The organism is Nocardia sp. NPDC005825, from assembly GCF_040630175.1.
Lineage (GTDB): Bacteria > Actinomycetota > Actinomycetes > Mycobacteriales > Mycobacteriaceae > Nocardia.
Genome location: NZ_JBEXXC010000001.1, coordinates 684,357 through 797,438 on the forward strand (window position 1 = coordinate 684,357; position 113,082 = coordinate 797,438).

Here is a 113,082-nt window from a genome sequence, read left to right on the forward strand (position 1 = left end):
GAGGTCGGCGGCGCGGTCGGCGGCAAGGCCACCGTCGAGATCAAGTCCACCGACGTCGGCTTCTTCACCAGCGGCTGCGGCACCTGGAGCATGGACACCACCACGACCGTGTCCGGCTCCTCGAACTTCAGCACCGGCAGCATCGGCGGCTTCATCCCGACCGGCTCCGCCTCGGGCTCGACGCACTGATACGCGGGAGGTGAGCCGCCCACCCGGTGGGGGCGGCTCACCGCACCGGCGTCGACCTCAGCAGTCGCAGCAGGTTTCCTCGCAGCAGCAACAGCCCTCGCCACAACAGCAGCAACCCTCGCCGCAGCACACACAGCCCTCGCAGCACGGCAGGCAGCAACCGCTCCGGCGACGCGGCGCGCGCCCGTAATAGCCGGGCCCCGGGCCGTATCCGCCGTAGCCCGGCGGCGGACCCCACGGGTCCGGGCCGCGCCGACGCCAGCGCGACTGCGGCGCCACCACGGCATGATTCGCGCACGCGGGCGCGGAGCCGCCGAAAGTCCGGGTCACCGAGCGACCCAATTCGTGTTTCAGCAGTTTGTGAATCAGCCGCGAATCGGTGAACTCCACTTCCGCCAGCGCCAATTCGATGCCCAGTAAGGCATCCGCGCACAGCCGGTGCGCTTCGGCGACATCGGCGCCCGTGGCCACCAGAGGATTCCATTTGCCGCGGGCCACGTCATCGGTCTTCGAGCTGCGCCATCCAAGTGTGCTCACCGCCGCGCTGGCGACGCCGTTGCGCCCCGTCGCCGAAACCGACTACATCGCACAGGCTTTCGCCTCTCTGATCGGCCAGCCCCGCGCCGCCGTTCTCACGCTCGACGGCGGCGTGGTGCCGGCCTGACGCTCGGGCGGCTACTTGCCCGCGGCGTGCAGGGCGGCGAGGTAGCCGTAGACGATGGCGGGGCCGATGGTCGCGCCGGGGCCGGCGTAGGTGTGGCCCATGACGGGGGCGCTGGCATTGCCCGCCGCGTACAGGCCCTCGATCACCGAACCGTCCGCGCGCAGGACCCGGCCGGCGGTGTCGGCGCTCAGGCCGCCCTTGGTGCCGAGGTCGCCGGGAACCAGCTTGGCGGCGTAGTACGGGCCGGTCTCCAGTGCGCCGAGGTTCGGGTTCGGGCGGTTGCGCGGGTCGCCGTAGTAGTTGTCGTAGGCGCTGTTGCCGCGGCCGAAGTCGGGATCGGTTCCGGTGGCGGCGAATTCGTTGAACCGGGTCACCGTCGCGCGGAGGTTCTCGACCGGGATGCCGATCTTCTCGGCGAGTTCGGGGAGCGAGTCGGCACGGGTCAGCGCGCCCGACTTGAACCAGCGGCCCGGCAGCGACTGCCGGGGCGGGACGCCCGCGAACTGGTAGCGGTTGCGGTAGCGCTGGTCGAAGATCAGCCAGGCGGGCAGGTTCTCACCCGGGCCCGCGCCCTGGCCGTACTCGCCGCCGTACATCTCGTGCGTGGCCTCCACATAGGGCAGGCACTCGTTCATGAACCGCTCGCCGCGGTCGTTGACCACGATGCTGCCGGGCAGATTGCGTTCGGCCAGGCAGAACCAGGGCAGGCGGGGCAGCGGGATGGACGGGCCCCACCAGGCGTCGGACATGAATTCGACGGCGCCACCGGCATTCTCGCCCGCGCGGATACCGTCGCCGGTATTGGCCTTCGCGCCGACGGTCCAGTCGGTGCCGATGGGTTCGCGCTGGTACTGCTTGCGCATGGCCTCGTTGTGCTCGAAACCGCCCGCCGCGATGATGACGCCGCGGCGGGCGGGCAGCACCAGTTCGCGGCCGTCACGGCGCACCACCGCGCCGGTGACCCGGCCGTCCTCGGTGCGCAGGTCGAGCAGCGGCGTCTCCAGCCACAGCGGGACATTCGCCGCCAGCAGACCCGCGCGCAGCATGGCGCTCAGGGCCTGGCCGCGGGCGAGGACTCGGCGGCGCAGCACGGTCGCCGCCAGCCAGCGGCCGGCGACGCGAGCGCCGGTCAGCGGGCTGCGCGGGTTGCGCAGGCCCAGGTGCAGCTGGCGGAACTCGGCCTGGGTGATCACGACGTTCTTCGGGGCCCGCACGTAATCCGGTTCCAGGGTGGACAATTCGGTGCCCAGACCGGTGGCGTTGTAGGGCGCGGGCTCGACCGAGCGGCCGTGCGAGCGGCCCCCGGGAGCCTCCGGGTAGTAGTCGGAATAGCCGGGCACCCACCGCATGCGCAGCGGCGAGTGCGCGGCGAGGAAGTCGAACGCCTCCGCGCCGCGGTCCAGGAAGGTGTCGATGCGTTCGGGCGGCACGCCCGGACCGATGATGTCCTTCAGATAGACGCGCGCGGCCTCGAGGTCATCGGCCGGAGCGGATCGCCGCAATGCCGTGTTGCCCGGAATCCACACGCCGCCACCGGATCTCGCCGTCGATCCACCCCAGTGGGCGGCCTTCTCGACGATCACCGTCGACAGCCCGTGCCGCGCGGCGGTCAGCGCCGCCGCCATACCCGCCGCACCGGATCCCACCACGATCACATCGAAGTTCTGGCCGGTCGTCTTGTCGTCCTGCATTGTTCCTCACCCTGATTGTTCTGTTCGAAGCTGTTCACTGACACGCCAAGGCTTTTCAGCCGCGCCAGCGCTCCCCCGTCACGGCGTCGAGCGCGCCCTCGACGCACACCGCCAGCGACATCTCCGGATGCGCCGAATTCCGCAGCCACTGCAGATATCCGAACTCCGCCGCCGCCAGCATGAGATGCACCAGCAGACCCGGCGTGCTGTCCTGACCCGCGTCCCGCCCCATCCGCTCCGCGACCAGCTCGACCAACCGAGTCCGATGTTCCGGAGTGATCAGCGCGACCCGTTCCAGCAGATGCGGCGCGGTCTGGAACGCCGCCCGCCACTGCTCCAGGTCCTGCGCGGCCAGGGTCGTGGAGCGCGTCAGAATCGACTGCGCCAGCGCCACATCCGCGGACTCCCCCGCGACCCGCTCCTCCAGCAGCGCCACGATCCCGGCACCGCCCTCGCGCACGGGATCGAGCAGCAGGTCCTCCTTGCTGCGCACATGCCGGAAATAGGTACTGGCCGACACCCCCGCGGCGGCCGCGATCTGCTCGGTGGTCACCTCGCCGAATCCCTGCGCCGCGAACAGCTCGAACGCCGCCCGCTGAATCTCGGCCCGGATCTGCCGCCGTTGCCGCTCCCGTAGTGACATCCGCAGACCTCCTTCCGTTATCGACAGCATCTCCCTTTGTGATAGTTACTGTCAAGAGTGGATTCACAGTCACCTTCGCTGGCTATCCAGACAAACCCGGCAAGTAGTGGCGACACGGCCGGTGACATGCCGCGATTCGGCCGGACTCGCGTTCCTGATGCGGCGCGACCCCGCATCATGGACGGCTGAAAGGAGGTTCGAATGGTCACCGTCATCGGCGCGGGCATCGCGGGCTCGGCCCTGGCAGGCGCACTCGGGCGGCACGGCGCAGATGTGACGCTCTACGAGCAGTCCGCGCGCACCGACGCCGGGGCGTTCCTCTTCATCGACGGACGCGGTCATGAGGCTCTCATCGGCCTCGGCGTCGACACCGACGCGCTGATGGCAGGGTCGTACCCGCTGACCGGCGGCCTCTCCTACGCCAACAGCGCGGGCCGCCACGGCGCCTCTCCCAGTCGCGGCCACCGATTCTGGTTGCGCCACAAGCTGATGCGCGTCCTGCACGGATTCGTCGAGTCGTCCGGCGCGCGGACACACTACGGGCGGGAGATGACCGCCAGCGCACTCACCGGCAACATCGGAGATGACCTACTGATCGGAGCGGACGGCATCGATTCGGTGGTCCGGTCCCGAGTCGAACCCACCCGCGTTCCCGTCTACACCGGCGACAACGTCGTGTACGGCATGACCACCGAGCCGGTCGAACTCCCGACCGCGCCCGCCACGCTGCACTTCTTCGCCGAAACAGACTCCGCCGGTATGGTTTTCAGCACCCTCGGCCACCTCTGGCGGCCCGGCGATCCGGCGGCGCTGTGGTTCGTTCGCATTGTGGCCCCTCCCCTGCCCGACAACGGTGAGGCGTCCGGGACCAGGCCGGTGCCCGAATGGGCCGACCGCATTCGCGCCGCCTGCCCCTCCAACCGCGCCCTCGCGGATACGTTCCTGGCGGCCACGGATTCCGTCCACGTCAGCAACGCCCGCAGCGTCCCCCTCGAAGACGCCGCATCACCCGGCGAACGGATTCTCCTGATCGGCGACGCCGACCACGCCATCACCCCTGCCGCCGGAGTCGGTGCCCGCGACGCGCTCGAAGACGCCCACGCCGTCCACCGGGCCCTCACCTCGGGCGCATCCCCCGCCGACGCGATGACCGCCCGCCGTCACCGCATCCTCGCCGACCGCGCCGCCGCGCTACGCGCCCGGTCGTCCGCGAGCCGAGCCCCGGCCTCACCCGAGGCCGGGGCCGACCGGTCCACCGACCTCAGACGCGACGCAGCGCGATCACCGGAATAGTCCGGATCCCAGCCGTTTTCTCCGCGTACTCCGCGAATCCCGGGTATCGCCGGGCCTGCTCGGCGTAGATCCGGTCACGGTCCGCGCCGGTCACCTCGGTGACGGCGACCGGGAAGGTCTCGGTGCCGATCTCGGCCTCCGCCTTCCCAGCGGTGACCAGGTTGTAGTACCAGTCCGGATTCGTCGGCGCGCCAGCCTTGGACGCGAACACGTAGACCACGGCGGGGTCCTGCTCATCGGCCATGTACATGGTCGGAGTGACCAGCTCACGACCGCTCTTGCGCCCGCGGTGGTGCATCAGGATCATCGGCGCGCCCTCGAACGGCCCGCCCACCCGGCCCTCATTGGCCCGGAACTCATTGATGATGTTCGTATTCCAGTCGCTCATACCGGCCATTCTGCCGACAAGGGCCGGGCATCCGTGGGATGCCCGGCCTTGTGCGACGGAAACCGTTACGGCAGCGGACCGCCGGCGGCGATGGCCGACAGGGTGGCGAACTCGTCACCCTTCAGCGACGCGCCGCCCACCAGGGCCCCGTCGATGTCGGCCTGGCCGACCAGTTCGCCGACGTTCTTGGCGTTGACCGAACCGCCGTAGAGGACGCGGACGCCCGCGGCCACTTCGGGATTCGCCAGTTCGGCGAGCTCCTTGCGGATGGCGCCGCAGACTTCCTGCGCGTCGGCCGGAGTGGCGACCTTGCCGGTGCCGATGGCCCAGACCGGCTCGTAGGCGATGACGACCTTCGAGATCTCCTCCGCCGTCAGGCCCTTGAGCGAACCGCGCAGCTGCTCGAGGTTGTACTCCACGTGGGTCTTGGACTCGCGGACGCCCAGGCCCTCACCGATGCAGACGATCGGGGTGATGCCGTACTCGAGCGCCTGCTTGGCCTTGGCCAGCACGGTGGCGTCGTCCTCGTTGTGGTACTGACGCCGCTCGGAGTGACCCACCACGACGAAGGTGCAGCCCAGCTTGGCGAGCATGGACCCGCTGATCTCGCCGGTGTAGGCGCCCTCTTTGTGAGTGGACACGTCCTGAGCGCCGTAGGTGATCAGGAGACGGTCACCCTCGACCAGGGTCTGCACGCTGCGCAGGTCCACGAACGGCGGGATCACCGTGACGTCGACCTTGTCGAAATACTTCTCCGGCAACGCGAATGCGATCTTCTGCACCAGAGCGATGGCCTCGAGGTGGTTGAGGTTCATCTTCCAGTTGCCGGCGATCAAAGGCTTACGTGCCATGACTCAGTCCTCCAGAACCGCGAGACCGGGGAGTTCCTTGCCCTCCAGGTATTCCAGCGACGCGCCGCCACCGGTGGAGATGTGCGAGAAACCGTCGTCGGGCAGACCCAGGGTGCGCACCGCCGCGGCCGAGTCGCCACCGCCGACGACCGTGAACGCGCCCTTCGCGGTGGCCGTGGCGATCGCCTCGGCGACACCGCGGGTACCGGCCGAGAACTTCTCGAACTCGAACACGCCCATCGGGCCGTTCCAGAACACCGTCTTGGCCTCGGTCAGCAGCGCGCCGAAGCGGGCGGCCGAGTCGGGGCCGATGTCCAGACCCATCCAGCCGTCCGGAATCTCGTTGGCGGGCACCGTCTTCGACTCCGCGTCCGCGGCGAACTTGTCGGCCACCACGATGTCCACCGGCAGGTGGATGACGTCGGCGTACTTGTCGAGCAGGTCCTTGCAGGTGTCGATCATCTCTTCCTGCAGCAGCGAGGTGCCCACCGAAAGGCCCTGTGCGGCAAGGAAGGTGAAGCACATGCCGCCGCCGATGACCAGCGTGTCGACCTTCGGCGCGAGGGCCTCGATGACCGCCAGCTTGTCGGAGACCTTGGAGCCGCCGAGCACCACCGCGTACGGGCGGGCCGTATCCTCGGTGAGCTTCTTCAGCACCTCGGTCTCGGCCGCGACCAGCGTGCCCGCGTAGTGCGGGAGCAGCTTGGCCACGTCGTAGACCGACGCCTGCTTGCGGTGCACCACACCGAAACCGTCGGACACGAAAGCGCCGTCGTCGCCGACCAGTTCGACCAGGGCGTTGGCGAGCTTGGTGCGCTCGGCATCGTCCTTGCTGGTCTCACGCGCGTCGAAACGGATGTTCTCGAGCAGCATGACATCACCGTCGGTGAGGCCCTCGGAACGGGCGAGCGCGTCCTGGCCCACCACGTCACCGGCCAGCTGGACATTGCGGCCCAGCTCCTCGGCCAGTCGCGCGGCGACCGGGGCGAGGGAGAACTTCGGGTCCGGCTCACCCTTGGGGCGGCCCAGATGCGCGGTCACCACGACCTTGGCGCCGGCCTCGGCCAGCGCCTTGATGGTCGGCGCGGACGCGATGATGCGGCCCGGGTCGGTGATGACGCCGTTGTCGAGCGGCACGTTCAGGTCCGAGCGCACCAGCACGCCCCGGCCCTCGACGCCCTCGTTCAGCAGATCCTGGAGAGTCTTGATGGTCATCGGCGCTTACAGGGACTTGCCGACGAGGCCGACGAGGTCGGCGAGACGGTTGGAGTAGCCCCACTCGTTGTCGTACCACGAGGCGACCTTGACCTGGTTGTCGATGACCTGGGTCAGCGGCGCGTCGTAGATGGAGGAGTGCGGGTCGGTCACGATGTCGGAGGAGACGATCGGGTCGACGTTGTACTTCAGGATGCCCTTCATCGGGCCGTCCGCGGCGGCCTTCATGGCGGCGTTGATCTCCTCGACCGAGGCGGCGCGCGCCAGGTCGACGGTCAGATCGGTGAGCGAACCGGTCGGAACCGGCACGCGCAGCGCGTAACCGTTCAGCTTGCCGAGCAGCTCGGGCAGCACCAGGCCGATGGCCTTGGCGGCGCCGGTGCCGGTGGGCACGATGTTCAGCGCGGCGGCGCGGGCGCGACGCAGATCCGAGTGCGGGCCGTCCTGCAGGTTCTGGTCCTGGGTGTAGGCGTGCACGGTGGTCATCAGACCACGCTCGATGCCGAAGGAGTCGTTGAGCACCTTGGCGATCGGGCCCAGGCAGTTGGTGGTGCAGGACGCGTTCGAGATGATGTTCTGCGAACCGTCGTACTTGTCGTCGTTGACGCCCATCACGATGGTGATGTCCTCGCCCTTGGCGGGCGCGGAGATGATGACCTTCTTGGCGCCGGCGGCCAGGTGGCCCTTGGCCTTGGTGGCGTCGGTGAAGATACCGGTGGACTCGACGACCACGTCGACACCCAGGTCGCCCCACGGCAGGGCGGCGGGGCCCTCCTTGATGGCCAGCGCGGTGATGCGCTGGTCGCCGACGACGATGGTCTCGTCGCCGTCCAGGGAAACGTCCTGCGGCAGGCGACCGAGGATCGAGTCGTACTTCAGCAGCGTCGCCAGCGACTTGTTGTCGGTCAGGTCATTGACCGCCACGATCTCGATGTCGGTGGTGCCGAGGGCCTTCTGCGCCTCGACGGCTCGGAAGAAGTTTCGCCCGATGCGGCCGAAGCCGTTGATACCTACCCGGACAGTCACGTTTCGCTCCTCAGCTTTGCGGATCGTTTCCGTTGCAGGGCTAACCCTAGCCTTGTAACGGAAACATCACGGACACACCCCCGCCACGGTGAACTACCGAAACGTTCACATACGTCACAGACGACCGGAAGCGCCGCAACCGTTGGGGTTGCGACGCTTCCGGACGGAATCACCGTGCGGTTGGCCTCAGTTTAGGCGGCACCGCAGCGGAATCATGCCTCTTCGAGCAGCTCTGCGGTGACGGCACTTTCGGTGTCTGGCACGCCGAGTTCCTTGGCGCGCCGGTCCGCCATCGACAGCAGTCGCCGGATCCGGCCCGCGACAGCGTCTTTCGTCATGGGCGGATCCGCCAGCTGACCCAGCTCCTCGAGCGAGGCCTGCCGGTGCAGCACCCGCAGCTTGCCCGCGGCGGCCAAGTGGTCGGGAACATCGTCGCTCAGTATTTCGAGCGCCCGCTCCACCCGGGCCGCGGCGGCCACGGCCGCGCGCGCCGACCGACGCAGATTCGCGTCGTCGAAATTGGCCAGCCGGTTCGCGGTCGCCCGGACCTCGCGGCGCATGCGCCGCTCCTCCCAGGTGAGCCGCGTGTCCTGCGCACCCATGCGGGTGAGCAGGGCGCCGATGGCCTCACCGTCGCGCACCACGACGCGATCGGTGCCGCGCACCTCGCGCGCCTTGGCCGAGATGCCCATGCGCCGAGCCGCGCCGACGAGCGCGAGCGCCGCCTCCGGCCCGGGGCAACTCACCTCGAGCGCCGAGGACCGGCCCGGCTCGGTGAGCGAGCCGTGCGCGAGAAACGCCCCGCGCCAAGCCGCTTCGGCGTCACCGATGCTGCCGCCCACGACCTGCGCGGGCAGGCCCCGGACCGGCCGGCCGCGCACGTCGAGCAAACCGGTCTGGCGCGCCAGCGCCTCGCCTTCCTTGGAAACTCGCACTACATACCGGGAGGTTTTCCGGAGCCCTCCGGCGCCGAGGACATGCACGTCCGAGCCGTACCCGTACAGCTCGAAGATCTCTCGACGCAGCCGACGCGCTATGGAACCCATATCCACTTCGGCTTCGACGATCACCCGACCGCCGACGATGTGCAATCCACCGGCGAACCGCAGTAGCGCGGACAATTCCGCTTTGCGCGAGCTCACCTGTGATACAGAGAGCCGGCTCAGCTCGTCCTTCACTTCCGCTGTCATCGCCACGAGACGCGCTCCTTTCCACCCAACCCGGACCGCACACGTTGGCCCATATGCCGTCCTTCGACTCGAAGCCCTGCTGATTCCGGCCGAGGTTGCCGGATCACCTGATCCAGTGCGGCGGCAAGCTTTCCGGGGTGGTGCCGGTCCGTCCCCGCCTCGGCGACATCAGCGAAGGTTACTCGCGCACGCAGCTGTTCGGCAGCTCTTGCCAGATGTTCGCGTTCCCTACCCTCGGGTACGGAACCGGAGTCCACCAGAACATGGTCGACTGTGAAATCCGGTGCGTGCTGGGACAATACATGCAGGTGCCGTTCCGCGGAGAATCCGGCCGTTTCGCCCGGTTCGGCAGCGAGGTTGAGCACCAGCACTTTCCGCGCCCGCGTATGCAGCAGCGCTTCGTGCAAATCCGGCACCAGCACGTGCGGAATGACGCTCGTGAACCAGCTCCCGGGGCCCAGCACGACCACGTCCGCGTGCTCGATCGCCGAGGTCGCCTCGGGGCTGGCGGGCGGATCCGAGGGGATCAGCCGCACCCGGCGCACCTTGCCCGGCGTGGTCGCCACCGCCACCTGACCGCGGATGCAGCGACTCACCCGCGGATCGCCTTCCAGCCCAGAGACATCCGCCTCGATGGTCAGCGCGATCGGTGACATGGGTAGCACTCTTCCGGTGACCCGCAGAATCTTTCCGGCCTCGTCGAGGGCCGCGACGGGGTCGCCCAGCTCCTCGGTCAAGCCCGCCAGAATGAGATTGCCGACCGAGTGCCCGGCCAGCGCGCCGGTGCCGCCGAAGCGGTGTTGCAAAGTTCGCGCCCAGTGCCCGTCGGCCTCTTCGGCCAAGGCCACCAACGCCATTCGGAGGTCGCCCGGCGGCAGCATGCCCAGCTCCGACCGCAAGCGGCCCGAGGAGCCGCCGTCGTCGGCGACAGTGACCACCGCGGTGATCTTGCGCGTGAGCCGCCGCACGGCGGTCAGCGTCGCGTACAGCCCGTGCCCACCGCCGAGCGCCACGAAGGCGGGATTGGCGGTGCGGCCGGAAGTGCTCTCACTCATTCCCGCCCCAGATCCCGGTGGACCACGCGCACGACGTCACCCGAATCGCTGTCCGCCGCATGGCCCGCCAACGCGTCACCCAGCGCCTCCGCTATCGCCACACTGCGGTGTTTACCGCCGGTGCAGCCCACTGCCACGGTCATGTATCGCTTCCCCTCTTGGCGGTAGCCCTCGGTCGTCAGGTCGACGAGATGGTGCGCGGTGCCCAGGTAGTCCTGTGCGCCCGGGCGCGACAACACATACTCGCTGACCGGGGCGTCCTGCCCGGTTTTTTCGCGGAGTTCGGGAATCCAATGTGGATTCGGCAGGAAACGCAAATCGAACACCATGTCGGCGTCGAGCGGAACTCCGTACTTGAACCCGAACGATTGCACGGTCAACTGCAATACTGCGGCGGCGTCACCGCCGTAGACCTCCTCGAGCTTGCGGTGCAACTGGTGGATCGACAGCGCGGTGGTGTCGATGACGACGTCCGCGGCGGTCTTCACCGGATCCAGACGGCGGCGTTCGGCGGTGATGCCGGCGGTCAGGGTGCCGTCGGCGCTCTCGCTCTGGAGCGGGTGGCGGCGGCGCGCGAAGCCGAAGCGGCGGATCAGCACGTCGTCGGAGGCCTCGAGGAACAGGATGCGGGTGCGCACACCGGCGGACCGCAGCTGTTCGACCACCGCGGACAGATTCCCCGTGAAGAAGCGGTTGCGCACGTCCATGACCAGCGCGAGTTTGCGGATCGGCGGATCGGCGGATCGGCCCAGATCGACCATCCGGCCGATCAGTTCGGGCGGCAGATTGTCGGCGACGTAGTAACCCAGGTCCTCGAGCACCTTGCCCGCGGTGCCGCGGCCGGCGCCGGACAGGCCGGTCACGATGACCACCTCGACCGGAGCGGGTTCGGAACCGGGCCGCCCCTTGCGGGGATTCGGCTGGGACTCGCCTGATTCGGTTGCCGGGTTGTTCTCGGCAGTAGCTGTGCTGTCTTCGACGCGCGTCATGTCCTACCGGTTCGTGTCTGGAGTTCCCTCGATCATCCTGCACCGACGCCCGCGAACCCGGCAGGCGAGCGGTGGGAGCGCAACACAGCTGTGATTTCCGCTCCCGACCAGCACACACGGCGTGTCGCAAATTTCCCGTTCGGCGTGTCGCACTCTACCCGGTGGGTCCCCGTCCGACGCGCCGCGAAACGCCGACGCTCTACTGCTGGCGCAACGCCTCCAGGACCGCCCTGGCCGTCGCCACGCCGATGCCCGGGACCTCGGTGATCTGCTCCACCGTAGCCTCCTTGAGCTTGGCGACCGATCCGAAATGCGTCACCAGCGCGGTCTTGCGAGTCGACCCCAGCCCCGGCACCGAATCCAGCGCCGACGCCGTCATCCGCCGCGACCGCTTGGAGCGGTGGAAGGTGATGGCGAAGCGGTGCGCCTCGTCGCGCACCCGCTGCAGCAGGTACAGCGCCTCACTGGTGCGCGGCATGATCACCGGGTCCGGCTCGTTGGGCACCCACACCTCTTCCAGGCGCTTGGCCAGGCCGATCACCGCGACATCGGTGATGCCCAGCTCGTCGAGCACCTCCGCGGCCGCGTTCACCTGCGGCGCACCGCCGTCCACCACGTACAGGTTGGGCGGATAGGAGAAGCGGCGCGGCTTGCCGGTCTTCGGGTCGATGCCGGGCAGCCCGGGTTCGGTTGCCTCGGAATCGGATTCGAGCTCGGCGGCCTCGGCGGCGTCGAGTTCGCGCCGCAGCTTGCCGAAGCGGCGGCGGGTCACCTCGGCGATGCTGCCGACGTCGTCGGAGCGGCCCTCCCCGGCGGCCTCCTTGATCGTGTAGTGCCGGTACTCGGACTTGCGGGCCAGCCCGTCCTCGAACACCACCAGCGAGGCCACCACATCGGTGCCCTGCACATGGGAGATGTCCACGCACTCGATGCGCAGCGGCGCGCTGTCCAGGTCCAGGGCGTCCTGGATTTCCTGCAGCGCGGCCGACCGCGCGGTCAGGTCACCGGCGCGTTTGAGCTTGTGCTGGGCGAGGGCTTCCTGCGCATTGCGCTGCACCGTCTCGGCCAGGGCCTTCTTGTCCCCGCGCTGGGGCACCCGCAGCTGCACCGCCGACCCGCGCAGCCCCGACAGCCACTGCTGCACCTGCTCGTGATCGTTGGGCAGGGCCGGGACCAGCACTTCGCGCGGAACCACCGCGCCCGGTTGCTCGTCACCGCTCTGCGCGGCGACCGAGGTCTGCTCGCCGTAGAACTGGGTCAGGAACTGCTCGACCAGCGCGGGCAGCTCGCCCCCGGCCGCCGCGGCGTCGATGGCGTCGCCGGACTTGTCGACCACCCAGCCGCGCTGACCGCGCACCCGCCCGTCGCGGACGTGGAAGATCTGGACCGCGGCCTCGAGCTCGTCGACGGCGAAATCGATGACATCGGCGTCGGTGCCGGTGCCCAGCACCACGGCCTGCTTCTCGAGCGCGCGCTTGAGCGCCTGCACGTCGTCGCGCAGCCGGGCGGCGTTCTCGAAGTCGAGCTCGTCGGCGGCCTCGTGCATGCGGCGTTCCAGCTGCTTGACCAGGCGGTCGGTCTTGCCGGAGAGGAAGTCGCAGAAGTCGTCCACGATGTCGCGGTGCTCGGCCGCGCTCACCCGGCCGATGCACGGCGCGGAGCACTTGTCGATGTAGCCGAGCAGGCAGGGCCGCCCGATCTGACTGTGCCGCTTGAAGACTCCGGCCGAGCAGGTGCGCACCGGGAACACCCGCAGCAGCAGATCCAGGGTCTCGCGGATGGCCCAGGCGTGGGCGTACGGACCGAAGTAGCGGACGCCCTTCTTGCGCGCGCCGCGGTAGACGAAGACGCGGGGGTACTCCTCGTTCAGGCTGACCGCCAGCACCGGGTACGACTTGTCGTCGCGGTAGCGGACATTGAAGCGCGGATCGAATTCCTTGATCCAGTTGTATTCCAGCTGCAGCGCTTCCACCTCGGTGGACACCACGGTCCACTCGACACCGGCGGCGGTGGTCACCATCTGGCGGGTGCGCGGATGCAGCCCGGCCACATCGGCGAAGTACGAGTTCAGCCGCTGGCGCAGGCTTTTCGCCTTGCCGACATAGATGACCTGGCCGAACGTGTCCCGGAACTTGTAGACACCCGGTTGGACGGGGATGGTGCCCGGGGCGGGCCGGTAGGTCGCGGGATCTGCCACGGGTCCAGGTTAGTCAGTGCCTCCGACACCCCATCCGCGGCGCTCTCGGCGACGAAGTATGGACAAGATCAATCATCAGGAGAGGGAAGCCCACATGATCCGTCTGCGCACTCGCCGCCGCTCGCTCGCCATCGTGGGCGCGGTCTGCCTGGCCGCGGCCGCCCTGGTAGCGGTGTCGGTGCCCGCCACGGCCGAGTCGGACGACGCGTCGATCCTGGTGTCCGGGGTGCTCGCCGGATACCGGTCACCCTCCCTGTTCTGCGGTGGGGCGGTGCTGAACTCCCCGGTCGGCGTGCAGGCCGCCTGACCGAGCGCGCCACGCCGGAACAGCGATCTCCGCGAGTTTCGGCGGTGCGGCGGGTCTCGCGAGTCAGTATGGATGAACTGTTTCGCTTGATCTGTCCGTATACGAGGGAGTTTGTTCGATGACGAACCATCACCATCTCCACCCGCGCCGCCGGTCGCTCGCGATCGGTTCCGCACTCGGCATCGGCGCGGCGGGCCTGATCGCGGTATCGGCTCCGGCCGCCCACGCCGATTCGCCCTGCCGCATCGACCGGACGCTCGACACCGCCACCTTCACCTGCCCCGCGGACACCTGGTACGCCGCCGTGGTGCAGTGCCTGGGCGCCCGACAGGTCGGCAACGGCTACCAGTCCCCCACCTACATCGTGGGCGACTCGCCCCGGCCACTCATCCCCATGACCATCGAGTGCAAGGGTGAGGGCAAGAACGGCATCGTGCTCAACGCCTGGACCGACGGCCCCTTCTGAACCATCGGCGATCCGGGCGTTCCCGGAGCGCTACGCGATCTCGCGCCGCAAACGCGGTGCGAGATCGCCCTTTTCGCCCACCTCCACGGTGTCCAGTTCCAGCCAGTCCGCCATCTCCCGCAGCGCGGAAGCCAGCGCCCCCGCGATCCGGGTATGATCGCGTCCCGGCTCGGCGAAGGCGGCCGGCACCAGCAGCCGCCCGCTCGCGCGCTCGGCGCGCAGGTCCACCCGCGCGACCAGTTCGCCGTCGAGCAGGAACGGGAAGACGTAATAGCCGTGCACCCGTTTGTGTTCCGGGGTGTAGATCTCGATGCGGTAGTGGAAGTCGAACAGCCGCTCGGTGCGATCGCGGAAGAAGATCAGCGGATCGAAAGGGCACAGCAGGGCCGCGCCGACGACGCGGCGGGGCGTGCGGGCCTCGGCGTGCAGGTAGGCGGGCTTGTCCCAGCCCCGCATGGTGACCTGCTCCAATTCCCCGGCATCGAGGAGATCGGCGATGGCGGGTTCGGTCTGGCGGCGGGTGAGCCGGTAGTAGTCGCGCAGATCGGTCTCGGTGCCCACGCCGTGCGCCCGGGCCGCGCGGCGCACCAGCTCGCGGATCGCGTCCGCCTCGTCTGGTTCGCGGGAAACCACCTCGGCGGGCAGGACGCTCGCCGCGAGGTCGTAGTGCCGTTGGAAGCCGACCCGGCGGGGCACGGTCAGCTCCCCGGCCGCGAACAGCGCCTCGCACACCACCTTGGTGTCGCTGTAGTTCCAGCCCCAATTGTCCTTGGCCCGTGGCCGATCCAGCTCCAGGTGCCGTTCGATCTCCCCCGCCGTGCTGGGGCCGTACTCCTTGACCACGCCGAGCACATCGTCGGCCAGGCCCGGATTGCGTTCCAGCACTTGCCGCATGCCGTTCCAGCGACCGTGCCGGTACTGCACCATGCGCCAGCGCATCAGCGGCCAGTCCCGCACCGGGATCAGCGCCGCCTCGTGCGCCCAGTATTCGATCAGCTGCCGCGGCTTGCGCGCGCTGTGCCCCCACGCGGCATCGTCGAGCAGGGTCCGATCGTAGGCCCCGATGCGGCTGAACACCGGCGCGTAGTGCGCCCGCACCACCGCCGACACCGAGTCCAGCTGGAGCAGCCGGGTGCTGTCGAGGACCTTCATGACCGTGCGTCGGGTGGGCGGCGCGCTGGGCCGGGCGGACCCGAACCCCTGGGCCGCGAGTGCGATGCGGCGCGCCGCCGCAAGTGACAGGGATCCGGTCGGCGATGTCGGCACACTCGAACCATGCCACGACCCACCGACAACCCAGCCCGATACACAACTGTATCGAGCACCTGTACAGCAGCGACCTCGTTGGATACATTCGTGTATCGAACTTCGACACCAAGGAAATGGGCATGATCGAGAACCCGGATGTCATCGTGGTCGGGGCCGGTCTGGCCGGTCTCGTCGCCACGCACGAGCTGGTCAAGGCGGGTAAGCGAGTCCTGATTCTGGATCAGGAGAACCGCGCCAACCTGGGCGGGCAGGCGTTCTGGTCGCTGGGCGGACTGTTCTTCGTGGACAGCCCCGAACAACGGCGGCTCGGCGTCAAGGACAGCCTCGAGCTGGCCATGCAGGACTGGCTGGGCTCGGCCGGCTTCGACCGCGAGGACGAGGACCACTGGGCGCGGCAGTGGGCGCGCGCCTACGTGGAGTTCGCGGCCACCGAGAAGCGCCAGTACCTGCACGATCTCGGACTGCGGGTGACGCCGCTGGTCGGCTGGGCCGAGCGCGGCGGCGAAACCGCCGACGGGCACGGCAATTCGGTGCCGCGCTTCCACCTCACCTGGGGCACCGGACCCGAAGTCGTGCGCGTATTCCTCGAACCCGTGCTCGAGGCCGAGCAGCGCGGGCAGGTCGGATTCGCGTTCCGGCATCGCGTGGACGAACTGATCGTGGAGGATGACACCGTCACCGGGGTGCGCGGCAGCGTGCTGGAGGCCGCCACCGAGGACCGCGGCGTCGCGTCCTCACGCACCGTCACCGACGAGTTCGACCTGCGCGCCGCCGCGGTGATCGTCTCCTCCGGCGGTATCGGCCACAATCACGAACTGGTGCGGCGCAATTGGCCCACCGAGCGCCTCGGGCCCTGCCCGGAGCACATGATCGCGGGCGTCCCGGCGTACGTCGACGGCCGCATGCTCGGCATCACCGAGGCCGCGGGCGGTCGCATCGTGAACCGGGATCGCATGTGGCACTACACCGAGGGCATCCACAACTGGGATCCGGTATGGCCCGATCACGCCATCCGCATCATTCCCGGGCCGTCGTCGCTGTGGTTCGACGCCAACGGAAAGCGCATGACCGCACCGGCTTTCCCGGGTTTCGACACCAATGCCACCATGAAGCAGATCCTGGCCACCGGCTACGACTACTCGTGGTTCATCCTGACCCAGTCGATCATCGAGAAGGAGTTCGCGCTCTCGGGCTCGGAGCAGAATCCCGATATCACCGGCAAGGACCTCAAGCTCACGCTCAAGAGCCGGGTGGCCAAGGGCGCGCCGGGACCGGTGGAGGCGTTCAAGCAGCACGGCGTGGACTTCGTGGTCGCGGATACGCTGCCCGAACTGATCGCGGGGATGAACAAGATCTCGCGCGGCCCGCAACTGGACGCGGCCGACATCGAACGCCAGATCGTGGCGCGCGACCGCGACGTCGAGCACAAGTTCAGCAAGGACGCCCAGCTCATGGCCGTCAACAACGCTCGGCGCTACCTGGGCGACAAGCTCGGCCGGGTGGCCACGCCGCACAAGATCCTCGATCCGGCGCACGGCCCGCTGATCGGCGTGCGGCTCAATATCCTGACCCGCAAGACCCTGGGCGGGCTGCAGACCAATCTGGACTCGCAGGTCATCCGCCCCGACGGCACCCCGTTCCCGGGGCTGTACGCCGCGGGCGAGGTCGCCGGTTTCGGCGGCGGCGGGGTGCACGGCTACAACGCGCTGGAAGGCACCTTCCTGGGCGGCTGCATCTTCTCCGGCCGGGCCGCGGGACGGGCCCTGGGCCGCACCCTGAAGTGACGACTTCGGTTGCCGCCCACCGGATTCCGGTGGGCGGCAACCATCGTCAGTCGACGGCGAACCAGCGGTAGCAGTCGCGGCGCAGCAGCAGCGCCAGCACGATGCCCGAGACCATGATGCCGCCGAGCACGGTGAACGGTCCGACGCCCGTGGGCATTTCGGCCGACATCAGGGTGAACACCCCCAGGAAGACCTGCAGGCTGGACACGCCCAGCGCGGTCACCCAGATCCAGCGCGACCGCAGGCCGAACAACAGGGCCACACCGCCGGTGACCCAGGCGGCGAAGAAGTGGCCGATGCTGCCCGCCACGCTGTCGAAGCCGGCCGGAATGGACAACAGGCTGTGCAGCACGGCCAGGCCGGTCGCGCCGAGCGCGGCGATCTGGGTCTCACGAACCTTGGCGGGCACAACGGCGTCCGCGCTCTCGCGGCGCAGCCCCCGCACGCCGTCGATCACCCGCTCGAAAAATGTGGCTGGAACGCCGTTTTCCGTGCCTACCGGTGTCATTTCCACCTCGTCGGCAACAGCCGAGTACGAACTCACAGCACTCCTCGTCGAGTAACCCCTGGTGGCGCGCCCCCTGCGAACCCGCCGAACCTGACGCTAACCAAATGTTCAGAGTGCGGACAATCTTGTCGACGAAGTTATGACCATGGCCACAGCGGATAGCCGGCATATACAAACAGTGATCTCGAACACATAACGGCCGCACGCAATTTCGCGTGCGGCCGTCGATAACACCAGGTCCGATACTACTTGTCGTCCATCGGGATCGGCGGAAGGACAGGGAATTCCCCGGTGTAGCCCTCGCGCATCCTGGCGATGGCCAGCACCCGCGGGCTGGCGATCCGCCACCCGATGGCGAGCGCGGGCACGATGATCACCAGGCTGGCCACCGTCCACGTACCGACCGGCCGGTCGAAAGCCATCAGGATCAGGACCAATCCCAGGAACACCAGCGTCGCGATCCCGGTGTAGGGGGCGCCGAACATCCGGAACGCGGGCCGCTCGGCCAGGCCCTGCTTCGCCAGGTAGAACAGCTTCAACTGGCACAGCACGATGGTCGCCCAGGACGCCAGAATGCCCAGCGAGGCAACATTCAGCACGATTTCGAACGCCTGCGACGGCACGATGTAATTCAGCCAGATACCGAACAACGCGATGGCGCTGGTGAGCAGAATTCCGCCGTAGGGAACACCCGCACTCGACATGCGCGCGGTGAATTTCGGCGCGCTGCCGTTCATCGCCATCGAACGCAGAATTCGGCCGGTCGAATACAGGCCCGCGTTCAAACTCGACAATGCCGCGGTGAGCACCACGAAATTCATGATCGAGCCCATGTGCGCGACACCGAGTTTGGCGAAGAAGGTGACGAACGGGCTCTCCCCCGCCTTGTAGGCGGTGTAGGGCAGCAGCAGCGCCAACAGAATCACCGAGCCGCAATAGAACAGCGCGATTCGCAGGATGACCGAATTGATGGCGCGCGGCATGATCTTCGCCGGGTTCTCGGTCTCGCCCGCCGCGATGCCGACCATTTCCACCGCGGCATAGGCGAACACCACGCCCGAGGTGACGGTGACCAGCGGCAGCACGCCGGTCGGGAACCAGCCGCCCGCGGCGGAGATCATGCCGAAGCCGGTGGCCTGGCCGTCCACCTCGAACCGTCCGGCGAAGAAGACGGTGCCGACCACCAGGAAGGTGACCAGGGCGAGCACCTTGATCATGGCGGCCCAGAATTCCATCTCGCCGAACCACTTCACCGACGCCAGATTGATGCCGAGCACGATGACGAGCGCGCCCAGCGCCAACAGCCATTGCGCGACCGGCTGGAAGGGACCCCAGTAGTGCAGATAGGTGGCGACCGCGGTGGTATCGACGATGCCGGTCATGGACCAGTTCAGGAAGTACATCCACCCGGCCACGAATGCGGCCTTCTCACCGAAGAATTCGCGCGCATAGGAGACGAAGGAACCCGAGGACGGGCGGTGCAGCACCAGTTCGCCGAGCGCGCGCAGGATGAAGAAGACGAAGGCGCCACAGATCAGGTACACCAGGAACAGCGATGGCCCGGCATTGGCGAGGCGACCGCCGGCGCCCAGGAACAGGCCGGTGCCGATGGCGCCACCGATGGCGATCATCTGCAATTGCCGGGGTTTCAGGGCTTTGTGGTAGCCGCTGTCCTCGGCATTGAGGCTGGTGGCAGTTGTCCGGATCTCGGTCATACGCCGGGTTAACCCTCCGCTATCGTGAAACGAGGCCGTCCGAGAGTACCCTGTCGTTTGCTGACCGCCATGTCGGCGCTCCGGGCAGCGTCAGCGCCGTCGGTTCCAATGCTTCGAGCAGCGATTCGAGCCAATTCATCGGCGATTGCCCTGGAAGTGCTGATCATCCAGAGGTGAGCAGACCGGTCAAACCGCCGCCCCCGCGCGCTCACGGGGCTAGAGTCCGGTCATGAGGCGCTTGCGACGAACCGGGAGCGGCGCTGCCGCCCTGCTGCTGTCGATCGGAATGCTCACCGCCTGTTCGTCATCGGCGAACGAGAGCGCGTCGTGCACGGTGTCCCCCAACGGAACTCCGGTCACCTCCGGCGTTCCGGCCGGGCCGAGCGCAACGAATCTGGCGCTGCATCCGGAGGTCGCCACCGGCTACCGCACCGGCATGACGCCGGTGCGCACCGGCGGATTCGCGGTCTCCACCGCCAATCCCGTCGCCACCGAGGCCGCCTGCCGGGTGCTGCGCGACGGCGGCACCGCCGCGGACGCGCTGATCGTGGCGCAGACCGTGCTGAACCTGGTGGAGCCGCAGGCCACCGGCATCGGCGGCGGCGCGTTCCTCATGTACTTCGACGCCGCGACCAAGAGTGTCGACGCCTACGACGGCCGCGAGACCGCGCCCCGGGCCGCCACCGAGGACTACCTGCGCTACATCAGCCCCACCGATCACACTGTGCCGCAACCCAACGCGCGCGCCAGCGGCCGCTCCATCGGCGTGCCGGGCGTGCTGCGCATGCTGGAACTCGCGCACACCGAGCACGGCAAGCAACCCTGGCGCGATCTGTTCACCCCCGCGGTGAACCTCGCCGACGACGGCTTCAAGATCTCCCCGCGCATGGCCACCCAGATCGCGGCGTCCGCGGCGGACCTGGCCCGCGACGACGGCGCCCGCGCGTATTTCCTGCTCCCCGACGGCAATCCGAAGCAGGCGGGCACCACACTGGTGAATCCGGCCTTCGCCAAGACCCTCTCGGCCATCGCCGCCGACGGCGCGAACGCCTTCTACACCGGGGCCATCGCCGCCGACATCGTCGACACCACCGCCACCACCTCCGGCGGCCGCACCCCCGGCCTGCTGGCGCTCGCGGATCTGTCGTCGTACCAGGCCAAGAAGCGCACCGCGGTGTGCTCGCCGTATCGCACCCACGAGATCTGCGGCATGCCGAATCCCTCCTCGGGCGGCATCACCGTCGAGTCGGCGCTGGGCATCCTGTCGAATTTCGATCTGGCCGCGATGAAACCGACCGACGTGTCCGGCGACAGCACCGCCGCACGCGACGGCGGCAAGCCCACCGCCGAGGCCGTGCACCTGATCGCCGAGGCCGAGCGACTGGCCTACGCCGACCGCGACAAGTACATCGCCGACTCGGATTTCGTTCCGCTGCCGGGCAATTCACCGCAGACCCTGCTGGACCCGAACTACCTGAAGCAGCGGGCCGCGCTCATCAACCCGAGCAAGAGCCTGGGCACCGCCCAGCCGGGCGACTTCGGGCCGGTCCCGGTCGGCAACGGGCCGCAACAGCCCGAGCACGGCACCAGCCACATCTCGATCGTCGACAAGTACGGCAACGCGGCGTCGATGACCACCACGGTCGAATCCGCGTTCGGGTCCTTCCATTTCGTAGACGGATTCATTCTCAACAACCAGCTCACCGACTTCTCCGCCGAACCCCGGGACAAGGACGGCGCGCCGGTCGCCAACCGCATCGACGCGGGCAAACGACCGCGCAGCTCCATGGCGCCGACCCTGGTGTTCGACCGCGCCCCCGACGGCAGCCGCGGCGCGCTCAGCCATGTCACCGGGTCGCCGGGCGGGGCGGTGATCATCCAGTTCGTGGTGAAAACCCTGGTCGCCATGCTGGATTGGGGGCTGAATCCGCAGCAGGCGGTGTCGATGATCGACTTCGGTGCGGCCAATACGCCCACCACGAATGTGGGCGGCGAGCATCCGGCGGTGAACGCCACCGACAACGGCGATCACGACGTCCTGGTCCAGAAGCTGCGCGCGTCCGGCGATCAGGTGTCGGTGGCGCCGCAATCGAGCGGACTCTCGGCGCTGGTCCGCGACGGCGACGGCTGGATCGGCGGTGCGGATCCCCGCCGCGAGGGCGCGGTGCTCGGCGGCCCGCGCTAGGCGGCGTCAGGCGCGCCCGACCGCGGGCGGGTCGAGCCTCACGAACGGGGCCAGTGCCGACCGCGGTAGCTCTCGATATCGGCGTTGAATCGGGCCAGCAACGACGCGAGCGCCGACACGTCCTCGTCGGACCAGGCGGCCAGGATCTCGTCGAGATGCCGAAGGCTCTGTGCCCGTTCGGCATCGAGCCGGGCGGCCCCTTCGGCGGTGACACGGAACTTGCGGGCGATGCCGCCGTCGGGGTCGGGGATGCGTTCGGCCAGGTCCGCGCGCAGGAGCGCGGCGGTCTGCCGATTGAGGGTGGAGGCGTCCAGCCCCAGCGTGTCACTGAGCTGACCGATCGACATCGGGCCCTCTCCGCGCAGCAGGCTGAGTAGCAGATAGGCGCTGCGGTCGAGGCCGTTGTCGCCTTTGCGCGGAATCAGGCTGTAGCGGCCGAACAGCATGGTCTCGAACTCGAGCAATTCGGTGGGCTTGGTCAATTCCGTCCTTTCCGCGGTCTCCACACCCTACGTGTGACGGGCGCCGGACATCGATTATGCATCATGCACTCGATGTGTATAGTGCACATAGATCGACGATGAGGAGAACCCCCATGACCAGACCCGAGTCCGCTGCTCGGGCTGCCGGCGCCCCGCCGGAGCCAACCCGCGCCGGCAGCACCCTCGCGGTGCTGGCCTACACCGGCGTCGTCGCCTCGCTGATGCAGACCCTGGTGGTCCCGCTGCTGGGTGACCTGCCCCGAATCCTGCACGCGTCCGCGTCGAACGCGTCGTGGGTCGTCACCATCACCCTGCTGGTCGCGGCCGTGGCCACGCCGGTCGCGGGCCGGCTCGGCGACATGTACGGCAAGCGCCGCATGCTCATCGCCTCGACCATTCCGATCATGGTGGGCTCGATCGTGTGCGCGGTGTCGACCTCGCTGATCCCGATGATCATCGGACGCGGGCTGCAGGGCCTGGGCGTGGGCACGATCCCGCTGGCCATCGCCCTGCTGCGCGACGTGATGCCGCCCGAGCGCCTCGGTTCGGCCATCGCGCTGATCAGCTCGTCGCTGGGTATCGGCGGCGCGCTCGGCCTGCCGATCGCGTCCGCGGTCACCGAGTACAGCAACTGGCGTGTGATGTTCTGGGCCGCAGCGGGTCTCGTGGCGATCGCCACCGCGCTCATCGTCCTGGTCGTCCCCGAAGGCGCCTCCGAAGGACCGTCGGGCCGCTTCGACGTTCCCGGCGCGCTCCTGCTCGGCGCGGCCCTGGTGTGCCTGCTGCTGCCGGTGTCGAAGGGCGCGGCCTGGGGCTGGACCAGCGGCTCGACCCTCGGACTGTTCGCCGCGGCCCTGGTGCTGCTGCTGGTGTGGGGCTGGTGGGAACTGCGCTCGCCCGAACCGCTGGTCGATCTGCGGATCACCGCCCGCCCGCAGGTCCTGATCACCAACCTGGCCAGCATCGCGGTCGGCGTCGGCCTGTACGCGCTACAGCTGAGCCTTCCCCAGCTCATGCAGCTGCCCGAGTCGCTCGGCTACGGCCTGGGCCAGTCCATGGTCATGATGGGCGTGTGGATGGCCACCGGCGGCATCATGATGATGCTCATCTCGCCGATCGGCGCGAAGCTGTCCGCGGCGCGCGGCCCGAAGACCACGCTGGTCACCGGCACGCTGATCATGGCCGCCGGTTACGGTGTGGCCCTGCCGCTGATGGGTTCCATCGGGGGCCTGGTGGTCGTCAACATCATCTGCAGCACCGGTGTCGCCTTCGCCTACGGCGCGATGCCCGCGCTCATCATGGGCGCGGTGCCGCAGTCGGAGACCGCGGCCGCAAACAGCTTCAACACGCTGATGCGCTCGATCGGCACCTCGGTCTCGGCCGCGGTGGTCGGCGCGGTGCTGGCGCAGATGAGTGTGCAGATGGGCAGCCACAGCATCCCGACCGAGCACGGCTTCCGCACGGTGTTCCTGATCGGCAGCGTCGTATGCCTGGTCGCCGCGCTGATCGCGGTGCTGATCCCGGTGCGGCGCGCGGTGCAGTCCGTTCCCACGCAACGGCCGGAGACCGAGAAGGCCTTCGCGGAGAACTGATTCCGAACCGGATCGGGCGAGGCACAGCCATCCGTCCGCCGCGGCCACGACGGCGCGGCGACGGATGGCTTACTTGTTCTCGCCGGTGTACTTCGCGCCGAGTTCGCGGAACCGGTCCATGGCCTCGGCCGCGCGCATCTTGTCGTTGGAGCGGATGGCCATCATGGGCACGTACTCGTCGTGCACCAATTCCAGGCGCGCCCAGGACTTCTTGTCCGGGAAGGAGATCCCGCGGATGTCCTGCCACCCGAACTCGCTGTCGCCGACGATATTGCGCACCATGACACCACGCTTGCCGACCCGCACCCGGGGCCGGGTCAGGGTCAGCACGCCCGCGGCCAGCACCAGGCCGAACGCCGCCAAGCCCAGCTGATCGGACACCCGGAAGTTGACGCCGGTGGAGCCCTGGCGCAGCACGATGCCGCCGAAGATGAAGACGGCGGCCAGCACCGCGGCCACGATCCGCACGGTGATGATGGCGCGGTGCGGGCGGACCTCGAGGTCCCACTCGCCGTCGGTGTTCGCGGCGGTGTCGGGCTTCGTCTCTGCCATGGGTGCTTCGGACTCCGGCTTCTGCTGCTCGCTACCGGCCTGCGTCGGGTGCTCGGCAGGCCCTTCCGTCGTCGCGGGGTGGCGCGGCGGTTCCTCCTCGGAGCCGCCGCGCTTCCAGATCCGGACGACGGGCATGACTAGGCGGTGAGTTCGCGCAGGGTGAGCGCGGCGTCCAGCGCGGCCGCGGCCGCCTGCTCGCCCTTGTTCTCCGCCGAACCCGGCAGGCCCGCACGGTCGAGCGCCTGCTCCTCGGTGTTCACCGTGAGCACGCCATTGGCGACCGGAGTGCCCTCGTCCAGCGACACCCGGGTCAGGCCCGCGGTCACCGAATCGCACACGTACTCGAAATGCGGTGTGCCGCCGCGGATCACGACGCCGAGCGCGACCACCGCGTCATGGCTGCGGGCCAGCGCCTGCGCCACCACGGGCAGCTCCATGGCGCCGGCGACCCGGACCACGGTGATGTCGGCGACGCCCGCCTCGCGGGCGGTCTTCTCCGCGTTCGCGACCAGCGCGTCGCAGATGGTGGTGTGCCAGCGCGAGGCCACGATCCCCAGCTTGAGGTCCTTGGCATCGGCGAGCTCGAAAGCCGGTACGCCGGTACCGCTCATCGTTGTTCCGCCCTCTCGGTTGTCAGTTCGCGGTCTCGCCCAGGTCCAGGTCTTCCAGGCCGACCAGATCGTGGCCCATCCGATCCCGCTTGGTGCGCAGGTACCGCAGATTGTGCTTGTTGGCGCGCACCGGCATGGCCACGCGCTCACTGATGCTCAGACCGTAGCCCTCGATCCCGGCGCGCTTGTCCGGGTTGTTGGTGAGCAGCCGCATCGAGGTGATGCCCAGGTCGACCAGGATCTGCGCGCCGATGCCGTAGTCGCGGGCGTCGGCGGGCAGGCCCAGATCCAGGTTGGCGTCGACCGTGTCCGCGCCGCCGTCCTGCAGCTGGTAGGCCTGCAACTTGTGCAGCAGGCCGATGCCGCGGCCCTCGTGGCCGCGCATGTAGAGCAGCACGCCGCGGCCCTGCTGAGCGATCAGCTCCATGGCGGCGTCGAGCTGCGGGCCGCAGTCGCAGCGCAGCGAGCCGAAGGCGTCGCCGGTGAGGCATTCGGAGTGCACGCGCACCAGCACGTCGGCGCCGTCGCCGATTTCGCCCATCACCAGGGCGACGTGCTCGGCGTCGTCGTACTCGCTCTCGTAACCGATGGCCCGGAAATCACCGAACTCGGTGGGCAGCTTGGCCTCGGCCACCTGCTTGACGTGCTTCTCGTTGCGGCGCCGCCAGGCGATCATGTCGGCGATCGAGATCAGCGCCAGATCGTGTTCGTCGGCGAAGACGCGCAGCTCGTCGGTGCGAGCCATATCGCCTTCGTTCTTCTGGCTGACGATCTCGCAGATGACCCCGGCCGGGCTGAGCCCGGCCATGCGGGCCAGATCCACGGCGGCCTCGGTGTGGCCGGGGCGGCGCAGCACGCCACCGTCCTTGGCGCGCAACGGAACCACGTGCCCCGGACGGGTCAGATCGTCGGACTTGGCGGCGGGGTCGGCCAGCACGCGCATGGTGGTGGCGCGGTCAGCGGCCGAGATACCGGTGCTGATGCCTTCGCGGGCATCGACGGCGACGGTGTAAGCGGTGCCGTGCCGGTCCTGGTTGACCGCGTACATCGGCGGCAGGCCCAGGCGATCGCAGTCCGCGCCGGTGAGCGGCACACAGATGTAACCGGAGGTGTAGCGGATCATGAAGGCCACCAGCTCGGGTGTCGCCTTCTCCGCCGCGAAGATGAGGTCGCCCTCGTTCTCCCGGCCCTCGTCGTCGACGACGACAACCGCCTTACCGGCGGCGATGTCGGCGACTGCGCGCTCTACGGTGTCGAACCTGGTCACGTCTGTTGTGCTCCATCTCGAATTAGGTGCCTCATTACAGTAAGGCAGTGCCCGAATTGCGCCGCCTCCGGCGTCGCGGGTCCGGTCAGCCGCGCTGTACGAGCCGCTCGACGTACTTGGCGATGATGTCGACTTCGAGATTCACGACGGTGCCGACCGGGGCGGTGCCCAGGGTGGTGAGCTCGCGGGTGGTGGGGATGAGCGAGACCTCGAACCAGTCCTTGCTGCCGTCGGCGAAGGCGTCCTCGGCGAGGCCGATGCCGGAGACGGTCAGCGAGATGCCGTCGACGGTGATCGAGCCCTTCTCCACGACGTAACGGGCAATGCTGTCGGGCAACGAGATTCGCACGACCTCCCAGTTCTCGTGCGGGGTGCGCGAGACGATGGTGCCGGTGCCGTCCACGTGACCCTGCACGATGTGGCCGCCCAGCCGGCTGTTCACCGCCGCGGCGCGCTCCAGGTTCACGCGGGAACCCGCGGCCAGGGCGCCGATGCTGGAACGGTCCAGGGTCTCGGCCATCACATCGACGGTGAACGTGTCGCCGACGACCTCGCGGTCCACCACGGTGAGGCAGACGCCGTTGACGGCGATCGAATCACCGTGTCCCGCATCGGAGGTCACCAGGGGGCCGCGGATGGTCAGCCGCGCCGAATCGTCCAGCCGCTCGGTGGCGACGATCTCGCCCAGCTCCTCGACGATGCCTGTGAACATGCGTACCTCTCCCTGATCGCGACTACGTACTCGCTCGAGCCAACAGCGCGCCCCGCACGCGGTATTCCCGCGCGGACGGCCGTCCCCCTCAGCCTAACGACGCGCGGTCGTAGGCGACATGCGGCCTCGTTCACTGGAGCGTTGGATACCGGTGGATGGACGAAATCGGGCATAAGCCAACTTGCGATCAGTAAATTGCCCGAATTGCTCGGAATCCCCTATTGCAGGATCGGAATCGAGTGGATTTATCCATGGCCTGACCAGGCCCAACGCTGGCAGGTACCCAATCCGCGACTCGCTTACACCTGAATCTTGCGCGGCAGCAAAAATGGTCGCAAGATTGTTATGCAGCTGATTCCAACAGTTCAACTCTCCGCGAGCAGTTCAGAGCAGAACGGTCAACGCGTCCACGGCCGGCCGGGCCGGGTGACGATCTACGCCAGCACACGAACCGAAGGAAGGTTGGACCCCGCGCGGGTCGGATCCAGGTGGCACACAACACAATCGGCACAGTCAGGGGTGCGGCGTGACAACGCTTCTCGATTCGACACTCGAAGTTCGCTGCGTGCAGTACCGACGCGAATTTCACCTGCCGGCATCGATCGATCCGACATCACGGCACATCCTGCTGGAGATAGGCGGTCGTTACGGGGCCGTCACCATGCCCGCCGACCTCGGCGAACGCGTCCGCCAGCGACTCACCCAGGCCGATCTGACCGGGCCGGTGGTGCACCACCCCCGGGCTCGGCGCTGGACCTTCATCACCGGTCCCGCCCGGCCCGAGACGCTCAGCACCGCGGTGACCGCGGCCCTGTTCCGGCTCTACGCCACCATCGCCTGCCCGGGCGCCCAGGTCGTGCTCCCCTCCGCCGAGGACGAGCGCACCGGCTACCGCACCTGGATCCGGTCGCCGGAGACCACCGACACGGTGCCGCCGCTGGAATCGGTGATCGAAGCGCTGCTCGAGCACTGAGCGCCGATCCCGGCGGCGTCCGCGAGCTACTGGGCCGACGCCGCCTCGATCGCGATCACCCGCTGCCGCAAGGCTTCCACCGTCGCGGCCGGGTCCGGGGTGCCGTACACCGCGGAACCCGCCACGAAGCAGTCGATTCCGGCCTCGGCGGCCTGCTCGATGGTGTCCATATTGATGCCGCCGTCGATCTCCACCACCAGGCGCAGCTCACCGGCGTCCACCAGGCGGCGCACCTGACGGGCCTTGTCCAGCACGTGCGGGATGAAAGACTGTCCGCCGAAACCGGGTTCGACGCTCATCACCAGCAGGGTGTCGAAATCGCGCAGGATCTCGAGGTAGGGCTCGATCGGGGTGTTCGGCTTCACCGAGAGCCCGGCCTTGGCGCCGGCCGCGCGAATGTCACGGGCGACCGCGATCGGGTTGTCGGTCGCCTCGGCGTGGAAGGTGACGTTGTAGGCGCCCGCCTCCGCGTACCACGGGGCCCAGCGCTCCGGGTCCTCGATCATCAGATGGCAGTCCATCGGAATGTCGGTGACCTTCAGCAGGCTCTCGACAATCGGCGGGCCCATCGTCAGGTTGGGCACGAAATGGTTGTCCATCACATCGACGTGCACCCAGTCCGCGCCCTCGATCGCCCGCAGCTCGGCCGCGAGGTTCGCGAAATCGGCGGACAGGATGGACGGGGCGATCATCGGGGCCGGACGCTGGAACGGGGAGGAAGAGGTGCACACACGCGGCAGTCTATCGGCACCACCGAGTGCGTCCCGCGTCACGGGAATGGCTGATTGCCGCGCACCGGAATGGGTAGCCTCTACAGGGTGATCAACATTTCGGCGGAACAAGGGTTGCGCGGCACACCGGTCGAAATCGGTGTCGCCGCCTCCGTATCCCAGTTGCCCATCGTGCGCGGACTCGCCGAAACCCTGGTGCTGCTCAGCGATTTCACCCTCGACGAGGTGGCCGACATCCGACTCGCCGTCGACGAGGCCGCCTCCACCCTGATCGCCATCGCCGCCCCGGGTTCCACGCTGCAGTGTCTGTTCACCGTCGGCGAGTCCGACCTGATCGTGCGGGTCCGCGGCACCGCCGCCACCGAAGGGCTACCCGACCAGCGCAGCTTCGGCTGGCACGTCCTGCGGACCCTGTCCGACGAGGTCACCGCCACCCAGGAACCCTTCGATCCGGCCATCTCCGGATACCCGACGGCGGTGGAGTTCCGGCGGGTCCGGGGGAAGGCGTAGTGACCGGAGAAGACGTGTTCTCATCCCCCGACGACGCGGCCCGGCCCGAGGATCCGACCGCCGACACCGAAGCCCCCGAAAGCCCCGAACCCGAAGAACCGGCCGAGGACGCCGCCGAGGAGACCGTCGACGCCGAGGAGGCGGAGGAGGTCGCGCGCAGCGTCTCCGGCTACGACGACGTCGCGCTGCTCTTCGAGGAACTCGCGGCCGCCGCACCAGGATCCGCGCGACGCGCCGCCCTGCGCTCACAGCTGATCAACCGGTGCATCCCGCTGGCCGACCACATCGCCCGCAAATTCAGCGGCCGCGGTGAGCCTTTCGACGACCTCACCCAGGTCGCGCGGGTCGGGCTGGTGCACGCGGTGGACCGGTTCGACATCTCCCGCGGCTCGAACTTCCTGTCCTTCGCGGTGCCCACCATCATGGGCGAGGTGCGGCGCTACTTCCGCGACAACACCTGGGCCATGCGGGTGCCGCGGCGCGTCAAGGAAACCCACCTGCGCATCGGCTCCGCCATCGACGCGCTCTCCCAGCAGCTGGGGCGCTCCCCCACCGCCAAGGAGATCGCCGCCGCGCTCGACATCGACGCCGACGAGGTCACCCAGGCGGTCATCGCCGGAAACGCCTACCAGCCCAGCAGCATCGACGCCGTCTCCGTCGGCCGCGACACCGAGGCCTCACTGCTCGACACCCTCGGCGAGGAGGAATCCCAATTCGACCGCGTCGAGGAGTACGTCGCCATCCGCCCGCTGCTGGCCGGTCTGCCGGAACGTGAACGCCGCATCCTGACCATGCGATTCTTCGAATCCATGACCCAGACGCAGATCGCCCAGCAGATGGGGATCTCGCAGATGCACGTCTCCCGCATCCTGTCCAAGACGCTGGCCCGCCTGCGGGAGCAGTCCGCCCGCGAGTGACCCCGCCGACCGGGGCGTCGGATCTCGACGGACCAGCCTGCACACGAAACACGCGAAAGCCCCTGTGGCGGTGAGTAGTTCACGCCGCAGGGGCTTTCGGCGTTCGAGTCGCTACGCGTCCAACGGTTTGCGCAGGGCCGCGAGGAACATGGCGTCGGTGCCGTGGCGGTGCGGCCACAGCTGGGCGCCAGGGCCGTCGCCGAGTTCCGGGACGCCGGGGAGCAGCTCGCGGGTGTCGAGCTGTTCGGCGCCAGTGCGGCGGACCATGTCGGACACCACCGAAACCGTCTCCGGCAGGTGCGGAGAACAGGTCGAGTAGACCACCACGCCACCCGGGCGGACGAGATCCCATGCGGCGGTGAGCAGTTCACGCTGCAAGGTGACCAGGTCGCGGACGTCGGAGGGCTGGCGGCGCCAGCGGGCCTCCGGGCGGCGGCGCAGCGCGCCCAGACCGGTACAGGGCGCGTCCACGAGGATGCGGTCGAAGCCCGGGGTCAGGCCCGAGTCACGGCCGTCGGCGACGTGGACGTCGACCGGCATGCCGCGAGTTGCCTTGCGAACCAGGTCGGCACGGTGCTCGGCCGGTTCGACGGCATCGACGCGGAAGCCGTCGATCTCGGCGATCGAGGCCAGCAGTGCGGTCTTGCCGCCCGGACCCGCGCACAGGTCCAGCCAGCGACCGCCGTCCTCACCCTCGAGCGGCGCCCGGGTGACGGCCAGGGCCACCAGCTGACTGCCCTCGTCCTGCACCGCGGCCATGCCCTCGCGAACCGGTTCCAGCTTCGCCGGATCACCGCCGTCGAGGTACACCGCGTACGGCGACCAGCGGCCTTCCTCGCCGCCGGTGATCAGCGCCAGCTCCTCGGCGGTCATATCGCCGGGCCGCGCCACCAGGTGCACCAGCGGCCGCGCGTCGTCCGCTTCGAGCACGTCGCGCAGCTCGCCCGCCCGCACGCCGAGCGCGTCCGCGAACGCCTGCGCGATCCACACCGGATGCGCGAACTCGAACGCCAAGTGCCCCAGCGGATCCGACGGCGCGAGCCGCTCCACCCATTCCTCCGGAGTGCGCTCGGCCACCCGCCGCAGCACCGCGTTCACGAACCCGGCCCGGCCCTGCCCGTACTCGGCCCGCACCAATGCCACCGTCGTGTCGACGGCCGCATGCGCCCCGATCCGGGTCCGCAACAACTGATACGTGCCCAACCGCAGCGCGTCCAGCAGCGGTCCATCGATCTCCTCGACGGCCCGCCCCGCACAGTCGGCGATCACCGCGTCCAGCAACCCCACCGACCGCGAGGCGCCATAAGTCAACTCGGTCGCCAGCGCCGCGTCCCGCCCGCTGATCTTCCGCTCCCGCAACAATCCCGGCAGCACCAGATTCGCGTAGGCATCCCGCTCCCGCACCGCCCGCAGCACATCCCGCGCCACGATCCGCACCGGATCGGCCCCCGCCTTCTCCGCCCGCCGAGCCGCCGCGGCACCGGGCTCGCCGCCCCGCGCACCGGCGTCTACCCGCTTACCACCCCGGTCGCCGTGCGAAGCCCGCGCGCTGTCGGAGGACTTACCCCGTCCACCGCCACCTGCACCACGCTTGCCACCGAACGAGTCGCCGCCCCGGCCGCCGCCGGACGCACCACGCCGGTCATCCCCGAATGAGCGCCCACCGGACCGCGAATCGCGGTCGCCGGCGAATCCACCGCGCTGGTCCTCGTTCCGACGTCCGCCACCGGACCGCTCGCCGCCGGTGCGGTCGCCGGAGCTGTCGCGACCGGCGTCGCCGAAGGAGCGTCCGCGCGGGCCTCCGCCCGGACGATTCGATCCCGAATCGCGTTCTCCGCCGCCATATCCGCCGCGGCGGTCGTCGGTGCGACCGCGATCTCCGGTGTCGCCACGGCCGCCGCCCTCGCGCCGGCCGTAGCCTTCGCGGCCGCGCAGGCCGCCGGAGGAGCGGTTCGAGCCCGAATCACGGTCTCCGGCGGGGCGATCGCCACGGCCGTAGCCCGCGCGACGGTCGCCGCTGTCGGAGCCGCGGGTCGGGTTCGAGTCGTCGGCCGCCCCGGCCGAGGAGCGGCGGAAGGGGCGGCGGGGAGGGTTGTTGTCGGGGTTGGTCATTCGGTCACCGTGCCCGGTTCCAGACGAGCGCCACGGGCCCAGTCCAGGGCGGGCATCATGCGCTTGCCCTGGGGCTGAACCTGGGTGAGGCGCACCGCGGTGGTGGCGGTGCCGATGAAGACGCCCGACTTGCGCACGTCGATGGTGCGGGGCGGGAGGGTTTCCTCCACGAGCTCGACCGGGCCGAGTTTGAGGCGTTTGCCGTCGATCTCGGTGAAGGCGCCGGGCGCGGGGGTGACCGCGCGGATACGGCGGGAGATGGCGAGGGCCGGCTGGTCCCAGCGGATACGGCCCGCTTCCGGTTCCACCTTGGGGGCGTAGGAGATGCCGTCCAGCGGCTGCGGAACCGCTTGCACGGTGCCGTCTTCCACGGCGTCGAGAGTGGATTCCAGCAGTACCGAGCCACTGTCGGCGAGACGCTCGAGCAGGGTGCCCGCGGTGTCGACGGGCGCGACCTTCTCGGTCATGGTGCCGAAGACGGGCCCAGTGTCGAGACCCTTCTCGATGAGGAAGGTGGACGCCCCGGTGTATTCGTCACCGGCCAGCAGCGCCGACTGCACCGGCGCCGCGCCGCGCCAGGCGGGCAACAGCGAGAAGTGCAGGTTGATCCAGCCGAACCGGGGAATCGCGAGCACCGTTTCGGGCAGCAGCGCGCCGTAGGCCACCACCGGGCAGCAGTCCGGCGCGAGTTCGGTGAGCTGGGCGATGAATTCGGGCTCGGACGGCTTGCGCGGCGTGAACACCGGAATCCCGTGTTCGTCGGCCAGCTGCCCGATGGGCGAGCGGGTGATCTTGCGGCCGCGCCCGGCCACCGCGTCCGGCCGGGTCACCACCCCAACCACTTCGTGCCGCTCGGATTCGATGAGTCGCCGCAGCGACGGCACCGCCGGTTCGGGGGTTCCCGCGAAGACCAGACGCATATCAGCGGCTCCGTTCCCGGCTACCGGCCGAGGCGCGGCGACCGCCGCCGATCTCGGACGCGGGCAGCACCGTGATTCCCTGTGTGAACCAAGACGATTCGCGAATCGTGCGCATGGCCTCCTTGCGGAAGGCCGACTCCAGCCGCTGCAGGAACAGCACGCCGTCGAGGTGGTCGGTCTCGTGCTGCACGCAGCGCGCCAGCAGCCCTTCGGCCCGGAACTCCACCGGCTTGCCCTCCAGGTCGACACCGCGCGCCAGCACGGTCATCGGCCGGGTCACGTCGAAACGGACGCCCGGGATCGACAGGCAGCCCTCGGGCCCGGTCTGGGTCTCCTCGCCCTCGACCTCGAAGACGGGGTTGATCAGATGGCCCTGGGCGTCGCCGGTGTCGTAGACGAAGACCCGCAGCCCGACCCCGATCTGCGGGGCGGCCATGCCGACGCCCCCGCTCTCGTACATGGTGTCGATGAGGTCGGTGACCAGCTGGCGCACCTCCCGGTCGAACGTCTCGACCTCCGCCGCGCGGGCGCGCAGGATCGGATCGCCGAACAGGCGGACAGGCTGGATGGTCACGGGCAGCTCCCGATAGCGAACGAATACGGTCGTCTCATTTTACGGACGCCCGTGACCACCCTGATCAGGAATGCGCCGCCAACACGACATCGCTGATCCCGGTGCCGAACGGCACCGGCACGCAGGCCGGTGTCACGGCGTGTCCGGGATCGAGCAGATTGACCGCCAGCTGTTGCGCGAACGGGTCGTAGACCAGGTGGAAATGCCCGGTCAGGTCGGCCTCGCACAGATCCTGCAGCACGATATTGGTCGCGCCCGGACCGCGCAGGGCGATATTGGTGTTGGGTTGGATCATCTCATCCACCCGGCTGCCGATGGTCGTGTATTTCACACCCGGCACCGTGTCGCCACCCGCGTTGAGGTCGGTGATGAACGGCGATCCCGCGGCCTGCTGGACCGCGGCGAGCGAGGAACCGAACTCGACGAGTTTGTAGATCCCCGGCACCGCGTCGGCGATCGGCACCAACCCGTACATGATCCCGCCGTAACTGGGCGAGGCCATACCGATCCACTGCCCGACCTTGGGCGCGCCGCCGAGTTTGTTGATCCAGTAGCGAGTCACGCTCGCGCCCTGGGAGAAACCGACCAGATCCACCTGCGTGGCCCCCGTGGCGGCGAGCACCTGGTCGACGAAGACGCCGATCTGCGCGGAGCTGGCCCACACGTCCTCGGTGCCGAAGGTGTCCTTGCCGGGCTTGCCGCCGTAATTCAGGGCGAAGACGCAGATCCCGGCCTTGGCGAGCAGCGGACTCAGGCCCGACCAGTCGGAGTAGGCCGAGGAATCGGTGCCGTGGGCCAGGATCACCGGCCGCGGGTGTTCGGCGGTCGGTTTGCAGCCGAAGTCGTTGGCGCCCTGGGGCGCAGCGTCCGGATGCTCTTTCAGATACTTGGCCGCCGCCAGATGCCCGGTCTGCGGCGGCCCCTGCTGAGCAGGCACCCGCAGGACCGGTGCGGCGGCCGGTTCGGCGTGCGCGTAGGTCCCCGACGGGGTGGCGGCCGTACCGATCACGGCGGCCGCCAGCGCCACTACCCCCACCGGCGCGGCGCGGCGCAAGAATCCGCGCGTCCGGTTCCTCTTTTGTCCCATGTCACAAGATCGCATGGGGCGCTGTTGTCCCATGTCACGATCTTGGCCCGTTTCGAGCCGAAAGTCCCGGTGGTTTCCGGTGATTCGGACCCGTCACTTTTCGGGTGTGTCGTCCTCGGCGAGGATCCGGTACAGCGAACGGCGAGCTTCGGTGAGCACCTCGGCCGCCTTGGCCGCCTGATCCTTGGTGCCGACGGCGGCCACCTGGGCCACCGCGCCCATCAGCTGACCGACCAGTCCGCGCAGGTCCAGGGCCTGATCACCGACGCCGTCCTTGACGTCCTGCCAGGGGTCGCCCAGATCGGTGCGATTGGCCTCGACGTACTCGACTCCGGCCGCGGTGAGCTTGGCCGTCTTGCGACCCGACACCTTCTCGATGAGCACCAGGCCCTCGTCCTCGAGCTGAGCCAGCGCGGGGTAGATGGAGCCGGGGCTGGGACGCCAGACATCCTCGCTGCGTTCGCGAATCTGCTGGATCAGCTCGTAGCCGTGCATGGGCTGCTCCTGCAGCAGGAGCAGGATGGCGGCGCGGACATCGCCGCGCCGGCCACGTCCGCCGCGACCGCGACCGCGACCGAAGTGCGGACCGGGGCCGAAGCCGGGACCGAAGTCCGGGCCGAATCCACGGCCGTGGCCGTGGCGGTGCGGGCCGAATTCACCACGCGGGCCGCGGGGCCCGCCTCGACGCATCCGCGGATGTTCGGGGCCCTGCTGCTCGTCGCCGCGTCGCCGCCAGGGGCCGCGGCCCCGTTCGATGTTGTCCATGTGTTCCATGGTCGTGCCTCCTTCAAGGCTCGTCGTTGCATTTGCTGCTATCGACGATATATCGACAATCTATCCGCAGCAAGGGTGAACTGGAACACGAACCGACCAGTTTGGAGGTTATGGGGTCAGGAGGTCGTGCGCGCGGACCGCATCCCACAGGCCGGTCGCGCGCTCGTCCGTCGGCAGCGGGTCGACCAGGGCGAACGCGCAGCCCAGGGCCTTGGCGCCACCGTCGGCCTCGAGGCTGTCGCCGACCATGAGGGCCCGACCGGGAGCGACGCCGAGGCCGTCCAGGGCAGCCTCGAAGATGCGGGCATCCGGCTTCATGGCGCCGACTTCGTACGACAACGCGAATTCATCGATATATCGGAGCCAGCCGCGGTCGGCGAAGGCCGGGCGGATGTCGAAGGCGATATTGCTGACCACACCCACGCGCAGACCAGCCTCGTGGAGTGCGCGCAGCACTTCACCGGTGTCCGAGTAGGGCGTCCACTCCCCGGCGTCGCGCATGAGTTCGTAGAGCCGGATCGCCTGTGCGGCGGGGACGCCGGATTGCTCGAGCACCTGGAGGTAGGCGCGGCGGTGCAGCGCGGGATCGAGATCCCGGTTCTCCCAGGCGTATTGACCTTCGGCGTCGAACTCGACGAATTGGCCGACCGGGGCGGTCATGCGGCGCATGATTTCGGCGATCTCATGACTGTCGAGCAGGCGGCCGCCGGCATCGGTGAGGCGCGCGCCATGGAACGCCGCGTCGTCGAATCGGAAGAGCGTGCCGGAGAAGTCGAACAGCACCGCGTCGATCGCCATGCCGCCACCCTACACAGCAAACGCATAGCTAACCGTCAAGCTCACCCTACTCCTCAACTTGTCTGAGGAGTTTGCTAGGCTCGGGACATGACGGACCCGGTGCTGAACGTGAACGACGTGACGGTGGTACGGAGCGGAAACACTATCCTGCAAGGGGTTTCGCTCACCGTGCGCGCCGGCGAGCACTGGGCACTGCTGGGCCCCAATGGCGCGGGCAAGACCACGCTGCTGCGCATGCTCGGCGCGTTGGAACATCCCACCAAGGGCGCTGTGGAGGTGCTCGGGCAGCGGCTGGGGCGCGTCGACATGCGTGCGCTGCGGGCCGGCATCGGGCACGTCGATCCGCGCCATGTGCCCAGTGGCGCACTCACCGTGCGCGAGGTCGTGCTGACCGGTGCGACCAATACCGCCGCCCTGATCCCCCGCTGGCGGGCCTCCCCCGAACAGCTGGCCGAGGCGGACCGCCTGGTCGATCTGCTGGGCCTGTCGCACCGCCGCGACGCGGACTGGCAGATCCTGTCCCAGGGCCAGCGCGGCCGCACCCTGATCGCCCGTGCCCTCATGCCCAGCCCGCGCCTGCTGTTGCTCGACGAACCGGCCACCGGGCTGGATCTGGCCGGGCGCGAACAACTTCTGGAGCGCGTCGACCTGCTGCAACGCTCCCACCCGGAGCTGGCGTCGGTGCTGGTGACCCATCATCTGGAGGAACTCCCGCCCGGCACCACCCACGCCATGTTGCTGCGCGATGGCCGCACGGTCGCCGCCGGCGCGGTCGACGAGGTGATCACCACCGCCCACATCAGCACCTGCTTCGACCATCCGGTGCGGATTCTGCGCGACGAGGGCCGCTGGAGTGTCAGACCTGTTCAGCCGCAACTGAACTGATCCGCGGTCGTCGGCTCAGGTCGCCGGGGCCAGCGAGTCGATCCAGCGTTCCAGGCGAGCGCCCTCGGCCGCCATCATGGCCGGGTCGCGGAAAGTATTCGTGAGCAGGGAAATCCCCTGATAGGCGGCCAGCAGGGCGACCGCCAGTTCACGAGAGTCACTGCGCCCCATGGCCGCGAACTGCGCGTCGATCCACTCCAGCAGACCGCGCATGACAGCGGCGAGCTCGCGGTCGAGGCCGTCCGCCCGCTTGTCCAGTTCGGTGGCGAGAGTGCCCGAGGGGCAACCGAACCGGGCGGCGACCTCCCGCTGCTCGACCCAGCCGCGCACCAGCGCCTTCAAACGCGCCGCGGGGGCGTCGATCTCGCCCAGAGCGGTGATGATCTCCTGAGCCGTGCGCGCGTGCGCGCCGATCGCAGCCTGGACCAGCTGATCCTTGGTCTTGAAGTAGTAGTACACATTGCCGACCGGCACATCGGCCGCGCGCGCGATATCGGCGATGGTCGTCTTCTCCACGCCTTGCTCGTGGAAGACCTTGGCGGCGGCATCCGAGAGCCGCTCGCGCTTCCCCGTCGCCCGCACCACTGAGTCAGTCATACGACTAACTATAGACAACGGCCGGTCATGTGGCCTATCGTTCGATTTAGTCAGCCAACTAACTCAGGAGTGAGACAGATGATCGTGGTAACCGGAGCGACCGGAAACGTCGGCAGCGCGCTCGTGCGCGAACTCGCGGAAGCCGGTGAGAAGGTGGTCGCCGTCTCGCGCGGCGAGAAGCCGATCGACCTGCCCCACGGCGCCGAACACCGCCGCGCCGACATCGGGGATCTGGACAGCCTGGCCGAGGCGGTGACAGGTGCGGACAGCCTGTTCCTGCTCATCACCGGACCGCAGCTGGTCGAGGGGCCCGCACCCGCCGAGGTGCTGGAAACCGTTGCTGCGGCGGGTGTCCGGCGCGTGGTGTTCCTCTCCTCGCAGGGCGCGGTGACCCGGCCGGGCAGTGACGGATACGCCCGGACGCTGGCCTTCGAACAGGCGCTGGCCGCGTCGGAGCTGGAGTGGACGGTGCTGCGGCCGGGCGGGTTCTTCACCAATACGTTCGCCTGGATCGAACCGGTCCGCGCCGAGCGGATGATTCCCGCGCCCTTCGGGGATGTCGGTCTGCCGCAGGTGGATCCGGGCGATATCGCGGCGGTGGCCGCGGCAGCGTTGACGCAGGACGGCCATCACGGGCAGAGCTACACCGTGACCGGACCGGAACTCGTCACTCCGCGCGATCAGGCGGCGGCGCTGGCGGCGGCGCTCGGGGAGTCGTTGCGGTTCGTGGAGCTCAGCCGGGCGGAGGCCAGGGTCAACATGCTGCGCTTCATGCCGGAATCCGTCGCGGACCACACCCTCAGCATTCTCGGCGAGCCGACGCCCGAGGAGCAGCTGGTCAGCGGTGATGTCGAGCGCGTCCTCGGGCGGCCCGCGACCGGGTACGCGCAATGGGCGGCGCGCGTCGCCCCGGCCTTCCGCTGATTTCGTCCATTGAGTATTTCGTAGGCATGAGCTTATCGTATACGTATGCATACGAAATCATTCTCCGACGGTACCGTGCTCATGCCCTGGAATCCCGGCCCGAACGATCGTCGTCCGGGTCCGGTGTTCGTCAGCGTGACCGATTTCCTCGCGAACTCGGAGGCCGAGGCGCGCGAGATCTATACGGCCGGTCTGGAATTGGGCAAGACCTGGCCGGTCCTGCAGGGCGCGGTGGGGCTGTGGCTGTGGGGCCGGCCGGCGGAGTTCCGGGGCGGCTCGATCTCGGTGTGGGAGTCCGAACGGGACATGCGGCGTTTCGTGCGCTGGCCCGTCCACACCGCGATCGTGCGCGCCTGGCGCGGCCGGATCGGCATCGGCCTCGACTCCTGGCAGGCGGACGACTTCGACGTGGACGCCGTCCTGACCCGCGCGGGCGACACGATCGACAGGCCGCACCGGCTCGCCGCATAGTCTGGTCCGCATGACAGACCGTCCGGACCTCGCAGCGATGATCGTCCCCCTGGGCCGCGCCCTCATGGCGGCCGAGCAACCGGTGCTGGCCGCGCACGGGCTGACCATGTGGGCGTATGTCGTACTGCTGCATCTCGATGCAGGTCCGGCACGGGGTCAGGGGGTGCTGGCACAGGAGATCGGGGCGGACAAGACGCGGATCATCGCCGTGCTCGACGACCTCCAGGAGCGCGGGCTCATCGAACGTCGCCCCGATCCGGCCGACCGCCGGGCCCGGCTGCTCGCGCTCACCACCGAGGGCCGCCGGCTGCGCGATGCGGCCCAGGCGGAGATCCAGGCGCAGGAGGATCGGCTGCTCGCCAAGCTGCCCGCCGCCGACCGCCGAGGCTTCCTCAACGCACTCACCGCACTCGCCGCCCTCCCCCGCGACGAAATCACCGGTCCCTGACCGGGATCGATCAGCTGGCAACTCCCTGATCTCGTCGTCGGTCAGCCGATGTCGATCGGGTCGATCTGGACGCGCAAGGGGGCATCGGAGCGGTGGGTGCTGCGGATGGCCTGGGCGGCGGTGAGAGCGCGCGAGAGGGCTGCCCCGCCGGAGCGGTCGGCGCGCAGGATCATGCGCTCCACCTCGGCGGGAGAGTCACCGGAGGAGAAGGGCTTTCGAGCGCCCGGGGGCAGCGGGACCGGGCCCAGAACTTCGACGTCACCGGGAAGCTTTGCCTCGCCGAGCAATTCGGCGATCGAGTCGGAGGTGCCGTCGATGGCGGCGAAGCGGACCGCGGGCGGGAAACGGACCTCGACGCGCTGGTCGAGCTCGAAACCGGCGTGCCACACCGGGTCCCAGCGAACCAGGGCCTGCACGGTGGGGAGACCGGCGTCGGCCATGACGATGACGCGGCCGTCGGAGCGGACCAGGGCGGCAGCCGACATCCAGCGGCGCAGGGCGTCCTCGGCGGCGCGCAGGTCGGCGCGGCCGAGCAGGGCCCAGCCGTCCAGGAGCATGGCGACCGCGTAGCCGCCGGGCACCGGGGGTTCCGCGCCGATGGTGGAGACCACCACCTGCGCTCCTTCCGGCACCGCATTCAGGATCGAGGAGCCGCCCGAACCACGCACGGGCACACCGGGAAACGCGCGGCCCAGCTCCTCGGCGGTGCGGGAAGCACCGATCACGACCGCCCGCAGGGCTCGAGATCCACACGATCCGCAACGGAACGCGGCCTCGGTGATTCCGCACCAGCGGCAGGCCGGGCTCTGCGCCTCGGCGACACCTTCTCGCCCGGTGCGCAATGCGCCACGTGACGCGGGCGCGCTGTCCGGCAGGGCGAGGGGCCCATTGCAGTGGCGGCAGCGCGCGGGGGTCCGGCACTTCGCGCACGAGAGAGCCGGGATGTAGCCGCGTCGCGGCACCTGAACCAGCACGGCCCCACCGGCTTTGAGCGCCTTGCGCGCCTCCATGAACGCCACCGCCGGAATCCGGATCGCCTGCGCGATCGGATCCCGTTCCAGCGCGGCGTCGGTATCGCCGGGCGCGGTGATGCGCGGCATGGCCTGCCGCACCACGGCCCGATCCGCGAGCAGGTCATGCGCCCACCCGGATTCGACGATCGCCTGCACCTCGGCCGTGCGCGCGAACCCGGCCGCCACGAACGCCGCCCCGGTCTCGTGCGCCCGCAGCATCGCCACTTCCCGCGCGTGCGGATACGGCGACCGCGGCTCGGCGAACGTATCGTCCCCGTCGTCCCAGATCGCGATCAATCCGAGGTCGCGCACCGGCGAGAACACCGCACTGCGGGTCCCCACCACCACCTTCGCCTGCCCCCGCAATACCGACAACCACCGCCGATACCGCGCCGACGGCCCCAGCCCCGCCGCCAGCCCCACCGCCGACTCCCCCACCAGCGCAACACATTCCGCCAGCACCCGATCCAGATCCCGCTGATCCGGCACCATGATCACCGCCCCGCGCCCGCCCCGCACGGTCACCGCCGCCAACTCCGCCAGCCGCCGCGCCCAATCCTCCCCCGGCAACGCCTGCCACCCCGCCCGCGGCCCCCGCCCGGCAGCCAACGCGCCCAGGAACGAATGTCCGTGCACATACCGTCCCCACCCGGGGAACTCCTCGGCAACCGACTGGGCCGATGCGACGGTCACCCGAGCCCCCGCCTCGCTCTCCTCCGGCGCCTCGCCGTTCGACCCCCCCGGGGCGTGATCGGCTCCACTCGCGGGTGTGGTCTGATCGCGCTCTCCGGCGGGACCTTCCGCCACGCCCGAGGCATGGGCTGCGATCTCGGTGCTCGCTGTGCCGACCACCCCGGAGTCTTCGGCAGACGAGGTATCGGCGACCGCCTCAGAGCCCGGGGCGCCACCGAAGACCACACTCGTGGGCGCGCGCCCGAGCTCCGCGGTGTCGTATTCAGGCACTGCGGCCTCGATGCCTCGCGGATCAGCCTGCGCGGCAGGGTCGTCAGTGGTTCCGTGTGCGGCGATGACCGCCACGGCGGGTGCATCGTCCGGACTGTCCGCACCGGATGGCTGGACAGAGTCTTGGTCGACCGCACCCGGTAGGTCGGTCATCGGTTCAGCGGCGGCGGTCTTCTTCGACGCGCGCTTGGGCTTTTCGGGCTTCTCGGTGCCCTCGGTTTCGACCTTGGCGTGGCGGGGTGGGATGGCGAGGCGGAGGACGTCGGCTCGGGTGCCGGCGTAGCGGGCGGCTACGGCGGTGACGAGTTTCAGGATTTCGGGGGTGAGGACCTGTTCGCTGGAGACCACGCGTTCGAGGCGGACGAGTTTGCCGGTGTGGGCGGATCTTTCGAGGCGTTCGAGGAGGTAGCCGTCGATGAGGCGGCCGGAGAAGCGAACTCGGACCCGGACGCCCGGCTGGGCGATCTCATCCAGCTCAGGAGGGACGACATAGTCGAAATCGCGGTCCAGGTGGGCGGGTTCGAGCAGGGGCAGGACCCGGGCGATGGGCCGTGACACGCCAACGACGGCGGGAGCGTCGGGCTCGGAGGGGGTCTCCGTGCCCGACGCTCCCGTCGAGAACTGTTGGGTGCCGGTCAATTACAGCCCGGCGGCCGCGCGCAGCTTCTCCGCGCGGTCGGTGCGCTCCCACGGCAGATCGACATCCGTGCGGCCGAAGTGGCCGTAGGCGGCGGTCGGCGCGTAGATCGGGCGCAGCAGGTCCAGGTCGCGGATGATCGCGCCGGGACGCAGGTCGAAGACCTCACCGATGGCGTCGGAGATCTTGATCGGGTCGATCTGCTCGGTGCCGAAGGTCTCGACGAACAGGCCGACCGGGGCCGCCTTGCCGATGGCGTAGGCGACCTGCACCTCGACCCGCTCGGCCAGGCCGGCGGCGACGACGTTCTTGGCGACCCAGCGCATGGCGTACGCGGCCGAGCGGTCGACCTTCGACGGGTCCTTGCCGGAGAAGGCGCCGCCACCGTGGCGGGCCATGCCGCCGTAGGTGTCGACGATGATCTTGCGGCCGGTCAGGCCCGCGTCACCCATCGGGCCGCCGAGCACGAACTTGCCGGTCGGGTTGACCAGCAGGCGCACGTCGGAGGTGTCGAGCGGGTTGGGGAGCTTCAGCTCGGACAGGACCGCGTCGACGACCTTCTCGCGGATGTCGGGGGCCAGCAGGTTGTCCAGGTCGATATCGGCCGCGTGCTGGGTCGAGATGACCACGGTGTCGAGGCGCTTCGGGATGGCGCCGTCGTACTCGATGGTGACCTGGGTCTTGCCGTCGGGCCGCAGGTACGGCAGCACGCCGGTCTTGCGGACCTCGGTCAGACGCCGGGACAGCTTGTGCGCCAGCGAGATCGGCAGCGGCATCAGCTCCGGGGTCTCGACGGTGGCGTACCCGAACATCAGGCCCTGGTCACCCGCGCCCTGACGGGCGATCTCGTCGTCCTCGCCGCCCACGCGGGCCTCGTGCGAGGTGTCCACGCCCTGGGCGATATCGGGCGACTGCGCGCCGATCGCGACGTTCACGCCACAGGACGCGCCGTCGAAACCCTTTGCGGAGGAGTCGTATCCGATCTCCAGGACCTTCTCGCGGACGATGGTCGGGATGTCGGCGTAGGCCGAGGTGGTGACCTCACCGGCCACGTGCACCTGACCGGTGGTCACCAGGGTCTCCACCGCGACCCGGCTGCGCGGATCGGCCGCGAGCAACGCGTCGAGGATGGAATCGCTGATGGCATCACAGATCTTGTCGGGATGACCTTCGGTCACCGACTCACTGGTGAATAGGCGGCTGCCAGACGTGCGCACAGTTGTTCCCTCTCCCTCAACGGGTTTCTCGTATCGGGTGGCGACAGTAGCGTCTCCGCGCCATCGCACAACCCTTTGTCTCAGGTTATTCCAATATGTTCGTCACAGGGGCGATCCACCACCGTGACGAGCACATTGCGACTCGGACACCCGCCGCGACCTGCGCGGCGAGCGTCCGAACCCTGCGGTGCCGAGGCTTCAGCGGAGCAAGGGACCGAGTGCGTCCAGCACTCGGCTAGCCAATAGGGCCTTGGACCCGTGGTCCAGGGCGATCTCGGTGCCGTCGGCACCGAGCAACCAGCCGTCGTTGGTATCGACCTCGAAGGCCTTCCCTTCCCCGACGGCGTTCACGACCAGCAGGTCGCAGCCTTTGCGGGCCAGTTTGGCCCGGGCGTGGGTGAGCACGTCGGCGTGCTCGTCCCCGGTCTCGGCGGCGAAGCCGACGATCGCGGTGCCCGGTAGGTGCCCGTCGCGACGAGCCTGTACCAACCCGGCAAGGATATCGGGTGTCTTGGCCAGCTCGATCGAATTCGGTTCGCCCGCACCCTTTTTGATTTTGGACGCGGCGACGTTGACCGGCCGGAAGTCGGCGACCGCGGCCGCCATGATGACGGCGTCCGCGCCGAGCGCGTGCTTGTCGACGGCCACCTTCAACTGGTCGGCGGAGGTCACGTGCACCACCTCGACGGCGGCCGGAGCCTCCAGGCCGATGGTGTTGCCCGCGATCAGCGTCACCTGAGCGCCACGCTGGGCGGCCAGGCGGGCGATCGCGTAGCCCTGCTTGCCCGAACTCCGGTTGCCCAGGAAGCGGACCGGGTCCAGCGCCTCACGGGTGCCGCCGGCGGAGACCACCACGCGGCGGCCCTCCAGGTCGCGCGGCAGCGCGTCGGCGCGCTCGAGCAGCAGCCGGGCCAGACCGAAGATCTCCTCCGGCTCGGGCAGCCGGCCCGGACCGGTGTCGGTGCCGGTCAGGCGGCCCGAGGCGGGTTCCATCACGGTCGCGCCGTGCGCGCGCAGCGTCGCCACGTTCGCCCGGGTGGCCGCATGCTCCCACATCTCGGTGTGCATGGCCGGGGCGAACAGGACCGGACAGCGCGCGGTCAGCAGCGTCGCGGTGAGCAGGTCGTCGGCGCGACCCTGCGCGGCGCGGGCCATGAGGTCCGCGGTGGCGGGGGCGATGACGACCAGGTCGGCCTCCTGGCCGAGGCGCACGTGCGGCACCTCGGGCACGTCGGCGAAGACACCGGTGTGCACGGGATGGCCGGACAGCGCCTCGAAGGTGGCCTTGCCGACGAATTGCAACGCCGACTCGGTGGGAATGACACGAACCTCGTGCCCGGTTTCGGTGAACCGGCGCACGAGGTTGCAGCTCTTGTAGGCGGCGATACCGCCGCCGACGCCGACGACGACTCGGGTCACCGCGGTTTTACTCCCCTTCGGAGTGCTCGAGCAGGTCGGCGTGGATCTCGCGCATGGCCACCGACAGCGGCTTCTCCTGCAGACCCGGCTCGACCAGCGGACCGACGTATTCGAGAATGCCGTCGCCGAGCTGGTTGTAGTAATCGTTGATCTGCCGCGCGCGCTTGGCCGCGTAGATGACCAGCGCGTACTTGGACGACGTCCGCTCCAGCAGTTCGTCGATCGGCGGGTTGGTGAGGCCGACCGGAGTGTCGTAGGCGGGAACGGTCTTGAGGTCCGTACTCACTAGGAAGGCTCCTGCGGGGTTGTTCGGAAGGATGGCTTCCCGGCTCACTTCGAAGACGAGCCGGATGTTCGGGTTCCGCGGTTCGAGAACTAGGACCCCGAATTTGTGCTAACGAACAACGATACCAACTGCTCGCAGGCGCTGGTCACGTGGTCGTTCACGATCACGATGTCGAACTCGTCACGCGCGGCCAATTCGGTGCGCGCGGTCTGGAGCCGACGCTCGATGACCTCGGGCGATTCGGTCCCGCGCGAGGTCAGGCGGGACACCAGCTCGTCCCAGCTGGGCGGGGCCAGGAAGACCAGCAGGCCCTCCGGCATGGATTCGCGGATCGAGCGCGCGCCCTCGAGGTCGACCTCGATCAGGACGTGGTGTCCGGAGGCGAGCGCTTCCCGCACGGGTGCGGCCGGGGTGCCCGACCGCTGCAGTCCACCATGGATATCGGCCCATTCGAGCATTTCGCCGCCGTCGATCATGGCGTCGAATTTCTCGCGGGTGACGAAGTGGTAGTCCTGACCGTCGACCTCCCCGGGCCGCGGAGCCCGGGTGGTGGCCGACACACTGAATACCAATTCGGGCAGTCGTTCGCGCACGCAGCGCACGACGGTGGACTTGCCGACGGCCGAGGGGCCGACCAGTACTACCAGTCGACCCTTCCGAGTGTGTTCGACCACCCTCGGATTATTCGGCGCTGAAGTCGAACCGGGCCAGCAGCGCCTTACGCTGCCGGTCGCCCAGTCCGCGCAGGCGGCGGGTGGGAGCGATCTCGAGCTCGCTCATGATCTCGGCAGCCTTGACCTTGCCAACCTTCGGCAGGGCCTCGAGCAGGGCCGAAACCTTCATCTTGCCGAGGACTTCGTCCTTCTCGGCGTCCGCAAGGACCGTCTTCAGATCGGTGCCACCACGCTTCAAGCGCTCCTTGAGCTCCGCCCGAGCGCGGCGAGCGGCAGCCGCCTTCTCCAAAGCAGCGGCGCGCTGCTCGTCAGTCAGCTGGGGAAGGGCCACGGTTCCTCCGTCTCATCGTTCATTGCTTGATCTACCTCCGGTAACCCGGTGGTCTCAGCGACCGTACCCACGACGCTTGCCGATTGCGAACCCACCCCCCAGGTCAGCGCGTGATTCGGCGCGCGACCGGGCCGGATGCACACCGCCGCGGGCGCCGCCGCACCGGGCGCGCCCCACGGCCGCGCGGGGTCGCGAATAGCCTTGCGGCCAGGGCTTTTTCGGTTTCTCGACCGCGCGTTCGAGGGGTCGGACTGGCCCCGGATGAAACCGTGACCGAGCTGTAATCACGCGACCTGGATTTTTCTTGGATTTCTCGGCGTGTCGTTCGAATCCGTAGCGCGTGTCGCGCATCACCGGGGCCCGTTCCGAGACCTTGAAAACTCGCAAATCAGACACCTTCCGATGCAGGTCGGACCCGGTGCGACCACCTGCGACAACGCCCGAACGGCCCGTTTCCGGCCCTCACGCGGCCGCTGACGCGCGAAACCCGCCCGATACATGCGAGGACCCGCCCACCGCCCGGGCGGACGGGAGCGGGTCGATCCGGACAAGCGTTCGATCGGCCCGCCGGATGGTTCGCCGAGAGCGAACAGGATCAATCCGCGTACTGGCACAGCTCCACGAGCGTGCCCTCGGGAGCGCGCACATGGCCCACGCGCATGCCCCACGCGGGCTGGTCGGCGGGCTCGCCGACGATCACCGCGCCGCGCGCACGCAGCACCTCGACGGCCTGGTCGACGTCGGCCACCCGCAAAACCACCACGGCCGTGTCGATTTCGGCCCGCGGGCGGTGCTCCGCACCGATCGCGGCGTCCATGTAGGCGCGGGTGAACAGCGCGAGATCCTGTCCGGCGACGGTGAAACAGGCGTAGGGGCCCTCATCGGTCTCGGGGACGTCACCCTCGACCTCCGACTTCAGCGGCAGTTCGAGCACATCGCGATAGAACCGGAAGCTGGCGGCGAAATCGTCCACCAGGATCCGGGTTTGGGCGTACGAGAGCAGGCCGATTGCGGCGCTGGACATGAGAAATCACACCTTCCTACCGAGCGGTCGGGTCCAGCGTAGTGACACCCGGATCAGGCAGCGGGCCAGAAGTCCCGCAGCCCCGGGGCCGCCTCGGCCCCCTGCCGCAGCCCCGCCTCGTACGCGGGCACCAGTGCGGCCGCGCTGAACAGATCGGGACCGTAGGCGGTGATGGCGTCGGCGTCGGGGACGATGAAAGACGTTGCCGCGCCGCCCAGATCGCGATCGGAGGGGCTGTGCGGGAACAGGTGCGCCAGCGGTTCGATGATCAGCATCCGTTCGGCGCCGGCGGCCAGGTCGGCATTGATGGGCGAGCGCATGCCGCCGTCGAAGTAGTGGTCGCCATCGATCGGGATGGGCGGAAAGACCCCGGGCACGGCGGTGCTCGACGCCAGCGCCTCTGGCAGGGTGGCCTTGCCGTCGGCCGTCCAAACCTGAAGTTCACCGGTGGCCACGCTGATGGCGGTGATGCGCAGATCGCGTTGCGGCCAGTCGGCGTGGCCGACGAATCCGCCGATGCGGTCGATGTGCTCGGCCGGATCGCCGAGGTTCATCTCCAGTGCGCGCACACCGGCGCGGCGTCGGGCCTCGGCCGGGTCCAGGCCGGGCGTGCTCAGCAGACCGAAGATCTCGCCGAAGGTGACCGGGTCGAACTTGATCACCGGGCGATCCCCCGACCCCGTACCGGGCCGCCGCAGCAGCAGACTCGGATCGGTGCCCCCGGCCAGCGCCGCGCCGACGACCGCTCCGGCCGAGGTGCCGACGATGCGATCGGCCGCCGCGGGGTCGATTCCGGCCTCGCGCAAGGCGAGTACCACGCCCGCCATCCAGCTCAGGCCGACCGCACCTCCCCCGCCGAGGACGAGCGCACGGCGAATTCCGTTGGGCGGCATCGCGGCAGACATGGTGCCAGGGTATCCGGAAAAGTCCGGTAAGCGGAGAGACTTCCTCCGAACGGCTCGTGGCACCGGATCGGATCCGGTGCCACGAGTGACTTCGTGTCTGGAATTCAGTTCTGCAGGAAGGCGAACTCCCCGGCCAGCTCGGCCACCTTGTCCTTCAGCGCCGAGACCGTCGGGCCCGCCTGGAGCACCTCACGCGACACATTGGGCAGTACCGCGCCCAGATCGCGGGCGGGGACCAGGGCACGGATGGACTCCGCTCCCCCGCCCTGGGCGCCCACGCCCGGCATCAGGATCGGGCCGTTGAGGGCGCTCAGGTCCGGCGCTTCGGTGAGTGTCGCACCGACGACCACACCGACCGAACCGAATTCGGCTCCGGCGTTCACCGCGGCCGCGTCGTCGACCATCCGCTGGGCGATGGTCCGGCCGTCGGCGCCGGTGATGCGCTGCAGCTCGGCCCCTTCCGGGTTGGAAGTGGCCGCCAGCACGAACACACCGCGCCCGTTGGCCGCGGCCAGCTCCAGAGCCGGTGCGAGCGAACCGAATCCGAGGTACGGCGACACGGTGACCGCGTCGCTGCCCAGCGGGCCGTCACCGAGCCAGGCGTGCGCGTAGGCGTCCATGGTGGAGCCGATATCGCCGCGCTTGGCGTCGGCCAGCACCAGGGTGCCCGCCGCCCGCAGCGCCGCGATGGTCTCCTCCAGCACCATGATTCCGGCCGAACCGTAGGTTTCGAAGAACGCCACCTGCGGCTTGACCAGGGCGACCCGGCCCGCGAACGCCCGCACGCAGGCGTCGGCGAACTTGGCCACCCCGGCGGCGTCCTCGCTCAGGCCCCAGGCCCGCAGCAGCGGCGGATGCGGGTCGATGCCCACGCACAACGGTCCGTGCGCGCGCATCGCCTCCCGCAGCCGTAGCCCGAAGCTGGTCATCCGCGCAGCACCGCGTGCAGTTCCTGCAGGGAGCGCACGCCGATGCCGCCGCGAATGGTGGCCTCGATGCCCTGCACGGCCGCGGCCGCGCCCTGCACGGTGGTGATGCACGGGATGTTCGCGCCGACCGCGGCGGTGCGGATCTCGTAGCCGTCCACGCGCGGGCCGTTGTTGCCGTAGGGCGTGTTGAACACGATGTCGACGTCGCCGTCCTTGATCATGTCCACGATGCCGGCCTCGTCGGGCGCGTTGTCGGACTGCTTGCGCACCCGATCACACGGAATGCCGTTGCGGCGCAGCATCTCCGCGGTGCCCTCGGTGGCGAGGATGCGGAAGCCCAGGTCGTGCAGGCGCTTGACCGGGAACACCATGGCGCGCTTGTCGCGGTTGGCGATGGACACGAACGCGGTGCCCTCGGTCGGCAGCGACCCGTAGGCGGCGGACTGCGACTTGGCGAAGGCGGTGCCGAAGTCGGCGTCGATGCCCATGACCTCACCGGTGGACTTCATCTCCGGCGAGAGCAGCGAATCGATGCCGGAACCGTCCGGGCGGCGGAAGCGGTGGAACGGCAGGACCGCTTCCTTGACCGCGACCGGGGCCTCGATCGGCACGGTGCCGCCGTCGCCCTCGGCCGGGAGCAGGCCCTCCTTGCGGAGCTCGGCGATGGTGGCGCCCAGCGCGATCCGCGCCGCGGCCTTCGCCAGCGGCACCGCGGTGGCCTTGGAGACGAACGGCACGGTGCGGCTGGCGCGCGGGTTGGCCTCGAGGACGTAGAGCACGTCGTCCTTGAGCGCGTACTGCACGTTCAGCAGGCCCTTGACGCCGATGCCCTTGGCGAGCGCGGCGGTGGAGCGGCGCACGGCCTCGATATCGCTGCGGCCCAGGGTGATCGGGGGCAGGGCGCACGCCGAGTCGCCGGAGTGGATGCCGGCCTCCTCGATGTGCTCCATGACGCCGCCCAGGTAGACCTCGTCGCCGTCGCACAGGGCGTCGACGTCGATCTCGATGGCGTCCTCCAGGAACCGGTCGACCAGTACCGGGTGGTCCGGGGTGATCTCGGTGGCGCGGGAGATGTAGTCGGCGAGGGTGGCCTCGTCGTAGACGATCTCCATGCCGCGGCCGCCCAGCACGTAGGACGGGCGCACCAGCACCGGGTAGCCGATCTCGGACGCGATCTTCTTGGCCTGCGGGAAGGTGGTGGCGGTGCCGTACTTGGGGGCCGGAAGACCCGCCGCCACAAGCACATCGCCGAACTCGCCTCGGTCCTCGGCCAGGTCGATGGCCGCCGCCGAGGTGCCGACCACGGGCACGCCCGCGTCGGTGAGGCGCTGCGCCAGGCTCAGCGGGGTCTGCCCGCCCAGCTGGCAGATGACGCCCGCGACGGTGCCGGACTCGGTTTCGGCGTGGTACACCTCGAGCACGTCCTCGAAGGTGAGCGGCTCGAAGTAGAGACGGTCGGCGGTGTCGTAGTCGGTCGACACGGTCTCGGGGTTGCAGTTGACCATGATGGTCTCGTAGCCCGCGGCCGACAGCGTCTGCGCGGCGTGCACACACGAGTAGTCGAACTCGATGCCCTGGCCGATGCGGTTCGGACCCGAGCCCAGGATGATGACCTTCTCGCGCTCACGCTGCGGCGCGACCTCGGACTCCGCGGCGGGATCGAGCTCGTAGGCCGAGTAGTGGTACGGGGTCTTGGCCTCGAACTCGGCGGCGCAGGTGTCGACGGTCTTGAACACCGGGCGGATCTGCAGGCGGTGGCGCAGCTCGCGCACGCCGCCCTCACCGGCGAGTTCCGGTCGCAGCGCGGCGATCTGGCGATCGGACAGACCGTAGTGCTTGGCGGTGCGCAACAGCGGCTCGTCCAGCACCGGGGCGTCGATGATCTCCTGACGCAGCTCCACCAGGGCGGCGACCTCGGCGACGAACCAGGGGTCGATACCGGAGGCGGCGGCGGTGTCCTCGATGCTCGCGCCCAGGCGCAGCGCGCGCTCCACCTGGTAGATGCGGCCCTCGGTGGGCACCTTCAGATCGTCGAGAATGGCCTGCACGTCGGTCCATTCACCGTCGGGCTGGGTCCAGAAACCGGTGGCCTTGGTCTCGAGCGAGCGCAGCACCTTGCCCAGCGCCTCGGAGAAGTTGCGGCCCATGCTCATCGCCTCGCCGACCGACTTCATGGTCGTGGTCAGCGTGGTGTCGGCGCCCGGGAACTTCTCGAAGGCGAAGCGCGGAGCCTTCACGACCACGTAGTCGAGCGTGGGCTCGAAACAGGCCGGGGTCTCCTTGGTGATGTCGTTGACGATCTCGTCGAGGGTGTAGCCGATGGCCAGCTTGGCGGCGATCTTGGCGATCGGGAAGCCGGTGGCCTTGGACGCCAGCGCCGACGAGCGCGACACGCGCGGGTTCATCTCGATGACGATCAGGCGACCGTCCTTGGGGTCCACCGCGAACTGGATGTTGCAGCCGCCGGTGTCGACGCCGACCTCGCGCAGGATGGCGATGCCCAGATCGCGCATCTTCTGGTATTCGCGGTCGGTGAGGGTCATGGCTGGGGCGACGGTGACCGAGTCACCGGTGTGCACACCCATCGGGTCCACGTTCTCGATCGAGCAGACGATGACCACATTGTCGTTGCGGTCGCGCATGAGCTCGAGCTCGAATTCCTTCCAGCCCAGGATGGATTCCTCGATGAGCACGTTCGCGGTCGGCGAGGCGGCCAGGCCGCCGCCGGCGATGCGGTCGAGGTCCTCGTGGTTGTAGGCCATACCCGAGCCCAGGCCGCCCATGGTGAAGGAGGGGCGCACGACGACCGGGAAGCCGAGCTCGGCGACCGTCTCGCGGACCTCGTCCATGGTGTAGCAGACCTTGGAGCGCGCGGACTCGCCGCCGACCTTGGCGACGATGTCCTTGAACTTCTGGCGGTCCTCACCACGCTGGATGGCCTCGAAGTCGGCGCCGATCAGCTCGACGTTGTACTTCTCGAGGATGCCGTTCTCGTGCAGGGCGACAGCGCAGTTCAGCGCGGTCTGGCCGCCCAGGGTCGCTAGGATCGCGTCGGGGCGCTCCTTGGCGATGACCTTCTCGACGAATTCCCAGGTGATCGGCTCGACGTAGGTCGAGTCGGCGAACTCCGGGTCGGTCATGATGGTCGCCGGGTTGGAGTTGACCAGCGACACGCGCAGGCCTTCGGACCGCAGGACGCGACACGCCTGGGTTCCCGAATAGTCGAACTCACAAGCCTGGCCGATGACGATCGGGCCCGAGCCGATCACCAGGATGTGGTTGAGGTCGGTGCGGCGTGGCATCAGGCTCCTTCCATCAGCATGGCGAAACGGTCGAACAGGTAGGCGGCGTCGTGGGGTCCGGCCGCGGCCTCGGGGTGGTACTGCACGGAGAAGGCCTTGCCGTTCACCAGCTGAACGCCTTCGACGACACCGTCATTGGCGCAGACGTGGCTGACCTCGGCCTTGCCGAACGGGGTGTCGAACACCTCGCCGCGCTCACCCTCGAGGGCGAAGCCGTGGTTCTGCGCGGTGATCGAGATGCGGCCCGAATGATGTTCGATGACCGGCACATTGATGCCGCGGTGGCCGAACTTCATCTTGTAGGTGTTGCGGCCCAGCGCCCGGCCCAGGATCTGGTTGCCGAAGCAGATGCCGAACAGCGGGATGCCCTCGCCCAGGACACCCTGGGTCAGCGCGACCTGCGTGTCGGCGGTGGCCGGGTCGCCCGGGCCGTTGGACAGGAACACGCCGTTGGGGTTCAGTTCCTTGATCTGGTCCAGGGTCACGTTGGAGGGGACCACGTGCACCCGCATGCCGCGCTGGGCGAACATGCGCGGGGTGTTGGACTTGATGCCCAGGTCGACCGCGACCACGGTGAAGCGGTGCTCGCCGATCGGGTCGATGGTGTACATCTCGTCGGTGGAGACCTCACCGGCCAGGTCCGCGCCCAGCATGGACTGCTGGCCGTTGACCCGCGCGACGAGCTCCTCGTAGTCGGCGAGCTGGTCGCCGGAGAAGATGCCCGCCTTCATCGAACCGCGGGTGCGCAGGTGGCGCACCACCGCGCGGGTGTCGATGCCCGCGATGCCGACCACGTTCTGGTTCTCCAGCTCGGCCTGCAGGGTGCGGTTGGCGCGCCAGTTGGAGGCGCGGCGCGCGGGGTCGCGCACGGCGTACCCGGCGACCCAGATCTTCGACGACTCGTCGTCCTCGTCGTTCCAGCCCGTGTTGCCGATCTGCGGCGCGGTGGCCACCACGATCTGGCGGTCGTAGCTGGGGTCGGTGAGGGTCTCCTGGTACCCCGTCATGGCGGTACAGAACACCGCCTCACCCAGGGTCTGCCCGACGGCGCCGAAGGTCGTCCCGCGGAACACGCGGCCGTCCTCGAGCACCATCACGGCAGTATTTCCGCTGCTCATGCCTCGTCTCCCGTCTTCGTAGCTGCTGCGGTCCATGCCGGGTACACCGCTTTGTCGTCACCGCGGAAACCGGTATCCACCTCGGTCCCGGTCGGCAATGTCCAGCGAATCACCAGCACACCGTCTTCTGTCATCACTTTGCCCGCGTGCCCGCGCTCGGCGCGCACCGCGGTGATGGATTCCTGCGGAATCCAGATCGTCGCCGCGCCATCCCGCTCGAGCAGGATGCCGCGTTCGAATCGGGTCAGCTCCGCGGTGGCGCGGAAACCCAGGTCGCCCACCGTGATTCGCTGAATCCAGCTGGGGGCGAGGGTGCTGCCGAGGTAGAGCCCCGTGGTGGGCTCCAACAGCTGCGCGCCGCAGTCGGCGGGCACCGCGGGCAGGTCGCCGATCGCGCCCGCCTGCTTCTTGGCCCGGCCCGTCCACGCCCAGTACATGAGTCCCAGGCACAGCACGAACAAGGCCAGCAGAATCACAACTTGCAGCAGTCGCATTTCGGTTCTCCTCGGTTCCCCACCCGCCGCTATCCGGCGACGATCCTGCCGTCCCGGGCGGTGAGCCGGCCGCGCAGGAAGGTGGCGGTCACCTTCGCGGGCAGGGTCATCGCCTGGAAGGGCGTGTTGCGGGCGATCGAGGCGAGTTCGTTCGCCTCCACCGTCCATTCGGCGGCCGGGTCGATCAGCACCAGGTTGGCGGGTTCGCCGACCGCGAGCGGCCGGCCCTGATCGTCCAGGCCCACGATCCGCGCCGGGTTCTCGCTCATGACCCGCGCGACACCGCGCCAGTCGAGCAGTCCGGGGTTGACCATGGTCTCCACGATGATCGACAGCGCCGTCTCCAGGCCCAGCATGCCCGGACGCGCGGCCGCGAACTCGCAGCACTTGTCCTGGTCGGCGTGCGGGGCGTGGTCGGTGGCGACGCAGTCGATGACGCCGTCGGCGAGGGCCTGCCGCAGCGCGGCCACGTCGGAGGATTCGCGCAGCGGCGGGTTCACCCGGTTCACCGCGTCGTAGGTCTCCAGCCGCGAGTCGTCGAGCAGCAGGTGGTGCGGGGTCACCTCGGCGGTGATCGAAATGCCCTGGGACTTGGCCCATTTCAGCAGTTCGACGGTGCCGGCGGTGGAGGCGTGGCAGATGTGCACGCGGGCTCCGGCGTCGCGGGCCAGCAGGGCGTCGCGGGCCACGATGGACTCCTCGGCGGCGCGCGGCCAGCCGGCCAGGCCCAGGCGGGAGGCGGTCGGGCCCTCGTGGGCGACGGCGCCCTTGGTCAGGCGCGGCTCCTCCGCGTGCTGGGCGATGAGCACGCCCAGGGAGTTCGCGTATTCGAGGGCGCGGCGCATGATCAGCGGGTCGTAGACGCAGTGGCCGTCGTCGGAGAACATGCGCACCGCGCCGACGCCGGCGGCCATGGTGCCCATCTCGGCGAGCTGCTTGCCCTCGAGGCCGACGGTGACCGCACCGACCGGATGCACGTCGACCAGACCGACCTCCTGGCCGCGCTTCCACACATGGTCGGTGATGACCGAGGTGTCGGCGACCGGGCTGGTGTTGGCCATGGCGAACACCGCGGTGTAACCGCCCAGAGCGGCCGCGGCGGAACCGGATTCGATGGTCTCGGTGTCCTCGCGGCCCGGCTCGCGCAGGTGGGTGTGCAGGTCGATGAAACCCGGCAGCAGGAACTGGCCCTTGCCGTCGACGATCTCGGCGTCCGGCGCGGACAGGCCCGCGCCGATCTCGCGGATCTCGCCGTCGGCGAGCAGCACGTCGACCGCGTCGCCCGCACCGTACAGACGGACGTTCTGGATCAGGATGCTCATGCCACCACCTCGTCGGTTCCGACCAGCAGGCGGAACAGCACCGCCATGCGCATATGGACTCCGTTGTTGACCTGTTGCAGCACAGCCGCTTTCGGGGAATCGGCGACGGAGAAGCCGATCTCCATGCCGCGCAGCATGGGGCCGGGGTGCAGGACCACCGCGTGGTCGTCGAGCATCTTCATGCGGCGCTCGTTGAGGCCGTAGCGGATCGAGTACTCGCGCGCCGACGGGAAGAAGCCGCCGTTCATGCGCTCGGCCTGCACGCGCAGCATCATGACCGCGTCCGCGCCGGGCAGTTCGGCGTCGAGGGAGTCCGAGACCCGCACGGGCCAGGCCTCCACGCCGATCGGCAGCAGGGTGCGCGGCGAGACCAGCACGACCTCCGCGCCCAGGGTGCTGAGCAGGAAGGCGTTCGAGCGGGCGACCCGGCTGTGCAGGATGTCGCCGACCAGCACGATCCGCTTGCCCTCCAGGTCGCCGAGGCGCTGACGCAGGGTCAGCGCGTCCAGCAGCGCCTGGGTGGGGTGCTCGTGGGTGCCGTCACCGGCATTGATGATGGCCGGGCCGGGACCGGCGTAACCGCTGGCGGCCTCGTCCATCTCGGCGAACCAGCGCGCGATCTGGTGCGCCGCGCCGGAGGCGGGGTGGCGCACGATGAGGGCGTCCGCGCCGGCGGCGTGCAGGGTCAGGGCGGTGTCGCGCAGCGACTCACCCTTGGAGACCGAGGAACTCGACGCGCTGACATTGATGACGTCGGCGCTCATCCACTTGCCCGCGACCTCGAAGGAGACCCGGGTGCGGGTGGAGTTCTCGAAGAACACGGTCATGACCGTGCGGCCGCGCAGCGTCGGGAGCTTCTTGACCTCGCGGCCCAGCAGCGCCTGTTCGAACCGCTCGGCCTCGTCGAGCAGGCCGTTGGCGGTCTCGCGGTCCAGGTCGGTGACCGAGAGCAGGTGCTTCACTGGGCGTCACCCTCCTGGCGCAGGTACACGCCGTCGCGGCCGTCGTGCTCGCGCAGCAGCACCGAGATGTCCTCGGTGCGCGCGGTCGGCACGTTCTTGCCGACGTAGTCGGCGCGGATGGGAAGTTCGCGGTGGCCGCGGTCGATGAGCACGGCGAGCTGCACCGCGCGGGGGCGGCCCAGGTCGCGCAGGCCGTCGAGCGCCGAACGCACGGTACGACCGGAGAACAGCACGTCGTCGACCAGCACCACGAGGGCGTCCTCGATGCCGCCCTCGGGCACGGAGGTGCGCTCGAGCGGACGGTGCGGCTTGGAGCGCAGGTCGTCGCGGTAGAGGGTGATGTCGAGGGAGCCGATCGCGGGGCGGACGCCGGAGAATTCCTCGATCCGGCCGGCCAGGCGATGGGCCAGAGTGGTTCCGCGGGTGGGGATTCCGATCAGCACCACGCGGGCAACCTGCGGATCACCGGAGTCCAGGGCGGTCTTCTCGATGATCTGGTGCGCCATGCGGGCGATGGTCCGGCCGACGTCGGAATCGGAGAGCAGCTCGCGTCCGGTCTCGACCCGGTCCGGGTCGTGCCGCTGCGAGAACTCGGCAGCGCTCGACTTGGCCGCCCGGTCTTCGGGCACAGCCATGCCGACCTCCTTCCCCGCCTCACGGGACGGTCCGTTAAAGGATGTCTTTCGGGCAGTGACCCTACCAGCGCGCGAATGCGCCCCCGACCCCGCACCCCCGCGCGCGAGCCGCCCGCATACCGCGCCCCCGACCGCCCCGACCTGGACGAACACGCCGAATGCCGCATCACCGGCAAGTCCTCAGCAATACAGCGAGCCGGGCACTGTGGCAGGTTTCACGCCGATTCGGCGCTCACCCGTCCTGGTTACCGGCCAGTGTTCATACACCGTATATCGACGTGTGCGATGCTCGATGCGTGAGCAATGACGCTGAATTCACCGAACCCGCCCGGGTCGACTTCCGCGGGTACGGCGGCATCACCATCGCCGGAGACAGCTGGGGACCCCAGGACGGACCACTGGTGGTGTTCCTGCACGGCGGCGGTCAGACCCGCGGATCCTGGAAGGACTCCGGGCTGGCGCTGGCCAAGGCGGGCATGCACGCGGTGCTCCTGGACGCGCGCGGGCACGGCGACAGCGACTGGGATCCCGACGGCAACTACCGCCGCGAGGCCATGGTCGAGGACCTCATGGCCGTGCTCGAGCAACTGGGCAAGCCCGCGTTCATCGTCGGCGCGTCCATGGGCGGCCTCACCGGACTGATGGCCACCACCCACCCGCAACACGACCGGATCACCGGCCTGGTCCTCGTCGACGTGGTCCCCCGCCCCGAGCGCAAGGGCGTCGAGCGCGTCATCAACTTCCTCTCCAGCAACCCCGAGGGCTTCGCCAGCCTCGAGGAGGCCGCCGACGCCGTCGCCGCCTACCTCCCCCACCGCCGCCGCCCACGCAACCCCGAAGGGCTGCAACGCAATCTGCGCAAGCGCGCCGACGGCCGCTGGTACTGGCACTGGGATCCGGCCATGATGGGCGGCCCGCGCGACGGGCGCGGCGAGGAGATCGACGTCCACACCGAGGCGCTCGAGAACGCGGCCCGGCAGCTCGACATCCCGGTGCTGCTGGTGCGCGGCGCGCTCTCCGACGTGGTCAGCGAGGAGGGCGTGGCCGCCTTCCGCGCGCTGGTCCCGCAGGCCGAGTACACCGAGATCGGCACCGCCGCCCACACCGCGGCCAGCGACGCGAACGACGAATTCACCGATTCCGTGGTCGATTTCGTGCGCGCCCACGTCGAAACCCAGGGCTGAGGCCTCGGACTAGGGCAGCATCCGGTCGAGCAGGCGGTCGAGCAGTTCGACCGCCCGCTCCGGGGTGCTGCCGCCGGCCAGCACCAGCTGGGTGATGGCACTGACGCTTCCGACGATCAATTCGGCGTCCAATTCCGCGGCGTGCGTATCGGATTCGGCTCCCCGCTCCCGCAGCAGCTGTTCGGTGACCACGGTGACCAGATAACGCGGCGGCCCCATCATCTCCTCCGAGGTGACGGTGTTCCCGGTCAGATTGGCCGCATGGAAGGCCGCGAACACCAGATTGTCCTGCCGCCGCTGCTCATCGAGCGGCAGCAGACCCACCGCGAAGGTGCGAATGATCTCCCGCGGCGTGGCCTCGGGCCCGAGTTTCGTGAACTGCTCGGTGAACCCCACCCCGAAATCCGCCACCACGGCCGTGTGGGTCGCGAGCATCAAATCCCTTTTGGTGCCGAAGTAGTACTGGATCAACCGCACCGAGATCCCCGCCTCCGCGGCGACCGCCTGGAAGGTGGCCGCGTCGAGTCCACCGGCGGCGATGACAGTCCGTGCGGCCGTGGCGATCTCACGCCGACGCTGCTCGTGATCGACCAAACGAGGCATCTGACCAGCTCTCTCACTACTCCTGCGGGATGGAAGATTTTGATGGTACGCCCATATCATTTTTATGATACGTTCGTATCATCAACGATGATCAAGGGGAGGCACACCATGGCCAAGATCGGGCGATTCAAGAACGCGCAGGCCAAGACGGACTACCTGCGGGCCTACGACGACCTGGCCGCGCAGTGGCCGGTCGCGGCGACGGACCTCGATATCGAAACCTCTTTCGGCACAACGCGGGTGCGCAAGTCCGGGAGCGGCGAGGGTGCGCCGATCGTGCTGCTGCCCGGGATGCCGGGGATGGGGCTGTTCTGGATGCCGTTCATCGAGGAGATGTCGCGGAATCACATCGTGTACACGGTGGATCCGCTGGGGTGGGCGGGGCGCAGTGAGCAGACCGCGCCACTGAAAGGGCAGGACGACATCGTTCGGTGGCTCACCGAGGTATTCGACGGGATCGGGGCCGAGCGGGTGCATCTGGCCGGGTACTCCGGAGGATCGTGGTTGTCGCTGCTGACCGCGACGCAGCGCTCGGATCGGCTGGCCAGTATCAGCATGCTGGAACCGGATGCGGCGTCGTTCATCAAGCCGAAGTGGAGCCTGCTGTTCAAGTTCCTGCTCGGCGGGATCCGGCCCACGCGGGAGCGGATGGAGAAGTTCCTGGAGTGGATGACGCCCGGGGTGAAGCTCTCCGAGGAGATGTGGACACTGACGTTGGCCGCGTTGAAGTTCCGCATCGCGATGCCGTGGTCGCGGACGCTGCCCGGTGAGCAGCTGGCCCGGGTCACCGCGCCGATGCTGGTGCTGTTCGGGGAGACGACGATCGCCAATGATCCGCACGCTGCCGCGGCACGCGCACGGGAGTGCATCCCGGCCGCCGATATCGAAATCATTCCCGGTGTCGGGCACGAAATGCTGTGGGCCATACCGGAAACGGTGATTCCGCGCTTCCTCGGATTCGTGGAGCAGCACGATCAGGTGCGGGCCTGATCACATCGTCGTGTAGATGACCGCCGGATAGGTGGCGAGGAACGCCCACACGAAGGTGTTGAGGCGCATGAGGATCGCGGTGCCGATGTGCAGGAGGGCACCGGTGACCAGGAGCAGGTAGGTGAGCGGCTCGAAGCCGACCAGGACCAGCGGAAAACCGCATTCGAGCAGGATCACCGACCAGCACATCGCCGCCGCGGTGGTTCGATGGCGCGCAAGGATCTTGGCGGCCCGCCGATGCCCGTAGGCGTGGGTCGCCAAGATCTCGGGCAGCGCCGCTCCGCTGCGCCACAGGGGGCTGACCAGCTTCGCCACGCCCGCGGTGAAATACGCGAGGCACACCTGGGCCGTGAGGAACCAGAGGACGATCACCTCGGCGCGCTGCTGGCCGATGGTGAAGGCCAGTGCCAGGGCTACGAATAGGATGATCGTCATCTGGTCGGCCCCGTCGCCCCCGAAGCGGGAGCGCAGGCTCAGCAGAATGTAGGTCGCGGCGATCACGCTGGCCGCCACGGCGTTCAGAGCGGACGATGGGTGTACGACCAGTAGCACCGCGCACGCCAGGCAGGCGGCGATGAGGCCGAGCACTCTCGGATACACCAGCAGCTGTCCGACACTGCGTTGGAACGACCTCCGCGTCAGCAGACGGGCGCTCGTCGCCGAGACCGGCCAGCCGGCGAGGGCGCCGTCGGAGAGCAGCCGCGGCGCCGCCAGCCGCTCCAGCGACCCGATGATGACGGCGACCGAGCCGATCGCCGCCGACAGGTACAGCGCGTTCGAGGTGGTGAGCATCGGCGGTCTACTTCTCGCTCGGCGCGGGTTCCGAGGAATGCATGGGAGACAGGAAGATCACGTGATGGTCCGCATTGTCGTCCATTCCCTTCGACCGCATGATGAGGAACTGGGTGGCGGCGGCGCGGTGGTCGCGCGGCAGACTGCAGACGAAGTTGAGCGTCGCGATATACGCCAGTGAGAGCTGGATCCTGGCGCTGTCGCGGTCCAATGCCTGGCACGTCTTCGCGAGTTCGACCGAGATGTCGATCAGGGCCTTGTTCTGCCGCCTGCGCGGATTCCACACGGGCCCCAACCATTTCGGTGGCACGCCCGGGGGCACCTCGCACCACCGTGCGACGCGGCCGTCCGGCAATTTATCGCGATACAGCAGATGCAGATCGTCGGTCGCCGGCGTCGGCGCGAAGAAGTGCCAGCGCGGCACGAATCCGCAGACATCGTGCACGCGAACCCACCGCTCCACTCTGGTGGCCTCCCACGTCTGGACCTTCCGCGGTATCTGACACAGCGCCGACACCGTGAACCACGACAACAGAATTGCCGCCAGCAAGGCGAATATCAGGTCGTCGAGCGCCATGTCAGTGCAGGTGTCCGAGGGCTTCGCGGCGGATGTCGAGCAATTCCCGGGCGGTCGCCGACGGACCCAAACGCTGGATGTGCTCGTCCGACAGGTGCTGCTGATCCTCCTCCTCGGACCGGACGGCGGCCGTGGCGACGACGATGACGGTGACGGCGATAGCCGTGGCGGCCCAGACGACAAAAGTGCCGTTGTGGCAGCAACTCGCGGCGATCGTCATGTTCCCTTCCAGTTGGTCCTCGGGCACCTGCGCCAACGCGGCGCGTTCGGCCGGGGTCAGCGGCGGCGCGTACTTGAGGGCCACCGCCGCCAATCCGACCTCGGCATCGTCACGCCGGTGCTCGACCAGAGTCAGCGTCGTCGGGTTCAGCTGTCCGCCGTTGTACGGATTGTCGAGGATGACCATCCCGAGGTTGTCGGGCGGGAAGACGTTCGTCGCGAGGGTCCGGCCGCCGTATCGAATACTCGCGAACACCGGCGAGCGCTGCAGCTGACGCCACGCCTGGTAGGGCGAAAGTCGCGCACGCCCCTCGAAACGGGGGCTGATCACCTTCTCGACCAGGTAGACGTCTGCACCCTCACGCGCGGCGGCGGCGTCTCGAACCTGTTGCAGGAGTGGATCACCCTCGGCGGTGACGAAGACTCGCACCGCCCCTTCCGGGCAGAGCAGCACACGGTCAGGCTGTGACGGGACGTAGTCGAGCACCTCGATCTCGCGATACCGGAGCCCACGCATCGCGAGCTCGTCGGCGGCGAGTTGCAGCATCGTGTCTTGATCCATGTCTCAACCTCCAGCGATGGTGGTGATGCCTGTGGACCTGGACGGAAAACTAGCACGGCCGCCCCGCGCCGAGCCGGTGGCGCTCGGGGTCAGTTCTGACCGAGATCTCCGGGAACCGGGGCGAGGGCCCAGTCCAGTGCGGCGTCGGCGACCTGTTCCCAGCCGGCCTCGCCGCAGGTGTAGTGGCTGCGGCCGGGGAAAAGCTTGTAGGCCGAGATGGCCTGGGAGTTCTTGGCGTTCTTCTCGTAGTTCTCGTGCTGGACGCTCGGGGGCAGGATGTGGTCGTTGCCGCCGGCGATGAACAGCAGGGGCGCGCGGTCGTCGTTGGCAAAGTTGTAGGTGGTGGCCGCGTGCGGGGTGAAGTTGGCGAAACCGCCCTGGAACAGGATGCGGCCGGAGACGGGGACGGCGTAGCGGTCGTAGACGACCTGGGATTCTTCCTCGCTGAGGTTGTTGGTGAAGGCGTAGTGGAACTCCTTCGGGGTGATGGGGACCGCGCGATCCTTGTTGGCGGGGTTCTTCAGCACCGGGAAGGTGGCCTTGATCTCGCTGAACGGCAACGCTTTCACGCCCTTGACCGCCGCGCCGTCGATGGAGACACCCACGCTGCCGTAGCCCGCGTCGAGAAGCAGCTGCGTGAACGCGCCGCCGAACGAGTGGCCCATGATGATCGGTTTGGTGTCGAGCGCGCCGATCACCGACGCGAGGTGGTCGAACACCTCGGTCACGCCCAGGCCGGCCAGCGGCGACGGATCCTCACGCAGCGCCGCGACCCCGGCGTCACCCGGTTCGATGCCCGGGTAACCAGGAGTGATGACCTTCAGACCGCGCTCCTCGTAGCGGGCGACCCAGTGTTCCCAGGACAGGGGCGTCATCCAGAGACCGTGGATGAGAACGACCGTGTCCGCTGCCTGCTGTTCCATATGCCCATCCGATCTGTCGGTCGAGATGGCCTTGTACCGGGCCATAGCCGAACGCTATCTGGAGGATCGCGAAAGAAACATGACTCGATCACTGCTGCTCTGTGCTGAAACGCTGAGCTCGAGGACGTCGCGTGGCCGGCTCGCCAGGCTCGCGGCGGCACGAAGTGAATCCTACGGCCCGGCCGATCGCACCCACCAGACGGACGAAGCGGGCGGCGAAGGCGCCACGCCATGATGTGCGAACACATGTTCGAATCCATGGTAGGTTCGGGTCATGTCGATGCCATGGCAGGGATCTCTCCTCGACGGGTTCGGGGAGATCGGGCTCGGTGCGCTGACGGGGGTTCGGCGCACCGAGCTCGGGGACGGGGCGTGGGTGGATGTGCTGCCGGGGTGGTTGAGCGGGGCGGACGAGGTGTTCGAGCGGCTGGTGAGCGAGGTGCCGTGGCGGGCGGATCGACGGGCCATGTACGACCGGATGGTGGACGTGCCGCGGCTGCTCTGCTTCTACGAGCAGGGCCGGGAGCTACCGGATCCGGTGCTCGAACAGGCACGGGAGGCGCTGAGCGCGCATTACGCGGACGAGCTCGGGGAGCCGTTCACCACGTCGGGTCTGTGCTACTACCGCGACGGTGAGGACAGCGTCGCGTGGCACGGGGATACGTTCGGGCGCGGGGCATCCGAGGACACCATGGTGGCGATCGTGTCGGTGGGGGCGGCGCGGGCGTTGCTGCTGCGGCCGCGCGGGGGCGGGGCCAGTGTGCGGTATCCGCTGGGGCACGGGGATCTGATCGTGATGGGCGGATCGTGTCAGCGGACCTGGGAGCACGCGGTACCCAAGACCCGGCGCCCGGTGGGGCCGCGCATCAGCATTCAGTTCCGTCCGCGCGGCGTCCGGTAGCCCGGCGGCCCGGGTGCACGCGAACCTTGCTGTGCTGAACGCAGATTCGCCGGAGGCGAAATCGGGCAGGGAATGAACGTGCTTCGGACCCGGTTGCTGGATTCCGCAACGGAACAGCACACGAGGAGTCGAGGGCCATGACGGAATTCCTGCTGGGCGGCGATCTTCCGGTCGAGCGGATCGGGTACGGCACCATGCGATTGGCGGCCGCGCCCGAACCCGGGTTCGAGGCGGGCATGGGGCACATCTGGCGGGCGCCGGCCGATCGGGCCGCCGCGGTGCGAGTACTGCGGCGCGCCGTCGAACTCGGCGTGAACCTGATCGACACCGCCGACTCGTACGCACTGGGCGAGAACGAGGAGCTCGTGGCGGAGGCCTTGTCGCCGTACCGCGACGAGGTGGTGGTCGCGACGAAGGTCGGCGTTCTGCGACCCTCCCCGACCGAATGGGTACCGCTCGGGCACCCGGCGTATCTGCGGCAACAGGCCGAATTGGGTTTGCGGCGACTGAAACTCGACCGCATCGACCTGCTGCAACTGCATCGGATCGACCCGGCCTATCCGCTGGCCGATCAGATCGGCGCGCTGCGGCAGCTCGTCGACGAGGGCAAGGTGCGCCATATCGGCCTGTCCGAGGCGAGTGTCGAGCAGTTGCGGGAGGCCGCGGCCATCGCGCCGATCGCCAGTGTGCAGAACCTGTACAACCTCGGGGCCCGCCACCATGAGGGCGTGGTGGATTACGCGGCGGCACACGGGATCGCGTTCATTCCGTTCTTCCCGGTGGCCGGGGGCGCGCAGGCCGCGGCGGGCGGCGTACTCGCCGAGGTGGCCGCCGAGGTCGGGGCCACGACCGCGCAGGTATCGCTCGCGTGGCTGCTGCACCGCTCCCCCACGGTGCTGCCGATTCCGGGCACCACCTCGGTCGCGCATCTCGAGGAGAATGTGTCGGCCGGGTCGGTGACGCTGTCGCAGGATCAGTTCGCTCGGCTCTCGGCGATCGCGGAGACGTCAGTCCCGGCCTGACGGATCACGCGCGGCGGGCGAAGTCCGGGACCGGTTCGGGGACGACGCCGCGGGCGACCAGGAAGATCGGGAGGTTGCGCAGGATCGGGATGCGGCGGAAGATCCGCAGCGGCAGGGGCGTTCGAGGGAGGTCGGCGATGTTCAGGCGGCCCGTCACCGCGGGCCGCACGACCTGGGCGTGGGCCAGGCGCTGCATGCCCTGGACGACGGCGGTCGGCAGCAGGCGGCGGCGTTGCACGCGGGCCAGGTCGGCGGTGGTGACGGTGTGCGACAGCAGTTTCGGGGCGAGGATGCGGGCGGCGGCCACGGCGTCCTGGACGGCCAGGTTGATGCCGACCCCGCCGACCGGTGACATGGCGTGGGCGGCGTCGCCGAGGCAGAGCAGTCCGTCGGTGTACCAGCGGTCGAGCCGATCGAGTTTGACGTCGAGGAGTTTCACCTCGTCCCAGTCGTGGACGGCGTCGGCGCGGTCGGCCAGCCACGGCACGACGTCGGCGAGGCCGCGCGTGATCTCGCCGACCGGCGTCTCGGCCCGCAGGTGGGCGTCGCTGCCTTTCGCGATGAGGGTCGCGCTCTGCCAGTAGTCGCCCCGATCGAACATCACGGCCACCCGGTCGGCGCTGACCACCGGGATCAGTCCGGCGGGGTCGGTGTCGTGGCGCGGGATGCGGAACCACCAGGTGTCGAACGGTGTCGCCCACCTACGCACGCCCAGACCCGCGGCCGCGCGCAGCACCGAGCCGCGACCGTCGGCGGCCACGGTGAGGTCGGCGTGGATCTCGCCGGTCGTGCCGTCCGCGGTGCGGTAGCGGACGCCGGTCACCGTGCCGCCGCTGCGCAGCAGGTCGACGGCCTCGGTCCGCATGCGCAACCGGAAGGTCGGTTCGCCGGCGCCCACGCGGGCGAGCAGATCGAGGAGATCCCACTGCGGCACCATGGCGATGTATTTGTGCCGTCCCGGAATGTGGTCCAAGCTCCCCAGCGGCACCATCCGCCCACCGATCGGGGTCTGGATCGAGGTGAGCCGCCGCTGCGGCAGTTTGGCGAAATCCTCGCGCAGGCCGAGGGCGTCGATCAGGTCCAGGGTGGTGGGGTGCACGGTGTCGCCGCGGAAGTCACGCAGGAAGTCGCCGTGTTTCTCCAGCACGGTGACCTCGACGCCCGCGCGGGCCAGCATCAGCCCCAGGAACATGCCCGCCGGTCCCCCGCCGGCGATGAGACAGGTCGTGCGTTCCATCGGGACCTCCCGAGCCGAAGACGCCGTCACCATCGATGGTAGGTCGAGTCCGGCTCGGGCACAGACCCTTCGCGACGGTCAGCGGTCGCGGTGGAGGACGAAGAAGTACGGCTCGTCCAGGCCGCGCATGTCCATGACACCGAGCAGGGTGTCCGCGCCGACGCGGCGGAAGACGTCGACGATCGGCAGGTGGTCGTAGATCATTGCGGCACTGGACTTTCCACGGAACTCCAGATTCCGCAGCCGGGCCTTCGGGGTCGCCGTCCGCAGCATCGGCCGCAGCACGCCGAGGGAGCGGCGCACCGGGGACAGCGCCGTCACCGGCACCTTGCCCGCCAGGAACAGCGGCACCCGACGCGGGTCGACCGGGAAGATCTCGCCGTCGGGGGCCCGGAACAGCAGCGGCTGGACGCTGTCGGCATTGTCGAACTGCTTTCCGTACCAGCCTGTTTCGACCAGCATGCCGTCCCACGGATGGCCGGTGCCCACTTCCGCGCCGCGCCAGCGGCCGGTGGTGATCTCGTCGACGGCCACCCCCGGCAGGCTGTCGAACAGCTCCCAGGCCTGGGCCGCGGTGGCCGCGACCGTCATCAGGGTCTCCAGGCGCGCGGCACCGTCTGTCGCCGAGTCGGCGGCAACCATCATGATCTCCTCGATGAGAGTGAACGACAGAATTTCTCTCACCCTAATGGCGGCCCCGGCGGTGGCCGGTAGAGCTCCCGTGACATTCTGACGACCGGATTGGCCGAATATGTCGATACCGGTTCCCGCGGGGCCGTGGGCCGTTCAGCCCAGGGCCGCCGGAGATTCGGCGTGCGGAACGAGCAGCCGCGGACTGCCCGAACCGTCGGCCGGGACCGCCCAGATGTCGGCGTCGCCGCCGCCGCGCGAGATCGCGTAGCCGATGGTGTTCGGGTCCAGCCACGCCGCCTGGTCGTCCACGCTGCGGGTTTCGGCCAGCGGGGTGCGCCCGCCCGAGGCCAGGTCCAGCACCGAGAGCCGCCAGCCCTTCGCGGGGTCGCCGTCGATCGCCGACTTGAACGCGATCCGCTTGCCGTCCGCCGACAGCGACGGGCATTCCACGTTCTGCGTGATGGTGCGGACGGTCTTCGCCGCCATATCGCCCCGTACGAGGTAGCGGCGGCCGTCGGTGGACATGGTGGCGTAGAAGGTGTTGTCGTCCGCGGCGAAGGTGATGCCCCAGAAGTTGAGATCGGCGGCGGTGTAGGGGCGGCCGTCGACCATGACCGACAGGAACTCCAGGGAGTCGATCATGTCGCCGGTCGTCAGGTCGACCAGTCCGGCGCGGGTGGAGAAGCGGCCGTTGTTGTAGGAGTCGCCCGCCACGAACACGGTCCAGGCCGCCATCCGGCCGTCGCCCGACAGCCGGGTGCGGTTGGGCACGCCGACCAGCGGGATCTCCCGGGTCACGGTCAGATCCGCGTCCAGGAGGGCGGCCTGGAAGGTGGCCAGCGGGCCGTCGGGCCGCAGGCAGATGGCGGTACCGGCCGCCGCGGCCACCCGCAGGCATTCGAGTTTCGACACCGAGCGCGCCGCGCCGGGATCGGCGGCGGACACCATGGCCACGTGGCCCTTGCTCTCGGCCGCGGTGCTGCGGAACAGGATTCGGGGCCCGGGCGCGATGTTCAGCGCCTCGTAGGCGGTGGCGGGTTGCGCGCGCGTCCCGGTGATCACGCCGTAGCCGACGGCGACCGCGGCCAGGACGACCGCCCCGAGCAGGGCGAAGACCATCCGCCGGTTCACGCGTGCTCCTCCGCGGTCTCGGTGACGTCCTCGGCGGTCCCGGCGACCTGGACGCCGCGCAGCAGCACGGCGATCATGACCACGGCCACCGCCACCAGACCCGCGGCGACCCGGCTCGCGTTCTCCGGTCCCCACCAGCTCCAGGCCAGCCCGAACGCCACCGACGACACCAGGTACGACAGCGCCTGCCCGGTCTGGATCAGCGCGATCCCGGTGGTGCGCAAGGCTTTCGGAAGCACCGGACCGGCCAGCGCCATCAGCACGCCGTCGGTCGCGGCGTAGAACAGGCCGTAGAGCGCGAGCACCACCACCAGCAGCGCGGTCCCGCCGAACGGCCCGAACAGCAGCAGGTACACCAGCACCAGCGCGGTGTAGCCGCCGAGCACCACGGTCAGGCGGCCGATCCGGTCGGCGAGCATGCCCAGCGGGGTGGCCAGCACCAGATACGACAGGTTGGTGCCGACCGCCAGCAGCGGAAACCAGCTGACGCTCAAGTGTTCCCGCTGCTGCAGCAGCAGGTAGACGAAACCGTCGCCGATGGTCACCAGTCCGGCCAGGCAGGCCGCGGCCACCAGCCGCCGCACCGGGGCGAGCCGGATCAGCCCGCCCAGCGCGCGCGGCGACACCGCGCCCTTGGCGGGCCGCTCGTCGCGGTGGTCGCGGACGAACAGCACCAGGATCAGGACGCCGAACGCGGCGATGCAGAAACTGGCCACGAAGACCGCGTCGTAGGCCTGCGCGGTGGCGGCGAGGATGCCGATCGCGACCAAGGGGCCGGCGAACGCACCGATGGTGTCCATCGTCCGGTGCACGCCGAACGCGCGGCCGTAGAGCCGCGGCGGGGTGGACAGTGTGATCAGGGCGTCGCGGGGGGCGGTGCGCAGGCCTTTGCCGGTGCGGTCGACGGCGATGACCGCGCCGATCGCGCCGACGGCGCTGCCCGCGGCCAGCATGCCGAGTTTCGCGATCGCCGACAGTCCGTAGCCGAGGCCGGCGATGAACTTGCGGCGGCGGGTGAGGTCGGCGACGTAGCCGCCGATCAGCCGCAGCAAAGCCGTCGCGCCGGTGTAGGTGCCGTCGACGACGCCGTACGCGGCGGGGCTCAGATGCAGTCCGACGACCAGGTACACCGGCAGCACGGCGGTCATCATCTCCGAGGAGATGTCGGTGACCAGGCTGACGGCGCCGAGCGCGAACACATTGCCGCTCAACAGGAAGAACGCCTTGCGGCGCGACGGTGTCGCGTCGTCGCCCCCGGAATGCGGGCGGTCGATCGTGGACATGTACATGGGTGTACTACCTCAGGGGGTCGCGGGGAAGCCGCTCGGGACACATCGTCGGGTCCGCGAGCGGGGTCATTTCAGCTGCCGATCGGTCCGGTTGCCCGGTGAACGGTCAGTTCCACACGTTGGTGATCTCCGCCGCGGGGTTCAGGTGGGTCAGGCCGTAGGCGCTCTCGATGGTGCTGAGCACGTTGTAGTGGTTGATCTGGTTGGAGAAGCTGCCGACCTGGGTGTGCGCGCCCACGAAGGTGGTGAAGATGTGGTTGGACGAACCGCCGTTGTCCTCGTCGAAGGTGACGATGAGCAGGCTGTTGTGGGTCTTGGCCCACTGCGCGTAGGCGTCCATCTTGTTCTTCAGCCAGGTGTCACCGGTGCCGACCGAGCAGTCGTGCATGTCGTTGCACATGTCGGGGGCGATGTAGGAGACCGTCGGCAGGGTGGAGAAGTCGGTCGGGAAGGTGCTGAACCGCACGTTCGAGCTCGCGGGCACGTTGCTGAAGTTCGGGACCGCGTTGTGCTTGCGACGGTAGGTGCCGCTCGAGCAACCGGTGTAGCCGTCCGAGGGCATGGCCTCGGAGTAGCTCTTGTAGCTCTTGCCGGCGGTGAGCAGCTGGTTGGCGATGTTGTTGCCGCTGTAGGTGTGCGGGCAGCTGTCGTCGGTGACGCCCTGAGTGGAGCCGGAGAACATCGCGAGGTAGTTGGGCTCGCTCGGGTGGGTGACGCCGTAGGACTGGGTGAACTTCGCGCCCTGCCCGGCCAGGCTGTTGAAGTACGGCGCGCTGGAGCTGCCGTTGATCTGCGAGTACGCGTGGTTCTCGAACATCACCAGCACGATGTGGTCGAACACCGGAACACTGCCCGCCGCAGCGGCTTCCGACGAATTGACGACCGCGGACGTCGCCATACCGATGAACGCGGCGGCCGACATGACGGCGGCAGCGATGCGCTTCCTGAACACAGATCCTCCTGAAGGATTCGAGCGAGCCCCGGCAGCACCGCCAGGGCCGCGCAATATTAAGAACCGCCATGCGCCGGAACGACGAATGCTCTGCGGCCATCCGATGTGGGGAAAGTGAACAAATCGCATGGCCGGTTTCCGCTGACTCGGACTGAGTACCCCTGTCGCAGCACGAGTTTCGACGCAGCAAACCGGCGACCACCAGCGTTTTCGTCAGATCTACAAAAAGTTGTCGAAATCGCTGGCGTTCCCCGTTTTAGTCATCTAGCCTAAAACCATGACGACAGCGCGAGAGACCGCGGAGACCATCCGGGCGGCTCGGCGGCCCGAAGACCTCTTCGGTTCCGCCGCAACGGATTCCACGAGCAGACAGGCGGCACGACGCCGGTACCACCGGCTGGCCGCACTGGTTCACCCCGACCGGGTCGAGGCCGTCGACGCGGCGGCCGCGGGCGCCGCCTTCGCCCGGCTCGCGGAGCTGTACCAGTGGTGGCTGGACCTGGACGAGGCCGCCTTCGAGGTGACCGGGGCGCGCGGGCGGCATCCCGTCGGGGCGCTGCACGCGGCCGGATCCATCGCCGACGTGTACCGCTCCGGCTCGGATCGGGTGGTGAAGATCCCCCGCCGCGCGGCCGCCAACCGGTTGCTGGCCGGTGAGCGAAACGCCTTGCGCGACATCGCGAGCGTGGCCGCCGAGCACGAGTGGCTGCGACCGTACTTCCCCGAACTCGTCGACACCGTCGACCACCTCGACTCGGGCACCGGCGAACAACGCACCGTCAATGTGCTGGCCGGCCTGACCGACGGGTTCGTGACGATGGAGGAGGTCCGCGCCGCCTATCCGGACGGGCTCGACCCGCGCGACTACGCGTGGATGCACCGGCGGCTGCTGCGCTGCCTCGCCGGGGCGCGGCTGGCGGGCTGGGTGCACACCGCGATCAGTCCCGCCAATGTGCTGGTGCATCCGCGACTGCACGGAATCGTGCTGGTGGGCTGGTCATTCGCGACCCGGCCGGGCAATCCCGCGGCGGCCACGCTGAAGTCGCTGGACTATCCGCCCGAGATCCGCGATGCGGTCTCCCCCGCCACCGACGTCCACCTCGCGCATCGCCTCATGCTCACCATGCTCGGCGACCGCGCGCCCGCCCCGATGCGCGCCTACGCCACCGGGTGCCTGCAAGCCGATCCCGGACTGCGGCCCGACGCCGCGGACCTGCTCGGCGAATTCGACGATCTGCTCGACCGGCTCTACGGGAAGCGCCGCTTCCGGCCGTTCGAGCTCACGAAAGGTAAGTGATAGCAATGGGTTACGGAAGCTGGGACGACAGCGCCTACGACGCGGCGCGGACCTTCCGTGCGGCCGGCGGACTCGACGACTTCGGCTACACCGCCGACATGCGGTCCACGCCGTGGGAGCAGTGGAAGGCACACCCCACCCTGGATCCGTTCGGGGTGGGCATGCGGGAGTCGCGCGACTCCGACGACCACGGGAACTCGCTGCCCATCGCGGTGCTGTTCGACGTCACCGGGTCCATGGGCCGGGTGCCGCGGGTCATGCAGGAGAAGCTGGCCAAACTGCACGGGCTGTTGCAGCGCAAGGGTTATGCCGACGATCCGCAGATCCTGTTCGGGGCCATCGGCGACGCCGACAGCGACCGGGTGCCGCTGCAGGTCGGGCAGTTCGAATCCGACAACCGCATGGACGAGCAGCTGCGGCTGATCCTGCTCGAGGGCGGTGGCGGTGGGCAGAAGTCCGAAAGCTACGAGCTGGCGGCGTATTTCATCGCCCGCCACACCGTCACCGACGCGTGGGAGAAGCGCGGCCGCAAGGGCTACCTGTTCATCGTCGGCGACGAGCTGAACAAGAAGCGGCTGCCCGCGCGGCACATCCAGGCCGTCATCGGCGACGACGTGCGCAGCGACATCGCCGTCGACTCCATCTACCGGGAACTGGCCGACCGGTGGAACGTGCACTACATCCTGCCCAATCAGTCCAGCTACTACCGGGATCCGGAGATCTCCGAACACTGGCAGGAACTGCTGGGCGAGCGGTTCCTGCGGCTCGACGATCCGGCCGCGGTGTGCGAGCTCATCGCCGTGACCATCGGAATCGGCGAGGACCGCGTCGATCTGGGGGCCGGACTGGCCGACCTGCGCGATATCGGGTCGACCCGTGAGGCCGACGCGGTCGGCAAGGCGCTCGCGCCGCTGGGCGGGGTCCGCCGGGGCCGCAGCGTCGGCGCGCTGCCCGCCGCCACCGGGACCGACGACGTCGATCTCTGATCACGAAAGCGAAAGGGACAGCTCATGTTCGGCGGCCGTCACCTGATCGTGGTGGACCTCGGCTTCGGTGACGCCGGGAAAGGCGCCACCGTCGACTGGCTGTGCTCACCGCGGGCCGGGCTCGACGTGGCCGCGGTGGTGCGGTTCAACGGCGGGGCGCAGGCCGCCCACAATGTGGTCGCCGACGGCCGCCACCACACCTTCCGGCAGTTCGGGTCCGGCACCCTGTCCGGGGTGCCGACCCTGCTGTCGCGGCACATGCTCGTCGAGCCCCTGGCCCTGGCGGCCGAGGCCCGCGAACTCGCCGCGCTGGGGGTGGCCGATCCGCTGTCGCTGCTCTACGTCGACGAACGCGCTCTGCTCACCACGCCGATCCACGGGGCCGCCAACCGCTGCCGGGAGGATACGAGGGGTACCGCCCGGCACGGTTCGTGCGGCATCGGCATCGGGGAGACCGCGAGCTACGCCCTCGACCACGACGCGCCGCGGGTCGCCGACTGCGCGCGACCGGATGTGCTGCGGCGCAAACTGATCGCACTCGAAGAGCACTACGCGCCGCTGCTCGCCGCAGGACGGCACCGCTACGACCCGATCGACGATCTACTCGCGGCGTACACCGCCTTCGCCGACGCGGTGGCCATCCTGCCCGGCGAACAGCTCGCGGGGTTCGCGCGCAGCGGGCGACTGGTGTTCGAGGGGGCGCAAGGCGTGCTGCTCGACGAATGGCGCGGCACCCACCCGTACACGACCTGGTCGACCGTGGAACCCCGCAACGCGCGGGACATGCTGGCGCGCATCGGAGCTCCCGGCTACGTGCTCGGCGTGACCCGCGCCTACATGACACGGCACGGGGCCGGGCCCTTCCCGACCGAGGACCCCGCGCTGGCGATTCCCGAGCCGCACAATGGAACCGGCATGTACCAGGGCGCGTTCCGGCGCGGGCACCTCGATCCGCTGCTGCTGCGCTACGCGATCGACGCCTGCGGCGGGATCGACGGACTGGCCGTCAACCACCTCGACGCGGTCGGCGACATCCGCACCGCCACCGGATATCTCACCGCGGACGGGTGCGTCGACCGGCTAGACTGCGGGGTCTGGCAGGACCTGGACCACCAGCAGGGGCTCACCGACCTGCTGGACGCCGCCACCCCGGCCCTGGCCGACCTGCCCGCCGACGTCCCCGGCTACCTGGAGGCCGAACTCGGCGCACCCGTGGTGCTCACCGCCCACGGCCCGGATCGAGCCGATCGCACGGTCCGGATCACCGCTCAGGCATGATTGTCCATTTGTGGAGCAACAATCCGCGGTATCCATCGACGTGATCGCCCTGCGCTACGGGCCCGACGACCCCACCGCCACGCTCGGCATCGCCGCGCGGCGGTGGGAACCGTTCGCCGGGGAACTCGCGCTGCCGGGCGTGCTGCTCGGCCTCGGCGAACGCCTCGCCGACGCCGCCCACCGCGCGGTGCACACCAAACTCGGGGTGCCCGAGGACGCCATCCTCGCCGTCGGACAGGTCGCGACCTTCGACGAACCCCACCGCGACCCGCGCGGGCCGACCCTGTCCATCGCCATGTGGGCGGTCGTCGGCGCGCACGAATCCGACACCGCGACCTGGGTGCCCTTCGACACCGTCCCGCCGCTGGCGTTCGACCACAATCAGATCGTCGCCGCCGCCCGGGAACGGCTGGCCGACATGCTGTGGAAGGACCTGACTTTCACCCGCGCGCTCACCGGCGACGAATTCACCGCCACCCGCGCGGTCGGGCTCACCACCGCCCTGCACGGCGCCAAACCCGACCCGGGCAACCTGAACCGCACCCTGGCAGCCATTCCCGGCCTGGCCCGCACCGGGGAACGCGTGCGAGTCAAAGCCACCGGACGACCCGCCGCGGTCTGGTCGTTCACCGACGCCGCGGCAGGGTAGGGCCGGCGGAGACGCCAACTCGCGAGAGTGGAGGCCACATCGGAGCCGCCCGGGCCGCGGATACCTCCCCTCCCAACGATGTTCGCGGCCCCGCGAGCCGGGCGAGGCTCAGGGCACCAGGACCGGGCGGCCGCGGAGGCCACCGGCAGCGAGCCGCTCGTGCGCATCGGCGACCTGCTCCAGCGGGAGAGTCGCGGCGACCCTCGGGGTCAGGCGGCCCGCATCGACCAGTTCGGCCAGTTCGGCCAGGCGCGCGCCGTCGGCTCGAATCCAGGTGTTGGACACGCGGATTCCACGCAGCGGCGCGGGCTCCCCGCCACCGACCACCGCCACGAACGACCCGGAGGAGCGGACCGCGTCCAGCGCCTCGACGCCGAGCACCGCCGCGTCCAGCGCACCGTCCACGCCGCCGGGAACCAGGGCGCGCACCGCCTCACCCAGGCGCGCGCCACGCGGCACGAAGAACTCCGCGCCGAGTTTGCGGACCAGGGCCTCGTCGGTCGCGGCGGCCGTCGCCACCACCCGAAGTCCGCGGGCCACGGCCAATTCCACCGCGAACCCGCCGACCGCTCCGGCCGCGCCGGTGACCAGCACGGTCCGGCCGTCGCCCAACGCGAGGGCGTCGAGGGATTGCAGGGCGGTCGACGCGTTCAGCGGCAGCGTGGCCGCCTCGACCGCGGTCACCGTGCGGGGCGCGACCGCGACGGCGGCGGCGTCGAGGACCACGAACTCGGCGTGCGTGCCCAGCGGCACGTCCAAGCGGTCGGACAGGCCGAAGACCTCCTCGCCGCGGGCGAATTCGGTGACGCCGGAGCCGATCTCGTCGATCGTGCCCGCGACGTCCCAGCCGAGGCCGATCACGTCCCGCGCCACCAGCAGGCCGGCCTGGGCCAGGCCACCGGATCGGGTGTGCAGGTCGACCGGCTGCACGGCCGCCGCAGCGACCCGGATCCGGATCTGGCCGGGACCCGGATCCGGGACCGGCGTCTCGGCCAGCTCCAGGACCTCGGGACCTCCGAAGGTTCGAACGATGACGGCGCGCATGCGAAAACTCCTCTGCTGTACGGTTTCCCACTCAGAGCACCGAACCTACGGAGTGCTACTCTCCATCGGGAAGTACGTACCCGGAAGTGCGTACCGAACGTCAGGGAGAGTCATGGCGACCAAGACCGCCGCCCAGCGGCGCACCGAGGCCCGGCGCGACTATGACGCCTACATCCAGGAATGCCCCACCCGGCACCTGCTCGACCGGATCAGCGACAAGTGGGTCAGCCTGCTGCTCAACGCGCTCGCCGACGGTCCCCGCCGCTACAGCGATCTCAATCGCATCGTGGCCGGCGTCAGCCAGAAGATGCTCACCCAGACCCTGCGCGGCATGGAACGCGACGGACTGGTGACCCGCACCGTCACATCGTCGGTTCCGGTGCGGGTCGACTACGAGCTCACGGCACTCGGGCAGAGTTTGCTGCCGGTCATGCGGGCCATCAAGGACTGGGCCGAGACCCACATCGAGGACGTGCTCGCGGCCCGCGAAAGCTACGACGCCGCGGGCTGATCGATCACCGATCGGACCAGCTGCCGGACACCGTCGAGCAGACGCTCCCGCTGGCCCGAACGGACCAGGTAGGGCACCAGTTCGCCGCCGAGCGGCGCGAGCAGCAGACCGCCGACCACCTCGGCGTCGAGATCGGGGCGGATCTCGCGCAGCAGGGTGCCGATGTGATTCGCCCAGAAGGCGTGGAATTCGTCGCGGCGCGGGTGCGGCGGGAGTGCCTGGTAGGCGATGTTCAACTCGAGGTCGTCGGCGATCAGCCGGGTCATGGCGTCGAAGTAGGCGAGCAGGCGCTCCCCCGCGGGCGCGCCCGGGCCGAGCGGCGGCGGACCGCTGGTCACCGCCTCCATCAAACCGAGCGCCCCGTCCGCGACCAGCTCGTACAGCAAGCCCGCGCGGTTGCCGAACCGGTGGAACAGCGTCCCTTTGGCGACCCCCGCCTCGGCGGCGATGCGATCCATCGTCGCCGCCTCCGCGCCTTCTTCGGCGAACAGCTTGCGGGCCGCTGCCAGGATTGCCTGCCGATTGCGAGCCGCGTCGGCGCGTTCCTTGGGCGGGTTCATATCACCACTTCCATTGACAACTTGACCGACAGTCAATATCTTCGCAGACATATCTTGACCGTCAGTCAACTTATGAGGTTATCGATGCGAGCAATCCTATTGACCGGCACCGGCGGACCCGAGGTCCTGGTGGCAGGTGACGCCCCCGCGCCACGCCCCCAGGCCGGGGAGATCCTGCTGCACGCCGAGGCGATTCCCGTCCTGTTCCCCGAGACCATGCTGCGCTTGGGCGCGTTCCCGCTGCCGGTGCAGTTCCCGATCGTCTTCGGCACCCAGGCCGCGGGCGTCATCGCCGAGGTCGGCCCGGGCGTGGACCCGGCCCTCATCGGGAGGCGAGTCGTGGTGAGCAGCAACAGTTTCGGCACCTACGCCGAACAGGTCCGCGTTCCGGCCGAAGCCGCCACCGCGATCCCCGACGGACTGAGCACCACCGCCGCGGCGGCCGTCGCCATGAGCGGCTCGGTGGCCATCCCACTGCTCGAGACCGCGCGGCTCACCGGAACCGAGACGATCCTCGTCGAGGCCGCGGCCACCGGCGTCGGGGCCTATCTCACCCAGCTGGCCAAGGAATACGGCGCGGCGCGGGTGATCGCCACCGCGGGCGGGCCCGAGAAGGCCGCGCGGGCACGCGAATTCGGCGCGGACGTGGTCGTCGACCATCACACGCCCGGCTGGACGGACCAACTGCGCGATCTCCTCGGCGGCGCGACGATCGATGTCGTCTTCGATTCGATCGGCGGCGAATCCGCCCTGGCGCTACTGGACCTCATGACCCCCCTGCGCGGCCGGATGCTCAGCTACGGCTTCTTGTCCGGCGCGCCCGCACAGGTCGGGGCGATGGACCTGATCATGCGCGGACTCACCCTCACCGGCTGCTCCGGTCCCGCCTGGCTGGCCGGGGTCGCCGCGGCCCAGGCCACAGCCCTGACTCGGGCGGCCGACGGCTCGCTCACCCCGGTGATCGACCGGGTACTACCGCTGGATCAGGCAGCCCACGCCCACCAACTCCTGGCCGAGCGGGCAGCCAAGGGCACGATCATCCTGAACCCATGAACCACATGCGGTGAGTTCTGACACGAATGCGTGGAGGAAGCCCGCCGCGTCATGGCCGAGCTCGACGCCGGCGTCACCGACGCCGAACCGGCCGTCCGCTTCCGCACCTTCGGCGACTTCGGCATCCGGTTCCGCGTCATCCTGCGCACCCGCGCCTACGCCGATCAGTACGTGCTGATCAGCGAGTTCATGAAGCGGCTGCACCAGCGATTCCGGCTGGAGGGCATCGAGATTCCCGATCCGGTGCACGCCGCGCCGAGCCGGTGAGTTCGCACCGGCTCGGCGCGGGGATCAGACCCGCTGCAGGCAGAAGGTCGTCCGCGGCTCGGACAAGGTGATGACATTGTCGGCGTCCTCGCCGCAGAGGTTCTCATCGGACTGGCCGTCGATCCGGGTCAGCACCCGGAAACTCGCATTGGTCGAGCCGCAGTCGGCGTACTGGTAGCCGGTCAGCATGCTCTCGTGGTAGCAGACGCCCTCCTTGAAGTTCGGTGCGAGGCACAGGAACGCCATGGAGGAGCCGTTGAGGGTCTCCTCGTAGGAGGTGTAGTCGCCCGAGCAGTCGGTCTTGGCGTTGAACACCTTCGCGACCTGGTACACCGCCTTGGGCGAGGCGCAGTCCACCGGCTCGGTCTTCGAATTGATCATCGACCCCTCGATAACGTTGATGCAATCGCCGACCTTCGCGCGCCCGGTCTCGGACTTGCCCGCGTCCTTGATGGATTCCGCGCCCTTCTGCACCACCGAGCAACCCGCCAGCGCCACCATGGCGGCCACCACGGCGATCGGAGCCAGCCGCCGCCACCGCCTGTCCTTCGTGCTCACGCGCACCGATTCCACGTACCTCTCCCACTCACAGTCGTTCGAACCTCGACTACCCAACCCGGCGCGCGACCGCCGAGCATCCGTGAAACCACGGGATCGGCCCGAAATCCGGGCGAGTCCGGCAGCAGGTTAGGCTCCGGCCGGGACCTTCCGTTCGGAAAGGAGTGCGCGATCGAGCCATTCGTCGGCCGCGACCACGAACTCATCACCCTCGACGCGGCATACCGCATCTCCGGCGACCGCCGGGTCTTCCTGGTCGAAGGGCCGGCGGGGATCGGAAAGTCCCGGCTGCTCGCCGAATCCACCGACCGCGCACGGGCCGCCGGACTGCGCACGATCGCCATCGCGGCCACCGAATACGAACAGTCCACCCCTCGCCAGGTGCTCGCCGCCCTCAGCGACCAGCTCACCAGCGACGCGGATGCGATCACCGGCGATGTCCGCAGCCACGACGACATACCATCCGGCGACGACATTCGGAGCCGTAGCGCCCGCGCATCCGGCGACGACCATTCATCCAGCGACACCAACCCATCGGGCCACGACCCGATACTCGACGGCGACGCGCAGGGCGGACCCGCGAATCCCCTTGTCGCGGCGCTCGACAACCGGGAATCCGCTCGGTGGCTGCGGGTACGGCTCGGGGGCACGCCGACGGTGCTGATCCTCGATGACGTGCACTGGGCGGACCGCGCGTCCCTCGACGTACTGGCGGGTCTGATCCGGCAGCTACCCGACCGTGTGGTCGTCATCCTCGCCTACCGCGCGGGCCAGTTTCCGCCGGAACTCGCGGCGGCGGTGCGCGCGCTTCGAATCGTGGTGACACACCTGACCGTGCCACCGCTGTCCGAGGACGAGGCGATCGCTCTGCTCCCGGAGATCCCGCCCGCACGCCGGGCCCGGCTCGTCGAAGCGGCGCACGGCAATCCGCTGTACCTGCAGGTGCTGGCCGAACTCACACCGGCCGAACTGGATCAGGCCGTGCGCGCGGACCACCTGCCCTCGACCGGGCCCGGGCCCGCCGCGCTGGACCGAACGCTGCGAGCCGAACTCGCGCACCTGCCCGCGCGCGAGCGGCTCGTCGCCCAGGCCGCGGCCGTCTGCGGGGCGACCGCGGACCCCGAACTCCTGTGCGCCACGGCCGAAGTCACGCGGTCCGATCTCGACGCCGCCGTCGACGATCTGGCCCGGCGCGGCTGGCTCACCCTGACCACCGGCACCGTCGACTTCCGGCACCCGCTCATCCGGACCGCCGCCTACCGGCTGGCCGGACCGGCCTGGCGGGCCGCCGCCCACCACCGCGCCGCCGAATTCCTGCGCGCCGCCCACTCCCCGGTCCTCACCCGCGCCCGCCACCTCGAACACGCCTTCAGCGGCCACGACCCGCTCGCCGCGGCCGACCTCCTCCGGGCCGCCGAACAATCCCTGCCCACCGCACCCGCCACCAGCGCCCGCTGGATCGAAGCGGCCCTGCGCCGCACACCCGACCCCGCCGCTACCCACCCCGCCAACCTGCTCCTGGGCCGCGCCCTGCTCCTGTCCGGCGCCGCCGACCGCGCCCGCGACGTCCTCGAACCCCTTCTCCCACACGACGATCCACCCCCGAACTCCCCCGGAACGGAGTTCGCGATGGTGGGGTGCGGCGAAGCGGTGCTGTTGTACGCGCGGTGCGAACGGATTCTCGGGCGGGTCGAGGGTGCGCGGCATCTGCTGACGCGGGTGGTCGAGCGGCTCGATCCGGGCGCGAGCGGAGCGGCTCGACTGGAACTGGCGGTGCTCGAGTCGCAGGACAATCGCCACCGGGAGGCCGAGGCGCGGATCCAGGCGCTGTTCGAGTCGGGTTCGGTGCGGGATCCGGCGATTCGTGCGGCCGCCCGCACACTCCGCAGCATGGCTCAGCTCAATGGGCTGGACCTGACCGCGGCGCGAGCGGAATACCGTGCGGCAGAACGGGAGTACGCGGGACTCACCGACTCCCAGCTGATCGACGGTGTGCACGCGGTGGCCGCGCTGGGCTGGATGGCCTACTTCCTCGACGATCAGCGCACCGGGCTGATCCATATCGAACGTGCCATCCGGGTCAGCCGCCGCCGGGGACACAGCTTCGTCCTGCCGGAACTGCACACCGTCCACGCCTACTCGCTGGGCAAGATCGGCCGCTACGAGGACGCGCTCGCGGCGGCCGAGGACGCGCTGGAAACCGCTCAGTTGTACGGGTATCCGGGCATCGCGCCCCTGGCGGGCGCGATCAAGTTGCGGGTCCTGGAGGACATCGCACCGCCCGAGGAAGTCCTGCGCTGGTGGCGCACCCTCGACGCGCTCCCCCGCCCGGCCATGCACTGGTGGCGCGGCGTCGTCGAGGCCGCCCTCGCCGAGATCGCGGGCCGCCTCGCGTACACCGCCGGCCTACCCCCGTCCGCACTGCCGCCGCACCCCGCCATCACCGCTGCCCAGGGCACAGCCGTGCCCGCGCGGTCGAGAAGCGACGCGTCCCGCCCGCCGCTACCGGACCCTGCCGCGCGGCCCGAATCAGCACGGCCGCGGGCACATCCGATGCAGGCCGCGGAGTTCGCGGTGACCGCGCTGGGATGCGTCGCGCGCGGAGACCTCGACACCGCCGCACTGCTCGTGGCGCGGGCCGAGGAGGCGGCCGAGCGACTGGACCTGCCGGGGCAGCGGGCCGCGGCGGCCCGGGCCCGGGCCGGATATCTGTGTGCGCGAGGCGATCTCGACGGGGCCGGGCGCGCGGCCCAGGAGGCGATCGCCCACTACCGCGACGCGGGCATGCCGGTGTTTCGCGCGCAGGCCATGCTGTTGGAAGCCGACATCGCCGGACAGCGCGGGGATTTCGCCACCGCGACCGCCCGGATCGCCGCCGCGCGCGAGGAATTCGCGGCGGCGGGCGCGCACGAGCTGCTCACCGCGGCCACCGCCGCGCAACGCAAACTCGCCGGTCACCGCAGCGTGAGCGGCGCGACCACGCTGAGCGAGCGCGAACGGGAGGTCGCCGAGCTGGCGGCCCGGGGGCTCACCAACAAGAGCATCGCCGAACAGCTCTATCTGAGCCCGCGCACCGTCGAGGACCATCTGGGCCGCATTCTGCGCAAACTGGGAATCACCGGGCGGGCGGGCATCGCGCACCGGCTCGCGGAACTGGATCGCGGAACTGGATCGGACCCGCTGAACGTCAGCCGGTGATCTCCCACTCGTGGATCGTGAGCTCCGAGGCCCCGGTGGTGTGAATCGGGTCGGTGTGGATCAATTCCCGTGCGGCGGTCAGATTCTCGGCGGTGATGACGTAGGCGCCGCCGGTGCCGTCGGTGAATTTGCCGGTCTCGACCAGCTGGCCGCGGTCGCGGACCCGCGCCAGCCATTCCTTGTGCGGGACGACGACGGAATCGTCGAAGCGCGGGGTGCGCATGGCCATGACCAGATATTTGCGCACCCTGCGCTTCTCCTTCGAACTACTTGTCGTCGTCGGCGACGGTCGAGCGGGTGGCCGCGGCGGCGGCCCGCACCTGCGGAGCCACCTGGACCACCTGGCCGAGCACGCCGTTGATGAACGACGGGGAATCGTCGGTGGACAGCTCCTTGGCCAGCTCCACCGCCTCGTCCACGGCCACCACCGGGGGAACGTCGTTGGCGTGGAACAACTCCCACACCGCGACGCGCAGGATGGCGCGGTCGACGGCGGGCAGCCGCGGCAGCGTCCAGTCCTGCGACAGGTACGACTCGATGGTGCCGTCCACCCGGTCCAGATCGTCGGCTACGCCTTCGACCAGGACCCGGGTGTAGGGGTTGATCGGCGCGATGGACTCCTCACGCACCGCCAGGGAGACCCGCTCGGAGAGCAGGTCGGCCGGGTCGATGTCGCGGGCCTCCGCCTCGAACAGCAGATCCACCGCACGCCGACGCGCCTTGTGCCGTGCGCCGAGCTTCTTGAAAGACTTCTTGTCCGATTGATCGGCCACGGAAGACATTATCCGTCGCGTCAGTTGTTGACGCGGCTGATGTAGCTGCCGTCGCGGGTGTCGATGCGCAGCTTGTCGCCCTGGTTGATGAACAGCGGCACCTGCACCTCGGCGCCGGTCTCCACGGTGGCGGGCTTGGTGCCGGCCGAGGAGCGGTCGCCCTGCAGGCCCGGCTCGGTGTGGGTGACGATGACGTCGATGGCGACGGGGAGCTCGACGAACAGCGCCTCACCCTCGTGCATGGCGATCTGGACGGCCATGTTCTCCAGCAGGAAGCCCGCGTTGCGGCCCAGCAGCTGCTCGCTCAGGTGGATCTGGTCGTAGGTCTCACCGTCCATGAAGATGTAGTCCTCACCATCGTGGTAGAGGTACTGCATGTCGCGACGGTCGACGGTCGCGGTCTCCACCTTGACGCCGGCATTGAAGGTCTTGTCGACAACCTTGCCCACGACGACGTTCTTCAGCTTGGTGCGCACGAAGGCGGGACCCTTGCCCGGCTTCACGTGCTGGAACTCGACGATCTGCCAAAGCTGATTGTCGATCTTCAGCACGAGGCCGTTCTTGAAGTCGCTGGTGTCCGCCACTGTCCTCGGATCTCCTACTAGTCGTTGCAACCGCGCGTCAGTCGACGACGGTCAGGTCTTTGCTGGTGCGGGTGAGCAGCTCCGGGCCCCCCTGGCGAACCACGAGCGTGTCCTCGATCCGGACGCCACCGCGGCCGGGGAAGTACACACCTGGCTCGACGGTCACCGCCACGCCATCCAGCAGTGTACCCGTGCCGGTTTTGGCGATTCCGGGCGCTTCGTGAATCTGCAGGCCGACGCCGTGCCCGAGACCGTGCACGAACAGGTCGCCGTGACCGGCCGACTCGATCACCCGGCGCGACGCGGCGTCGACCGCCGCGGTGGAGACGCCCGGGGCCAGGGCCTCGCGGCCCGCCTTCTGCGCGGCGCTGACCAGGTCGTACACCTCGCGCTGCCAGTCCGTCGGTGCGCCCAGGACGAAGGTGCGGGTCATGTCGGAGTGGTAGCCGCGCGACACCGCGCCGAAGTCGAGCTTCACGAAATCGCCGGTGGCCAGCACCGCCTCGGTCGGACGGTGATGCGGGACAGCCGAATTCGCGCCGGCCGCCACGATGGTCTCGAAGGCCACCGCCTCCGCGCCGTGCTCGAACATGAGCCATTCCAGGTCGCGGGCCACCTGCCGCTCGGTGCGGCCCGGACGCAGGCCGCCACGTTCGAGCAGGGCGGCCAGGGCCGCGTCGGCGGCGTCGCAGGCCGCGCGCAGGCAGTCCACCTCGTAGTCGTCCTTGACCATGCGCAACTGCTCGACCAGGCCCGACACCGGGACCAGGTCCAGGCCGGTGCCCAGGGCGGCCAGACCGCGATGCTGTTCGACGGTGACCACGTGGCTCTCGAAACCGACCCGTCCGGTCTGCCACTCCCCCGCGATCTCCATCACCCGGCGCGCACACGACCGGTTGATCTCGGCGCGCAGATCCGGCACCTGCACGCCGACCTGGGTGAGATAGCGGCCGTCGGTGCTGATGATGGTGCGGTCCTCGCTGGAATCCCAGGCGTAGACCAGCAGCGCGGCGTTCGACCCGGTGAAACCGGTCAGGTACCGGATATTGATCAGGTCCGTGACCAGCAGCGCGTCGACACGGTTCTCCACCAGCAGATTCCGCAGGCTGGCCCGGCGCAGCGCGTAGTCGGGTCGCCGGGCCGGATCGTGATCAGCAGACATGCGTCAAAGCTACCGCCGACACGCCGCGACACGGGCCCGCAACACGTGAATGGGGTGGTTAGGGAAACCCCGGTATTCACAACCGAAGCAGTTGTCCACATTTCGCGACGGCACCGCCCACGCGGGCCGCGGACGCGAGAACCTCGAAGCATGAATTCGACGGCGATGCTGGTGCTCACGGTGTGGTGCGCGGCCCTGAGCGCCTTCGATGTGCGAGAGCGCAGGCTGCCCGACGCCCTCACCCTGCCCGGGGCGGTGGTGATCCTCGGCTACGGATTCGCCGTGGGCACACCCGAATTGGCGGTGGCGGGAGGGCTGATGCTCGCGCTCCCCTACCTGATCCTGCACCTGTGCTGCCCGGCCGCACTCGGCGCGGGGGACATGAAACTCGCGCTGGGCCTGGGCGCGGCGACCGCCCTGGGCGGCGCCTGGACCTGGTCCTGGGCCGCGCTGGCCGCACCGCTGCTGACGGCCTGCGCCGCGGCGGGAACGCTCATGACACCCACCCTGGGGACCCACGTCCCGCTCGTGAATCGCGCGGTGATCCCGGTGTGGCGCGAACCACCGCATACGGTGTCATTCGCGGCTTCCGGGCGAGGTGGCGGCGTGGCGGGCGAGGTCGCGACGCTCGCGCACGGGCCCGCCATGTGCGCGGCGAGCGTGGTGGCATTGCTGGCCGGGCGCTGACATCGGGCTTCGCGCGGGCCGTGTGTCCGGGCACCTCGGTATTCATGAAAGGATGTCACTCGTGTTGCGCTGGATAACTGCCGGAGAATCCCATGGTCCTGCTCTCGTCACCATCCTCGAGGGGATGGTGGCCGGTGTCGAGGTGACCTCCGCCGAGATCGGCGCGCAGCTGGCCCGGCGTCGACTCGGGTACGGGCGTGGCGCGCGGATGAAGTTCGAGGCCGACGTGGTGACCATGGTCGGCGGCGTGCGGCACGGCCGCACCATGGGCGGACCGGTCGCCATCGAGGTCGCGAACTCGGAGTGGCCCAAGTGGACCCAGGTCATGGCCTCGGACCCCGTCGATCAGGCCGAACTGGCCGAGCTGGCGCGCAATGCGCCGCTGACCCGTCCCCGTCCCGGCCACGCCGACTACTCGGGCATGCTCAAGTACGGCTTCGACGACGCCCGCAATGTGCTGGAGCGCGCCAGCGCCCGGGAGACCGCGGCACGCGTCGCGGCGGGCACGGTCGCCAAGAACTTCCTGCGTCAGGCGCTCGGGGTCGAGGTCATCTCGCACGTGGTGTCGATCGGCGCGGCCGCCAACACCACCGGTGTGGTGCCGACCGCCGCGGATCTGGACGCCATCGACGAGTCGCCGGTGCGCGCGTTCGACAAGGACGCCGAGGCGGCCATGATCGCCGAGATCGAGGCGGCCAAGAAGGACGGCGACACCCTCGGCGGCGTGGTCGAGGTCGTCATCGAGGGCCTGCCGGTCGGCCTGGGCTCGTTCACCTCCGGCGAGGCGCGCCTGGACTCGCGGCTCGCGGCCGCGCTCATGGGCATTCAGGCCATCAAGGGCGTCGAGGTCGGCGACGGTTTCGAGACCGCGCGCCGGCGCGGCAGCCAGGCCCACGACGAGATGCGCCCGGGCCCCGACGGCGTGCTGCGCTCCACCAACCGGGCCGGCGGCCTCGAGGGCGGCATGACCAATGGCGAGGCGCTGCGGGTGCGCGCGGCCATGAAGCCGATCTCGACGGTGCCGCGCGCGCTGTCGACGGTGGACATGACCTCCGGTGAGGAGGCGGTGGCCATTCACCAGCGCTCCGACGTGTGCGCGGTCCCGGCCGCCGGTGTGGTCGCCGAGGCCATGGTGGCGCTGGTGGTGGCGCAGGCGGTGCTGGAGAAGTTCGGCGGCGACTCGCTGCCCGAGACCGTCGACAACATTCACGCCTACCTCAAGCGGATCAACGCCCGCCCGCACATTCCGGGCAACGCCGGGCAGTGACCACCGAGGACAGTGCGGCGCCGGGCGAAACCGACCGGCCCGCACCGAATGTCGTCTTGGTCGGCCCGCCGGGCGCGGGCAAATCGACCATCGGGCGCAAGCTGGCCCGTGAGCTCGGCGTGGAGCTGTACGACACCGACGCCGGAATCGAGGAGCGCACCGGGCGCACGATTCCGGAGATCTTCGCCACCGACGGCGAGCCGGAGTTCCGGCGCATCGAGGAAGAGGTCGTCCGCGACGCCGTGCTCGCCGGACACGGCGTGGTGTCGCTGGGCGGCGGCTCGGTGCTCTCGGCGGCGACCCGCGAACTGCTGCGCGACCGCACGGTCATCTATCTGGAGATCAGTGTCGGCGAGGGCCTGCGCCGCACCGGCGCCAGCACCAATCGCCCGCTGCTCAACGGCGACGACCCGGCCAAGAAGTACCGCGAACTGATGAAGACCCGCCGCCCTCTCTACCGCGAGGTGGCGACCGTGCGGGTCCGCACCGACGGCCGCAGCCCCGGCCGCGTCGTCCGCATAATCCTGGCCAAACTCGGTATCGAGCCGGTCGAGCGCCCCGAAGACCCGGCCACCGACACCACGCCCGCCGAGTCGGCCGCGTCCTCCCGCTCCCGCGCGCGCCGCAAACGCCGCCGGGGCGGCAAGGGCCGCGGCGAGAACACCGCGACCGGACCCGAAACGACCACCGCCACGGCCGAATCCAGCGCTCCCGAGCGCAACGGCCGCGGTCCCGGCGGCCGGTCCGAGGACACCGCCGACGGCGCCGAGACCACGAAACGCGGTCGCCGCAACCGCCGTTCGCGCCGCCGGGGCGGCCGGGCCGCCGAATCCGGTTCGCCCGCCACGGCTTCCACGACCGCACCGGCCGGCGACTCCGGGTCCGCCGCATCGGAGCGTCCGGTCGGCGGACGGCGTCGCCGCGCCGCCCGCGCGGCCGGCGCACCCTCGAACAACGCCGCCGGTGGCCAGAGTTCGCCCCAGGCGGCATCGTCGTCGGCTTCGGAGACCACCGTGGCCGCCTCGCGCCCGGATACTCCCGCCGCGCAACCAGGTTCGGATCGGGCCTCCGGCACCGTGGCGGCACCCGGTAGCGGCCGGTCCCGCCGCGCCCGCGCCCGACGGGCACGCGCGCGGGCGCGCGCCGAGCACAGCGCAGATCAATCCGCACAAGCAGAATCGGAGCAGCAAGCATGAGCGAGCCGACTCACATCGAGGTTCGTACCGCGGACCCGTACCCGGTGATCATCGGGCGGGGCCTGCTCGGGGATCTGGTCGACCAGGTGACCGGGCGGTCCGCGGTGCGGACCGTCGCGATCTTCTATCAGCCGCCGCTGGCCGAGACCGCCGAGGTGGTGCGCAAGGCCCTGGTGGACAAGGGGATCGACGCGCACCGGGTGGAGATCCCGGACGCCGAGGCCGGTAAGGATCTGCAGGTCGCCGGGTTCTGCTGGGAGGTGCTCGGGCGGATCGGGCTGACCCGCAAGGACCTGATCGTGAGCCTCGGCGGCGGCGCGGCCACCGACCTGGCCGGATTCGTGGCCGCCACCTGGATGCGCGGCGTCGACATCGTGCACGTCCCGACCACGCTGCTGGCCATGGTCGACGCCGCCGTCGGCGGCAAGACCGGCATCAATACCGAGGCCGGCAAGAACCTGGTCGGCTGCTTCCACGAACCCGCCGCGGTCATGGTGGATCTGGCGACCCTGGAGACGGTGCCGCGCAACGAGATCGTGGCCGGCATGGCCGAGATCATCAAGGCCGGTTTCATCGCCGACCCGGTGATCCTGGAGCTGGTCGAACGCGACCCGCAGGCCGCCCTGGACCCGACCGGCGACGTGCTGCCCGAGCTGGTGCGCCGCGCCATCCAGGTCAAGGCCAATGTGGTGGCCGCCGACCTGAAGGAATCGGATCTGCGCGAGATCCTCAACTACGGCCACACCCTGGGCCACGCCATCGAGCGCCGCGAGCGCTACCGGTGGCGGCACGGCGCGGCCGTCTCGGTCGGCCTGGTCTTCGCCGCGGAGCTGGGCCGTCTGGCCGGACGTCTCGACGACGAGACCGCCGACCGGCACAAGGCGATCCTGGAGAGCATCGGCCTGCCCACCACCTACGACGCCGACGCGCTGTCGCAGCTGATGGACGCCATGCAGACCGACAAGAAGACCCGCTCGGGCGTGCTGCGTTTCGTGGTGCTCGACGGCCTGGCCAAGCCGGGCCGCCTGGAGGGCCCGGACCCGAGCCTGCTGGCCGCGGCCTATTCGGCCATCGCCCGCGAGGACGGCCCGACCGGCGGAGCCATCCTGCTGTAGGACACGGCCCGCCGGTAGGACACAGCGGTAGTCACGACAACGCCCGTCGCCGAGGAATCGGCGGCGGGCATCGTCGTATCCGGGCGGGTCAGCCGCCCTGCATCCGGATCTCCGAGTCCAGCAGCGCCGCGTACTCGACCAGCGCCAGTTCCTGCGGATCCGAGCCCAGCCGAGCCAGCACCTGGGACCGGTCGATCAGCCTCATGCCCGGCGCGTCGGCGCCGGTGGCTACCTGCGTGCGGCCTTCGGCCAGCACCAGACATGCGTCGGGGTCGTCTGCGGCCAACAGTCTCCGCAGATCAAGAGCGGTGACAGTATCCATAGCCACATTCTGCCCCCACGATGTCACCGCCGATCCGGCAACTCTTCCGCCCAGCGGGATCGGGACGCTGCGGCTGCGGACGCACAAACGAAAGACCCCGCGCCACAAGGACTGTGGCGCGGGGTCGAGTTCAGCGGGAGCGTCAGGCGCTGACCGGCTCCTGGGTCTGCGCGGCGGGGGCCGACTTCTTGCCGTCGCGGCCGACCAGCCAGCGGCCGAGCACCACGCCGAGCATGACCGGGATGAAGATCAGCAGCACGATGAACGCGGCGGCCGAGGTGATATTGAAGACCAGGCCCTGGTCGCCGAGATCGAAGCCGGGGATGAAATCGAGGATCCAGGCCACCAGCTGCGAGCCCACGCCCGCGGCCAGCGCCGCCTTCAGCCAGCGCATGGTCAGATCGGTCCCGTGCTCGGGATCCGGGTTGGCCTGCCGGTCGGAGCGGCCGTCCAGCAGGCCCCACATCACGACGGCGCCGACCAGGACGATCAGGCACAGGATGCGCATCCACACACCCGCGGTCGGCCAGTACCGCATGCCCACCCCGAGCAGCGTCTCCAGCACAACGGTCAGCGCCCCCAAGCCCACGGCGCGCAACACCCACGCATTCATGTGATCACCTTAACCCTGCGCGGCCGCCCGGCCGAACCAAATGAACTGAAACTTGTTACAGAACCTTAGCCGACCGGGGCGTCAGGCCCCATCCGGGGCCGACACGCTCCGGCCGAGCAGTCCGACCCGATACCCGGCGCACTCCGACGACCGCGATCACTCCCGCAGCGCGGCCGCCATCTCCGCGCGCGGAGCGGGCTTGCCGGTGAACTGCTCGACCTGGCCGTAGGCCTGGTTCAGCAGCATCTCGAGGCCGCTCACCACGGTGTGGCCCGCGCGTTCCACCGCCGCGGCGAGCGGGGTGGGCCACGGGTTGTAGATGGCGTCGAGCACCACCGGCGCCGCGGCCACCGAATCCGCCACCGCCGCGGCCGCTTCCGCGGGCACGGTGCTGACGACGGCGTCGACGTCGGAGCAGACGAACAACAGGCCCTCGGGATCGAAGCCGAGGATCTCGGCCGACATGCCCAATTGCTCGGCCAGTTCCAGGGTTTCGGCGGCGCGGCCGCGGTCACGGGCCACGATGCTGACCGTGTGCGCGCCCAGATCGGCCAGGGCCAGCAGCGCGGGCCGGGCGGTGCCGCCCGCGCCGAGCACCAGGGCACGCGAGATCTCCTGCACGCCCGCGCCTTCCAGCGCGCCGCGCACGCCGTCCACGTCGGTGCAGTCGGCGCGCCAGCCGGAGTCGGTGCGCACCAGCGTGTTCGCCGATCCGACCAGTTCCGCGCGCTCGGTGCGCTCGTCGGCGTATCCGAGCGCGGCGACCTTGCCGGGCATGGTCACCGACAGGCCCACCCATTCGGGGCCGAGTCCGTCGACCAGCCCGGGCAATTGCTCGCCGGTGCACTCGATGCGCTCGTAACTCCAGTCCAGGCCCAGCGCCCGGTAGGCGGCCAGATGCAGTTGCGGCGACCGGGAGTGGGCGATCGGGCTGCCGAGGACGGCGGCCCTGCGCTTACCGTCCACTGTCGAGAATTCCACTCTGCCTGGCCTTTTCGATATTGCGCAGGTGCTCGTTGTAGTTCTCGGTGAACAACGTGGTGCCCTGCTTGTCGATGGTGACGAAGTACAGCCACGGGCCGGGCGCGGGATTCTCCATGGCGCGCATGGCCCCCAGCGACGGCGCCGAGATCGGCGTCGCGGGCAGGCCGGGCATGGCGTAGGTGTTCCACGGGGTCTTGTGCGCGCGGTCGGAGTCGGTGGTGGCGACCTCGGTCTTGTCGAGCGCGTAGTTGACGGTGGAGTCGAACTGCAGCGGCTGCTGCACCGCGAGCCGGTTCACGATGACCCGCGCCACCTTCGACATGTCCTGCGGCAGCGCCTCGCGCTCCACCAGCGAGGCCGCGATGAGCGTGTCGTAGGCGCTCAGGCCGTTCGCCGCACCGGACTGCATGAGACCGGACGCCTCATAGCTCTGCGCGCTCGAGGTCACCAGCTGCTTGAGGATGTCCTGCGCGCTCGCGGTGGGATCGAAATCCAGGGTGCCGCCGGCGATCAGGCCCTCGAGCTGGCGGGAGCGGTCCGGCACGGTCTTGACCCGTTCCAGCGCCCACGTCGGAACCCCCAGCGCCATCGGATCACCCGTGGACCCGGCCTGGTCGAGCTGCTCGTAGGTGACGCACTTGGCGGCGCTGCCGGCGCCGACGCAGCTGGCCTCGGCGATCTTGCGGTAGATGCCGTCCTTGCGGGCGCCGGTGTTGACGTCGCTGGAGTCGTGCAGCTGGCGACCCTCGGAGATGACCACATTGCCGACCCGGGCGTCCTTGCCGAACAGCGCGGTCACCGCTTCGGCGCCCTTGCTGTGGCTGGGGATGGCGTAGTACCCGGGCTGGATGGAGTTCATGTTGGTATTGCGCACAGCCGCTTCGTAGAACGCGCCGCTGCTGGCCACCACACCCTTGTCGGCCATGGTGTCGGCGATCTGGGTGGCGGTGTCGCCGGGCTTGATCTGGATGATCGCCAGCGGGCCCTGCGGTCCGGAGAAGTCCTCGGGACCGCTCAGCTTGCCCAGGAACTTCCAGCCCGCGAAGCCGACCGCGCCGACGAACAGGACCGCGAACACGCCCGCGATGACGAACAGGTTGCGGCGACGGCGCTTGCGCTCGGCGGCTTTCCGCGACGCCATCCGGGAACGCTTGGGCCGCTGGCCCCGGCCGCCGCCCGCCTTCGCACCCGCGCGGGCGGGCCGCTCGGTGCGGCGGCCGCGGTCGGCGCGTCCGCGCTCGGTGCGCTGGGGAGCGCTGCGGCGCGGGGGTTCCGGGTCGCGCGGGGGGTTGTCGTCGAACTCCTCGCCCGCGTAGGGCTCACCCTCGTAGAGTTCGTCCTCGTAGCGCGGGATGACGGTGGTGTCGTCCTCGTAATCGTCCGCCTCGGACCAATCGAGATCGTCGCGGCGATAACGCCGTTCGGCGTTCTGCCGGTAGCGTTCCTCGGCCCGCGTCCAGCGGTCGGTCATGCGTCCTCACCACGCGGCTTCAATAGGGCACTCCGTTCGTCCAACCATCCTTGCAGGATCGACACGGCGGCGGCCTGATCGATGACCTGCCGCTGCCCGCGTGCGCGAACTCCACTGTCTCGCAACGCACGTGCAGCAGACACCGTAGTCAACCGTTCGTCGGAAAGCCGCACCGGCACGGGCGCGATCAGGTTCCGCAAACGTCCCGCGAAGGTGGCCGCCAGCTTAGCCGACGCGCCGCTTTCTCCGCGTAATGTGCGCGGCAAGCCGACGATCACCTCGACCGCCTCGTACTCCCGCACAATCTCGGCAATTCTGGACAGATCGGGCGCGAGTGTTCCGGGCGCGACCTTCTTGGCCTTCGGCACGGTTTCGACCGGGGTGGCGAGCAGACCGTCGGGATCGCTGGAGGCGACACCGATCCGGACCGAACCCACATCGATGCCGATGCGGCGGCCACGCCCCGGATCGGCCTCGACGCTGGGCCGCTCGGACGCGAAGCCGCGCCCGTCCGCGGACACCCCGGACGCCTCGGTGGGCGTCCGGGCAAATCCGGAGGAATCTCCCGAATCAGTCCGCGATGTGGCCGGCTCCGGCCGTGATGTCCCCGGCTCCGGCCGCGATGTGTCGGAGTCGTCCATCTACCCGGCGAGCTCGGCGACCCGCGACCGCAGGGCGGCCAGACCGGCCTCGATGCCCGACGGATCGGAGCCGGCGCCCTGCGCCATCTCCGGCTTGCCGCCACCACGGCCCGAGATCGCGGGACCGAAGGCGGACACCAGATCCCCGGCCTTGATGCCGAGATCCTGGGCGGCCTTGGTGACCGCGGCCACGAACGGCACCTTGCCATCGGCATTGCCGAGCAGCACCACGATGGCGGGCTCGGAACCGAAGCGGCCCTTGATGTCCTGGACCAGGGTGCGCAGATCGCCCGCGCCCACCCCGGCCGGGGCGGCGGCCGCGACCAGCAGCACCTTGCCGACCCGCTGCGCCTGCTCCACGAAGGTGCCGGCACTGGACAGCACCGCGGCCATCTTGGTGCGCTCGAGCTCCTTCTCGGCGACCTTGAGCCGCTCGACCAGCTGCTCGACACGGCCCGGCACCTCGTCCGAGGGCACCTTCAACGAGGACGCGAGACCGGCCAGCAGCGCGCGCTCCTTGGCCAGGTACTTGTACGAGTCCAGGCCGACGAAGGCCTCGACGCGGCGCACGCCGGAACCGACCGACGACTCACCCAGCACGGTGATCGGGCCGATCTGCGAGGAGTGCGCCACGTGGGTGCCACCGCACAGCTCCATGGAGAACGGTCCGCCGATCTCCACCACGCGCACCTCGTCGCCGTAGTTCTCGCCGAACAGCGCCATGGCGCCCATCTTCTTGGCGGAGGTCAGGTCGGTGACGAAGGTGTTGACCGGGAAGTCGTCGCCGACCGCGCTGTTGGAGACCGCCTCGATGTCGGCCTTCTGCTGCTCGGTCAGCGCGCCCTGCCAGTTGAAGTCGAAACGCAGGTAGCCGGGCTTGTTGAGCGAGCCGGCCTGAACGGCGTTGGGGCCCAGCACCTGTCGCAGCGCGGCGTGCACCATGTGGGTGCCGGAGTGGCCCTGGGTGGCGCCGTGCCGCCAGGTCGGGTCGACCTGCGCCAGCACGGTGTCGCCCTCGGTGAGCTGACCGGCCTCGATGGTGGACTTGTGCACCCACACCTTCTTGGCGATCTTCTGCACGTCGTTGACGGTCACCTTGAGCCCGTGCGAGGAGCTCAGCGAACCGCGGTCGGCGATCTGGCCGCCGGACTCGGCGTAGAGCGGGCTGCGGTCCAGGATCACCTCGACGTCCTGACCGGCCTCGGCGACCGGCACCCGGACGCCGTCCTTGATCAGGGCGAGCACGGTGGCCTCGGTGGCCAGCTCGTCGAAGCCGGTGAACTCGGTCGCGCCGCGGTCCACGAACTCCTTGTAGATGGTGAGGTCGGCGTGCGCGTGCTTGCGCGAGAGCGCGTCCTCCTTGGCCCGCTTGCGCTGCTCGGCCATGAGCGAGCGGAAGCCCTCCTCGTCGACCTGCAGGCCGGCCTCGGCGGCCATCTCCAGGGTCAGGTCGATCGGGAAGCCGTAGGTGTCGTGCAGGGTGAAGGCGTCGGTGCCGCTGATCTTCTTGCTGCCGTGGGCCTTGACCTCGTCGACGGTCTCGTCGAAGAGCTTGGTGCCGGTGCTCAGGGTCTTGAGGAACGCGGCCTCCTCACCGACGGCGACGTTCTCGATGCGCTTGAAGTCGGTGAGCAGCTCCGGGTAGGACGGCGACATGAGGTCGGCGACGACCTTGATGAACTCGCCCATCACCGGCTTGTCGGCGCCCAGCAGGCGGGCCGAGCGCACGATGCGGCGCAGCAGGCGGCGCAGCACGTAGCCGCGGCCGTCGTTACCGGGGTTGACGCCGTCGCCGATCAGCATGGCGGCGGTGCGGGCGTGGTCGGCGATGACGCGGAAGCGGACGTCGTCGGCGTGCTCGACACCGTAGGAGCGGCCGGTCAGCTCCTCGGCCTTGTCGATGATCGGGCGCAGCAGGTCGGTCTCGTAGACGTTGTCGACGCCCTGCAGCAGGAACGCGACACGCTCGACGCCCATGCCGGTGTCGATGTTCTTCTTGGGCAGCGGGCCCAGGATCTCGAAATCGTCCTTGCCGCGTCCCGCGCCCCGCTCGTTCTGCATGAACACGAGGTTCCAGATCTCGAGGTAGCGGTCCTCGTCGGCCTCGGGGCCGCCCTCGATGCCGTACTCGGGGCCGCGGTCGAAGTAGATCTCCGAGCACGGGCCGCAGGGGCCGGGGATGCCCATGGACCAGTAGTTGTCGGCCATGCCGCGGCGCTGGATGCGCTCGTCCGGGACGCCCAGCTCACGCCAGATCTGCTCGGCCTCGTCGTCGTCGAGATAGACGGTGACCCACAGCTTTTCGGGGTCGAAACCGTAACCGCCGTCCTCGACCGGACCGGTCAGCAGCGACCAGGCCAGTTCCATGGCGCCGCGCTTGAAGTAGGCGCCGAAGGAGAAGTTGCCCGCCATCTGGAAGAAGGTGTTGTGGCGGGTGGTGACGCCGACGTTCTCGATGTCGCCGGTGCGCACGCACTTCTGCACGCTGGTCGCGGTGTCGAAGGGCGGGGTCTGCTGACCGAGGAAATACGGCACGAACTGGACCATGCCCGCGTTCACGAACAGCAGGTTGGGGTCGGCCAGGATCAGCGAGGCACTGGGTACCTCGGTGTGTCCGGCCTTTACGAAATGCTCCAGGAAGCGCCGTCGAATCTCGTGGGTCTGCACAGGTATCCAGCCTACCGGTCCGAGTCCAGGGAGTTTCCACCCACCACCGGGCGATAGCTACCATCGCCTGGGTGACTGTGATCCCTGACCCATCCCAGCGCTTCCCGCTCCCCCACGCGCACCGGACCGTCTTCCTGAAACCGCACGTCACCTCGCCGAACATCGAGGTCGGCGACTACAGCTACTTCGACGATCCGGTGGCGGCGACGGCCTTCGAGACCGAGAACGTGCTGTACGCGTTCGGGCCCGAGAAGTTGATCATCGGCAAATACTGCGCCATCGCGAGCAACACCCGGTTCATCATGGCCGGGGCCAACCACCCCACCGCGGGGGTGTCCACCTTCCCGTTCACGATCTTCGGCGGCACCTGGGCCGAGGAGACCATGGACATCATCACCTCGATCCCGTCCCGGGGCGACACCGTGGTCGGCAACGACGTGTGGTTCGGCTACAACAGCCTGATCATGCCGGGGGTGCGGATCGGCGACGGCGCGATCATCGCCACCGGCGCGGTCGTCACCGCCGACGTGCCGCCCTACACGATCGTCGGCGGCAACCCGGCACAGGTGGTGAAGCAACGCTTCAGCGACGCGGAGGTCGCCATGCTGGTGCGGGCGGCCTGGTGGAACTGGCCCATCGACCTGATCACCGAACATGTGCGGGACATCATGGGCGGTGGCCCCGCCGAGATCGAGCGCATCGCCCGCCACCACGATCTGCTCATGGACTGAGACGCACCGCTCATGGACCAACCTGCGGCGCAGACGTATTCGGGACGCGTCGCACGACCGTTTGTGGCATCCACTGCAATTCGGCGCACGACGCAGACTCGCCCGGGGTGCTATCTACCCCGGACGATGCGGCGGAGTTTGGTCACGCGCGGGCCGACTTCGCGTTCGTAGCCGTGGTCGGTCGGGTGGTAGTAGTCGGTGCCGACCAGTTCGTCCGGCGGATATTGCTGGCCGAGAACACCATCCGGGTGATCGTGCGGGTACTTGTACCCCTGGGCGTTGCCGAGCGCGGCCGCGCCCGCGTAGTGACCGTCGCGCAGGTGCGGGGGCACCGCGCCCGCTTTACCCGCGCGCACGTCGGCCATGGCCGCGCCGATGCCCTTGACCACCGACCCCGATTTCGGGGAGGTGGCGATGTGAATCGTGGCCTGGGTCAAGGCCAATTGCGCCTCGGGCATACCGACCAGCTGAACCACCTGGGCGGCGGCGACCGCGGTCTGCAACGCGGTGGGGTCGGCCATGCCGACCTCCTCGCTGGCCTGGATCATCAAGCGGCGGGCGATGAATCGCGGATCCTCACCGGCGCTGATCATCCGGGCCAGGTAGTGCAGCGCGGCGTCCACGTCCGAACCGCGCAGCGATTTGATGAAGGCGCTGATCACGTCGTAGTGCTGGTCGCCGGAGCGGTCGTAGCGCACCGCGGCCTTGTCGACGCTGGCCTCCACCAGTTCCACGCCGACGGTGCCGTCGAGGGAGGATTCGGCGGAGGCTTCGAGAGCGGTCAGCGAGCGCCGCGCGTCGCCGCCCGCGATCCGCACGATGTGGTCGAGGGCCTCGTCGGTGACCGTGTACTCCCCCGCCAGCCCGCGCGGATCGGCGATGGCGCGGTCCAGCACCTGGCGGATCTCGGCCTCGCTCAACGACTGCAGTTGCAGCACCAGCGACCGCGACAGCAGCGGGGACACCACGGAGAACGAGGGGTTCTCGGTGGTCGCCGCGACCAGCAGCACGATCCGGTTCTCCACCGCCGCCAGCAACGCGTCCTGCTGGGTCTTGGAGAAGCGGTGCACCTCGTCGATGAACAGCACGGTCTGTTCGCCGACGGTGAGCCGCCGCCGCGCCAGATCGATGACCGCGCGCACTTCCTTCACGCCCGCCGACAGCGCCGACAACGCCTCGAAGCGGCGGCCGGTGGCCTGCGAGAGCAGTGAGGCGAGAGTGGTCTTGCCGGTTCCGGGCGGACCGTACAGCAGCACCGAGGCCGCGCCGGATCCCTCGATCAGCCGGCGCAGCGGGGATCCGGGACCGAGCAGATGCTGCTGGCCCACCACCTCGTCGAGGGTGCGCGGGCGCATGCGCACGGCCAGCGGCGCGAACCGGTCGTCGGCAGCGGGTAGGCGCACCGCGCTCGCCGCGAAGTCGTCGGCGACGGTCTGCGTGCCCGGTGCGTCGAAGAGCCCATCACTCACGCCCCGAACCCTACCGATCGGCTCCGACACTCTCGCTGACGGCGACACCGGCCGGAACCTCACCCTCGGGGTCCGGCCCACACCAGCGGTGGCGGAGGGCTATTCCTCCCAGTGCTCCTCGAGGGTGGCCGAGACGTGCTCGGCGAAGTCGCCGAGGGTGTCGTCGCCGGTGCAGCGGGCGTCCTCGGCGAGGGCGGCCCAGCGGTTGATCAGCGCGGCCGACCGCGGAATCGACAGGCCGTGCTCGCGGGCGGCGGCGATGCGGGCGTGGTCGGCGGGCAGGAACCAGTAGGTGGACAGCCACACCCAGATGAGCCGGGCCTCGAGAATGCGTTCGGCGAGCACGGCGTCGTCGGCCAGTGCCGGCCAGACCGCCACCACTTCCGACCGCCACGCCTCCACCATCTGGCGGGCGCGTTCGCGGGAGAGCTCGAAATCGCACAGGCAGCCCGGGAACGAGACCAGCGCGTAGGCGATGTCGAGGGTGGCGTCGCGGAAGCCGCCCCACTCGTAGTCGAGGAAGCGGGCGCCCTCGTCATTGAGAATGACATTGTCGGGGCACAGGTCCGAGGGGCTGAAGGCGCGGTAGCGGCCGGCCGAGAACAGACGGTTGCCGCGCACGATGCGTTCGGCGATCTCGCCGGGCACCTCGATGCCGAGTTCGCGCTGCAGCATGACCGGCACCTCGGCGACCGCGGACTCGGCCTGCTGGGCGATGCCGTCCACCCGGTGCACCACGTCGACGCGGCGGAGCAGGGCGACGAAGTCGGCTTCGCGGCCGACGGTCGCGGCGTGCATGCGGCCCAGCGCCTGGGCGAACGCCATGAGCGCGTTGCGCTTGTTGGGTTCGACGCCGGACTGCAGGACCGCGGTGAGCGAGAGGTTCTCGCCGAGGTCGCTGAGAATGAGCAGGCGGCCGGGCAGGCTGTAGCCCAATAAGTAGGCGCCGGGGCGGTGGTCACGACCGAGGGCGGTGGTGAATTGGTACGAGACCGCCTCGCGGAGGAATGCGGAATCGATGCTGGCGACACCCGGCGCCATACCGCCGGTACGTCGCTCCGACGCCGGACCCGCTACCTGCTTCACAATGAGTGTGCGAGGGAGCGAGAAGGCGTTCTCCGCAACGCGGACACGTAGGACCGTCGTCCTACCACTGCCGCTGAGCTCCATGGGGTCACTCAGCTTTACCGCAGCACCCATTCGCTTTGTGAGCAACTGTTGTGCCGCGGACACGACTTCGGCGGCGCGTTCGGCCAATAGTGCGGTCATCGGAACCCAAGGTACTCCCGCCAGGTCACTTTCAGCGAGCGGTTGCACAACCTTTCGCGCGTCGGACGGCGTGTCTTTGTGAAGGGTTTGCCCACGCGGCGCTGGTTGCTTGACACAACCAGCGGGGTCTAGTTGTCTCTTGGATCAACTGCTGTGCGCCACACCGTAAACCGGGAAATGTGAAAGGCTTGCGACCATGACTGGCACGCCGCCCTCAGCACCGTACGACCCCTCCGGCGACCGTCCCGCCGCCCGGGGCGGCGAACAGTACCCACCGCAATCCGGACATCACCAAAACCCCGAGCCCGCACCGGTTTCCGGCGCCGCCGACCCCGGCCCCGGACCCGCCCGCCACCAGCTGCCCGGCCTCGCCGGGTACCCGCAGTTCGACGGACCCGGCGCGGCGCACTACGGCAGTGAGCCCGTGGAGCCCCCGCCGGCCCTGACCCCGCAGCCGGGCGCGCCCCAAGGGCCTCCCGGCGTCGGCGGCGGCGTGCCGCAGCAGTTGCCGCCGGGCGCGATGGCGCCGGGCAATCCGCCTCCCCCGGGCGGCTTCCCGCCGGGCTCGACACCGCCGTCCGCCGCGGGCCCCGACACCGAGCCCGTGCCGCAGCAGTCCTACAGTCCGCCGCGCGAGCGCCTCGATGTGGGCGGCGCCCTCACCTACGGGTGGGATCGGTTCCGGCTCAATGCCGTTCCGTGGGTGGGCATGGTGCTGATCGGCCTGATCGCCTGGCTGCTGGTCACCCTGCTGGTGAGAATCATTGACGTCCAGTCGCTGTCGGCGGTGGTGCTGCTGTTCGCGGTGGCGTCGCTGGTGGTGTGGCTGTTGCAGGCGGCCATGATCCGCGGCGCGCTCTACGAGACCGACGGCACCCCACCCGATTTCCCGGCCTTCTTCGGATTCGTGAACGCCGGCAATGTGCTCATCACCGCCCTCATCGTGTTCGCGGCGTGCTTCCTGGCCTCGATCCTGTGCCTGTTCCCGGCGGTGATCGTCGGGGTGCTGTGCATGTTCGCGCTGCATTTCGTGATCGACCAGGACCAGAATCCGATCGCCGCGATCCAGTCCAGTGCCCGGCTGGTGATCGCGAACGCCCTGCAGGTGTCGCTGCTGGCGCTGGCGGTGCTGCTGATGACGGTGGTCGGCACGCTGTTCTGCGGGCTGGGCCTGCTGGTCGCCGGGCCGGTGACCGCGATCGCCACCACCTACGCCTACCGGACCCTCACCGGGCGGCTGGTCGTGTACTGACCGGCGCCCGACCGAGTCGAAAAACAACGACGCCGCGCTGCTCGGGCAGCGCGGCGTCGTCGTATCTCGGTGTCGAGGCTACTTGCCCTCGTCCTTGACCGGGTTGCCGTTCGCGTCCAGCTTGGCGTTGAGGCCCGCTTCCTGACGCTGCTGCGGCGTGATCGGGGTCGGCGCGTCGGTCAGCGGGTCGACGCCGCCGCCCGACTTCGGGAACGCGATGACCTCGCGGATCGAGTCCACCCCGGCCAGCAGCGCGGTGATGCGGTCCCAGCCGAAGGCGATGCCGCCCATCGGCGGGGCGCCGTAGGAGAAGGCGTCGAGCAGGAAGCCGAACTTCTCCTGCGCCTCGGCCTCGCCGATGCCCATCACCTGGAACACCCGCTCCTGCACGTCGCGGCGGTGGATACGGATCGAGCCGCCGCCGATCTCGTTGCCATTGCAGACGATGTCGTAGGCGTAGGCCAGCGCCGACGCCGGATCGGTGTCGAAGGTGTCCTGGTGCTCGGGCTTGGGCGAGGTGAAGGCGTGGTGCACGGCGGTCCAGGCCGAATAGCCCAGGGCCACATCGCCGCTCGCGGTGGCGTCGGCGGTCGGCTCGAACATCGGGGCGTCCACGATCCAGACGAACGCCCAGGCGTTCTCGTCGATGAGACCGCACTTGCGGGCGATCTCGCCGCGGGCCGCGCCCAGCAGCGCCCGGCTCGACTTCTGCTCACCGGCGGCGAAGAAGACGCAGTCGCCCGGCTCGGCGCCGACCTGCTTGGCCAGGCCCTCACGCTCGGCGTCGGTCAGGTTCTTGGCGACCGGGCCGCCGAGGGTGCCGTCCTCGTTGAAGGTGATGTACGCCAGGCCCTTGGCGCCGCGCTGCTTGGCCCACTCCTGCCAGGCGTCGAACTGGCGACGCGGCTGCGAGGCGCCGCCCGGCATGACCACCGCACCGACATAAGGAGCCTGGAACACGCGGAAGGACGTGTCCTCGAAATACTCCATCATCTCGGTGATCTCGACCTCGAAGCGCAGGTCGGGCTTGTCCGAGCCGTAGCGGCGCATGGCCTCGGCGTAGGTCATGTGCGGGATCGGGGTCGGGATGTCGTAGCCGACCAGCTTCCACAGCGCGGCGAGGATGTCCTCGGCCAGCAGGATGACGTCCTCCTGCTCGACGAAGCTCATCTCGATGTCGAGCTGGGTGAACTCCGGCTGACGGTCGGCGCGGAAGTCCTCGTCGCGGTAGCAGCGCGCGATCTGGAAGTAGCGCTCGATGCCGCCGACCATGAGCAGCTGCTTGAACAGCTGCGGCGACTGCGGCAGGGCGTAGAACTTGCCAGGCGCCAGGCGGGCCGGAACCAGGAAGTCGCGCGCGCCTTCGGGGGTGGAGCGGGTCATGGTCGGGGTCTCGACCTCGATGAAGGCGTGCTTGGCCAGCACCTCGCGGGCGGCGGAGTTCACCTTCGAGCGCAGGCGGATCGCGTGGGCCGGGCCCTCGCGGCGCAGGTCCAGGTAGCGGTACTTGAGGCGGGCTTCCTCACCCGGCTCGTCGTCGAGCTGGAACGGCAGCGGCGCGGCCTCGTTGAGCACCTCGAGCGCGGTCACGTTGACCTCGATGGCGCCCGTCGGCAGGTTCGGGTTCTCGCTGCCTTCGGGACGGTTCTCGACCACGCCGGTGATCTTCACGACGAACTCGTTGCGCAGCTTGTGGGCGGCCGCCGCGGGCTCGCCTTCACGGAAGACGGCCTGGGCCACACCCGAAGCATCACGCAGATCGATGAAGATCACGCCACCGTGGTCTCGCCGCCGGGCCACCCAGCCGGTGAGGGTGACGGTCTGACCGGCGTGCTCGCTTCGCAGCGAACCAGCCAAGTGGGTGCGCAGCACGGGATTCCTTTCGACGGGACTCGAAGCACCGGTGCGGGTGACCAGGTGCAGACCCATCGTAGAGAGACACGTGCGGCGAGTGGAAACCGATATCCGCTCGCCCGTGTCAGAGTGATACGCATGACCTTCAACGAGGGCCTGCAAATAGACCCGAACCGGGTGAGTGGCGGCGGTGGACCCGGTCTGGGCGGCGGCCTGGCTCTCGGTGGTGGCGCGCTGGGCATCATCGCACTGATCGCGTCCCTGCTGCTCGGCGGCGATCCTGGCAGCATCCTGGGCCAATTCACGGGCGCGGATTCGAACTCCAAGTCCGGGGCCGCAACGACCCCCGATCATTGCAAGACCGGTGCGGACGCCAACAAGTACGTGGACTGCCGGGTCATCGCCACCGTCCAGAGCCTGGACAATGTGTGGGGCACCGAGCTACCCAAGCAGACCGGCCGCAAATACGTGGCCCCGAAGGTGACGCTGTTCTCCGGCGCGGTGAACACCGCCTGCGGGCGCGCGTCCTCGGCGGTGGGCCCGTTCTACTGCCCGGCCGACCAGACCGCCTACTTCGACACCAGCTTCTTCCAGGAACTGGTCGACCGCTTCGGCTCCAGCGGCGGGCCCCTGGCCCAGGAGTACGTGGTCGCCCACGAGTTCGGCCACCACATCCAGAACCTGCTCGGCGACATCAACAAGGCCCAGCGCGACCCCAAGGGCCCGACCTCCGGCGCGGTCCGCACCGAGCTGCAGGCCGACTGCTACGCCGGCGTCTGGGCCGCCTACGCCGACAAGCTGCCCGCCCCCGGCGGCGGCCAGCCCTTCCTGAAGCCGCTGACCGACAACGACATTCGCGACGCGCTCTCCGCCGCCTCCGCCGTCGGCGACGACCGCATCCAGAAGGCCGCCACCGGCCGCGTCAACCCCGAGGCCTGGACCCACGGTTCCTCGGTGGAACGCCAGAAGTGGTTCCTCACCGGCTACAAGACCGGCCAGGTCAAGGCCTGCGACACCTACTCCGCCCAGGACCTCGGCAACCCGCCCGCCCTGCGCTGATCCCTCCCCCGACCCGAAGGCCCCGTCCGCATTGGACGGGGCCCTCACCATTTCCCGACCCGGACGCCCGATGTCGGTGTGCCACTCGATGACCGGTCCGGCGCGACCACCAGGGACCTCGCCGCGTGCGAATTCGGGCGAATCCCGCGAGCCGTGTCTCCTTCCGGTGCGGCGTCGGCGTGGCGCTGCGCGCCGGGATGGGCGCGGGGCAACAATCTGCGGGCGGCGGGCGCACGCTCGCCGGGGACTCGGAGGGATGCGATGGGAACGGCAGGGGTGGCGGGACGACTCGGCATGGCGGGGATCGCGGTGCGGCGGCGCGGGTGGCGGGCCGCGCTGACGGCGGCGGCGTGTGCGGTGTTGCTCACGGGCGCGGGCGGATTCGCGGGGGTGCGACCGGCGGCGGCCGCTCCCCCGGCGCTGTTCACGCTCACCGCCCTGCCCGCGGGCTGGCAGACCCGGACCGATCTGCGGCCCTCACTCGAGGTGCAGCCGGACGGGCGCGCGGTGAAGCGGTCCGATCCCACCGCGCAGCCGGTCGACGGGAAGGTGCCCGCCGATGTCCTGAGCGCGGCGGCGACCGAGATGAAGGCGCTGGTCACCGCCGATATGGGGACCCCCGAGGCCACCGACAAGGGCACCTCGATCATCGATTACATGCCCGAGCACCGCGACCAGGATCTGCATCTGATCGTGTACGCGCCCGAGATCACCGACGGCCTCAGTGACGAGCAGAAGGCGTCCCGCAAGCGCTTCGACGATCTGTTCCAGCGCCTGCTGAACGCCTTCACTCCGGCCCGATAACTCAGCCGACCGTCCAGGTTTCGTTGCCGGTGAGCAACTCCTGCAAGGAGTTCGGGCTCACCGGTTTGCGTTCGACGGCGGTGCCGAGCTGCGCGCGGACGCCGTCGTCGTAGGTGGGGCGGGAGACGCTGCGGAAGACGCCGGTCACCACGTGGGTGAGGTCCTGGTCGGACAGCCGCGACAGGGCGTAGGCGTATTCGGGCTGGTCGGTGTAGGCGTCGTGCACCACGATGTCGGAGTCGGGGATGCTGTCGGCGCGCGCCACCTTCAGGCCGAAACCGTCACGGACCACGGCGAATTCATCGTCCGCGCCGAAACGGATGGGTTGGCCGTGCCGCAGCCGGACCAGATGCGATTCGGCGTTCTCGCGGCGCAGCGCGTCGAAGGAGCCGTCGTTGAAGATCGGGCAGTCCTGCAGGATCTCCACGAACGCGGTGCCGCGGTGTTCGGCGGCGGCCCGCAGCACCTCAGTCAGCCCGGCCCGGTCGGAGTCCAGGGCCCGGGCCGCGAAGGTGGCCTCCGCGCCCAGCGCCACCGACAGGGTGTTGAACGGGTGGTCGATCGAGCCCATCGGGGTGGACTTGGTGACCTTGCCGGTCTCCGAGGTCGGCGAGTACTGGCCCTTGGTGAGGCCGTAGATCCGGTTGTTGAACAACAGGATCGTCATGTTCACATTGCGGCGCAGGGCGTGGATGAGGTGGTTGCCGCCGATGGAGAGCGCGTCACCGTCGCCGGTCACCACCCAGACCGACAGGTCGGGCCGGGTGACCGCCATCCCCGTGGCGATGGCCGGGGCGCGGCCGTGGATGGAGTGGATCCCGTACGCCTCCAGGTAGTACGGGAACCGGCTCGAGCAGCCGATGCCGGAGACGAACATGAGGTTCTCGCGCTCGAGGCCCAGCTCGGCCAGGAACCCGCGCACGGTGGCGAGGATGACGTAGTCGCCGCAGCCCGGGCACCAGCGCACCTCCTGATCGGAGGTGTAGTCCTTGGCCTTCTGCGGGCCCGCCGCCCGCGGCACCCCGGCCAGTCCGGTGAGGCCCAGATCGGCGCCCACGACCAGGTTTTCGAGAATGGTCATCACTTGCCCCCTGGATTGCGGTAGGTCGCGCGCGCCCGTGCGGCGAAGGCCTTGTCCTGTTCCATCTCCGCGATGGAGCCGTCCAGGGCCGCGTCGATCACGCCGACCAGTTCCTGTGCTTGGAAGGCGGTGCCGGCCACCTTGGTCCACGGCTGCACGTCGACCAGGTAGCGGGCGCGCAGCAGCATGGCCAGCTGGCCGCCGTTCATCTCCGGGCAGACCACGGTGCGGTAGCGGCGCAGCACCTCACCGAGGTTGGGCGGGAAGGGATTCAGATGCCGCAGGTGCGCCTGCGCCACCGGCACCCCGCGCCGGCGCGCCCGCCGGCAGGCCTCGCCGATCGGACCGTAGGAACTGCCCCACCCGATGAGCAGCAGTTCGGCGTGGCCGCCGGGATCGTCCACCAGCAGGTCGGGCACCGCGATGCCGTCGATCTTGGCCTGCCGCAACCGCACCATGAGTTCGTGATTGGCCGGTTCGTAGGAGATATTGCCGCTGCCGTCGGCCTTCTCGAGCCCGCCGATGCGGTGCGCGCGGCCCACGGTGCCGGGCACCGCCAGCGGCCGGGCCAGGGTCTCGGGATCGCGCGCGTAGGGCTGGAACGAATCGTCCTGCGCGCCCGCGGGTTCGAAGGCCGGGTCGATCGGGGCGAGCTGATCGACACGCGGAATCGCCCACGGCTCGGAACCATTGGCGATGGAACCGTCCGACAGCAGCAGCACCGGCGTGCGATAGGTGAGGGCGATGCGGGCGGCCTCCACGGCGGCGTCGAAGCAGTCCGCGGGCGAGCGCGGCGCGACCACGGGCACCGGGGATTCGCCATTGCGCCCGTAGAGCGCCTGCAGCAGATCGGCCTGTTCGGTCTTGGTGGGCAGACCGGTGGACGGGCCGCCGCGCTGCACGTCGATGATCACCAGCGGCAGTTCGGTCATGACAGCCAGGCCGATGGTCTCGCTTTTGAGCGCCAGGCCGGGGCCGGACGTACTGGTCACCCCGAGCGCCCCGCCCAGAGAGGCCCCCAGGGCCGCGCCGATTCCGGCGATCTCGTCCTCGGCCTGGAAGGTGGTGACGCCGAAGTTCTTGTGCTTGCTCAGTTCGTGCAGGATGTCCGAGGCCGGGGTGATCGGGTAGGTACCCAGGAAGACCGGCAGCCCGGACAACTGCCCGGCGGTGACGATGCCGTAGGCGAGCGCGGTGTTGCCGGTGATCTGCCGGTAGGTGCCCGCCGGGAGCGTCGCGGGGGCCACCTCGTAGGTGGTGGCGAACGCCTCGGTGGTTTCGCCGTAATTCCACCCTGTCCGAAATGCGAGGATATTTGCTTCGGCGACATCGGGCGTGGCGGCGAATTTCTCCCGCATGAACTGTTCGGTACCGCCGATGGGCCGCCCGTACATCCAGGACAGCAAGCCGAGCGCGAACATATTCTTCGCGCGCTGCCCATCCTTTTTACCCACACCGGTCGGTTCGGTTGCACCGAGCGTCAAGGACGTCATCGGCACCCGGTGCACGACAAAATCGGTCAGGGTGTCATCGGTGAGCGGATCCCCCGCGTATCCGACCTTCGCCAGTGCGCGTTTGGTGAATTCGTCCGTATTGACGATCACCGTCGCCCCGCGCGCCAAATCCTCCAGATTCGCCTTCAGCGCAGCGGGATTCATCGCGACCAGCACGTCGGGCTGGTCACCGGCGGTCAGGATGTCGTAGTCCGCGATCTGAATCTGAAACGACGACACACCGGGCAGCGTGCCCTGGGGTGCGCGGATCTCGGCGGGGAAATTCGGTTGGGTGGCAAGATCATTGCCGAATGCGGCGGCCTCGTGGGTGAACCGGTCACCGGTGAGCTGCATGCCGTCACCGGAGTCGCCCGCGAAGCGGATGACGACCCGTTCCAGTTTCTCCACCGCCAATTTCCCTGAGCCGTCACCGTTTCCGGCCGCCGCAGAGTCGTCATGCTGCACGGTGTCCTTTGCCTGAGCCATGCGCGTGCATCACTTCCTCGTCAGATGTGAGGTACCAACGCCAAACTACTCCGCAATATTCGCGACACACCCGTGAAGCGCAATGGTTTCGATCAAAAGAACCGCCGTCAGGCGAACAACGCCAACTGCGGGTCGGGCGTGTGCGATTCGGCGGCGCGAACCTCGGGCTCGGCCGGTCGATCACGGTTCAAACGGTGTTTCTCCAGCAGCGGCTCGATGCGACCGCGTAGCCACGCAGAATACTCCGGTGTCACCGAAGTTCCCCGACCATACAGTTGCCGGTAGCGGCGCAACAGCGCCGGGTGGGCCTCGGCCAGCCAGGCCAGGAACCAGCCGCGAGTGGACCCGCGCAGATGCATGGGGAACGCCGTGACACGGGCGGCCCCGGCCTCGGCGATGGCGGCGAAGAGCGCGTCCAGATGCGCCTGGGAGTCGGTGAGGTACGGAATCACCGGAGCCACCATGACATTCACGGCGAATCCGGCATCCGACAGCGCGCGCACCAGTTCCAGCCGCGCCCGCGGCGACGGCGTGCCGGGCTCGAGCCCGCGATGCAGTTCCTCGTCCAGGATGGCGATCGACACCGCGAGCTCCACCGGTACCTGCCCGGCGGCCTCGACCAGCAGCGGCAGGTCCCGCCGCAGCAGGGTGCCCTTGGTGAGGATGGAGAATCCGGTCCCGGATTCGGCGAGCGCGGTGATGATGCCCGGCATCAGCCGATAGCGGCCCTCGGCGCGCTGATACGGATCGGTATTGGTGCCCAGCGCGACCTGTTCGCGCCGCCAGGACCGTTTGTGCAGCTCACGCCGCAGGATCGGGACGACATTGGTCTTGACCACGATCTGGGAGTCGAAGTCGGCGCCCGCGTCCAAATCCAGGTACTCGTGCGTGCCGCGGGCGAAGCAGTAGCGGCACGCGTGCGAGCACCCGCGCATGGGGTTGATGGTCCAGCTGAACGGGAGGGTGCCGCTGTCGGGCACCCGGTTCAGCGCACTCTTGCAGAGCACCTCATGGAACGTGATGCCCTCGAACTCGGGTGTCTGTACGCTGCGTACGAAACCCGCACGTTCGAGGCCGGGGAGCGCGCCGTCATCGGCGCCGAGGGTTTGCCTTTGCCAACGCACCACCCCAGTCGAACATGTGTTCTAACGAGTGTCAAGCAATCTTCTGCGTGTCGGCCTCGATCGGCTGCCCGTTGTAGAAGGCGACCAGGTCCCGGATGGTCTGCTCGGCGGGCCGCGGACGGTAGCCGAGTTCCTCGGTGGCCTTGGTGTGCTCGACGATCGGGGCGGCCAGCAGCGCGCCCATGGCGGCCTTGGAGATGCGGTCGCTGCCGAAGGCCTTGGCCACCGGCTCCATGACCGGCATGCAGGCGTTGATCACCTTGGCCGGGATGGCGAAGGCGGGCTTCATCTTCCCGTTGACCTCCGCGGCGGTGCGGGTGGCCTGGAACATATCGGTGAAGTGGCCGCCGAGCAGGTAGTTCTCGCCGGTGCGGCCGCGCTCGCCGGCCAGGACCAGGCCGGTGGCGACGTCACGCACGTCGACCAGGTCGAAGCCGCCGCTGATCATGACCGGCACGCGGCCGCGCGCGGCGTCCCACAGCGTGGTGTTGATGCGCGAGGCGGTGTTGTCGATCGGGCCGTACACACCGGTCGGGTTGCAGATGACCGCGTCCAGGCCCTTGTCGATGACCGAGCGCAGCTCGATCTCGCCCTGCCACTTGGACCGGTCGTACACCGGCAGATCCGGGTCGATCGACCGCGGCGAGCGCTCGTTGATGACGCCGCCGCAGGAGTACTGGTTGAACGCGTGGATGGAGCTGGTGTGCACCATGCGGCGCGCGCCGACCTCGAGCGCGGCCTCGGCGACGACGCGCACACCCTCGGTGTTGACCCGCCAGGCGACATCGTTCTTGTGGGCCAGGGTGATCAGCGCGACCAGGTGGTAGATCACCTCGGCGCCGTCGAGCGCGGACCGCATCGAGACCGGATCCAGCACGTCACCGTTCACCCAGGTCACCCCGGGCTGGGTGGCACCGGCGACCCGGTCGATGGCGGTGACCTCGTGACCGCGATCAGTAAGCAGGCGAAGCAAATTGGTGCCAAGGAACCCGGCAGCGCCGGTGACTGCGACCTTCATGGTCAGAAGAATATAGAACTTGTTCTAATTTGCAAGAACGGTCACATTACGGCCCGCTTGCGGACCGGATCACAGCCGCGCGCGGACGCCGGGCCGGTACGGCGACGGCCGACACGCCGAAGCGGCGACGCCGACGTGCCGGAGCGGCCGCGGACGCCACGCCGGGCTGGACGCTCGAGGGGTTATATTCGGCTCCCGCATGTCCACGACGCTAGGGGGGTCCTGACATGGCCGATCTTTCGGTCGACACGGGTGCGGTCCGCGCCTTCGCCGCCACCCAGGACGGCATCGCCACCGACATCGCAGCCCAGGGCGGTCTGGACACCGTCACCCACGTCGCGGCCATGGCCCCGGTCTTCGGACTCATCGGCGCGGACTTCCTGGCCGGTTACGCCGTCGCCGAACTCCTGCACGACCGCGATATCAACGCCCTCTCCGGCCGCTTCGCCGAGCTCGGCCAGGCGGCCTTCGGATCGGCGGCCACCTACGAGAGCACCGACGCCGACTTCGCTGGCGGGCTCGGCGCGGCCACCGGACAGATCGGCGACCAGGCATGACGCCGCTCGACTCGGGCGTCATCGGAGTCGGCCCGGCGGGTCCGGACCCCGGCGCGATGGGAACGCGGCGCGTGAACGTCGTCTCACCCGGCCCGATTCCGGAGCTCGCAGTCGGCGTGCTGCCACTGCCCGCCGATCCGGCCGGCGATCCGATGAAGTGTTCGGCGCTGCCCGCGATTCCGGGGCTGGACGCACTGTTCGCGCCGTTCCTGCAGCTGTTGCAAGCGTTCGGCACCGGGGTGCTGGGCCAGCTGAATCCGACCACGGTGCTGAGCACCGGGTCGAAGGTCATCGAGTCCGCGGTGCAAGTGGGCGGCGGGGCGCTGACCACAGTCGAATCCCTGTGGCAGGGAAAGGCTTCCCAGGGCGCGCAGGAGTCGGGCCGGCAGGCCCGGGATCACGGGCAGGAGACCGCCCAGCGCGGTTTCGAGCTGTCGGCGATCACCGATCAGGCCGCGGCCGTGGTGCAGCGCGGCAATATCCAGCTCACCGCCATCGCGCAGGCCTTCGCCACGGAGGCCACCGCGCTGGCCCCGCTGATCCTGACCCCGCTCGGCCAGACGACGCTGATCGCCTCGGCCACCCGGCATCTCGGGGAGGCGGTGACGGTCGTGAACACCACCCGCGGTGAGCTGTCGGTCTGCACCGCACGGGTGCAGGGACTGATCGGGCAGCTGGCAGGGCAGGGCGGCGGCCCGAGTCCGGAGGAGGTCGCCCAGGCCCTGGCGCGGAATGTGGGCCGGCCGATTCTGGAGCAGGCCGCGAGGTTGCTCGAAAGCGGTGCGCAGGCAGCGACTTCCACGCTCGGCGATCCCACCGGACCGGATCTCTCGGGCGGGCTGCCGGACACCTCCGCAGCCGGTATCGGCGGTGGGGGTGGCAGCCTCGGAAGTAGCGGTGGCGGTCTCGGCGGTGGTTTGTCAGCGGCTCCCGGCGGACCGGGTTCGTCGATTCCGGGCGGCAAGGCAACCGATCCCGCGAATCCGTTCGGCGTGGGCGCGGCCGGTGTCCCCAGCCTGGCCGGACCAGCGGGTTCAGGCTTCGTGGGCGCGCCCGCCGCGGCGGGTGCGGGCAAAGGCGCGGGCGACGCACAGCACGGCCGGACGGTGCAGCCGCACCGAAGTCCCACGGCCGACAGCGAACTCACCGGCAATCTGGGCGCCTTCGCCCCGGGCGTGATCGGCGATGCCGGGGATCCGGCCGATGCCGCCGAGCCCGATCAGCTCTGAGGCAACCCGATCACTCCGGAAAAGGGTGATGCCGCGGTGATCTGGACGGGTACCCAGACCACCGCGGCATCGGTGGAGACCGAAAGCGGATGTACACCCCGCGGGCTCGGCCACCGTTTCAGGGCGCGCTCGCGCACGCCGCGGTGGGTTACACCGCGGTCGGGCGCGCCTGCGCGTCGACTCCGCCGTCGATGACGAACTGGGAACCGTGGATGAATCCGGCCTGCGGACCCATGAGGTAGGCGATGAGCGAGGCGATCTCCTCGGCGCGGCCGTTGCGGCCGATCGGGGAGACGAAGTTGCGGATGGCGTCGCCGTAGCGCGGGTCGTCGAGCCCGGCCTGCAGCAGCGGGGTGTCGACGCTGCCGGGGGCGACGGTGTTGAGGCGGACGCCGGCGGCGCCCCACTCGACGGCGCGCTCGCGCACGGCGACGGTGACGGCGTTCTTGGAGGCGGCGTAGGCGTAGCTGCCCGCGTAGTCCCCGGCCTGGGCGAAGGCCTCGGCCTCGGCGCCGGTGGCGATCGGGTTGTCCTCCCACTTGATGTGGGTGGAGGCGACGGACGAAACCACCACGGCCGCAGGGTTTTCGCCCTTGGTGAGGGCGGGCAGCAGGGCGTCGAGCAGGGCGACGGTGGCCCGGTAGTTGATCTCCACCACCAGGTTGGGGTCGGGCACCTGGGGGCCGACGCCGGCGCAGAGGATCAGGCCGTCGAGGCTGCCGCCGGAGCGTTCGAGCACCGCTTCGACCGCGGCGTTGCGGGCGTCGGCATCGGTGAGGTCCACGGTGATGTCCGCGTTGCGCAGGTCGATGCCGATGATGTCGTGCCCGGCGGCACGCAGGGCGGCGGCGGTGGCCGCGCCGATGCCGGAACCGGAGCCGGTGATGGCGATGGTCATGCGGCGATTAGAACAAGAGGCAGAACAATCCAGCAAGCCCCGGCCGCGGATCATCTCGGCTACCGGGACGACAGCGGCGGGGCGTCCGGCGGGTGGGTTGACTGTCCGGATCGTCCCGGAACTGATGCCTTTTGGCGAAGGTGGCGCTAGCATCAGTCGCAAAACTAGAATCGGTTCTAGTTTTTTGGCACTGCTCACTGTCGAGAGGACGATCGATGCGCTTCACCTACGCGGAGGCGATGACCAACCCGGATTACTACATCCCCCTCGCTCAGGCTGCCGAAGCCGCCGGGTTCCACAGCATCACCGTGGCCGACAGCATCGCCTACCCGGCCGAGTCGGATTCGAAGTATCCCTACACCGCGGACGGCAATCGCGAGTTCCTCGACGGGAAGCCGTTCATCGAGACCTTCGTGCTGTCGGCGGCCATCGCGGCGGCCACCACCACGCTGCGTCAGACCCCGTTCGTGCTCAAGCTGCCGATCCGCCCGCCGGTGCTGGTCGCCAAGCAGGCCAGCTCGCTGGCCCGGCTGAGCAACAACCGCTTCGCGCTCGGCGTGGGCATCAGCCCGTGGCCGGAGGACTTCCAGATCATGGGCGTCCCGTTCGAGAAGCGCGGTAAGCGCATCGACGAGTGCATCGAGATCGTGCGCGGTCTGTCGACCGGTGAGTACTTCGAGTACCACGGCGAGTTCTACGACATCCCGAAGATCAAGCTCACCCCCGCCCCCACCGAGCCGCTGCCGATCCTGCTCGGCGGCCACAGCGACGCCGCGCTGCGCCGCGCGGTCCGCCTGTGCGACGGCTGGATGCACGCCGGCGGCAATGCCGAGGAGCTGGACAAGTACCTGGCCCGGATCAACGAGCTGCGCGCCGAGCGGGACCACAAGGGCGACTTCGAGATCCACGCGGTCTCCTACGACGGCTACACCCCCGACGGGGTCAAGCGCTGCGAGGAGAAGGGCATCACCGACCTGATCGTCGGTTTCCGCAACTCCTACGCCAAGGAGCAGGACACCGAGACCCTGGAAGAGAAGATCACCAAGATCAAGTGGTACGGCGACAACGTGATCGCCAAGCTGAGCTGAACTCTCCCGCTCGACGGGGGCTGATCACGCCTTCTTCGCGAAGCCCAGGTCGATCACGGCGTCGCGTTCGCCGACCAGTTCGGCGACGCTGTGATCGATTCGGGTGCGGGCGAATTCGCCGATCTCCAGGTCCGGCACGATGGTGTACTCGCCGTCGGCGCAGGTCACCGGGAACGAACTGATCAGTCCCTCGGGCACGCCGTAGGAGCCGTCCGAGGGCACGGCCATCGAGGTCCAGTCGCCGGCAGCGGTGCCCAGCACCCAGTCGTGGATGTGGTCGATGGCGGCGCTGGCCGCGCTCGCCGCCGAGGACGCGCCGCGCGCGGCGATGATGGCGGTGCCGCGCTGCTGGACGGTGGGCACGAAATCACCGGTCACCCAGGCGGGATCGTCGATGACGGTGAGCGCGTCGCGGCCGCCGACGGTGGCGTGCGCCAGGTCGGGGTACTGGGTCGCGGAGTGGTTGCCCCACACCGTGATCCGCGCGATGTCGGCGGCCGCGGCCCCGGTCTTCGCGGCCACCTGCGCGATCGCGCGATTGTGGTCGAGGCGGGTGAGGGCCGTGAACCGCTCGGCGGGAACGTCGGGGGCGTTGTTCATGGCGATGTAGGCGTTGGTGTTGGCCGGGTTCCCGACCACCAGCACCCGGACGTCGTCGGCGGCGTTGGCATTGATGGCCGCGCCTTGATCGGTGAAGATCGGGCCATTGGCGGCCAGCAGGTCGGCGCGCTCCATCCCCGCGCTGCGCGGCCGCGACCCCACCAGAACGGCGATGTTGGCGCCCTCGAATCCGAGCCACGGGTCGTCGGCGATGTCGATTCCGGCCAGCAGCGGGAACGCGCCGTCCTCGAGTTCCATCGCGACGCCCTCGAGCGATCCGACGGCGGCGGGAATCTCGAGCAGCCGCAGGCGCACCGGCGTGGACTCCCCGAGCAGGGCTCCGGAGGCGATGCGGAAGAGCATGCCGTAGGCGATCTGC

Annotated in this window: 110 protein-coding genes and 2 pseudogenes (2 of these 112 running past the window's edge); 38 read left to right on the forward strand and 74 right to left on the reverse strand. The window is 69.4% G+C overall.

Annotated features, from left to right (window positions below; genetic code table 11):
• Positions 1-189, forward strand: partial view of a hypothetical protein gene (locus tag ABZ382_RS03235; RefSeq protein ID WP_357083180.1) — the 3' end only. 222 nt of this gene lie to the left of the window's left edge; the window shows 189 of its 411 coding nt (coding positions 223-411); the start codon falls outside the window, past its left edge; the stop codon is at positions 187-189.
• A gap of 57 nt (positions 190-246) precedes the next feature.
• On the opposite strand, the gene ABZ382_RS03240 is transcribed toward ABZ382_RS03235, so the two are convergent.
• Complete coding sequence (locus ABZ382_RS03240; protein WP_357083183.1) at positions 247-660, reverse strand: hypothetical protein; 414 nt, start codon at positions 658-660, stop codon at positions 247-249.
• On the opposite strand from ABZ382_RS03240, the gene ABZ382_RS03245 reads away from it, so the two are divergent.
• The gene (locus tag ABZ382_RS03245) at positions 653-853 is read left to right on the forward strand and encodes a hypothetical protein (protein ID WP_357083186.1); all 201 of its coding nucleotides are present in this window, start codon (positions 653-655) and stop codon (positions 851-853) included. The two genes, ABZ382_RS03240 and ABZ382_RS03245, sit on opposite strands and share 8 nt — an antisense overlap.
• Positions 854-864: 11 nt before the next feature.
• Here ABZ382_RS03245 and kstD read toward each other — a convergent pair whose 3' ends face one another.
• Complete coding sequence (kstD, locus tag ABZ382_RS03250; protein WP_357083189.1) at positions 865-2,544, reverse strand: 3-oxosteroid 1-dehydrogenase; 1,680 nt, start codon at positions 2,542-2,544, stop codon at positions 865-867.
• A gap of 55 nt (positions 2,545-2,599) precedes the next feature.
• A complete protein-coding gene (locus ABZ382_RS03255; protein ID WP_357083192.1) occupies positions 2,600-3,187 on the reverse strand; it encodes a TetR/AcrR family transcriptional regulator in 588 nt (195 codons plus the stop codon).
• Positions 3,188-3,388: 201 nt separating this feature from the next.
• Here ABZ382_RS03255 and ABZ382_RS03260 point away from each other — a divergent pair, with 201 nt between their 5' ends.
• Entirely contained in the window at positions 3,389-4,480 is a 1,092-nt protein-coding gene (locus ABZ382_RS03260; RefSeq protein WP_357083195.1) for an FAD-dependent monooxygenase, read from the forward strand.
• On the opposite strand, the gene ABZ382_RS03265 is transcribed toward ABZ382_RS03260, so the two are convergent.
• The 8 genes from ABZ382_RS03265 to uvrC all read right to left on the reverse strand — a co-directional run bounded on the left by ABZ382_RS03265 (position 4,449) and on the right by uvrC (position 13,391).
• Positions 4,449-4,877: a nitroreductase/quinone reductase family protein gene (locus ABZ382_RS03265; protein ID WP_357083198.1), complete on the reverse strand. Its 429-nt coding sequence runs from the start codon at positions 4,875-4,877 to the stop codon at positions 4,449-4,451. The two genes, ABZ382_RS03260 and ABZ382_RS03265, sit on opposite strands and share 32 nt — an antisense overlap.
• A 56-nt stretch (positions 4,878-4,933) precedes the next feature.
• Entirely contained in the window at positions 4,934-5,719 is a 786-nt protein-coding gene (tpiA, locus tag ABZ382_RS03270; protein ID WP_357083201.1) for a triose-phosphate isomerase, read from the reverse strand.
• 3 nt (positions 5,720-5,722) lie between these two features.
• Positions 5,723-6,934 carry a phosphoglycerate kinase gene (locus tag ABZ382_RS03275; RefSeq protein ID WP_357083204.1) on the reverse strand — a complete coding sequence of 404 codons (1,212 nt, stop codon included), beginning with the start codon at positions 6,932-6,934 and terminating at the stop codon, positions 5,723-5,725.
• Between the two features lie 6 nt (positions 6,935-6,940).
• Positions 6,941-7,960, reverse strand: a complete 1,020-nt coding sequence (gene gap, locus ABZ382_RS03280) for a type I glyceraldehyde-3-phosphate dehydrogenase (RefSeq protein WP_357083207.1) — start codon at positions 7,958-7,960, stop codon at positions 6,941-6,943.
• A 212-nt stretch (positions 7,961-8,172) separates the two neighbouring features.
• Positions 8,173-9,156, reverse strand: a complete 984-nt coding sequence (whiA, locus tag ABZ382_RS03285) for a DNA-binding protein WhiA (RefSeq protein ID WP_120736392.1) — start codon at positions 9,154-9,156, stop codon at positions 8,173-8,175.
• Positions 9,147-10,205, reverse strand: coding sequence for a uridine diphosphate-N-acetylglucosamine-binding protein YvcK (yvcK, locus tag ABZ382_RS03290; protein WP_357083211.1), 1,059 nt, complete (start codon positions 10,203-10,205; stop codon positions 9,147-9,149). Before yvcK ends, whiA begins: the two co-directional genes overlap by 10 nt.
• Entirely contained in the window at positions 10,202-11,194 is a 993-nt protein-coding gene (rapZ, locus tag ABZ382_RS03295) for an RNase adapter RapZ (protein ID WP_357083214.1), read from the reverse strand. The genes yvcK and rapZ overlap by 4 nt, the downstream gene beginning before the upstream one ends.
• Positions 11,195-11,393: 199 nt before the next feature.
• The gene (gene uvrC / locus ABZ382_RS03300; protein WP_357083217.1) at positions 11,394-13,391 is read right to left on the reverse strand and encodes an excinuclease ABC subunit UvrC; all 1,998 of its coding nucleotides are present in this window, start codon (positions 13,389-13,391) and stop codon (positions 11,394-11,396) included.
• A 94-nt stretch (positions 13,392-13,485) separates the two neighbouring features.
• Between uvrC and ABZ382_RS03305 the strand changes: the two genes are divergently transcribed.
• Both ABZ382_RS03305 and ABZ382_RS03310 read left to right on the forward strand, forming a co-directional pair.
• Positions 13,486-13,698 carry a hypothetical protein gene (locus tag ABZ382_RS03305; RefSeq protein WP_357083220.1) on the forward strand — a complete coding sequence of 71 codons (213 nt, stop codon included), beginning with the start codon at positions 13,486-13,488 and terminating at the stop codon, positions 13,696-13,698.
• 118 nt (positions 13,699-13,816) lie between these two features.
• Positions 13,817-14,164 (forward strand): hypothetical protein, encoded by a 348-nt coding sequence (locus tag ABZ382_RS03310; RefSeq protein WP_357083223.1) that lies wholly within the window; start codon positions 13,817-13,819, stop codon positions 14,162-14,164.
• A gap of 30 nt (positions 14,165-14,194) precedes the next feature.
• On the opposite strand, the gene ABZ382_RS03315 is transcribed toward ABZ382_RS03310, so the two are convergent.
• The gene (locus tag ABZ382_RS03315; RefSeq protein ID WP_357083226.1) at positions 14,195-15,430 is read right to left on the reverse strand and encodes a crosslink repair DNA glycosylase YcaQ family protein; all 1,236 of its coding nucleotides are present in this window, start codon (positions 15,428-15,430) and stop codon (positions 14,195-14,197) included.
• A 122-nt stretch (positions 15,431-15,552) separates the two neighbouring features.
• Between ABZ382_RS03315 and ABZ382_RS03320 the strand changes: the two genes are divergently transcribed.
• Positions 15,553-17,217: an FAD-binding dehydrogenase gene (locus tag ABZ382_RS03320; protein ID WP_357083229.1), complete on the forward strand. Its 1,665-nt coding sequence runs from the start codon at positions 15,553-15,555 to the stop codon at positions 17,215-17,217.
• A gap of 46 nt (positions 17,218-17,263) precedes the next feature.
• Here ABZ382_RS03320 and ABZ382_RS03325 read toward each other — a convergent pair whose 3' ends face one another.
• On the reverse strand, positions 17,264-17,674 hold the full coding sequence (locus ABZ382_RS03325) for a hypothetical protein (RefSeq protein WP_357083232.1): 411 nt from the start codon (positions 17,672-17,674) through the stop codon (positions 17,264-17,266).
• Between the two features lie 296 nt (positions 17,675-17,970).
• Positions 17,971-19,440, reverse strand: coding sequence for an amino acid permease (locus ABZ382_RS03330; RefSeq protein WP_357083235.1), 1,470 nt, complete (start codon positions 19,438-19,440; stop codon positions 17,971-17,973).
• 286 nt (positions 19,441-19,726) lie between these two features.
• Between ABZ382_RS03330 and ABZ382_RS03335 the strand changes: the two genes are divergently transcribed.
• Entirely contained in the window at positions 19,727-21,625 is a 1,899-nt protein-coding gene (locus tag ABZ382_RS03335; protein WP_357084013.1) for a gamma-glutamyltransferase family protein, read from the forward strand.
• Positions 21,626-21,663: 38 nt separating this feature from the next.
• Here ABZ382_RS03335 and ABZ382_RS03340 read toward each other — a convergent pair whose 3' ends face one another.
• On the reverse strand, positions 21,664-22,107 hold the full coding sequence (locus tag ABZ382_RS03340; RefSeq protein WP_357083238.1) for a MarR family transcriptional regulator: 444 nt from the start codon (positions 22,105-22,107) through the stop codon (positions 21,664-21,666).
• Between the two features lie 113 nt (positions 22,108-22,220).
• On the opposite strand from ABZ382_RS03340, the gene ABZ382_RS03345 reads away from it, so the two are divergent.
• Positions 22,221-23,699 (forward strand): MFS transporter, encoded by a 1,479-nt coding sequence (locus tag ABZ382_RS03345; RefSeq protein WP_357083241.1) that lies wholly within the window; start codon positions 22,221-22,223, stop codon positions 23,697-23,699.
• 69 nt (positions 23,700-23,768) lie between these two features.
• On the opposite strand, the gene ABZ382_RS03350 is transcribed toward ABZ382_RS03345, so the two are convergent.
• From ABZ382_RS03350 to ABZ382_RS03365, 4 genes are all read right to left on the reverse strand, one after another.
• Entirely contained in the window at positions 23,769-24,386 is a 618-nt protein-coding gene (locus tag ABZ382_RS03350; protein WP_357083244.1) for a PH domain-containing protein, read from the reverse strand.
• 2 nt (positions 24,387-24,388) lie between these two features.
• Positions 24,389-24,862 carry a 6,7-dimethyl-8-ribityllumazine synthase gene (gene ribH / locus ABZ382_RS03355; RefSeq protein WP_357083247.1) on the reverse strand — a complete coding sequence of 158 codons (474 nt, stop codon included), beginning with the start codon at positions 24,860-24,862 and terminating at the stop codon, positions 24,389-24,391.
• Positions 24,863-24,884: 22 nt separating this feature from the next.
• Positions 24,885-26,129 (reverse strand): bifunctional 3,4-dihydroxy-2-butanone-4-phosphate synthase/GTP cyclohydrolase II, encoded by a 1,245-nt coding sequence (locus ABZ382_RS03360; protein ID WP_357083250.1) that lies wholly within the window; start codon positions 26,127-26,129, stop codon positions 24,885-24,887.
• A gap of 85 nt (positions 26,130-26,214) precedes the next feature.
• Entirely contained in the window at positions 26,215-26,841 is a 627-nt protein-coding gene (locus ABZ382_RS03365; protein ID WP_357083253.1) for a riboflavin synthase, read from the reverse strand.
• 661 nt (positions 26,842-27,502) lie between these two features.
• Between ABZ382_RS03365 and ABZ382_RS03370 the strand changes: the two genes are divergently transcribed.
• Positions 27,503-27,814: a hypothetical protein gene (locus ABZ382_RS03370; RefSeq protein WP_357083256.1), complete on the forward strand. Its 312-nt coding sequence runs from the start codon at positions 27,503-27,505 to the stop codon at positions 27,812-27,814.
• A gap of 26 nt (positions 27,815-27,840) precedes the next feature.
• Here the strand turns inward: ABZ382_RS03370 and rpe are convergent, their stop codons facing one another.
• On the reverse strand, positions 27,841-28,506 hold the full coding sequence (gene rpe, locus ABZ382_RS03375; protein ID WP_357084016.1) for a ribulose-phosphate 3-epimerase: 666 nt from the start codon (positions 28,504-28,506) through the stop codon (positions 27,841-27,843).
• 126 nt (positions 28,507-28,632) lie between these two features.
• On the opposite strand from rpe, the gene ABZ382_RS03380 reads away from it, so the two are divergent.
• Positions 28,633-29,055: an anti-sigma factor gene (locus ABZ382_RS03380; RefSeq protein ID WP_357083259.1), complete on the forward strand. Its 423-nt coding sequence runs from the start codon at positions 28,633-28,635 to the stop codon at positions 29,053-29,055.
• Complete coding sequence (locus ABZ382_RS03385; protein ID WP_357083261.1) at positions 29,055-29,972, forward strand: SigB/SigF/SigG family RNA polymerase sigma factor; 918 nt, start codon at positions 29,055-29,057, stop codon at positions 29,970-29,972. The genes ABZ382_RS03380 and ABZ382_RS03385 overlap by 1 nt, the downstream gene beginning before the upstream one ends.
• A gap of 111 nt (positions 29,973-30,083) precedes the next feature.
• Here ABZ382_RS03385 and ABZ382_RS03390 read toward each other — a convergent pair whose 3' ends face one another.
• From ABZ382_RS03390 to ABZ382_RS03415, 6 genes are all read right to left on the reverse strand, one after another.
• Positions 30,084-31,409, reverse strand: coding sequence for a transcription antitermination factor NusB (locus ABZ382_RS03390; RefSeq protein WP_357084018.1), 1,326 nt, complete (start codon positions 31,407-31,409; stop codon positions 30,084-30,086).
• Positions 31,410-32,080: 671 nt separating this feature from the next.
• Positions 32,081-33,004, reverse strand: a complete 924-nt coding sequence (gene fmt, locus ABZ382_RS03395) for a methionyl-tRNA formyltransferase (protein ID WP_357083264.1) — start codon at positions 33,002-33,004, stop codon at positions 32,081-32,083.
• Position 33,005: 1 nt separating this feature from the next.
• Positions 33,006-33,578, reverse strand: a complete 573-nt coding sequence (def, locus tag ABZ382_RS03400; RefSeq protein WP_357083267.1) for a peptide deformylase — start codon at positions 33,576-33,578, stop codon at positions 33,006-33,008.
• A 64-nt stretch (positions 33,579-33,642) separates the two neighbouring features.
• The gene (locus ABZ382_RS03405) at positions 33,643-34,665 is read right to left on the reverse strand and encodes an alpha/beta fold hydrolase (protein WP_357083271.1); all 1,023 of its coding nucleotides are present in this window, start codon (positions 34,663-34,665) and stop codon (positions 33,643-33,645) included.
• A gap of 93 nt (positions 34,666-34,758) precedes the next feature.
• The gene (locus ABZ382_RS03410) at positions 34,759-35,355 is read right to left on the reverse strand and encodes a PadR family transcriptional regulator (RefSeq protein WP_357084021.1); all 597 of its coding nucleotides are present in this window, start codon (positions 35,353-35,355) and stop codon (positions 34,759-34,761) included.
• A 192-nt stretch (positions 35,356-35,547) separates the two neighbouring features.
• Positions 35,548-36,237: an HAD-IA family hydrolase gene (locus ABZ382_RS03415; protein WP_357083274.1), complete on the reverse strand. Its 690-nt coding sequence runs from the start codon at positions 36,235-36,237 to the stop codon at positions 35,548-35,550.
• An 87-nt stretch (positions 36,238-36,324) separates the two neighbouring features.
• Between ABZ382_RS03415 and ABZ382_RS03420 the strand changes: the two genes are divergently transcribed.
• A complete protein-coding gene (locus ABZ382_RS03420; protein ID WP_357083277.1) occupies positions 36,325-37,122 on the forward strand; it encodes an ATP-binding cassette domain-containing protein in 798 nt (265 codons plus the stop codon).
• Positions 37,123-37,137: 15 nt separating this feature from the next.
• On the opposite strand, the gene ABZ382_RS03425 is transcribed toward ABZ382_RS03420, so the two are convergent.
• Entirely contained in the window at positions 37,138-37,719 is a 582-nt protein-coding gene (locus ABZ382_RS03425; protein ID WP_357083280.1) for a TetR/AcrR family transcriptional regulator, read from the reverse strand.
• Between the two features lie 78 nt (positions 37,720-37,797).
• Between ABZ382_RS03425 and ABZ382_RS03430 the strand changes: the two genes are divergently transcribed.
• From ABZ382_RS03430 to ABZ382_RS03440, 3 genes are read left to right on the forward strand one after another with little or no spacing between them, the layout of a single operon-like run.
• Positions 37,798-38,643 carry an NAD(P)H-binding protein gene (locus tag ABZ382_RS03430; protein WP_357083283.1) on the forward strand — a complete coding sequence of 282 codons (846 nt, stop codon included), beginning with the start codon at positions 37,798-37,800 and terminating at the stop codon, positions 38,641-38,643.
• 45 nt (positions 38,644-38,688) lie between these two features.
• On the forward strand, positions 38,689-39,114 hold the full coding sequence (locus ABZ382_RS03435; RefSeq protein ID WP_357083286.1) for a hypothetical protein: 426 nt from the start codon (positions 38,689-38,691) through the stop codon (positions 39,112-39,114).
• 10 nt (positions 39,115-39,124) lie between these two features.
• Positions 39,125-39,562 carry a MarR family winged helix-turn-helix transcriptional regulator gene (locus ABZ382_RS03440; protein WP_357083289.1) on the forward strand — a complete coding sequence of 146 codons (438 nt, stop codon included), beginning with the start codon at positions 39,125-39,127 and terminating at the stop codon, positions 39,560-39,562.
• 41 nt (positions 39,563-39,603) lie between these two features.
• On the opposite strand, the gene ABZ382_RS03445 is transcribed toward ABZ382_RS03440, so the two are convergent.
• The 15 genes from ABZ382_RS03445 to pyrR all read right to left on the reverse strand — a co-directional run bounded on the left by ABZ382_RS03445 (position 39,604) and on the right by pyrR (position 56,793).
• Positions 39,604-42,096: a primosomal protein N' gene (locus ABZ382_RS03445; RefSeq protein WP_357083292.1), complete on the reverse strand. Its 2,493-nt coding sequence runs from the start codon at positions 42,094-42,096 to the stop codon at positions 39,604-39,606.
• An 81-nt stretch (positions 42,097-42,177) separates the two neighbouring features.
• Positions 42,178-43,392, reverse strand: a complete 1,215-nt coding sequence (gene metK / locus ABZ382_RS03450) for a methionine adenosyltransferase (protein ID WP_357083295.1) — start codon at positions 43,390-43,392, stop codon at positions 42,178-42,180.
• Positions 43,393-43,590: 198 nt separating this feature from the next.
• Positions 43,591-44,811, reverse strand: a complete 1,221-nt coding sequence (gene coaBC, locus ABZ382_RS03455; RefSeq protein ID WP_357083298.1) for a bifunctional phosphopantothenoylcysteine decarboxylase/phosphopantothenate--cysteine ligase CoaBC — start codon at positions 44,809-44,811, stop codon at positions 43,591-43,593.
• A 7-nt stretch (positions 44,812-44,818) separates the two neighbouring features.
• Positions 44,819-45,097: a DNA-directed RNA polymerase subunit omega gene (gene rpoZ, locus ABZ382_RS03460; RefSeq protein ID WP_213556271.1), complete on the reverse strand. Its 279-nt coding sequence runs from the start codon at positions 45,095-45,097 to the stop codon at positions 44,819-44,821.
• A gap of 89 nt (positions 45,098-45,186) precedes the next feature.
• Positions 45,187-45,771: a guanylate kinase gene (gmk, locus tag ABZ382_RS03465; protein ID WP_357083302.1), complete on the reverse strand. Its 585-nt coding sequence runs from the start codon at positions 45,769-45,771 to the stop codon at positions 45,187-45,189.
• 7 nt (positions 45,772-45,778) lie between these two features.
• Positions 45,779-46,102 (reverse strand): integration host factor, actinobacterial type, encoded by a 324-nt coding sequence (mihF, locus tag ABZ382_RS03470; RefSeq protein ID WP_033086940.1) that lies wholly within the window; start codon positions 46,100-46,102, stop codon positions 45,779-45,781.
• 595 nt (positions 46,103-46,697) lie between these two features.
• The gene (locus ABZ382_RS03475; RefSeq protein ID WP_357083305.1) at positions 46,698-47,126 is read right to left on the reverse strand and encodes a VOC family protein; all 429 of its coding nucleotides are present in this window, start codon (positions 47,124-47,126) and stop codon (positions 46,698-46,700) included.
• 53 nt (positions 47,127-47,179) lie between these two features.
• On the reverse strand, positions 47,180-48,031 hold the full coding sequence (locus ABZ382_RS03480) for a patatin-like phospholipase family protein (protein WP_357083308.1): 852 nt from the start codon (positions 48,029-48,031) through the stop codon (positions 47,180-47,182).
• Between the two features lie 104 nt (positions 48,032-48,135).
• Complete coding sequence (gene pyrF / locus ABZ382_RS03485) at positions 48,136-48,960, reverse strand: orotidine-5'-phosphate decarboxylase (RefSeq protein WP_357083311.1); 825 nt, start codon at positions 48,958-48,960, stop codon at positions 48,136-48,138.
• On the reverse strand, positions 48,957-52,262 hold the full coding sequence (gene carB / locus ABZ382_RS03490) for a carbamoyl-phosphate synthase large subunit (protein ID WP_357083314.1): 3,306 nt from the start codon (positions 52,260-52,262) through the stop codon (positions 48,957-48,959). Before carB ends, pyrF begins: the two co-directional genes overlap by 4 nt.
• A complete protein-coding gene (gene carA / locus ABZ382_RS03495; RefSeq protein ID WP_357083317.1) occupies positions 52,262-53,380 on the reverse strand; it encodes a glutamine-hydrolyzing carbamoyl-phosphate synthase small subunit in 1,119 nt (372 codons plus the stop codon). The genes carB and carA overlap by 1 nt, the downstream gene beginning before the upstream one ends.
• Entirely contained in the window at positions 53,377-53,874 is a 498-nt protein-coding gene (locus ABZ382_RS03500) for a transporter (protein ID WP_357083320.1), read from the reverse strand. The genes carA and ABZ382_RS03500 overlap by 4 nt, the downstream gene beginning before the upstream one ends.
• 29 nt (positions 53,875-53,903) lie before the next feature.
• Positions 53,904-55,196, reverse strand: a complete 1,293-nt coding sequence (locus ABZ382_RS03505; protein ID WP_357083323.1) for a dihydroorotase — start codon at positions 55,194-55,196, stop codon at positions 53,904-53,906.
• Complete coding sequence (locus ABZ382_RS03510) at positions 55,193-56,158, reverse strand: aspartate carbamoyltransferase catalytic subunit (RefSeq protein WP_357083326.1); 966 nt, start codon at positions 56,156-56,158, stop codon at positions 55,193-55,195. Before ABZ382_RS03510 ends, ABZ382_RS03505 begins: the two co-directional genes overlap by 4 nt.
• Positions 56,155-56,793, reverse strand: a complete 639-nt coding sequence (gene pyrR / locus ABZ382_RS03515) for a bifunctional pyr operon transcriptional regulator/uracil phosphoribosyltransferase PyrR (protein WP_357083329.1) — start codon at positions 56,791-56,793, stop codon at positions 56,155-56,157. Before pyrR ends, ABZ382_RS03510 begins: the two co-directional genes overlap by 4 nt.
• Before the next feature lie 296 nt (positions 56,794-57,089).
• Here pyrR and ABZ382_RS03520 point away from each other — a divergent pair, with 296 nt between their 5' ends.
• Positions 57,090-57,977 (forward strand): alpha/beta hydrolase, encoded by an 888-nt coding sequence (locus ABZ382_RS03520; protein WP_357083332.1) that lies wholly within the window; start codon positions 57,090-57,092, stop codon positions 57,975-57,977.
• Positions 57,978-57,986: 9 nt separating this feature from the next.
• Here ABZ382_RS03520 and ABZ382_RS03525 read toward each other — a convergent pair whose 3' ends face one another.
• Positions 57,987-58,580, reverse strand: coding sequence for a TetR/AcrR family transcriptional regulator (locus ABZ382_RS03525; protein WP_357083335.1), 594 nt, complete (start codon positions 58,578-58,580; stop codon positions 57,987-57,989).
• A gap of 108 nt (positions 58,581-58,688) precedes the next feature.
• Between ABZ382_RS03525 and ABZ382_RS03530 the strand changes: the two genes are divergently transcribed.
• Positions 58,689-59,570 (forward strand): alpha/beta hydrolase, encoded by an 882-nt coding sequence (locus ABZ382_RS03530; RefSeq protein ID WP_357083338.1) that lies wholly within the window; start codon positions 58,689-58,691, stop codon positions 59,568-59,570.
• On the opposite strand, the gene ABZ382_RS03535 is transcribed toward ABZ382_RS03530, so the two are convergent.
• From ABZ382_RS03535 to ABZ382_RS03550, 4 genes are all read right to left on the reverse strand, one after another.
• Entirely contained in the window at positions 59,571-60,362 is a 792-nt protein-coding gene (locus tag ABZ382_RS03535; RefSeq protein WP_357083340.1) for a hypothetical protein, read from the reverse strand.
• A gap of 7 nt (positions 60,363-60,369) precedes the next feature.
• A complete protein-coding gene (locus ABZ382_RS03540) occupies positions 60,370-60,939 on the reverse strand; it encodes a hypothetical protein (RefSeq protein WP_357083343.1) in 570 nt (189 codons plus the stop codon).
• A 1-nt stretch (position 60,940) separates the two neighbouring features.
• Complete coding sequence (locus ABZ382_RS03545) at positions 60,941-61,720, reverse strand: hypothetical protein (protein WP_357083346.1); 780 nt, start codon at positions 61,718-61,720, stop codon at positions 60,941-60,943.
• 89 nt (positions 61,721-61,809) lie between these two features.
• Complete coding sequence (locus ABZ382_RS03550) at positions 61,810-62,643, reverse strand: alpha/beta hydrolase (RefSeq protein ID WP_357083349.1); 834 nt, start codon at positions 62,641-62,643, stop codon at positions 61,810-61,812.
• A gap of 274 nt (positions 62,644-62,917) precedes the next feature.
• Between ABZ382_RS03550 and ABZ382_RS03555 the strand changes: the two genes are divergently transcribed.
• Positions 62,918-63,544, forward strand: coding sequence for an alpha-ketoglutarate-dependent dioxygenase AlkB (locus ABZ382_RS03555; RefSeq protein ID WP_357083352.1), 627 nt, complete (start codon positions 62,918-62,920; stop codon positions 63,542-63,544).
• Between the two features lie 137 nt (positions 63,545-63,681).
• The gene (locus ABZ382_RS03560; RefSeq protein WP_357083355.1) at positions 63,682-64,566 is read left to right on the forward strand and encodes an aldo/keto reductase; all 885 of its coding nucleotides are present in this window, start codon (positions 63,682-63,684) and stop codon (positions 64,564-64,566) included.
• A 4-nt stretch (positions 64,567-64,570) separates the two neighbouring features.
• On the opposite strand, the gene ABZ382_RS03565 is transcribed toward ABZ382_RS03560, so the two are convergent.
• From ABZ382_RS03565 to ABZ382_RS03585, 5 genes are all read right to left on the reverse strand, one after another.
• Positions 64,571-65,803, reverse strand: coding sequence for an FAD-dependent oxidoreductase (locus ABZ382_RS03565; protein WP_357083358.1), 1,233 nt, complete (start codon positions 65,801-65,803; stop codon positions 64,571-64,573).
• Positions 65,804-65,881: 78 nt separating this feature from the next.
• Complete coding sequence (locus tag ABZ382_RS03570; protein WP_357083361.1) at positions 65,882-66,445, reverse strand: DUF4334 domain-containing protein; 564 nt, start codon at positions 66,443-66,445, stop codon at positions 65,882-65,884.
• Positions 66,446-66,589: 144 nt separating this feature from the next.
• A complete protein-coding gene (locus ABZ382_RS03575) occupies positions 66,590-67,567 on the reverse strand; it encodes a hypothetical protein (RefSeq protein ID WP_357083364.1) in 978 nt (325 codons plus the stop codon).
• Entirely contained in the window at positions 67,564-68,850 is a 1,287-nt protein-coding gene (locus ABZ382_RS03580) for an MFS transporter (RefSeq protein WP_357083366.1), read from the reverse strand. The genes ABZ382_RS03575 and ABZ382_RS03580 overlap by 4 nt, the downstream gene beginning before the upstream one ends.
• Positions 68,851-68,962: 112 nt before the next feature.
• Positions 68,963-69,808: an alkaline phosphatase family protein gene (locus tag ABZ382_RS03585; RefSeq protein ID WP_357083369.1), complete on the reverse strand. Its 846-nt coding sequence runs from the start codon at positions 69,806-69,808 to the stop codon at positions 68,963-68,965.
• A 277-nt stretch (positions 69,809-70,085) separates the two neighbouring features.
• Here ABZ382_RS03585 and ABZ382_RS03590 point away from each other — a divergent pair, with 277 nt between their 5' ends.
• From ABZ382_RS03590 to ABZ382_RS03605, 4 genes are read left to right on the forward strand one after another with little or no spacing between them, the layout of a single operon-like run.
• Complete coding sequence (locus tag ABZ382_RS03590) at positions 70,086-71,105, forward strand: hypothetical protein (protein WP_357083372.1); 1,020 nt, start codon at positions 70,086-70,088, stop codon at positions 71,103-71,105.
• A 5-nt stretch (positions 71,106-71,110) separates the two neighbouring features.
• The gene (locus ABZ382_RS03595; RefSeq protein WP_357083375.1) at positions 71,111-72,091 is read left to right on the forward strand and encodes a hypothetical protein; all 981 of its coding nucleotides are present in this window, start codon (positions 71,111-71,113) and stop codon (positions 72,089-72,091) included.
• A gap of 24 nt (positions 72,092-72,115) precedes the next feature.
• Entirely contained in the window at positions 72,116-73,369 is a 1,254-nt protein-coding gene (locus tag ABZ382_RS03600) for an adenylosuccinate synthetase (RefSeq protein WP_357083378.1), read from the forward strand.
• A 10-nt stretch (positions 73,370-73,379) separates the two neighbouring features.
• Positions 73,380-74,018 carry an NUDIX hydrolase gene (locus ABZ382_RS03605; protein WP_357083381.1) on the forward strand — a complete coding sequence of 213 codons (639 nt, stop codon included), beginning with the start codon at positions 73,380-73,382 and terminating at the stop codon, positions 74,016-74,018.
• Positions 74,019-74,126: 108 nt separating this feature from the next.
• On the opposite strand, the gene ABZ382_RS03610 is transcribed toward ABZ382_RS03605, so the two are convergent.
• Positions 74,127-75,062: an NADP-dependent oxidoreductase gene (locus ABZ382_RS03610; RefSeq protein ID WP_357083384.1), complete on the reverse strand. Its 936-nt coding sequence runs from the start codon at positions 75,060-75,062 to the stop codon at positions 74,127-74,129.
• Between the two features lie 112 nt (positions 75,063-75,174).
• On the opposite strand from ABZ382_RS03610, the gene ABZ382_RS03615 reads away from it, so the two are divergent.
• Positions 75,175-75,573, forward strand: coding sequence for a helix-turn-helix domain-containing protein (locus ABZ382_RS03615; RefSeq protein ID WP_357083387.1), 399 nt, complete (start codon positions 75,175-75,177; stop codon positions 75,571-75,573).
• On the opposite strand, the gene ABZ382_RS03620 is transcribed toward ABZ382_RS03615, so the two are convergent.
• Entirely contained in the window at positions 75,555-76,133 is a 579-nt protein-coding gene (locus ABZ382_RS03620) for a helix-turn-helix domain-containing protein (protein ID WP_357083390.1), read from the reverse strand. The genes ABZ382_RS03615 and ABZ382_RS03620 overlap by 19 nt on opposite strands.
• A gap of 84 nt (positions 76,134-76,217) precedes the next feature.
• Between ABZ382_RS03620 and ABZ382_RS03625 the strand changes: the two genes are divergently transcribed.
• Together ABZ382_RS03625 and ABZ382_RS03630 are read left to right on the forward strand one after the other, a co-directional pair.
• Complete coding sequence (locus tag ABZ382_RS03625) at positions 76,218-77,186, forward strand: zinc-binding dehydrogenase (RefSeq protein WP_357083393.1); 969 nt, start codon at positions 76,218-76,220, stop codon at positions 77,184-77,186.
• A gap of 51 nt (positions 77,187-77,237) precedes the next feature.
• Positions 77,238-77,453, forward strand: coding sequence for a mechanosensitive ion channel family protein (locus ABZ382_RS03630; RefSeq protein ID WP_357083396.1), 216 nt, complete (start codon positions 77,238-77,240; stop codon positions 77,451-77,453).
• 24 nt (positions 77,454-77,477) lie between these two features.
• On the opposite strand, the gene ABZ382_RS03635 is transcribed toward ABZ382_RS03630, so the two are convergent.
• Positions 77,478-78,011, reverse strand: a complete 534-nt coding sequence (locus tag ABZ382_RS03635; protein WP_357084024.1) for a hypothetical protein — start codon at positions 78,009-78,011, stop codon at positions 77,478-77,480.
• Positions 78,012-78,182: 171 nt separating this feature from the next.
• Between ABZ382_RS03635 and ABZ382_RS03640 the strand changes: the two genes are divergently transcribed.
• On the forward strand, positions 78,183-81,209 hold the full coding sequence (locus ABZ382_RS03640) for an AAA family ATPase (RefSeq protein WP_357084027.1): 3,027 nt from the start codon (positions 78,183-78,185) through the stop codon (positions 81,207-81,209).
• Here the strand turns inward: ABZ382_RS03640 and ABZ382_RS03645 are convergent.
• From ABZ382_RS03645 to ABZ382_RS03660, 4 genes are read right to left on the reverse strand one after another with little or no spacing between them, the layout of a single operon-like run.
• Complete coding sequence (locus ABZ382_RS03645; protein ID WP_357083399.1) at positions 81,199-81,456, reverse strand: YciI family protein; 258 nt, start codon at positions 81,454-81,456, stop codon at positions 81,199-81,201. The genes ABZ382_RS03640 and ABZ382_RS03645 overlap by 11 nt on opposite strands.
• A 19-nt stretch (positions 81,457-81,475) precedes the next feature.
• Positions 81,476-81,982: a transcription antitermination factor NusB gene (nusB, locus tag ABZ382_RS03650; protein ID WP_357083402.1), complete on the reverse strand. Its 507-nt coding sequence runs from the start codon at positions 81,980-81,982 to the stop codon at positions 81,476-81,478.
• Between the two features lie 20 nt (positions 81,983-82,002).
• A complete protein-coding gene (efp, locus tag ABZ382_RS03655; protein WP_357083405.1) occupies positions 82,003-82,566 on the reverse strand; it encodes an elongation factor P in 564 nt (187 codons plus the stop codon).
• A 37-nt stretch (positions 82,567-82,603) separates the two neighbouring features.
• A complete protein-coding gene (locus tag ABZ382_RS03660) occupies positions 82,604-83,728 on the reverse strand; it encodes a Xaa-Pro peptidase family protein (protein ID WP_357083408.1) in 1,125 nt (374 codons plus the stop codon).
• 150 nt (positions 83,729-83,878) lie between these two features.
• On the opposite strand from ABZ382_RS03660, the gene ABZ382_RS03665 reads away from it, so the two are divergent.
• The 4 genes and pseudogenes from ABZ382_RS03665 (at position 83,879) to aroB (ending at position 87,993) form a co-directional block, all read left to right on the forward strand.
• Positions 83,879-84,415: an A24 family peptidase gene (locus ABZ382_RS03665; protein ID WP_357083411.1), complete on the forward strand. Its 537-nt coding sequence runs from the start codon at positions 83,879-83,881 to the stop codon at positions 84,413-84,415.
• Positions 84,416-84,539: 124 nt separating this feature from the next.
• Positions 84,540-85,532: pseudogene (aroC, locus tag ABZ382_RS03670) on the forward strand (chorismate synthase); the annotation flags it as partial.
• Positions 85,533-85,678: 146 nt separating this feature from the next.
• A pseudogene (locus ABZ382_RS03675) lies at positions 85,679-86,218 on the forward strand (shikimate kinase); the annotation flags it as partial.
• A gap of 656 nt (positions 86,219-86,874) precedes the next feature.
• Entirely contained in the window at positions 86,875-87,993 is a 1,119-nt protein-coding gene (gene aroB, locus ABZ382_RS03680) for a 3-dehydroquinate synthase (protein ID WP_357083414.1), read from the forward strand.
• Positions 87,994-88,081: 88 nt separating this feature from the next.
• On the opposite strand, the gene ABZ382_RS03685 is transcribed toward aroB, so the two are convergent.
• From ABZ382_RS03685 to alaS, 6 genes are all read right to left on the reverse strand, one after another.
• Positions 88,082-88,315: a hypothetical protein gene (locus tag ABZ382_RS03685; RefSeq protein ID WP_357083417.1), complete on the reverse strand. Its 234-nt coding sequence runs from the start codon at positions 88,313-88,315 to the stop codon at positions 88,082-88,084.
• A 142-nt stretch (positions 88,316-88,457) separates the two neighbouring features.
• Complete coding sequence (locus tag ABZ382_RS03690; RefSeq protein WP_357083419.1) at positions 88,458-88,928, reverse strand: B-4DMT family transporter; 471 nt, start codon at positions 88,926-88,928, stop codon at positions 88,458-88,460.
• A 156-nt stretch (positions 88,929-89,084) separates the two neighbouring features.
• On the reverse strand, positions 89,085-89,894 hold the full coding sequence (locus tag ABZ382_RS03695) for a shikimate dehydrogenase (protein ID WP_357083422.1): 810 nt from the start codon (positions 89,892-89,894) through the stop codon (positions 89,085-89,087).
• On the reverse strand, positions 89,884-91,383 hold the full coding sequence (locus ABZ382_RS03700) for an endolytic transglycosylase MltG (RefSeq protein WP_357083425.1): 1,500 nt from the start codon (positions 91,381-91,383) through the stop codon (positions 89,884-89,886). Before ABZ382_RS03700 ends, ABZ382_RS03695 begins: the two co-directional genes overlap by 11 nt.
• Complete coding sequence (gene ruvX, locus ABZ382_RS03705; RefSeq protein WP_357083428.1) at positions 91,380-91,904, reverse strand: Holliday junction resolvase RuvX; 525 nt, start codon at positions 91,902-91,904, stop codon at positions 91,380-91,382. The genes ABZ382_RS03700 and ruvX overlap by 4 nt, the downstream gene beginning before the upstream one ends.
• A gap of 120 nt (positions 91,905-92,024) precedes the next feature.
• Positions 92,025-94,691 carry an alanine--tRNA ligase gene (gene alaS, locus ABZ382_RS03710; RefSeq protein ID WP_357083431.1) on the reverse strand — a complete coding sequence of 889 codons (2,667 nt, stop codon included), beginning with the start codon at positions 94,689-94,691 and terminating at the stop codon, positions 92,025-92,027.
• A gap of 71 nt (positions 94,692-94,762) precedes the next feature.
• On the opposite strand from alaS, the gene ABZ382_RS03715 reads away from it, so the two are divergent.
• Positions 94,763-95,422, forward strand: a complete 660-nt coding sequence (locus ABZ382_RS03715; RefSeq protein ID WP_357083434.1) for a CatB-related O-acetyltransferase — start codon at positions 94,763-94,765, stop codon at positions 95,420-95,422.
• Positions 95,423-95,532: 110 nt separating this feature from the next.
• Here ABZ382_RS03715 and ABZ382_RS03720 read toward each other — a convergent pair whose 3' ends face one another.
• Positions 95,533-96,825, reverse strand: coding sequence for a replication-associated recombination protein A (locus tag ABZ382_RS03720; RefSeq protein WP_357084030.1), 1,293 nt, complete (start codon positions 96,823-96,825; stop codon positions 95,533-95,535).
• 165 nt (positions 96,826-96,990) lie between these two features.
• A complete protein-coding gene (locus tag ABZ382_RS03725; protein WP_357083437.1) occupies positions 96,991-98,160 on the reverse strand; it encodes a kinase in 1,170 nt (389 codons plus the stop codon).
• Positions 98,161-98,356: 196 nt separating this feature from the next.
• Here ABZ382_RS03725 and ABZ382_RS03730 point away from each other — a divergent pair, with 196 nt between their 5' ends.
• Positions 98,357-99,412, forward strand: a complete 1,056-nt coding sequence (locus ABZ382_RS03730; RefSeq protein WP_357083439.1) for a hypothetical protein — start codon at positions 98,357-98,359, stop codon at positions 99,410-99,412.
• Between the two features lie 78 nt (positions 99,413-99,490).
• On the opposite strand, the gene aspS is transcribed toward ABZ382_RS03730, so the two are convergent.
• Positions 99,491-101,284: an aspartate--tRNA ligase gene (gene aspS / locus ABZ382_RS03735; RefSeq protein WP_357084033.1), complete on the reverse strand. Its 1,794-nt coding sequence runs from the start codon at positions 101,282-101,284 to the stop codon at positions 99,491-99,493.
• 120 nt (positions 101,285-101,404) lie between these two features.
• Here aspS and ABZ382_RS03740 point away from each other — a divergent pair, with 120 nt between their 5' ends.
• Both ABZ382_RS03740 and ABZ382_RS03745 read left to right on the forward strand, forming a co-directional pair.
• Positions 101,405-102,325 carry a neutral zinc metallopeptidase gene (locus tag ABZ382_RS03740; RefSeq protein WP_357083442.1) on the forward strand — a complete coding sequence of 307 codons (921 nt, stop codon included), beginning with the start codon at positions 101,405-101,407 and terminating at the stop codon, positions 102,323-102,325.
• Between the two features lie 261 nt (positions 102,326-102,586).
• Positions 102,587-103,129 carry a hypothetical protein gene (locus ABZ382_RS03745; RefSeq protein ID WP_357083447.1) on the forward strand — a complete coding sequence of 181 codons (543 nt, stop codon included), beginning with the start codon at positions 102,587-102,589 and terminating at the stop codon, positions 103,127-103,129.
• A 1-nt stretch (position 103,130) separates the two neighbouring features.
• On the opposite strand, the gene ABZ382_RS03750 is transcribed toward ABZ382_RS03745, so the two are convergent.
• The 4 genes from ABZ382_RS03750 to ABZ382_RS03765 form a co-directional block, all read right to left on the reverse strand.
• The gene (locus ABZ382_RS03750) at positions 103,131-104,210 is read right to left on the reverse strand and encodes a 2-oxoacid:ferredoxin oxidoreductase subunit beta (protein WP_357083450.1); all 1,080 of its coding nucleotides are present in this window, start codon (positions 104,208-104,210) and stop codon (positions 103,131-103,133) included.
• Complete coding sequence (locus tag ABZ382_RS03755; protein WP_357083453.1) at positions 104,210-106,189, reverse strand: 2-oxoacid:acceptor oxidoreductase subunit alpha; 1,980 nt, start codon at positions 106,187-106,189, stop codon at positions 104,210-104,212. The genes ABZ382_RS03750 and ABZ382_RS03755 overlap by 1 nt, the downstream gene beginning before the upstream one ends.
• Positions 106,190-106,296: 107 nt before the next feature.
• Positions 106,297-107,313, reverse strand: coding sequence for an Rv2578c family radical SAM protein (locus ABZ382_RS03760; RefSeq protein ID WP_357083456.1), 1,017 nt, complete (start codon positions 107,311-107,313; stop codon positions 106,297-106,299).
• Between the two features lie 31 nt (positions 107,314-107,344).
• Entirely contained in the window at positions 107,345-108,331 is a 987-nt protein-coding gene (locus ABZ382_RS03765) for an NAD-dependent epimerase/dehydratase family protein (protein WP_357083459.1), read from the reverse strand.
• Positions 108,332-108,558: 227 nt separating this feature from the next.
• Here ABZ382_RS03765 and ABZ382_RS03770 point away from each other — a divergent pair, with 227 nt between their 5' ends.
• Both ABZ382_RS03770 and ABZ382_RS03775 read left to right on the forward strand, forming a co-directional pair.
• Complete coding sequence (locus ABZ382_RS03770; RefSeq protein ID WP_357083462.1) at positions 108,559-108,888, forward strand: type VII secretion target; 330 nt, start codon at positions 108,559-108,561, stop codon at positions 108,886-108,888.
• Positions 108,885-110,117, forward strand: coding sequence for a hypothetical protein (locus tag ABZ382_RS03775; protein ID WP_357083465.1), 1,233 nt, complete (start codon positions 108,885-108,887; stop codon positions 110,115-110,117). Before ABZ382_RS03770 ends, ABZ382_RS03775 begins: the two co-directional genes overlap by 4 nt.
• 148 nt (positions 110,118-110,265) lie before the next feature.
• On the opposite strand, the gene ABZ382_RS03780 is transcribed toward ABZ382_RS03775, so the two are convergent.
• Positions 110,266-111,015: an SDR family oxidoreductase gene (locus ABZ382_RS03780; protein ID WP_357083468.1), complete on the reverse strand. Its 750-nt coding sequence runs from the start codon at positions 111,013-111,015 to the stop codon at positions 110,266-110,268.
• Positions 111,016-111,230: 215 nt separating this feature from the next.
• Between ABZ382_RS03780 and ABZ382_RS03785 the strand changes: the two genes are divergently transcribed.
• Positions 111,231-112,103 carry a TIGR03619 family F420-dependent LLM class oxidoreductase gene (locus ABZ382_RS03785; protein WP_357083471.1) on the forward strand — a complete coding sequence of 291 codons (873 nt, stop codon included), beginning with the start codon at positions 111,231-111,233 and terminating at the stop codon, positions 112,101-112,103.
• 24 nt (positions 112,104-112,127) lie between these two features.
• Here the strand turns inward: ABZ382_RS03785 and ABZ382_RS03790 are convergent, their stop codons facing one another.
• A protein-coding gene (locus ABZ382_RS03790) for a malate dehydrogenase (RefSeq protein WP_357083474.1) crosses the window boundary here: on the reverse strand, positions 112,128-113,082 show its 3' portion. 47 nt of this gene lie beyond the right edge of the window; the window shows 955 of its 1,002 coding nt (coding positions 48-1,002); its start codon lies beyond the right edge, outside the window — the gene reads right to left on this strand; it ends in the stop codon at positions 112,128-112,130.

Excerpts from the sequence above, each read along its gene's own strand:
- ABZ382_RS03785 (WP_357083471.1), top strand. The coding sequence starts at position 111,231 with ATGCGCTTCACCTACGCGGAGGCGATGACCAACCCGGATTACTACATC.
- ABZ382_RS03435 (WP_357083286.1), top strand. The coding sequence starts at position 38,689 with ATGCATACGAAATCATTCTCCGACGGTACCGTGCTCATGCCCTGGAAT.
- ABZ382_RS03305 (WP_357083220.1), top strand. The coding sequence starts at position 13,486 with ATGATCCGTCTGCGCACTCGCCGCCGCTCGCTCGCCATCGTGGGCGCG.
- ABZ382_RS03560 (WP_357083355.1), top strand. The coding sequence starts at position 63,682 with ATGACGGAATTCCTGCTGGGCGGCGATCTTCCGGTCGAGCGGATCGGG.
- ABZ382_RS03610 (WP_357083384.1), bottom strand. The coding sequence starts at position 75,062 with ATGCGCGCCGTCATCGTTCGAACCTTCGGAGGTCCCGAGGTCCTGGAG.
- ABZ382_RS03730 (WP_357083439.1), top strand. The coding sequence starts at position 98,357 with ATGACTGGCACGCCGCCCTCAGCACCGTACGACCCCTCCGGCGACCGT.
- kstD (WP_357083189.1), bottom strand. The coding sequence starts at position 2,544 with ATGCAGGACGACAAGACGACCGGCCAGAACTTCGATGTGATCGTGGTG.
- ABZ382_RS03600 (WP_357083378.1), top strand. The coding sequence starts at position 72,116 with ATGTTCGGCGGCCGTCACCTGATCGTGGTGGACCTCGGCTTCGGTGAC.
- ABZ382_RS03685 (WP_357083417.1), bottom strand. The coding sequence starts at position 88,315 with ATGGATACTGTCACCGCTCTTGATCTGCGGAGACTGTTGGCCGCAGAC.
- ABZ382_RS03630 (WP_357083396.1), top strand. The coding sequence starts at position 77,238 with ATGGCCGAGCTCGACGCCGGCGTCACCGACGCCGAACCGGCCGTCCGC.
- ABZ382_RS03500 (WP_357083320.1), bottom strand. The coding sequence starts at position 53,874 with ATGCGACTGCTGCAAGTTGTGATTCTGCTGGCCTTGTTCGTGCTGTGC.
- pyrR (WP_357083329.1), bottom strand. The coding sequence starts at position 56,793 with ATGGCTGTGCCCGAAGACCGGGCGGCCAAGTCGAGCGCTGCCGAGTTC.
- ABZ382_RS03320 (WP_357083229.1), top strand. The coding sequence starts at position 15,553 with ATGATCGAGAACCCGGATGTCATCGTGGTCGGGGCCGGTCTGGCCGGT.
- ABZ382_RS03265 (WP_357083198.1), bottom strand. The coding sequence starts at position 4,877 with ATGGCCGGTATGAGCGACTGGAATACGAACATCATCAATGAGTTCCGG.
- ABZ382_RS03430 (WP_357083283.1), top strand. The coding sequence starts at position 37,798 with ATGATCGTGGTAACCGGAGCGACCGGAAACGTCGGCAGCGCGCTCGTG.
- ABZ382_RS03255 (WP_357083192.1), bottom strand. The coding sequence starts at position 3,187 with ATGTCACTACGGGAGCGGCAACGGCGGCAGATCCGGGCCGAGATTCAG.
- ribH (WP_357083247.1), bottom strand. The coding sequence starts at position 24,862 with ATGAGCGGTACCGGCGTACCGGCTTTCGAGCTCGCCGATGCCAAGGAC.
- ABZ382_RS03535 (WP_357083340.1), bottom strand. The coding sequence starts at position 60,362 with ATGCTCACCACCTCGAACGCGCTGTACCTGTCGGCGGCGATCGGCTCG.
- ABZ382_RS03595 (WP_357083375.1), top strand. The coding sequence starts at position 71,111 with ATGGGTTACGGAAGCTGGGACGACAGCGCCTACGACGCGGCGCGGACC.
- ABZ382_RS03530 (WP_357083338.1), top strand. The coding sequence starts at position 58,689 with ATGGCCAAGATCGGGCGATTCAAGAACGCGCAGGCCAAGACGGACTAC.
- ABZ382_RS03330 (WP_357083235.1), bottom strand. The coding sequence starts at position 19,440 with ATGACCGAGATCCGGACAACTGCCACCAGCCTCAATGCCGAGGACAGC.
- ABZ382_RS03550 (WP_357083349.1), bottom strand. The coding sequence starts at position 62,643 with ATGGAACAGCAGGCAGCGGACACGGTCGTTCTCATCCACGGTCTCTGG.
- ABZ382_RS03310 (WP_357083223.1), top strand. The coding sequence starts at position 13,817 with ATGACGAACCATCACCATCTCCACCCGCGCCGCCGGTCGCTCGCGATC.
- ABZ382_RS03690 (WP_357083419.1), bottom strand. The coding sequence starts at position 88,928 with ATGAATGCGTGGGTGTTGCGCGCCGTGGGCTTGGGGGCGCTGACCGTT.
- ABZ382_RS03565 (WP_357083358.1), bottom strand. The coding sequence starts at position 65,803 with ATGGAACGCACGACCTGTCTCATCGCCGGCGGGGGACCGGCGGGCATG.
- ABZ382_RS03415 (WP_357083274.1), bottom strand. The coding sequence starts at position 36,237 with ATGGCGATCGACGCGGTGCTGTTCGACTTCTCCGGCACGCTCTTCCGA.
- rpe (WP_357084016.1), bottom strand. The coding sequence starts at position 28,506 with ATGATCGCCCCGTCCATCCTGTCCGCCGATTTCGCGAACCTCGCGGCC.
- ABZ382_RS03615 (WP_357083387.1), top strand. The coding sequence starts at position 75,175 with ATGGCGACCAAGACCGCCGCCCAGCGGCGCACCGAGGCCCGGCGCGAC.
- aroB (WP_357083414.1), top strand. The coding sequence starts at position 86,875 with ATGAGCGAGCCGACTCACATCGAGGTTCGTACCGCGGACCCGTACCCG.
- tpiA (WP_357083201.1), bottom strand. The coding sequence starts at position 5,719 with ATGGCACGTAAGCCTTTGATCGCCGGCAACTGGAAGATGAACCTCAAC.
- ABZ382_RS03545 (WP_357083346.1), bottom strand. The coding sequence starts at position 61,720 with ATGGATCAAGACACGATGCTGCAACTCGCCGCCGACGAGCTCGCGATG.
- rapZ (WP_357083214.1), bottom strand. The coding sequence starts at position 11,194 with ATGACGCGCGTCGAAGACAGCACAGCTACTGCCGAGAACAACCCGGCA.
- ABZ382_RS03525 (WP_357083335.1), bottom strand. The coding sequence starts at position 58,580 with ATGCCTCGTTTGGTCGATCACGAGCAGCGTCGGCGTGAGATCGCCACG.
- ABZ382_RS03420 (WP_357083277.1), top strand. The coding sequence starts at position 36,325 with ATGACGGACCCGGTGCTGAACGTGAACGACGTGACGGTGGTACGGAGC.
- carB (WP_357083314.1), bottom strand. The coding sequence starts at position 52,262 with ATGCCACGCCGCACCGACCTCAACCACATCCTGGTGATCGGCTCGGGC.
- ABZ382_RS03260 (WP_357083195.1), top strand. The coding sequence starts at position 3,389 with ATGGTCACCGTCATCGGCGCGGGCATCGCGGGCTCGGCCCTGGCAGGC.
- ABZ382_RS03765 (WP_357083459.1), bottom strand. The coding sequence starts at position 108,331 with ATGAAGGTCGCAGTCACCGGCGCTGCCGGGTTCCTTGGCACCAATTTG.
- pyrF (WP_357083311.1), bottom strand. The coding sequence starts at position 48,960 with ATGACCAGCTTCGGGCTACGGCTGCGGGAGGCGATGCGCGCGCACGGA.
- yvcK (WP_357083211.1), bottom strand. The coding sequence starts at position 10,205 with ATGAGTGAGAGCACTTCCGGCCGCACCGCCAATCCCGCCTTCGTGGCG.
- ABZ382_RS03370 (WP_357083256.1), top strand. The coding sequence starts at position 27,503 with ATGCCCGCCGACCTCGGCGAACGCGTCCGCCAGCGACTCACCCAGGCC.
- carA (WP_357083317.1), bottom strand. The coding sequence starts at position 53,380 with ATGAGCAGCGGAAATACTGCCGTGATGGTGCTCGAGGACGGCCGCGTG.
- ABZ382_RS03480 (WP_357083308.1), bottom strand. The coding sequence starts at position 48,031 with ATGTCTGCCGCGATGCCGCCCAACGGAATTCGCCGTGCGCTCGTCCTC.
- ABZ382_RS03775 (WP_357083465.1), top strand. The coding sequence starts at position 108,885 with ATGACGCCGCTCGACTCGGGCGTCATCGGAGTCGGCCCGGCGGGTCCG.
- ABZ382_RS03275 (WP_357083204.1), bottom strand. The coding sequence starts at position 6,934 with ATGACCATCAAGACTCTCCAGGATCTGCTGAACGAGGGCGTCGAGGGC.
- ABZ382_RS03665 (WP_357083411.1), top strand. The coding sequence starts at position 83,879 with ATGAATTCGACGGCGATGCTGGTGCTCACGGTGTGGTGCGCGGCCCTG.
- ABZ382_RS03755 (WP_357083453.1), bottom strand. The coding sequence starts at position 106,189 with ATGGCTCAGGCAAAGGACACCGTGCAGCATGACGACTCTGCGGCGGCC.
- ABZ382_RS03440 (WP_357083289.1), top strand. The coding sequence starts at position 39,125 with ATGACAGACCGTCCGGACCTCGCAGCGATGATCGTCCCCCTGGGCCGC.
- ABZ382_RS03770 (WP_357083462.1), top strand. The coding sequence starts at position 108,559 with ATGGCCGATCTTTCGGTCGACACGGGTGCGGTCCGCGCCTTCGCCGCC.
- ABZ382_RS03345 (WP_357083241.1), top strand. The coding sequence starts at position 22,221 with ATGACCAGACCCGAGTCCGCTGCTCGGGCTGCCGGCGCCCCGCCGGAG.
- ABZ382_RS03405 (WP_357083271.1), bottom strand. The coding sequence starts at position 34,665 with ATGGGACAAAAGAGGAACCGGACGCGCGGATTCTTGCGCCGCGCCGCG.
- ABZ382_RS03580 (WP_357083366.1), bottom strand. The coding sequence starts at position 68,850 with ATGTCCACGATCGACCGCCCGCATTCCGGGGGCGACGACGCGACACCG.
- ABZ382_RS03570 (WP_357083361.1), bottom strand. The coding sequence starts at position 66,445 with ATGGTTGCCGCCGACTCGGCGACAGACGGTGCCGCGCGCCTGGAGACC.
- ABZ382_RS03365 (WP_357083253.1), bottom strand. The coding sequence starts at position 26,841 with ATGTTCACAGGCATCGTCGAGGAGCTGGGCGAGATCGTCGCCACCGAG.
- ABZ382_RS03590 (WP_357083372.1), top strand. The coding sequence starts at position 70,086 with ATGACGACAGCGCGAGAGACCGCGGAGACCATCCGGGCGGCTCGGCGG.
- ABZ382_RS03750 (WP_357083450.1), bottom strand. The coding sequence starts at position 104,210 with ATGACCATTCTCGAAAACCTGGTCGTGGGCGCCGATCTGGGCCTCACC.
- ABZ382_RS03620 (WP_357083390.1), bottom strand. The coding sequence starts at position 76,133 with ATGAACCCGCCCAAGGAACGCGCCGACGCGGCTCGCAATCGGCAGGCA.
- ABZ382_RS03410 (WP_357084021.1), bottom strand. The coding sequence starts at position 35,355 with ATGCGTCGAGGCGGGCCCCGCGGCCCGCGTGGTGAATTCGGCCCGCAC.
- ABZ382_RS03625 (WP_357083393.1), top strand. The coding sequence starts at position 76,218 with ATGCGAGCAATCCTATTGACCGGCACCGGCGGACCCGAGGTCCTGGTG.
- ABZ382_RS03700 (WP_357083425.1), bottom strand. The coding sequence starts at position 91,383 with ATGACCGACCGCTGGACGCGGGCCGAGGAACGCTACCGGCAGAACGCC.
- ABZ382_RS03505 (WP_357083323.1), bottom strand. The coding sequence starts at position 55,196 with ATGAGCATCCTGATCCAGAACGTCCGTCTGTACGGTGCGGGCGACGCG.
- ABZ382_RS03425 (WP_357083280.1), bottom strand. The coding sequence starts at position 37,719 with ATGACTGACTCAGTGGTGCGGGCGACGGGGAAGCGCGAGCGGCTCTCG.
- ABZ382_RS03660 (WP_357083408.1), bottom strand. The coding sequence starts at position 83,728 with ATGTCTGCTGATCACGATCCGGCCCGGCGACCCGACTACGCGCTGCGC.
- fmt (WP_357083264.1), bottom strand. The coding sequence starts at position 33,004 with ATGCGTCTGGTCTTCGCGGGAACCCCCGAACCGGCGGTGCCGTCGCTG.
- ABZ382_RS03740 (WP_357083442.1), top strand. The coding sequence starts at position 101,405 with ATGACCTTCAACGAGGGCCTGCAAATAGACCCGAACCGGGTGAGTGGC.
- ABZ382_RS03335 (WP_357084013.1), top strand. The coding sequence starts at position 19,727 with ATGCTCACCGCCTGTTCGTCATCGGCGAACGAGAGCGCGTCGTGCACG.
- ABZ382_RS03745 (WP_357083447.1), top strand. The coding sequence starts at position 102,587 with ATGGGAACGGCAGGGGTGGCGGGACGACTCGGCATGGCGGGGATCGCG.
- ABZ382_RS03475 (WP_357083305.1), bottom strand. The coding sequence starts at position 47,126 with ATGTCCAGCGCCGCAATCGGCCTGCTCTCGTACGCCCAAACCCGGATC.
- ABZ382_RS03725 (WP_357083437.1), bottom strand. The coding sequence starts at position 98,160 with ATGACCGCACTATTGGCCGAACGCGCCGCCGAAGTCGTGTCCGCGGCA.
- ABZ382_RS03350 (WP_357083244.1), bottom strand. The coding sequence starts at position 24,386 with ATGCCCGTCGTCCGGATCTGGAAGCGCGGCGGCTCCGAGGAGGAACCG.
- ABZ382_RS03555 (WP_357083352.1), top strand. The coding sequence starts at position 62,918 with ATGTCGATGCCATGGCAGGGATCTCTCCTCGACGGGTTCGGGGAGATC.
- ABZ382_RS03780 (WP_357083468.1), bottom strand. The coding sequence starts at position 111,015 with ATGACCATCGCCATCACCGGCTCCGGTTCCGGCATCGGCGCGGCCACC.
- ABZ382_RS03540 (WP_357083343.1), bottom strand. The coding sequence starts at position 60,939 with ATGGCGCTCGACGACCTGATATTCGCCTTGCTGGCGGCAATTCTGTTG.